The organism is Photobacterium makurazakiensis (genome assembly GCF_050336715.1).
GTDB classification, from domain to species: Bacteria; Pseudomonadota; Gammaproteobacteria; order Enterobacterales; family Vibrionaceae; genus Photobacterium; species Photobacterium makurazakiensis.
This window is the reverse complement of the sequence record NZ_JAKJSJ010000026.1, coordinates 1-89244: the sequence shown is the minus strand read 5'-3', so window position 1 is coordinate 89244 and position 89244 is coordinate 1. Positions and strand designations below refer to the sequence as shown.

The 89244-nt window shown below is 41.7% G+C and carries 77 protein-coding genes and 1 pseudogene; 41 read left to right on the top strand and 37 right to left on the bottom strand.

The genetic code is table 11. From position 1 onward, the window contains the following. Window positions 1–559: 559 nt before the first annotated feature. Window positions 560–1564 carry a beta-N-acetylhexosaminidase gene (nagZ, locus tag L4D09_RS13130; protein WP_428457957.1) on the bottom strand — a complete coding sequence of 335 codons (1005 nt, stop codon included), beginning with the start codon at window positions 1562–1564 and terminating at the stop codon, window positions 560–562. Window positions 1565–1896: 332 nt separating this feature from the next. On the opposite strand from nagZ, the gene L4D09_RS13125 reads away from it, so the two are divergent. After that, window positions 1897–2379: a DUF1097 domain-containing protein gene (locus L4D09_RS13125; protein ID WP_428457956.1), complete on the top strand. Its 483-nt coding sequence runs from the start codon at window positions 1897–1899 to the stop codon at window positions 2377–2379. A gap of 94 nt (window positions 2380–2473) precedes the next feature. Here the strand turns inward: L4D09_RS13125 and L4D09_RS13120 are convergent, their stop codons facing one another. After that, the gene (locus L4D09_RS13120) at window positions 2474–3412 is read right to left on the bottom strand and encodes a precorrin-2 dehydrogenase/sirohydrochlorin ferrochelatase family protein (protein ID WP_428457955.1); all 939 of its coding nucleotides are present in this window, start codon (window positions 3410–3412) and stop codon (window positions 2474–2476) included. A 284-nt stretch (window positions 3413–3696) separates the two neighbouring features. On the opposite strand from L4D09_RS13120, the gene L4D09_RS13115 reads away from it, so the two are divergent. From L4D09_RS13115 to L4D09_RS13105, 3 genes are all read left to right on the top strand, one after another. Further along, a complete protein-coding gene (locus tag L4D09_RS13115; RefSeq protein WP_428457954.1) occupies window positions 3697–4812 on the top strand; it encodes an efflux RND transporter periplasmic adaptor subunit in 1116 nt (371 codons plus the stop codon). Window positions 4813–4820: 8 nt separating this feature from the next. Then, on the top strand, window positions 4821–7973 hold the full coding sequence (locus tag L4D09_RS13110; protein WP_428457953.1) for an efflux RND transporter permease subunit: 3153 nt from the start codon (window positions 4821–4823) through the stop codon (window positions 7971–7973). 206 nt (window positions 7974–8179) lie between these two features. After that, window positions 8180–9004 (top strand): DUF5718 family protein, encoded by an 825-nt coding sequence (locus L4D09_RS13105; protein ID WP_428457952.1) that lies wholly within the window; start codon window positions 8180–8182, stop codon window positions 9002–9004. Window positions 9005–9074: 70 nt separating this feature from the next. On the opposite strand, the gene L4D09_RS13100 is transcribed toward L4D09_RS13105, so the two are convergent. Next, window positions 9075–10067, bottom strand: a complete 993-nt coding sequence (locus L4D09_RS13100) for a lipid A deacylase LpxR family protein (protein WP_428457951.1) — start codon at window positions 10065–10067, stop codon at window positions 9075–9077. 153 nt (window positions 10068–10220) lie between these two features. On the opposite strand from L4D09_RS13100, the gene L4D09_RS13095 reads away from it, so the two are divergent. Further along, on the top strand, window positions 10221–11075 hold the full coding sequence (locus L4D09_RS13095; protein ID WP_428457950.1) for a sulfurtransferase: 855 nt from the start codon (window positions 10221–10223) through the stop codon (window positions 11073–11075). Window positions 11076–11121: 46 nt separating this feature from the next. Here L4D09_RS13095 and L4D09_RS13090 read toward each other — a convergent pair whose 3' ends face one another. Together L4D09_RS13090 and L4D09_RS13085 are read right to left on the bottom strand one after the other, a co-directional pair. After that, the gene (locus L4D09_RS13090; RefSeq protein ID WP_428457949.1) at window positions 11122–11943 is read right to left on the bottom strand and encodes a phosphate ABC transporter substrate-binding protein; all 822 of its coding nucleotides are present in this window, start codon (window positions 11941–11943) and stop codon (window positions 11122–11124) included. 72 nt (window positions 11944–12015) lie between these two features. Beyond that, complete coding sequence (locus tag L4D09_RS13085) at window positions 12016–12885, bottom strand: GGDEF domain-containing protein (protein ID WP_428457948.1); 870 nt, start codon at window positions 12883–12885, stop codon at window positions 12016–12018. 537 nt (window positions 12886–13422) lie between these two features. On the opposite strand from L4D09_RS13085, the gene L4D09_RS13080 reads away from it, so the two are divergent. Both L4D09_RS13080 and viaA read left to right on the top strand, forming a co-directional pair. Beyond that, a complete protein-coding gene (locus L4D09_RS13080) occupies window positions 13423–15078 on the top strand; it encodes an ATPase RavA domain-containing protein (protein WP_428457960.1) in 1656 nt (551 codons plus the stop codon). A gap of 14 nt (window positions 15079–15092) precedes the next feature. Beyond that, the gene (viaA, locus tag L4D09_RS13075; RefSeq protein WP_428457947.1) at window positions 15093–16541 is read left to right on the top strand and encodes an ATPase RavA stimulator ViaA; all 1449 of its coding nucleotides are present in this window, start codon (window positions 15093–15095) and stop codon (window positions 16539–16541) included. Window positions 16542–16632: 91 nt separating this feature from the next. Here viaA and L4D09_RS13070 read toward each other — a convergent pair whose 3' ends face one another. The 4 genes from L4D09_RS13070 to dsrO form a co-directional block, all read right to left on the bottom strand. Continuing rightward, window positions 16633–17721, bottom strand: a complete 1089-nt coding sequence (locus L4D09_RS13070; protein WP_428457946.1) for a transporter substrate-binding domain-containing protein — start codon at window positions 17719–17721, stop codon at window positions 16633–16635. Between the two features lie 128 nt (window positions 17722–17849). Further along, complete coding sequence (locus L4D09_RS13065) at window positions 17850–20942, bottom strand: tetrathionate reductase subunit A (RefSeq protein WP_428457945.1); 3093 nt, start codon at window positions 20940–20942, stop codon at window positions 17850–17852. Window positions 20943–20958: 16 nt separating this feature from the next. Beyond that, window positions 20959–22062, bottom strand: coding sequence for an NrfD/PsrC family molybdoenzyme membrane anchor subunit (gene nrfD / locus L4D09_RS13060; protein WP_428457944.1), 1104 nt, complete (start codon window positions 22060–22062; stop codon window positions 20959–20961). Next, complete coding sequence (dsrO, locus tag L4D09_RS13055) at window positions 22059–22826, bottom strand: sulfate reduction electron transfer complex DsrMKJOP subunit DsrO (RefSeq protein ID WP_428457943.1); 768 nt, start codon at window positions 22824–22826, stop codon at window positions 22059–22061. The genes nrfD and dsrO overlap by 4 nt, the downstream gene beginning before the upstream one ends. Before the next feature lie 215 nt (window positions 22827–23041). Here dsrO and L4D09_RS13050 point away from each other — a divergent pair, with 215 nt between their 5' ends. From L4D09_RS13050 to L4D09_RS13035, 4 genes are all read left to right on the top strand, one after another. Further along, window positions 23042–24793, top strand: coding sequence for a sensor histidine kinase (locus tag L4D09_RS13050; RefSeq protein WP_428457959.1), 1752 nt, complete (start codon window positions 23042–23044; stop codon window positions 24791–24793). Between the two features lie 31 nt (window positions 24794–24824). After that, window positions 24825–25430, top strand: coding sequence for a response regulator transcription factor (locus L4D09_RS13045; RefSeq protein ID WP_428457942.1), 606 nt, complete (start codon window positions 24825–24827; stop codon window positions 25428–25430). Between the two features lie 120 nt (window positions 25431–25550). Then, window positions 25551–26963, top strand: coding sequence for an NfeD family protein (locus tag L4D09_RS13040; RefSeq protein ID WP_428457941.1), 1413 nt, complete (start codon window positions 25551–25553; stop codon window positions 26961–26963). Window positions 26964–26968: 5 nt separating this feature from the next. After that, window positions 26969–27739, top strand: a complete 771-nt coding sequence (locus tag L4D09_RS13035; RefSeq protein ID WP_428457940.1) for a slipin family protein — start codon at window positions 26969–26971, stop codon at window positions 27737–27739. Window positions 27740–27865: 126 nt separating this feature from the next. On the opposite strand, the gene pelG is transcribed toward L4D09_RS13035, so the two are convergent. From pelG to L4D09_RS13000, 7 genes are read right to left on the bottom strand one after another with little or no spacing between them, the layout of a single operon-like run. Beyond that, window positions 27866–29239 carry an exopolysaccharide Pel transporter PelG gene (gene pelG / locus L4D09_RS13030; RefSeq protein ID WP_428457939.1) on the bottom strand — a complete coding sequence of 458 codons (1374 nt, stop codon included), beginning with the start codon at window positions 29237–29239 and terminating at the stop codon, window positions 27866–27868. Next, a complete protein-coding gene (gene pelF / locus L4D09_RS13025; protein ID WP_428457938.1) occupies window positions 29220–30764 on the bottom strand; it encodes a GT4 family glycosyltransferase PelF in 1545 nt (514 codons plus the stop codon). The genes pelG and pelF overlap by 20 nt, the downstream gene beginning before the upstream one ends. Further along, window positions 30761–31729, bottom strand: coding sequence for a tetratricopeptide repeat protein (locus L4D09_RS13020; RefSeq protein WP_428457937.1), 969 nt, complete (start codon window positions 31727–31729; stop codon window positions 30761–30763). Before L4D09_RS13020 ends, pelF begins: the two co-directional genes overlap by 4 nt. Next, complete coding sequence (locus tag L4D09_RS13015) at window positions 31692–33038, bottom strand: PelD GGDEF domain-containing protein (RefSeq protein WP_428457936.1); 1347 nt, start codon at window positions 33036–33038, stop codon at window positions 31692–31694. The genes L4D09_RS13020 and L4D09_RS13015 overlap by 38 nt, the downstream gene beginning before the upstream one ends. A 38-nt stretch (window positions 33039–33076) precedes the next feature. Next, on the bottom strand, window positions 33077–33601 hold the full coding sequence (locus L4D09_RS13010; RefSeq protein ID WP_428457935.1) for a hypothetical protein: 525 nt from the start codon (window positions 33599–33601) through the stop codon (window positions 33077–33079). 14 nt (window positions 33602–33615) lie between these two features. Next, on the bottom strand, window positions 33616–37134 hold the full coding sequence (locus L4D09_RS13005; RefSeq protein WP_428457934.1) for a tetratricopeptide repeat protein: 3519 nt from the start codon (window positions 37132–37134) through the stop codon (window positions 33616–33618). A gap of 47 nt (window positions 37135–37181) precedes the next feature. Next, entirely contained in the window at window positions 37182–39944 is a 2763-nt protein-coding gene (locus L4D09_RS13000) for an endo alpha-1,4 polygalactosaminidase (protein WP_428457933.1), read from the bottom strand. A gap of 278 nt (window positions 39945–40222) precedes the next feature. On the opposite strand from L4D09_RS13000, the gene rlmF reads away from it, so the two are divergent. Both rlmF and L4D09_RS12990 read left to right on the top strand, forming a co-directional pair. Next, on the top strand, window positions 40223–41233 hold the full coding sequence (gene rlmF / locus L4D09_RS12995) for a 23S rRNA (adenine(1618)-N(6))-methyltransferase RlmF (RefSeq protein ID WP_428457932.1): 1011 nt from the start codon (window positions 40223–40225) through the stop codon (window positions 41231–41233). Window positions 41234–41321: 88 nt separating this feature from the next. Continuing rightward, window positions 41322–41783, top strand: a complete 462-nt coding sequence (locus L4D09_RS12990; protein ID WP_428457931.1) for a GNAT family N-acetyltransferase — start codon at window positions 41322–41324, stop codon at window positions 41781–41783. Window positions 41784–41856: 73 nt separating this feature from the next. Here L4D09_RS12990 and L4D09_RS12985 read toward each other — a convergent pair whose 3' ends face one another. Beyond that, window positions 41857–43518: an electron transfer flavoprotein-ubiquinone oxidoreductase gene (locus tag L4D09_RS12985; RefSeq protein WP_428457958.1), complete on the bottom strand. Its 1662-nt coding sequence runs from the start codon at window positions 43516–43518 to the stop codon at window positions 41857–41859. A gap of 304 nt (window positions 43519–43822) precedes the next feature. On the opposite strand from L4D09_RS12985, the gene L4D09_RS12980 reads away from it, so the two are divergent. Next, window positions 43823–44575: an electron transfer flavoprotein subunit beta/FixA family protein gene (locus L4D09_RS12980; RefSeq protein ID WP_428457930.1), complete on the top strand. Its 753-nt coding sequence runs from the start codon at window positions 43823–43825 to the stop codon at window positions 44573–44575. Then, a complete protein-coding gene (locus tag L4D09_RS12975) occupies window positions 44572–45507 on the top strand; it encodes an electron transfer flavoprotein subunit alpha/FixB family protein (protein ID WP_428457929.1) in 936 nt (311 codons plus the stop codon). The genes L4D09_RS12980 and L4D09_RS12975 overlap by 4 nt, the downstream gene beginning before the upstream one ends. A 26-nt stretch (window positions 45508–45533) precedes the next feature. Here L4D09_RS12975 and L4D09_RS12970 read toward each other — a convergent pair whose 3' ends face one another. Further along, window positions 45534–46514 carry a LysR family transcriptional regulator gene (locus L4D09_RS12970; protein ID WP_428457928.1) on the bottom strand — a complete coding sequence of 327 codons (981 nt, stop codon included), beginning with the start codon at window positions 46512–46514 and terminating at the stop codon, window positions 45534–45536. Between the two features lie 221 nt (window positions 46515–46735). On the opposite strand from L4D09_RS12970, the gene L4D09_RS12965 reads away from it, so the two are divergent. Further along, on the top strand, window positions 46736–48106 hold the full coding sequence (locus L4D09_RS12965) for an MATE family efflux transporter (RefSeq protein WP_428457927.1): 1371 nt from the start codon (window positions 46736–46738) through the stop codon (window positions 48104–48106). 63 nt (window positions 48107–48169) lie between these two features. On the opposite strand, the gene L4D09_RS12960 is transcribed toward L4D09_RS12965, so the two are convergent. Beyond that, window positions 48170–48580 carry an SPOR domain-containing protein gene (locus L4D09_RS12960; protein WP_428457926.1) on the bottom strand — a complete coding sequence of 137 codons (411 nt, stop codon included), beginning with the start codon at window positions 48578–48580 and terminating at the stop codon, window positions 48170–48172. Window positions 48581–48957: 377 nt separating this feature from the next. On the opposite strand from L4D09_RS12960, the gene L4D09_RS12955 reads away from it, so the two are divergent. From L4D09_RS12955 to L4D09_RS12945, 3 genes are all read left to right on the top strand, one after another. Then, on the top strand, window positions 48958–49860 hold the full coding sequence (locus L4D09_RS12955) for a S1/P1 nuclease (RefSeq protein ID WP_428457925.1): 903 nt from the start codon (window positions 48958–48960) through the stop codon (window positions 49858–49860). 181 nt (window positions 49861–50041) lie between these two features. Then, a complete protein-coding gene (locus L4D09_RS12950) occupies window positions 50042–51067 on the top strand; it encodes a zinc-binding alcohol dehydrogenase family protein (RefSeq protein ID WP_428457924.1) in 1026 nt (341 codons plus the stop codon). 18 nt (window positions 51068–51085) lie between these two features. Beyond that, complete coding sequence (locus tag L4D09_RS12945; protein WP_428457923.1) at window positions 51086–51400, top strand: DUF1330 domain-containing protein; 315 nt, start codon at window positions 51086–51088, stop codon at window positions 51398–51400. Between the two features lie 119 nt (window positions 51401–51519). On the opposite strand, the gene L4D09_RS12940 is transcribed toward L4D09_RS12945, so the two are convergent. Further along, window positions 51520–52458 (bottom strand): LysR family transcriptional regulator, encoded by a 939-nt coding sequence (locus L4D09_RS12940; RefSeq protein WP_428457922.1) that lies wholly within the window; start codon window positions 52456–52458, stop codon window positions 51520–51522. A gap of 190 nt (window positions 52459–52648) precedes the next feature. On the opposite strand from L4D09_RS12940, the gene L4D09_RS12935 reads away from it, so the two are divergent. The 3 genes from L4D09_RS12935 (at window position 52649) to L4D09_RS12925 (ending at window position 55350) form a co-directional block, all read left to right on the top strand. Continuing rightward, window positions 52649–53032, top strand: a complete 384-nt coding sequence (locus L4D09_RS12935; protein ID WP_428457921.1) for a LexA family protein — start codon at window positions 52649–52651, stop codon at window positions 53030–53032. Window positions 53033–53036: 4 nt separating this feature from the next. Then, a complete protein-coding gene (locus tag L4D09_RS12930) occupies window positions 53037–54338 on the top strand; it encodes a Y-family DNA polymerase (protein ID WP_428457920.1) in 1302 nt (433 codons plus the stop codon). Between the two features lie 133 nt (window positions 54339–54471). Then, on the top strand, window positions 54472–55350 hold the full coding sequence (locus L4D09_RS12925) for an alpha/beta hydrolase family protein (protein ID WP_428457919.1): 879 nt from the start codon (window positions 54472–54474) through the stop codon (window positions 55348–55350). Between the two features lie 377 nt (window positions 55351–55727). On the opposite strand, the gene L4D09_RS12920 is transcribed toward L4D09_RS12925, so the two are convergent. From L4D09_RS12920 to L4D09_RS12905, 4 genes are all read right to left on the bottom strand, one after another. Continuing rightward, window positions 55728–56678, bottom strand: a complete 951-nt coding sequence (locus L4D09_RS12920; RefSeq protein ID WP_428457918.1) for a YeiH family protein — start codon at window positions 56676–56678, stop codon at window positions 55728–55730. Between the two features lie 102 nt (window positions 56679–56780). After that, window positions 56781–57104 carry a YdbL family probable chaperone protein gene (locus L4D09_RS12915; RefSeq protein WP_428457917.1) on the bottom strand — a complete coding sequence of 108 codons (324 nt, stop codon included), beginning with the start codon at window positions 57102–57104 and terminating at the stop codon, window positions 56781–56783. Between the two features lie 18 nt (window positions 57105–57122). Beyond that, window positions 57123–57338: a YnbE family lipoprotein gene (locus L4D09_RS12910; protein WP_428457916.1), complete on the bottom strand. Its 216-nt coding sequence runs from the start codon at window positions 57336–57338 to the stop codon at window positions 57123–57125. A gap of 36 nt (window positions 57339–57374) precedes the next feature. Beyond that, complete coding sequence (locus L4D09_RS12905; RefSeq protein WP_428457915.1) at window positions 57375–60794, bottom strand: intermembrane phospholipid transport protein YdbH family protein; 3420 nt, start codon at window positions 60792–60794, stop codon at window positions 57375–57377. Window positions 60795–61199: 405 nt separating this feature from the next. Here L4D09_RS12905 and L4D09_RS12900 point away from each other — a divergent pair, with 405 nt between their 5' ends. Together L4D09_RS12900 and L4D09_RS12895 are read left to right on the top strand one after the other, a co-directional pair. Then, window positions 61200–62477, top strand: coding sequence for an NRAMP family divalent metal transporter (locus tag L4D09_RS12900; protein ID WP_428457914.1), 1278 nt, complete (start codon window positions 61200–61202; stop codon window positions 62475–62477). A 195-nt stretch (window positions 62478–62672) separates the two neighbouring features. After that, window positions 62673–62921: an HP1242/YdcH family protein gene (locus L4D09_RS12895; protein ID WP_428457913.1), complete on the top strand. Its 249-nt coding sequence runs from the start codon at window positions 62673–62675 to the stop codon at window positions 62919–62921. A 148-nt stretch (window positions 62922–63069) separates the two neighbouring features. Here the strand turns inward: L4D09_RS12895 and L4D09_RS12890 are convergent, their stop codons facing one another. Both L4D09_RS12890 and L4D09_RS12885 read right to left on the bottom strand, forming a co-directional pair. Further along, complete coding sequence (locus tag L4D09_RS12890) at window positions 63070–63417, bottom strand: hypothetical protein (RefSeq protein ID WP_428457912.1); 348 nt, start codon at window positions 63415–63417, stop codon at window positions 63070–63072. Between the two features lie 265 nt (window positions 63418–63682). Next, window positions 63683–64504 (bottom strand): DUF4344 domain-containing metallopeptidase, encoded by an 822-nt coding sequence (locus L4D09_RS12885; RefSeq protein WP_428457911.1) that lies wholly within the window; start codon window positions 64502–64504, stop codon window positions 63683–63685. Window positions 64505–64676: 172 nt separating this feature from the next. Here L4D09_RS12885 and L4D09_RS12880 point away from each other — a divergent pair, with 172 nt between their 5' ends. Beyond that, window positions 64677–65573 carry a LysR family transcriptional regulator gene (locus L4D09_RS12880; RefSeq protein ID WP_428457910.1) on the top strand — a complete coding sequence of 299 codons (897 nt, stop codon included), beginning with the start codon at window positions 64677–64679 and terminating at the stop codon, window positions 65571–65573. A gap of 69 nt (window positions 65574–65642) precedes the next feature. On the opposite strand, the gene L4D09_RS12875 is transcribed toward L4D09_RS12880, so the two are convergent. After that, complete coding sequence (locus L4D09_RS12875; RefSeq protein WP_428457909.1) at window positions 65643–66119, bottom strand: Lrp/AsnC family transcriptional regulator; 477 nt, start codon at window positions 66117–66119, stop codon at window positions 65643–65645. A 163-nt stretch (window positions 66120–66282) separates the two neighbouring features. Between L4D09_RS12875 and L4D09_RS12870 the strand changes: the two genes are divergently transcribed. After that, entirely contained in the window at window positions 66283–67233 is a 951-nt protein-coding gene (locus tag L4D09_RS12870; protein WP_428457908.1) for a hypothetical protein, read from the top strand. A gap of 82 nt (window positions 67234–67315) precedes the next feature. Here L4D09_RS12870 and L4D09_RS12865 read toward each other — a convergent pair whose 3' ends face one another. Next, window positions 67316–70006 carry a bifunctional acetate--CoA ligase family protein/GNAT family N-acetyltransferase gene (locus L4D09_RS12865; RefSeq protein ID WP_428457907.1) on the bottom strand — a complete coding sequence of 897 codons (2691 nt, stop codon included), beginning with the start codon at window positions 70004–70006 and terminating at the stop codon, window positions 67316–67318. A 204-nt stretch (window positions 70007–70210) separates the two neighbouring features. Further along, window positions 70211–70720, bottom strand: coding sequence for a DUF2301 domain-containing membrane protein (locus tag L4D09_RS12860; protein ID WP_428457906.1), 510 nt, complete (start codon window positions 70718–70720; stop codon window positions 70211–70213). Between the two features lie 154 nt (window positions 70721–70874). Here L4D09_RS12860 and L4D09_RS12855 point away from each other — a divergent pair, with 154 nt between their 5' ends. The 6 genes from L4D09_RS12855 to L4D09_RS12830 all read left to right on the top strand — a co-directional run bounded on the left by L4D09_RS12855 (window position 70875) and on the right by L4D09_RS12830 (window position 75192). Next, window positions 70875–71456: an SPOR domain-containing protein gene (locus tag L4D09_RS12855; protein WP_428457905.1), complete on the top strand. Its 582-nt coding sequence runs from the start codon at window positions 70875–70877 to the stop codon at window positions 71454–71456. 125 nt (window positions 71457–71581) lie between these two features. Next, entirely contained in the window at window positions 71582–71929 is a 348-nt protein-coding gene (locus tag L4D09_RS12850) for an ArsR/SmtB family transcription factor (RefSeq protein WP_428457904.1), read from the top strand. Between the two features lie 41 nt (window positions 71930–71970). Beyond that, complete coding sequence (gene arsB, locus L4D09_RS12845) at window positions 71971–72993, top strand: ACR3 family arsenite efflux transporter (RefSeq protein WP_428457903.1); 1023 nt, start codon at window positions 71971–71973, stop codon at window positions 72991–72993. Between the two features lie 293 nt (window positions 72994–73286). Beyond that, window positions 73287–74288, top strand: coding sequence for a D-alanine--D-alanine ligase (locus L4D09_RS12840; protein ID WP_428457902.1), 1002 nt, complete (start codon window positions 73287–73289; stop codon window positions 74286–74288). A gap of 102 nt (window positions 74289–74390) precedes the next feature. Continuing rightward, on the top strand, window positions 74391–74564 hold the full coding sequence (locus tag L4D09_RS12835) for a YhfG family protein (RefSeq protein ID WP_428457901.1): 174 nt from the start codon (window positions 74391–74393) through the stop codon (window positions 74562–74564). After that, complete coding sequence (locus L4D09_RS12830; RefSeq protein ID WP_428457900.1) at window positions 74554–75192, top strand: putative adenosine monophosphate-protein transferase Fic; 639 nt, start codon at window positions 74554–74556, stop codon at window positions 75190–75192. The genes L4D09_RS12835 and L4D09_RS12830 overlap by 11 nt, the downstream gene beginning before the upstream one ends. Window positions 75193–75298: 106 nt before the next feature. On the opposite strand, the gene L4D09_RS12825 is transcribed toward L4D09_RS12830, so the two are convergent. Next, window positions 75299–76270, bottom strand: a complete 972-nt coding sequence (locus L4D09_RS12825; RefSeq protein ID WP_428457899.1) for a tyrosine-type recombinase/integrase — start codon at window positions 76268–76270, stop codon at window positions 75299–75301. Window positions 76271–76466: 196 nt separating this feature from the next. On the opposite strand from L4D09_RS12825, the gene L4D09_RS12820 reads away from it, so the two are divergent. Continuing rightward, complete coding sequence (locus L4D09_RS12820; RefSeq protein WP_428457898.1) at window positions 76467–76841, top strand: DUF3319 domain-containing protein; 375 nt, start codon at window positions 76467–76469, stop codon at window positions 76839–76841. Window positions 76842–76896: 55 nt separating this feature from the next. On the opposite strand, the gene L4D09_RS12815 is transcribed toward L4D09_RS12820, so the two are convergent. Beyond that, window positions 76897–77412, bottom strand: a complete 516-nt coding sequence (locus L4D09_RS12815) for an ATP-dependent zinc protease family protein (protein ID WP_428457897.1) — start codon at window positions 77410–77412, stop codon at window positions 76897–76899. A 93-nt stretch (window positions 77413–77505) separates the two neighbouring features. Beyond that, complete coding sequence (locus L4D09_RS12810) at window positions 77506–78111, bottom strand: HAD family hydrolase (RefSeq protein ID WP_428457896.1); 606 nt, start codon at window positions 78109–78111, stop codon at window positions 77506–77508. Between the two features lie 350 nt (window positions 78112–78461). Between L4D09_RS12810 and L4D09_RS12805 the strand changes: the two genes are divergently transcribed. The 5 genes from L4D09_RS12805 (at window position 78462) to L4D09_RS12785 (ending at window position 81109) form a co-directional block, all read left to right on the top strand. Next, the gene (locus tag L4D09_RS12805; protein ID WP_428457895.1) at window positions 78462–78722 is read left to right on the top strand and encodes a hypothetical protein; all 261 of its coding nucleotides are present in this window, start codon (window positions 78462–78464) and stop codon (window positions 78720–78722) included. Between the two features lie 195 nt (window positions 78723–78917). Next, the gene (gene yciH / locus L4D09_RS12800) at window positions 78918–79241 is read left to right on the top strand and encodes a stress response translation initiation inhibitor YciH (RefSeq protein ID WP_428457894.1); all 324 of its coding nucleotides are present in this window, start codon (window positions 78918–78920) and stop codon (window positions 79239–79241) included. A 392-nt stretch (window positions 79242–79633) separates the two neighbouring features. Then, on the top strand, window positions 79634–79762 hold the full coding sequence (locus L4D09_RS12795; RefSeq protein WP_428457893.1) for a hypothetical protein: 129 nt from the start codon (window positions 79634–79636) through the stop codon (window positions 79760–79762). A gap of 68 nt (window positions 79763–79830) precedes the next feature. Next, the gene (locus L4D09_RS12790) at window positions 79831–80298 is read left to right on the top strand and encodes a DUF3653 domain-containing protein (RefSeq protein WP_428457892.1); all 468 of its coding nucleotides are present in this window, start codon (window positions 79831–79833) and stop codon (window positions 80296–80298) included. Between the two features lie 118 nt (window positions 80299–80416). Next, complete coding sequence (locus L4D09_RS12785) at window positions 80417–81109, top strand: hypothetical protein (RefSeq protein WP_428457891.1); 693 nt, start codon at window positions 80417–80419, stop codon at window positions 81107–81109. A 37-nt stretch (window positions 81110–81146) separates the two neighbouring features. On the opposite strand, the gene L4D09_RS12780 is transcribed toward L4D09_RS12785, so the two are convergent. Continuing rightward, window positions 81147–81569 carry a hypothetical protein gene (locus tag L4D09_RS12780; protein WP_428457890.1) on the bottom strand — a complete coding sequence of 141 codons (423 nt, stop codon included), beginning with the start codon at window positions 81567–81569 and terminating at the stop codon, window positions 81147–81149. A gap of 302 nt (window positions 81570–81871) precedes the next feature. Between L4D09_RS12780 and L4D09_RS12775 the strand changes: the two are divergent. Together L4D09_RS12775 and L4D09_RS12770 are read left to right on the top strand one after the other, a co-directional pair. Next, a pseudogene (locus L4D09_RS12775) lies at window positions 81872–82568 on the top strand (transposase family protein); the annotation flags it as partial. 43 nt (window positions 82569–82611) lie between these two features. Next, window positions 82612–82707: a hypothetical protein gene (locus L4D09_RS12770; protein WP_428457889.1), complete on the top strand. Its 96-nt coding sequence runs from the start codon at window positions 82612–82614 to the stop codon at window positions 82705–82707. On the opposite strand, the gene L4D09_RS12765 is transcribed toward L4D09_RS12770, so the two are convergent. From L4D09_RS12765 to L4D09_RS12750, 4 genes are all read right to left on the bottom strand, one after another. Beyond that, window positions 82697–83086, bottom strand: a complete 390-nt coding sequence (locus L4D09_RS12765) for a VOC family protein (protein WP_428457888.1) — start codon at window positions 83084–83086, stop codon at window positions 82697–82699. The genes L4D09_RS12770 and L4D09_RS12765 overlap by 11 nt on opposite strands. 135 nt (window positions 83087–83221) lie before the next feature. Beyond that, on the bottom strand, window positions 83222–83857 hold the full coding sequence (locus L4D09_RS12760) for a LysE family translocator (RefSeq protein WP_428457887.1): 636 nt from the start codon (window positions 83855–83857) through the stop codon (window positions 83222–83224). 124 nt (window positions 83858–83981) lie between these two features. Next, entirely contained in the window at window positions 83982–84584 is a 603-nt protein-coding gene (locus tag L4D09_RS12755) for a hypothetical protein (protein WP_428457886.1), read from the bottom strand. Between the two features lie 1189 nt (window positions 84585–85773). Beyond that, window positions 85774–88029 (bottom strand): peptidase U32 family protein, encoded by a 2256-nt coding sequence (locus L4D09_RS12750; protein ID WP_428457885.1) that lies wholly within the window; start codon window positions 88027–88029, stop codon window positions 85774–85776. Between the two features lie 244 nt (window positions 88030–88273). Between L4D09_RS12750 and L4D09_RS12745 the strand changes: the two genes are divergently transcribed. After that, a complete protein-coding gene (locus L4D09_RS12745) occupies window positions 88274–88921 on the top strand; it encodes a glutathione S-transferase (RefSeq protein ID WP_428457884.1) in 648 nt (215 codons plus the stop codon). Window positions 88922–89244: the final 323 nt, after the last annotated feature.

Below are 89244 nucleotides of genomic sequence, written 5' to 3'. Positions count from 1 at the left end.
AGGTACTAGAATTAATTAAATGTAAGGTCATTTCTAGGATTAACTGTAAGAAATTTGCTGTTCACTTGCATTTTTTAGTGGAATACTTTTTTTATCACATTTCAGTAACTTTTTAGTGCAAATAAAGTACAGTTAGGTTATCTTATGCCGCATCCAATAACTGTTTCAAATTGTGACTGGTTGTTGGTTTTTATTTAGGTCATACATATTGTTTGATTTTTAAATAAAGTTCAGTTAATCAGTGTCTTATAGGTATTTGGATATGGAAACGTTACTCGTTATTGCTTTCATTGTCGGCGCGGTGTTTGTTATTTTTAAAGAAAAGAAATGCTGTAAAGATATTGATTATTCGCGAGATTCTTTATAACAATGGCGCTACTAGGGCTTTTGTTTTAAAGTAATTTTTCAAGAAGCCAAAGAAATAGACAGTAATGTCGATTTCTTTGGCTTTTTTGCGTTTACTGTTTGGATTTATCGCCGATCAAACAAATTTGATATTGATTGTTACTTCTGGCTGTAAATCATAATTCGGATAAAAGCAGCAGCTGATGTGCTATGACTAAGCTTGTTGTTCTTGCCATTCATGGTGAAGTCGAGATATACGCTGTTCTGTTTCTTGCCATTTACGAGTATTTATCAAATCGTTGTATTCGCCCGTTACAGCTTTACATAGCGTTCTGAGTTGCGAAACTTGCGTTTGAGGCAATCCATCCAGTGCTTGAACTGCACCAACTCGGTTGTTACATAACATAACCATATCACAGCCAGCTTGCTGGGCAGAAATCGCTCTTTGACTGTAGCTTCCTAAAACGTCAGCCCCTTTCATGTTTAAATCGTCAGAGAAAATAACGCCTTTAAAGCTTAAATCTTGTCGAAGGACGCGCTTTAACCAATACTCTGAGCCACTTGCAGGTAAGTCGTCATAATTATCGAAAATGACGTGCGCTGGCATCATTGCATCAAGTAAGTTTTGTTCAATGAGTGACTTAAACACGAACATGTCGTGTGCTTTTATATTATCTCTTGGATCAACGGGGGTTTCGAGGTGCGAATCAGCAATGACACCACCATGGCCAGGGAAGTGTTTTCCCGTTGTAGCCATACCTGCTTGTTTCATTCCTTTGATAAACTCACTGGCGTAGGTAACCACATCTTGCGGGTTATCTGAAAATGCGCGATCACCAATTGCTTTGCAGTCAAAACCGAGGTCGAGAACGGGTGCAAGACTAAGATCGATATCCATGGCTAATAATTCTGCTGCCATTAACCAGCCACCATCATGGGCAAGTTCAACCCCGTTTTTTTGGCTAGCAAAAGCTTTAGCAGGAGGGAGCAGGGTGAAATCATTACGAAAACGCTGAACTCGACCACCTTCTTGATCGACAGCGATAAGAAAAGGCCGTTTAGCCGTTTTTCGAATTTCTTTTGTTAACGCCCTAAGCTGTTTGCGATCATGATAATTTCGGGCAAAGAATATGATCCCCCCCACTGTTGGGTGTTGAATAATTTCACGATCTTCTGCATCAAGTTCATAACCGGAAATATCGAGCATTAAAGGACCCATGAATTCTCCTTGGGATACGGCCATTTAGTTATGTCTAGTATACCTAAGTTGCTTTCATAAGTTTGTTTAAACGATGCTGTCCTCTTCTATTTCGTGATGGAGGCTTATAATTGTTTCCCTAGGGAAACTTGGTGTTGATTCTTTTGAAATGAAATGTAGGTGTTAACTTTGTTATAGTGTTGCAATAAAGTTTAAAACTGAGTTTTATGTGATCCCGATCTGCATTTTAGGTTAAAAGTTGCAACCCATGCATTGTAGGTGTGATCGTGATCTTGAAAATATTTTAATTATTCAATTACACTGTTTCCATTGAGATAGAACGAGAAGATATCATGTCTGTATTAGTTGCAATCGCCATTACCACTGGCATTCTTTCAGGTATTTGGGGCTGGGTTGCTGTTTCTTTAGGCTTGCTGAGTTGGGCTGGGTTTCTTGGTTGTACAACGTATTTTGCTTCTCCCAAAGACGGCTTAAAGGGCGTTGGGCTGAGTATTGCTACGAATTTAAGTGGTGTGTTTTGGGCCATGCTTATTATAAAACTGTCAACATTAGTCGGCATCGACATTATAGGTTATGTTGTTACCGCTATTATCGCTTTCTTTATGTGTGTGCAGGCAAAGCAATCTTGGCTAAACTTCATTCCGGGTACATTTATCGGCTCTTGTGCCACATTTGCTTCAAATGGTGATTGGCAGTTGGTAATACCGTCACTCGTCTTGGGCGTTGTATTCGGCTACATCATGAAGTCATCTGGATTATGGCTACAGCAAAAACTATCAAAGTCTGAAGCGCCTTGCTTCGCGACAGAGCAATAGAGCTAATATCCAAAGAAACGAAAAGAAGCCGCGTTTGTCGCGGCTTTTTACAATCTGCTTAATGAGCACGATAAGGCTTGTTTATAATCGCTGATTATAGGCAAGGCACATATTGAACATTGCGCTGCGGAATGTTGAAAGGTGCTAATACAGCTTCAGAATGCTGTTTATTTGCCAATAGGCAAACTCGCAAGCCTTCTTGTAGGTATTTTTCTACTTGAGCTTGTAAATTATTAGTATTGTAATCGGTGCGATCTGCATCTCGACGACACAGGTCAACGAAAATATCGTCATTCCCTTCAGGATATAACACAAATTCTGCTTGCTGCATTAAACGCAGTGCCTTCAAGCTGAGTAACTCAGGATCATCGCCTGTTTCAATTAAATACAACCCACCAAGTTGCTGCTCAGACTCTTGCAGTAAAGAGGTAAATACGCGTTCCAGAGAATCCTCATCTTGAGCTACTTCAACGGCAGGATGGCGGAAGAAAACCTCCCAAAACTTCCTACGTTCATCGACTGTGCCATAATGCTGCTTTATACGGCTACGTTGCGCGCCTGCATAGCGGGCAAGCAGACTTAAGTTTTGCGGTAGTTGAGTCTCGAGCTTTTCTCTTAGATATCGAACTAAAACAGGTGATGCGCCGCCACTCGATATCGCCACTTGAATTGGGCTGCGATCTATCATTGATGGGGTGATAAAGTGACAGTGGTTTGGATCATCAACGACATTTGTCCATATACCTAGTGCTTCTGCATCGCTAAATACTTGATGATTGAGTGAAGGGTCATCAGTTGTTGCCCATACTTGGTGCGCTTTGTTGATATCAGTAGAGTTATATTTTTTGTTTACCCATTGAATAGCGCCATTCTTTTCTAGTTTGGATAGGTGAGGGTGAATCATAGGCGAAATAACGGTTATGTCCGCATTTGATTTCAGTAAAAGGTCGATTTTTCTACATGCGACCTCTCCACCGCCGATAACTACTACTTTTCTATTCTTTAGTGACAAGAAAACGGGGAAATAGTCCATTTGTTTATACTTCCTGTGAATATCATTGTTGTTACAAGCTTCTGACTTGTAAGGGCTTGTAGAAGCAATTATTATGCATTATACAAAAAACATAACCGGGAAACATTTAAACATATTAGACACGGTTGCGTTGAGTATTTATTTTCAGCTGCACACTGTTCAGCTTGTATTAAAGGCTAAGTGTTAGTTTTGTCACACTACAAAAATTCTTGAATTATTTTACTTTTTTTTGGTTTTTGCGTTAGCAATTTCTAGTTATATACATATTACATATGGTCGGCGAAATGAATAAAAAACTTATGATTGCAACACTGATAAGCTCTAGTTTGCTTGTTGGTTGTGGCGATAAGTTATCTGGACAATCTGCACCAATGAGCCCATTGGTCGCTGCTCAACCAGTAACCGTTATTGATTACCAGCAAGGAAAGCAATTTGTTGGTCGAACTGAAGCGATGGAAGATGTTGCAATTGCAGCACAAGTTTCAGGTTACCTAAAGTCACGTTCATTTCAAGAAGGTGAGATGGTTGAGAAGGGGCAACTACTCTTTGAAATTGAGCCCGCAGCTTATGAAGCGCGTGTAGCAAGCGCTCGTGCTTCAATTTCTCAGGCAGACGCCTCTCTTAAACGTGCCAATTTAGATTGGAAACGTGGTGAAAGGCTACTACCTAAAGGAAGCATTAGCCAGTCTGAGTACGATCGTCTTACTGCTGAAAAACTAAATGCAGAAGCTCAATTAAAATCGGCGAAAGCGCAGCTTAAGTCTGCAGAGATTGACTTGTCTTTCACCAAAATTGTTGCGCCATTTACTGGTCGTGTAAGTGATAGCAAGGTAAGTATTGGTGATTTGGTTTCTCCAAGTACGGGTATTTTGACTTCACTTGTTAGCCTAGATCCGATGCAAACGTCATTTAATGTTAGTGAGCGACAACGCCTTGATTTAGGTATTGATACCTTAGATGGTGCAGGTGACGGCGATAATGGTGTTGAAGTGGTATTAACGTTAACGAACGGCAAAGAATATCAACACCTAGGTGAAGTCGATTTCATTGGTAACCGTATTGATCTGAATACAGGTACTATCGCTATGCGTGCCAGTTTCCCTAATCCAGAAAAAGCGTTGCTACCAGGTCAACATGTTCAAGTGTTCTTGCGTGAGAAAGAACCTGTTCAACGCATTGTTATTCCGCGTCGTGCTGTACAAAGTGATCTAGAAGGTGATTTTGTGATGGTACTTGTTGAAGATAACATTGCTGAACGACGCAATGTTGTTCTAGGTCCACAAACAGAGTTCGGTATCATCATTTCTGAAGGTGTTGAACAAGATGATGTGGTGTTAACGAAGGGTCTGCAGCGTGTTCGTAACGGTGTAACAGTTCGACTTGAAGACACAGAGGCGTAAGTAACTAGATGCTAAGCCGCTTTTTTATCCAGCGCCCAAAATTTGCGCTGGTTATCTCAATTATTCTAACGTTGGCTGGGGCTATTGCTGTCCTTAATTTGCCAGTCGCAGAATATCCGAAAATTAGTCCGCCATCCGTTGGTGTAACTGCTTTTTACTCAGGTGCGAGTGCTGAGGTTGTCGAAGAGGCAATCGCTGACCCTATTGAAGCATCGGTGAACGGCGTAGAAAACATGATTTACATGTCTTCTAAAAGTGCAAACGATGGTTCATATAGCCTAAACGTTACTTTTGATATTGGTACTGATCCAGATATGGCTCAGGTTAATGTTCAAAACCGTGTATCCCAAATTGAATCGAAGCTACCCGCTGAAGTTCGTATGGTTGGTGTAACGGTTAAGAAACGTTCTCCTGACTTATTGATGGTATTGAACTTCTATTCTCCTGATGGGCATTATGATGACCAGTTCCTGATTAACTACATTAATTTAAATGTAAAAGATCAGCTAGCTCGCGTAACTGGTATCAGTGAAGTTAATGTTATCGGTGGTGGCGAATACGCAATGCGTGTTTGGCTTAACCCTGAGAAGATGGCTAACCTTGGCTTAACCACATCTGACGTTAATGCCGCACTTGCTGAGCAGAACGTCCAGGTTGCTGCGGGTCAGGTTGGTGCTCCTCCATTTAACAATGCACAGGAAGTACAGTTTAACCTTGTTACGAAAGGGCGTTTGGAAACAGCTGAAGAATTTGAAAACGTTATTCTACGTGCGAATACTGATGGCTCAGTTGTTTTCTTAAAAGACGTTGCTCGTGTAGAACTGGGTAAGAAGTTCTATAGCGGTAACGGTATGTTCCGTGGCCAGCCAGCTTCTATCGTTGCACTAAACCTCCAGTCTGATGCGAATGCATTGGAAAGTGGCCAGGCGGTGATGGATTTGCTTGATCGTATGAGTGCTGATTTCCCCGACGGGATGGAGTACGAAACAAGTTACGATACAACATTGTTCGTTGCTGAGTCGATCAAGGGCGTTGTTATTACATTGATCCAGGCTATTTTGCTGGTAATCGCTGTAACTTATATGTTCTTGGGTAGTGTACGTTCAACGCTGATCCCGGTTGTTGCTATACCTGTTTCGCTAATTGGTACTTTTGCCATCATGTTGGCGGCAGGGTTTACCATTAATACCGTTACGCTGTTCGGTTTGATTCTGGCCATCGGTATCGTGGTAGATGATGCGATACTCGTTATCGAGCAAGTTGATACCAACATGAAGCGTGACCCAAGCCTGACACCTCGGCAAGCAACGTTGATTGCGATGAAAGAGGTATCAGGGCCGATTGTTACTTCTACCATGGTACTGTTAGCGGTATTTATACCCGTTGCAATGCTGCCAGGTATTACCGGTATCATGTATCGTCAATTCGCGCTAACAATTTGTATTTCGGTTGTTATCTCGTCGATAAACGCGTTAACGCTATCTCCGGCTTTATGTACTCTTGTACTTAAGCAAGGTGGCGGTAATGTAACGCGTTGGTTTGGTGTATTTAACCGCGGTCTTGATAAAGTCACCTTAAAGTATGGTTCTATTGCGGGCTTCCTTGTTCGTAAATCAGCCATTCTGGTGGCATTCTTCATTCTTGCGGTTGGCTCTGTAACGTATTTAGCAAAAACGACTTCAACGGCATTTGTTCCAACGGAAGATAAAGGTATTTTGCTAGTTAACGTTCAGTTGCCCGATTCTGCCTCGTTATCTCGTACTGAAGAAACTACGATTAAGCTTCAGGAGATTCTTGCTGACGAACCGGGAATTGAAGGTATTACGGTAGCAAACGGTTATGCGTTCTTAACGGGTGCTGCGGCTTCTAACGGCGCATCTCTGTTTATTAAGCTAAAAGACTGGGATGAGCGAAATGCAATGGATGGAGAGCATTCCTCTTTTGCTATTTCAAACCGTGTAAATGGCCGTGCTGCAATGGAATTGCCTGAGGCGATTGTATTTGCGATGGGTGCACCAGCGGTTCCAGGTATGGGGGCAGCTGATGGTTTTGAGTTTGTCCTAGAAGATACCTTAGGTCGTAGCCGAACAGATTTGGCTACTGTTATGGGTGAAATGATTCAGGCTGCTAATCAGCAACCTGAAATTGCATTCACTTTCAGTACGTTCCGCGCAAATGTGCCGCATTTCTATATTGATGTTGACCGCGTTAAAGCAAAGCAACTGGGTATTCCTCTAACAGAGATTTTCCAAACGCTACAGGGTAACTTAGGTTCCATGTACGTGAACGACTTTACTCTGTATGGCAAAAACTTCCGTGTAACGGTTCAGGCTGATAGTGATTATCGTGATAACTTGGATGCACTTGAACGATTCCATGTACGTTCTGCTTCTGGTGACATGATCCCACTAAGTACGTTAACAACGGTAGAGCAAGTATTTGAACCTGATGTTGCATGGCGTTATAACATGTACCGTGCTGCGGTTATTCAGGGTAATCCTGCACCTGGTTATTCGAGTGGTGATGCAATTGCAGCAATGGAACGTGTTGCTGCTGAAGTACTACCTCAAGGCTACCAGTATGAGTGGACTGGTATGGCATACCAAGAAGTTAAAGCGGGTAACCAAGCAATTTATGCGTTTGCACTTGCTTTGATCTTCATTTACTTGTTCATGGTTGCGCAGTATGAAAGTTGGAGTATTCCTCTTGCGATCATTTTGGTTGTACCTGTTGCAACACTCGGTTCATTCTTGGCACTGACGATTACGGGTACACCTTTGAACCTGTATGCGCAAATTGGTCTTGTTCTCTTGATTGCTTTGGCTGCTAAGAATGCCATTTTGATTGTAGAATTTGCCAAAATTGAACGTGAAGAGAAAGAGCTGGATATTGAGAAAGCTGCTGTTCGCGGTGGTAAATTACGTTTCCGTGCAGTAAACATGACCTCTTGGTCGTTTATCTTAGGTATTTTACCTTTGATCTTCGCATCAGGCGCTGGCCATATCAGCCAAAACTCGTTGGGTATCTCACTAACAGGTGGTCTGCTCTGCGTATTGTTGGCAGGTACATGTTTGATCCCTGGCTTCTTTGCGTTAGTTCAGCGTCGTCGTGAAAAATTCCACGGTGGCTCAACTAAGCTCATCCCATTAGATGATGAATAAGTTAGATTGAACCTAAAATAGAAAGCTCCCTACGGGAGCTTTTTTTTTGCCGAGTTTTAAACACTCTAAAAAGCGGGGGAGTGGGTTCATTATTTTCTTGTTCTGGTACACAAAAAACAATCTATTTGATCTAGATTGATCAAACACTTATAGGGTTTGATATACAATAAAAGCYTACTAAATTAAGTCGTATAGTGAGTCACGTAATGAACTATGAAAATATGATTGGTTTTGGTGTTGCGGGTAACTTTGCCGGCCACCTTGAGCAAGCAGGAGAAGCAAAAGACTTTCTTGCCGTTGAAGTACAGGAAGCTGTGCAACCTAAAGCTATTTTCCCTTTTTATATTCCTTCAGAAAAAGCAGGTTTCCTTTCCACGTTTCCACTATCAACTGATACGATCCTTCCGCCGAATGATGCTGATAACCTTCAGATCGAACCAGAAGTTGCGTTAATTTGTGATATTCAATACGAAGGTAAGCGTGTTGTTTCAATCACACCAAGTCAGTTTGCAGCTTATAATGATTGCTCTATTCGTAAGCCGAATGCAAAAAAAATCAGTGAAAAGAAAAACTGGGGACCTAAAACGAAAGGCATTTCTTCTCAATTGATTGCATTAGATGCGTTGACTAAAGGTGGAACACTGGATCGCTTTAGGATTGCTAGTTTTCATAAGCGTGATGACCATGTCGTTCGATACGGTGAAGATAGCCCTGTGATTGGCTATAGCTACTTTCATGAAAAGCTATTGAATTGGATTGTTGACCGAATGAACAATCAGCAAGATGTTGGGCCAACAGAAGATATTGCGGCACACCTAGCTAACGCGAATTATCCGGCACAAACTATTATCAGTATTGGTGCGACACGTTATACCGAGTATGGAGAAACAACATTCCTAAAATCGGGTGATGTGAGTATGGTTGTGGTGTATGACGGTGACCTATACACACCTGAGCAGATCGTTGAGATGGCAAATAAGCAAGAGTTTGCTCAAGATGGTATTTCTGCTTTGATTCAAGATGTCGCTTAGCGCTAAATGAAATAACAGCCGTTATTAATAAAAAGGCACTGGTTTCAATCAGTGCCTTTAAGTTTATTCACTACAAGCGCCAGAAAAGCTCTAGTGACCCTACTGAACTTGAACCGTGTGGATCTTCTTCAAACTCTGGAGTACTTGTTGCAAAACTTAAACTGATGCCCCATTTAGGTTGATAATACACTCCGCCCAAAACAGCTGTTGCTTGCCAATTTTCAACGGTTGTATCCGGTACGCCATCAGGGCGATCACCATCAATGGTAATATCATTAAAGCGGTATCGTCCTTCTATACCCGTAAATAAGAAATAGCCAGAAGCGCTGGTAGACAACACACTAATATCAACGAATTTACCAGGGGTAAAGCCTGTTGTACCAAAGTTGCCTGAAAGGCTATTACCCCAACGGAAAGCACCGCCAACAGCAACCTCACTCTGATAGTTACCAACATTTATGCGTCCAATTCCACTAACGTCATATTCGTCCATTAGAAATGCACGTTGACGAGTGACTAACCGGTGACCTTCATAGCCAAGATTAAAAACGACTTGATTGTCTATTTGGTAGTCCCAGCCCATAGGTTCGTCTGAGCCAACGATGCTATGAATGAACTTTTGACTCTTTTCTGCCATTGCATTCGGACCGACTAACCCGATCATAACACTGTACTTATCTGCAATAGATGGAGAGTACTGATAAATACCAGTTTCAAAAAACAGCAAACCCGCATAAGGGCGCTCGTCGGCAAGTGGCCCAGTGGCTTCTATGTCTTCAGGCGTCCACATTTGTTGACCAAATCGAAAATTCCAGCCTTTTTGTGTGCTGCTTGAAAAGGGTAATACTGATGCAACTTGCCTAATTGGCGTTGGACCTAAGATATCAAGCATTGGAGTCGCTGCGGAGCTAAATTCTAAGAAGATACCGTTAGTGTAATTTTGGTCGGTACCAACAATACCGTCATTGTCCATTGAAAAAGAAATACTGCCAGCGTTGTAAGCCTGTGATGGGGAGGATAAAAAAGAGGAGCAAACAATAAATGCAGTAAAAATTTGTTTCATTTACAATCCTTTGATAAAACAAGTAGGATGAATTGCCAACTCTTTAGGCATGATTATCATCATATCTAAATGACAGGAATCATCGCTAGTGATATTGCGAAATTAAACGTAAAAGTTTGTGATGATCGTTTAAACAAAACGTAAGGAACCAGAATGTCGGAAATTCAACTTTCATCTCCACTTGTATCAGCGTCGTGGCTCGCTGAAAATATCAATCACCCGGATCTTACTGTACTAGATGCAAGTTGGTTTTTGCCTAACTCGCCAAGAGATGCGCAAGCAGAATGGCAAGAAAAGCGTTTACCGAAGGCGCGCTTTTTTGATTTTGATAAGAAGATTGCCGATCCTGATTCTGAATTACCACATATGCTGCCTTCTGAAGCACTATTTGCTCAGTCTGTTGCAGCGCTGGGGGTGAGCTCAAAGAATACGGTCGTTATCTATGACTCACACGGCATTTTTTCATCTCCCCGTGCGTGGTGGATGTTCAGAGCGATGGGGCATAATAATGTAGCCGTGCTTGATGGCGGTTTACCAGCTTGGTTAGCGGCAGGCTTTGAACTCGAGACGGGTGAACCTACAGAGGTTGATATGGGGGAATTTAGTGCAACATTACAACCGAACTGGGTCATTGATGCTGATTCTTTGAATGCTCGCTTAGAAACATCGGGTACGCAAGTATTTGACGCTCGACCAGCCGCTCGATTTTATGGCACACAGCCAGAACCTCGACAAGGTGTCAGAAGTGGGCACATGCCAGGGGCGAAAAGCTTACCTTTCAGCCAGTTAGTTTCACTTTCTGACGGATGTTTTCTGCCAATAGAACAAATATCCCAGCGATTTGATGCGCTAAGTGATGTTAATGAGCAGCATATTTTTAGTTGTGGCTCTGGCGTTACCGCATGTATCCTTGCTCTTGCTGCAGAATTGACGGGACGAAAAAACCTGACGGTCTATGATGGTTCGTGGACAGAGTGGGGGCAAAAGTTAAAATACCCAGTGGTATAACAAGTCTAAAAAAAGGCATAGTTAACACTATGCCTTTAAAATAGAATTATTGAATTGCTGGAATATAACCGCGTTCTTCAATAATACTTTGGCCTGATGTCGACATGACATAATCAACAAATTCTTTAGCTGAATTTTTTAATTTCTTTTCTTTATATAGCATTAAGAAAGGACGGGAGATTTTATATTTACCTGATTCTAGGTTTTCAAGGGTTGGAGGTACACCGTCAAAAGAAAGTGCTTTTACAGAGTCATCGATAGAGCCTAGCGAAACATAACCAATCGCATGCTTATTTCGTGAAACTAAACTCTTTACAGTACCGTTTGTATTAACGACTAGCACTTGCGGGTTAATATCAGAAACTGTTTTATCTTTAATTTGTTGGGTTAACCCCATGTAGTCTTCGAATGAAAAGCGCGAACCTGATGCATTTTCACGACTAACAACGGCCATCTTTAAGTCTGGGCCACCAACGTCTTTCCAGTTATTTATTTCACCGTGATAAATTTTAGAGACTTGCTCTTTAGTTAGATTATCGACAGGATTATCTTTACTAACAACAAGTGCGATACCATCGTGGGCAATCGTGACAGTCTGCACATCAGGTTTAATTTCTTCGACTTTTAAGTAACGTGAACTCATGCCTACGTCCGCTACATCACGTTTTACGGCTTCAATACCAGCTGATGAGCCAATACCTTGAACGGCGATAAGGGTGTTGTTGTGCTCTGTAGAGTAGGTTTCTGCCAATATTTCCACAACATGGCTAACAGATGTTGAGCCAGTAACTGTTACGGTTTCTTTTGCTTGAACGCCAAATGATAATGTCGCAATGAGTGCGCATAAGGTAGTCCTGGTTAACATCATAGATCTCCAAATAAACCAGAAAATAACGCGCTATTTTATGACTATAATATTACAGTATTGTGAAAATTAGTATTAGCTTTGGGCTAATGGTTTACTTATTTTATCCAGATACATCTCTTTATCAGCTTTTGCTAGAATTGAGTCAGGGTCACTGAGGTTTCCAGGATAATAAGGTGATAGCCCTACACTAAAGTCAATATTGTAGTAGCGCCTTTTTTGTGCAGTTGCATCATATAAATTTGATATCCACACTTGGCATATATTATTATCTTCTGTTGGTAGTAAAATAACAAACTCATCACCACCAATTCGATATATTTGGCTACCAGTAGGTGCTGTTTGTATTAATGTCTTTGCGATATCTACGAGTAATTCATCACCGACTTTATGACCAAACTTATCATTGACCTGCTTAAAGTTATCAAGATCGATGTAGGCTAAAATACCTCGTTGTAAATTAATGGCCATTTTATCGAATCGACGAAAAAGAGAGCGGCGATTTTGTAATCCAGTCAAATCATCTTCTAGTGCTAAACGGCTGAGATCTGCTTCGAATTGTCGGGAGCGATCTATTTGTGTGTGTAATGTTGTGATTAAATCACGACGCTGGTGCAGCATTTTGATAAAACAAAAACACATTAAGAACACACCGATATGCATGAAAATATCGTCGGTAGAATCAATAAGCCAATGATTATCAAGCTCTGGTATTTCATCCAATAAATCAGCGATTACACCAATTGAATATGTCCCTAGAGCAAGCAGTAGCCAGCTGCGCATTCCTTTACCGAAGTCTTCTTTCAGTAACATAAAAATGAGCACTAAAGTAAGGATTGATATGAAGCTTTCAAGTTGGCCATTAGAGGGTACAAGTGCTGAAAGCAATATACCTATACACACAATGGCAGTTAGGCGAATAGGAAGTTGGGATAATGTACTCATGATTGATACTTGTAATTATGGCTATTTCTTTGATAGTTACAGAGCCACGGGTGTTAAACAATGTGTTTACAAAGTCATGATTAGAAGTAATGTTTAGATCTTTTTCTTTTGCACATATTTAGCCTGCTCGTGTCAATAGTGACTCGAGTGGCTATTCTACCCATTTATATTTTGTTTCCCTGCTTCCTTCTTCTCTTATTTCTTGAGACAGAATAATCATTTTCTGGAATGGAAAATCACCGATGAATATTTGCTCTTCTTTTTACAAAAATAGTGTGTTTGTAGTTAGGCTAATAGCAGGAAACAAACAAAAACTTGATCCTTGTCGTTTTAGTTTTGAAATCGGTTCTTGATAGTGTTAAGTACGTCTCAAAAATGGAATCATAGTTTGTGCAGTGGAACGTGATGGATGTGTTTGATATATAAGGAGTGTAACAAAATATTTCAGTTCACATCATTGTAACATTTAGGGGTTTATGTCTATCCTAAATAATAGTGCTGAAGCACATGGATATGGCAACTAAAGAGGTCGGAAGTATGCTGACAATGGCAAAAAATACACAGCCGAATAAAGCGCTGGTTTCTGAACGGATTCAGAAATTAATCAAAGCGCTTTCAAATGGCGTTTATGAGCGAGAAGAAACCATCAAACTATGCCTTCTTGCCGCATTAGCCGGAGAGAGTGTATTCCTCTTGGGCCCTCCGGGAATTGCCAAAAGCTTAATTGCCAAAAGATTGATTCAGGCGTTTGATAACAGCAAATTTTTTGATTATCTAATGACGCGATTTTCTACGCCAGAAGAGGTGTTTGGCCCATTATCCATTCAAGAGTTAAAAGATAATGGTAAGTATGTCCGCTTAGTTGACGGCTATTTACCGACAGCACAAGTTGTTTTCCTCGACGAAATTTGGAAAGCAGGACCGGCTATATTGAATACCTTATTGACAGTTGTTAATGAACGAACGTTTAAAAATGGTCAAGAGGTGTTACCTGTTCCGATGCGGTTACTTATTACGGCATCGAATGAATTACCAGAAGAAGACAGCGGATTAGAAGCACTCTACGACCGGATGTTAGTACGTGTATTCGTTAATCGAATTCAAGAGAAGCAAAACTTTAAAGCGATGCTAATGGGAGAAGGGCCGGCCATTCAAGAGCTAGAGCCGGGGTTAGCCATTACAGATGAAGAGTACGACAATTGGCAGTCTCATATTGATGAGATTAAATTATCAGAAAGTATTTTTGAAAAAATTTATCAACTCAAAGCAATGATCGAGAAGCGTTCGGATGAATCTGATGTTTCGGATGACTCGGAAAGTGAACTATATATATCAGATCGCCGTTGGAAAAAATCGGTGCGCTTGCTAAAAGCGAGTGCCTTCTATAATGCTCGTGATGCAATCAATCCTCTTGATTTACTTCTGTTACAAGATTGCATGTGGCATAGCCCAGAATCTCGTAATGTTATTCGATCTATCATCAATGATTTTGCTGTTCAGAAAGCGTTTAATCAGGAGGCTTCTCAGTTCGATGCTAATGAGTCTCAACGAATTATTGATGAAGTACACCATGAAGTCGTTAGTGAGCTGTGTTTAACATTTAGCCGTGAAAGTATGATGCGTAAAGAGTGGTATAAGTACGACTTCAGTAGCGCTAAGCGTTATAACGTTAACCATAACGCTAAAATGATAAAGCTTGTAATGCTACAACAGAACCCATCGGTTTCAGAGAAAGAAAATGGCGATAGTCGTTGGGTGTATGTTGATGGTGATGAATTTGAGAAGAAAATCAAAACGGGCCAATGTGATATTTATGGCTACGTGAACAAAAATACGCATTTATGCCGACTTCAGTTTGAAGTTGATGCTGAGTTACGTTTAGTGATTAAAGATATTGCTAATCGCTCTGTGTTAGTCGGTATTGCTGGAGAAAAGGGGATTACCCCCGAGCTGCAGCAGCGTTGGCTCTCTTGCGCTGAAGATGCATCCTCAAAAGTTGTTGATGCTGAGCATAATTTAAAAATATCGAAGAGTAGCTTTCATGGGGCATTGCCGCATAACTTCATCGACCCACGTTTACCCGAGTTGATCGAGCAAAGCTTATCTACAGCCTCTGATTCTGTACATGAGTTAAAATTAACTATTGATAAGAGTGTTTTTCGAATCACTCATTTATCTGAATACTTTGCTTAATAGAGGGGTGTCCAATGCCAGTTTCTGAAGGACTCAACCTTGCTATGATGCTAGCGGAATCTGGCATCATTGATAATGCAATACATGAAATGATGATGCGCCCACAGCTTATTGTGGCGGCTGAGTCTAACCCTGGGATAAAGTCGGCGATGAAAAGTCAGATTTTGAAGTGGCGAGGTCAGGTACAGAGAAGGATCACAAAAGTTAGCGTCGAAGAGCGCTTCCATCAAGAAATTGAACTTCATCAAGACGTGATTAATTGGGATCGGGATTATTTTGATGAGCATGTGCATGAAGTTGTGAAACAACTAGAAGGGCACTCAGCGTTCTATTTTAAAGCCAAGACCTTGCTTGAGCGTGATTTACAAAAACATAATCCTATGTTTCAAAGTTATTTTTGTCACCAATGGAGCCAACATTTAACTCAGGCTCTAACAGAAGCTCAACTAAACGAGCTTGAGCAGCATAAAGAGAAATTATTGGCTGACCTTTATCAACGTATTGAAACAATGCGCCAGATGGAAGAGGTAACAGAAGCTGGTGATGAAAAGAAAGCGGGCCGTTTATGGGATATGGCCAAAGCCAAATTAACAAAGAGCGATGTGACTACGCTCAAGTCGATTGCCACTTTTTTAAAGAAAAATAATGGTCTGCAAGAAATAGCAGAGAAGTTAGGTCGTATGGCCAATGAAGTGGATGACCCAAATAAAGAACGAGTTCGTTCTGAAGATTTAAAAATGGTTGAAGAACAGAGTGATAATGTCACGGATGATATTGTTGGGATTCATGAAAGTGATGATCTATCAAAACTGTTACCTAATGAGGCCATGTTTTTAGCTTATCCAGAGTTGGAAGTTGTTTTCTATAAGCATTTAGTTGATAAACGATTATTGAATTACCGAATGCAAGGCGCTCAGCGTAAGCTACGACGAGTGAAAGCATTTAAACGTCAAACAAAACAGGTAGAGCAAGATAAAGGTCCGTTCATTGTTTGTATTGATGCGTCTGGGTCGATGAATGGTTTTCCAGAGCAATGTGCGAAAGCACTGGCTTATGGGTTAATGCAAATTGCATTAGCAGAAGACCGTGACTGCTATGTGATTATGTTTTCGACCCAGCAAATAACGTATGAGCTTACAAAACAAGATGGCCTTAGTGAAGCTTTAAACTTTCTATCGTACTCATTTCATGGTGGTACTGATTTAGGCCCTGTTCTGGATCAGTCGATCGATTTGATGTGTGGTGAAAAGTATAAGAACGCAGATTTAGTGGTGCTTTCTGATTTTATTGCACCATCGCAACCAGAAGAAATGATGAAGCGTATTACTAAGTTGAAAGAGCATAAAAATCGTTTTCATGCGGTTAACTTATCAAAATACGGAAATCCAGAATTAATGACCATATTTGATCATTGTTGGTCTTACCATCCATCTAAACTCGGGCGCTTATTAAAGTGGAGATAAACGGCTGATTTAATAAAATCCATTATAGTTGTCTTAGCTTTGGCGAACCTTAGGTTCGTCCTTTTTTTATTTTTTTTGCTTTATATATTGCTTATTCTGCAAAGTATTCATGTAAGGCTTGGCGCCATTCAGGGCTTTGTCTAATTTTGAGCAGTGCACGGTTTAACTGTTCACGATATGGGCTATTATTTTCAATAACCAAACCATAGTTTTGTTTCTCAAACCTGTAAGGCAAAACAGTTAAATCTTCATATTGTCCGCTTTCTTTTGATTTTTTAATTAAATATTTTAATACTGCATCGTCAGCCACAATCGCTTCAACGTCTTCGTTATCCAATGCCGTTAACAAGGACTCAATATCTTCATAATCGCGATGAACAATGCTTTGGTTTACGAGAAACTCTGAAGATGTTGATGCTTTTTTCGCTCCGACAGTGAGGTTTGCGAGGTCATTTGGACCTTTAATATCGCTATTTAACAACCCTAAAGTGAATGTACTGGCCAATACCGCGGTAATACTAGCAATAAAGAAGGTGGTGAAAATGGCTAATATCACAGTCAAAATTCGCCCAGGGAGGGTTTTAAATTCAAAATAATTAAATGGTCCTTTTGTAATAAATAACAGCCCGAGAATGAACCCCTCAATCATTTGTGCTTTCGATGAACGCATTGAATACAGCTTATCGTTTAGCCGGTGTTCAAGCAGGTAATAAATCCCACCTACAATCGATGCTGCAACGAAGACAAAAGCTAAGACAATAAGCAGTTTAGTATTGGTAAACAGGCTTTTTAGCGAGGCAATGTAACCTTGCCGTTTAACGGCAATTGCAAGGTGGGTTTCATAGTAAGAGTGTGAGAAATCGAGAACCTCTTCGCGCTCAGGCGTAATAGATATACATGATACACCAATGTTGATGTTGCCGGTGGCGACGTCATCGAGTAGCTCTTGCAGTTCATGATTACTGATGGTGTATTCCAATTGCAGCTCTTGTGCAATTTTCTGCCACAGCAAAATACTTAATCCGGTATAGGATTTATCGTTATGCTCAATCACAAAAGGCGGGCAGTTGTAGCTACCCACATTGATCTTTGAGGCCGAATAAGCCGAAGTAGAGAATAAAATAAAACTGTATAGCAACGTGAAGATAGCAATAGATTTACGGGTGATTATTTTAATCATTACTGCTCTCCACAATGGTAACGCTATAGGGAAAGTATAAGCGTCATTTAATATTCACTACTGTTCATCTGGATCACCCGCTGTTTAAGGGAAGGTATCCCCCTGACATAACAGGGGGATAAATCATTTTAAGCCTTACGGATTTTTGCCGGTAAAGACTGGCGAGCTGCGGCTCCCACGACCCAATCAAGCATGACCCCTTTACCTTCACGGGTGGGGTCAATTAATCCTATATCGTTAATATTTACGCCATCTTTATTGCTGGCCTTGATGGGTTGTTGTTTGTCACCGATCCAATGAGCTCGTTTCCCTAGTTCGGTATGGCCAAATCCATGTTCAAAGCCAAGTGTGCCAGGTATCACGCCTTCCAAAACCATTGCTATCGCCTTTGTACTGGCGCTTGGTGTTTCGATAATAAACTCGTCACCTGTTTTTATGCTGTTTTTGTTAGCATCAGTTGGGTGGATATAAACTGGATTCACACCTTTTATCGAGTTCAAACGAGGGGATAGGTTAGACACGGCACTATGGATATTTGATTTGAAATTTGTCAGGCTAAACGGCCATTCGTTTGCCGGGTAATGTTCTTCAATAGGTGTTCCATCGCACAGTTTTTGTGGATGCCAAGTTGGGCAACCACTGTAGAGCTCTCCAGTCATGGTGTTTATAGATGTGCCAAGTTTTTCATTCCATATAGCGACTGGTCGAGCCCATTTATATTTCATAAGCTCTCCTTGGTAGGCTTTTGAAGCGTCCTCAAAGCGGCCACCTCGAGCAAATATAAAAGAGACACGATTAAGCTCTTCATTGGTTAATACCTTTTGCATAGCAGGCAGAAGACGCTCTAGCCCAGACCACATGATGTCTTCAGCCGATACTTCTGGCACGCCATCGTTCACATAGGCAAGATTGGCAGCAGCACGAAGGTAGAAATCTTCAGCGTTGTGGATACTATGCCAATTACCGTTGCGATCTTGGATTGCTTGCTCTCCAAAACCACCAAGCTCCATCTTTTTTGCCACATCAATGAGGAAGTTCTCTAAACATATACTTCGGCCGTCATTGGTTTTATCGGTACGAGGTTCAACGATTGGCCAGCGAGCAGTCACCGTTTTTGTTGGCACGTCATGCCATGGTGTTGCCATGCCCCAGCTTTCATACGTGACTGTGTCTGGCACGATATAGTCTGACAGTGCAGTTGTTTCATTGATAAACGCATCAATTGAGATAATCAAACCTAACTGCTTAGGATCTTTCAGCTTTTCTTCGAGCAGGTTTTTTAACCCTGGAACCCCATATATTGGGTTTGCCATGTGGTTTATCCATGCTTTCGCACGATACGGATAGCCATCTATCGCTGCTGATAAATGCTCAGTTAGTAACGGTGCTGAAATAGGATACCACGGTGCTCGAGTTGGGTATGGGGACTCACCGGCAGCGATGCGGCGCTTATACTCATTGGTTTTGTGGTATGGAAATTTACTACGAGAAAGGAAAACGCCTTTCGGTGCTGTTTTACCATTAAATGTGGTGAAGTCGTAACGAGGGCCTTTAGCGGAAGTTGGATACCCTCCAGCCTTCGCCATTGCTCCGCCTTTCATATTGATGTTACCAATAAGGGCGTTGAGCATCACAATGGTAAATGCATTATAGAAACCATTGCTGTGCATGTTACCGCCGTGGGTATCGACAACGGCTTTTGTCCCATAGCTGGTAAAGCGTTTAGCAAGCTCAATGATTTGTGCTTCAGGGATCCCACATTGTTGGCTATAAAATGCCAAGTCGTACTTGAACGCTTCATCTTTTAAGCGTTGCAAGGAAGACTTAACTCTAATAATACCAGTATTAAGTGTTAGCTCACGGTCTACAAACAGTGATGCTTCGTTTGATTGCGTATGTAAGGCTAAATCACCGCTTTTGGCATCGATGATCACATAGGGGTCGGTGTCTGACTGTGCATCACCGCTGAAAGGCATTCCTGCGTCAGATGCACGAAGAAAGCTACCGTTACGTGAATGGTTTTCATCGCTGATCACCAGATGGGTTGCATTACACCAGTGTGCAGTACTCGCTTTTTTCATTGCGTTGACGCCCGGTTGAGCAAGAAAAGTTTGGTTGTAACGTTGGTTTTCAATAATCCATTGGATCATCCCCAGCACTAATGCTGAATCGGTACCCGGTTTAATTGGAACCCATTGATTGTTATTGCCTGATGCCAAACTTGATGAACCAGCCGGTAAAGTTGGCGTAATTATGGTGTATTCCAGATTGCCTTCGGTACGGGCTTTTGCCAGTTGGCGAGCTTGACGTTTAAATGGGTTGCCAGCCTGTGCTGGCGACATACCGATGAAAATGACGTATTCAGCATTATCGAAGTCGGGTTTTAGGTGAGCAAACTTGTCTAAATCATTCATAAATGCCCCGCTACCAGCTCGGAACGCATAGCCACAATATGAACCATGATGGCCGAAGTTTCGGGTGCCAAAACTATTAAACGCGAAGCGTTTTAGAATATCGTCACGACCTTCGTTACCCGCATTGGTGACTAAAAGTTGGTTGGCTTTTGGCCCATATTCAGGGTTTTGACTATCGACAGGTGTATTTAAATCTCGAATTGCATGTAGGCCATCGACATGGCCTTCTCCAAAGAGATCTCCGCCGTTTACGACTTCATTGATTAGCTGATCGTAGCTAATCGGCTCCCATCGTCCTTCGCCACGTTTTCCCACGCGTTTTAGCGGTTGAGTTATGCGATATGGACTGTTGCGGATTTCCAGCATGGCATTACCACGAGCGCAAGCAGTCGAACGGCCTTCTAACCCTGCATCCCCAGTTAAGCCAAGATATGCCTCTTTTACTGGCGTATTAAAAGGTATATGTTCTTGATGAGAAAGTGGATGATAGGGATTACCGCTAATACGTAGAATCTCATCGTTGTGGTTGTCTATTCGTACACGAAGGCCGCACAATGTCCAACAACCGAAACACATAGAAGGTGCCACACGTTGGTTTGGGTTTAATACAAGATTACCGTGATCACTGACTTTGTATTCAGGATCAAGTGAATTACCGTGATGAATATCTTTGGTTTTTTGGCCTGCTGTACCTTCAATTACACCTTCCATCATGTGCTTAGTTGTTGTTGTGTAACCAGCGGAAAATGCCCCTAAACCACCAATTGCGAAACCTGATTTCAATATTTGTCGGCGTTTGTTATCCATGGTGAAACCTTCTTAATTAGTGTTCGGAAAATGAGGCTTGGGGTGACAGTGTGTTTTTGGACTGAATAAGCTCAGAGCCGATCATGGCAAGTGCTATCCATAGCCCCAACATACCTAGAATGCCTAGTAGGCCAGTGCTGTTCATCGGTAATTCATACGGGTAGGGGCCGACGTCGAATTTAGGTATGGTCTGCGCTTCCATGATGGTTATCCAGCGTATAGCCCATGCACTGCACAGCGTGATGAAAGACATCAAAATGAGGCTGGCAGTTCGGTGGTTTTCACGAAGCGTTATTACGGCAAGTAAAATGTTGCCCAATAAAACCATAGAAAGTAGGCTGATGTTGATTAGCCATTGGCTATCAGAATAGAGAGAAAATGTTGGGTTATTTGTCCCCCAAAGAGGGATAAGCAGCAAAGCTGAAATGCTACTTAGAATGACAGTCTGTTTTAATAAGCGAAGATCAGAGTAAGTCAGGGTGTTTTGCTGTGATTTTGCTGGCAACATAAACCAAATGATCAGAGTAAAGCCAACGGCACCTAAAAATGCGGTTGTAAACCAAAGAAGAGGTGAGGCAGGCTGATGCCATAGAGGGCGGGCTTCTATGATTGCAATTTCAGCACCTGTATAGGTTGCGATTGTTAGGCCTGAAATGACCGTAAGAGCTGCCATAGAGATCATGGTTTTACGTGTGGTTTTCCAGTTGCCTAATGACAACATTGATAGTGTTTGAAAGAATTTACTTTTGCTATTTTTCAAGCAGATTAAATCGTCGCGAAGATAAAGCCATGCAGTTGCAATCGCTAATCCTGAAAAAATTGGCAAGAATATTGCGCCCATCGACATCCATGACCAAGGAGTGAAGTGGGCGTAGAAATGCCAAGCGCGCCCTGGTTGGTGAAGGTCACCTGTTAAAGCTAAGGGGCCAACTATTGCACTGATAGCAACAGTCAGAACAAGTGCCGCTCGTAATTGATGGCTGGTCTGCTTCTGAAAGATTAAAGCAATAAAAAATAAAATCGCCGCAGCATAGGCTGACCCGATGTAAAAGAAATATTGAACCGCCCAGGGAAGCCATGCAATGGCTTGAGGTGGGACTAGCACTTCAGTTATGTTCATGCCTGCTCTCCTAGAGGTTCGTAAATTGCGGGTTGACCATCAACATGGCTGGTAAAGCGCTCATTCATGCCGATATAAAAAACATGTGCTTTGGTGTTCGCTTCCGGTTTCAGTACTTTAATATCATCCTGATGTTCATTCATAAGGTGGCGAATTTCGCTGTTCGGATCGTTCAGATCGCCAATCACTCGTGCACCACCAACGCATGTTTCAACACATGCAGGCAGTAACCCAGCTTCTAGGCGGTGGGCACAGAAGGTACATTTATCTGCGGTCAATGTTTCCTCGTTGATGAAACGCGCATCGTAAGGGCAGGCTTGTACACAATAGGCGCATGCGACACAGCGACTGTTATCGACCATAACAATGCCGTCTTCTCGCTGAAAGGTTGCTTGAACAGGGCAAACGGCAACACACGGTGGGTTGTCACAGTGGTTACACAGCCGTGGCAGCATGAAAGACTTAACCTCTTTGGTACTCGATGAGCCATCTTCAAGTGCAACTTCGTATTGTTTTACCGTCGTGCGAAACTGGCCGATTGGTGCTTGGTTTTCAATACTGCATCCGACGGTACAGGCTTGGCAGCCAACACATTTACGCAGGTCGATAACCATAGCGTAACGTTTACCCGTTTGGCCTTTCCGGTCGGGTTCATTGTTGTTCCGTATTACGGTACTAGCGGCTGCGCTTCCAATACCTGTAACTGGGATCAGCGCAGCACCGGCAGTGACTGCACTCAGAAAACGTCGTTTGGTGTAATCCATAACTCACCTGATAAGACTATTAAGGGCTTGTTTTTATTGTCAGAGAACCAGCTAAAACTCGGTATTGTGGATTTCCACATACCTCAATCAAACTTGATCTAAAACAAGTGTGGAAAGGGCGTGCATGCTGTTATCCTGTCGTCATTACAGCGATTAAGAGTTAGACGTTCATGCCAAGGCAAAAGTGTTCATTCATGAAAAAATGGTTTTTTGTCATGACCTTGGGGGTATTATCTTTAACTGTGCAGGCAAAGGCTGAAGACAAAACAACGATAGACGTGGGGGTTCTGGCAATACGCGGAAACCTTTCTGCGGAGCAGCGTTGGCAGCCAACCATGCATTGGTTAAACCAACAGGTAGAAGACGCACAATTTGTGCTTCATCCCTTGGATTTAGAGGGGATGACCAATGCTGTTAAGCAGCAGACCATGGATTTCATACTCACTAATCCGGGACAGGCTGTTCGGTTGGGGCGGCAATACGCGCTTGCCTGGATTGCTACCCTGACGAGTAGAAGGCCGGATAGCTCAAACTATGCGATTGGTTCAGCCCTTGTTGTACTTGCCAGCTCTCCTTATCAAACCTTTCAGGACGTATCTGGGTTACCGTTGGCTGCTGTATCAGAGCAGGCGTTTGGTGGCTACTTGACTCTTCGCTATCAGGTCGCTCAGCAAGGCTTAAATCCAAATGATTTCTTTTCAGATGTTCGATATCTCGGTTTTCCTATTGATGCAAACTTATACCAATTGCGCGACCATACTGTAGATGCGGCAGTAGTGCCGGCTTGTTTGTTAGAGAATATGATCACTGAAGGGTTGTTGGAAGACGGCAAATATCGAGTTCTTAATCAACAACATTCTGATGATTTTTCGTGTCAGGTGTCAACGCCACTGTATCCAAACTGGTCTTTTGCGAAAACCGAGCGAGGCTCCTCTGCATTGGCGAAGAGTATTTCTCGCGCATTGTTAACTATGCCTGCTGATAGCACGGCCGCCATTGCTTCTGGTGCTTCGGGGTGGACATCACCAGAGAGCCTACTGTCGATCGATAAATTATATCAGGCGCTGGATCTACACCCTTTGCAACAAGCATGGTGGAAAGAGGCATTACGGTGGTTACGCAATCATCAGGAGTGGGTTTGGGGGGGATTTATCCTTTTTATTGTGCTAAATGCCTATCATTTCTGGCTTGAGTATCGATTTAGTCGCAGTAAAAAGGAGCTTGAACAAGCCCTACACCGTTTAAAAGATAAGAGTGAACAGTTAGAACATTCACAGCGTGTCGCTATTGTGGGTGAACTTGGCAGTAGCCTTGCGCATGAGATCAATCAGCCATTGGCTGCGATTCGAAACTATAGCGAGGGCGGTCTATTGCGTTTAGCTAAAAAGCGGCCTCATGAAGATATAGCCCCTGTCTTTGAGAAAATTCAAAGTCAGGTGGAGCGAGCGGATGCCATTGTCCGTCGGTTAAGAATGCTGATAAAAAAACGGAGCGTTGAAAAACAGCTATGCAATATTGAACAGCTTCTCGATGATACGATGGAGCTCATGAACTTCCGATTACAAAAACAAGATGTGATGTTAAGTCGACGGTTAGAAGGCGAAGTTGTATCGGTTGAAGTCGATGTGGTTGGATTTCAGCAAGTTATTGTAAACGTAGTTAATAATGCTATCGACGCATGTGTTGAGCATCGCTCTCGTCAATCTTTAACCTTGAATTATCAGGCAAAAATAGAAATTCATACTGAGTACCGACAAGGTACGGTGTGTATACATGTACATGATAATGGCACAGGGTTAGTTTTCGATAATGAAAACCCCACAGAAGCATTTGTCAGTAGCAAAAGTGATGGGCTAGGGCTAGGTCTGGCTATTTGCCGTGATGTGGTAGAAATGCATCGCGGTGACATTCAAATCCAGTCTATTACGCCTCGTGGGTGTGAAGTGATTATCACATTGCCTTACTAACCTAGTTTGTACCAAACATTGAGTAAACATCATGATAATAGAGTCTGAAAAGACATTACCTGTGTATGTTGTTGACGATGACGAGTCGGTAAGAGATTCATTGGCATTTATGCTGGAAGAGCATGATTTTAACGTCTCTTCGTTTGAAGATGGTCAGCAATTTCTCGATAGCGTTGACATATCACAGGCAGGTTGTGTGATCCTTGATAGCCGCATGCCGAAGTTGCGAGGTCAGCAAGTGCACCAGATCCTTAATAATTCTGAGAGCCCACTTGCCGTGATATACCTAACTGGTCACGGTGATGTCCCCATGGCTGTTGATGCTTTACAGGCTGGAGCTGTTAACTTCTTTCAAAAACCCGTTCGAGGTGATGAGCTGGCACAAGCTATTCTAAAGGGGCAAATTGTCTCTGCTTCTAAACTGGAATTAATGGTGGCCAGAGCAGCATTTTCGTCGCTTACGGTACGAGAGAAAGACATACTACGCTTGATTGTCGAGGGTAATCGTAATCAACGAATTGCTGATAAGTTATGTATTGCGATGCGCACTGTTGAGGTTCACCGCGCAAGCCTATTGAAAAAGTTCTCTGCGAGAACGGTGGCTGAGTTGGCATACACCTATGGCCAATTGGTATGAGTCAAATCATTCAATGAACTATGCTTAAACCATTAGAAATTCCATGAATCTTACTAACGAGTGATAGCGTGTGTTGTGAAGTGGTGCACCACTAGCCATGACTCTGGTAGAGGAGGATGTATGAGAGTCACGTCTTTCTGCGCCGCGTTGCTTCTTTGGTTTATGAGCTTTGGTGCTATTGCTCAAGATGTCTGGGTGATTGGTATTCAAGGTGGGATAGGTCCCGCTACCAGCGATTATGTCTCACGAGAAATAGAACAAGCACATAAAGAACAAGCCGCATTTATTGTATTGAAAGTCGATACCCCCGGAGGTTTAGATAGCTCCATGCGTGATATTATCCGCGCAATTACCACATCTCCCATTCCTGTTGCGACTTGGGTTGGCCCTGCAGGTGCAAGGGCTGCAAGTGCTGGGACATATATTTTACTTGCAAGTCATGTTGCTGCGATGGCGCCAGGTACAAACTTGGGGGCGGCGACACCGGTTTCAATAGGAGCTCCTGGGGGTAAAGAGCCAGATGACTCAGGCTCAAACCCGTTTGCCCCTAAAAAAGAGCCTAAAGAATCTAAGGAAGAGCCGACAGCAGAAGAATCAAAAGATGACGGAAAAGTAAAAGCGAAAACAGCGATGGAAAAAAAGGTCATTAATGATGCACGCGCTTATATTCGAGGGTTGGCGAAACTGCATGATCGTAATGAAGAATGGGCGGAAACTGCGGTAACGGAAGCTGCCAGTATTGATGCTGAAGCAGCATTGGAATTAAATGTGATAGATTTTATGGCTTCTGACCTCGATAGTTTGATTACGAAGTCTAATGGTAGAAGTGTCATGATTAATGGGCTGGAATCAAAGATTGAGTTAGTCAATGTCGCTTATATTGAACGTGAGCAAGATTGGCGGTTTAAGTTACTTTCAGTTATCACCAATCCGAATGTGGCTTATATCTTAATGTTGATAGGTATTTATGGCTTGTTACTTGAGTTCTATAACCCTGGTGTTGGATTACCAGGTGTACTGGGCGGAATATGCTTGTTATTAGCCATGTATTCATTGCAGATGCTACCTGTTAGTTACGCGGGATTAGGTCTAATACTGTTAGGTATTGCGCTGATGGTTTCTGAGGCATTTAGCCCTAGTTTTGGCGTACTAGGCCTTGGTGGGATTGTTGCTTTCGCTCTGGGTTCGATCATGTTGATGGACACAGAAACGCCGGGTTATCAAATCGCGATACCTTTAATCGTCGGACTTACCGCCGTTTCGGCATTGTTCACTTTTGTTATTCTGACCTTATTGCTGAAATCTCGACGCAAGCCTGTCACAACAGGGGTTGAAGTTTTACTTGGCCAAGAAGCGACCGTGGTAAGCGGTTTTCCGGGGCAAGGGCGTGTATTAGTCGACGGTGAAATTTGGCAGGCAAATTGTCTGCGTCCTTTATCAAAAGGGCAAAAGGTCACGGTAACAAATATTAAAGGGCTATCTCTTGACGTTGTTCTTGATAAAGAGCCAACAATAGGTCTAGGTAAGGAATAATAAATATGATTACTTATTCTTTGGCAACAATCATTGTACTGGTGGTGGTGTTAATCGCCAGTATGTTCAAGGTGCTTCGCGAATATGAGCGAGCTGTGGTGTTTTTGTTAGGGCGTTTTTACCAAGTGAAAGGCCCTGGTTTGATCATTATCGTTCCGATAATTCAACAAATGGTGAGAGTTGATTTACGAACCATAGTATTAGATGTGCCAACCCAAGATTTAATCACTCGTGATAACGTTTCGGTTAAGGTTAATGCAGTGGTTTATTTCCGTGTAGTTGACCCTAAAATGGCAATTAATAATGTTGAGAATTACTTAGAAGCGACTAGCCAATTATCGCAAACCACGCTGCGTTCAGTGTTGGGGCAACATGAACTCGATGAATTATTGTCAGCTCGTGAAGAATTGAATAAAGACTTACAGCTTATCCTTGATCAGCATACTGATAATTGGGGGATAAAAATCGCCAATGTTGAGATAAAACACGTAGATCTTGATGATAGTATGGTGCGGGCGTTAGCCCGTCAAGCTGAGGCTGAACGTTCTCGGCGAGCCAAAGTTATTCACGCTACCGGTGAACTCGAGGCTTCTGAAAAGCTCCGTGAAGCCGCTGAAGTATTAAATAAAGCACCCAATGCGGTTCAGTTACGTTATATGCAAACACTAACAGAAATTGCCAATGAGCGAACCTCAACCGTTGTTTTCCCTATGCCTATCGATTTGGTCGAAAAAGTGACTGGGATGATGGGGACAACCGAGCAGAAAAAGATGTGATAGGTGTGGCTAAACGATTCAATAATCTTCAATGAACGCTAGCTTATAGCAGCCACCGAAGAAATGTCGGTGGCTGTTTTATTTTGTTAAGCGAGCTGAATAGATTTTATTATATTGTTATCCAGATTATGAACGCTGAAGCATGAAAGTTTGGTACTCGAGATCTTCAAATTGGCTATCAAGCATAATGAGCCCAATAATGGTCGTTACCAGCATGGTAGTGGCAAACCCATAACCGTAGAATACTGGACCAAGGTCAATACTGACATGTGCCAAAGTAAAGTTGCCAATAGCCATCAGCGCAGTTAAGGCCAAAGCGGAATAGCGTTTATCGAGATAGTACATGACATTTAGTATCGACATGACAAGTACCTGCAAACTCACCCCCACCAAGTCAACATAAAACAAGTGTAAGTAAGCGAGATCAATATCTAACGCGAGCAAAATATCTTCAGCCCAAAGGATAAGCAGGGCAAGTGTTAGCCCTTGTACTTTGAATATTTCATAGATACTTTGCTGACAGGCCAGTACCATTTTATCTTTGAGTAAGTAAATAGAATCGAGTGTTGCCCCTTCACGTACTGCATCATAAAACTTCAGGCATGCGTCAGAAAAGTCGGTTTCCATCCGCAGCATAAATACAGCCATGCCTGGGACAATAGCAAGATAGGCGATAAAAATGGGTAAGTCATAGATGTAGGATGCTCGAAATACATCGACAACTTGGTGTGATGTTTCTGCTCTAAACCAAAAAACAAACTTGTCGAGCCAAACTCCGAGGTTATAGAGAAATCCACAGAATATGAGTGAGAAGAATGTCTTTTTATGGTTGAGAAACTCGAACGAAACCAACTGGTTTGCGGGGAAGTCCCTAATAACGTGATATAAAAATGCAAATGTGAGTAGGGCTTGGCATACAGTGAAGATCACCATAAGCCCGAGTAGACCGAAAGATGGCAGAGTTAAACTAAAGATAACCATGAGTCCATAACTGGCCATCATCGTAAAGAATATCCGGTAATACTCTTTCATTCCACTGAGGAAGATTATAATTAGCCACTGATTACACAGTAAAACCAAAGAGGTAAAAATAGTAATTTTAACTGGAGGGCTTAATGTATGGCAAATGGCTAAAATGCCCCCGCCTATGACGGCAGCAATCGCACTGGTCACTAACATGGAACCGAGTAAGTTAGGGACAATACGGTGTTCTTGTTCAGCAAAGAGTAAGTCTGAAATAAAACGGGTAAGTAGTAGCTGGAACAATCCGCTAATGATGAGTGACCCAGCCATCAGGTAGGTAACAATGACCAAAAATTGCACGATGACATAAGTTGGGAAAACAACCCCAATACTGATCAAGCCTATGGCGAGCAATGCTAAAATGGACAGTACCCATGGCCCAGAGCTGATCAGTCCTGCTAACCCATAAGCTTCCAGCATTGAAAGTAATGAGTTCTTTTTTAGGATTTTCCTAAGTTCAAATCCAATCCCTGCCACAGGTTGCCTCCTTATAAAGTTGACGATACGAGCCGTACATCATTTCTTCATCGTAATAACGAGTTACCCGTTCTTTACCAATATCACCAGCGTTAAGCCATGCTTCACGGTTGCTAAGTACTTTCACGATGGCTTCAGCACCTTCTATCGGGCTCGCGATGGGAATGATTTCACCTGCCGACCCGATTGTCGCATCTTCACCTGCGGCACCATCAATAATTTCACGACAAGCACCGACCTCCGTCGCTATACAGGGGATACCTGCCGCCATTGCTTCCAGTAACACTAAAGGCTGGGCTTCGCTGATCGAGGTCAGCATCATTACTCCAAGTTTGGGCATGATCTCCGCGACATTTTGGCTACCCAGTAATTTAATATTTTCGGTTAGGCCAAGGCTTTCAATGAGTAGCTCACACTCGTGTACATAGTCTGGGTCTTCTTCAGCAGGGCCAATTAACCATCCTTCAAGTGTTGGTATGGTTTCAACGGCACCACGTATAGTTCGAATAAAGGTTTTAATGTCTTTGATTGGTACGATACGTCCAACTAGCCCTACAACTAACGGGGGCGTATCTGGCCGCTGTTCATAAGCGGCATGAAAACGTTGGGTATTGATCCCATTAACTATCACTTGTGTTTTGTCACTGGGGGCGCCATCGGTATGCTGCCGCTGGCGGTTGCCCTCAAATAGCGCAACAATCTTGTCAGCTTGGTGATAAGCCGATAAACCCAGCTGCTCGAAAAAGCGAATCCATGTTTTACGCGTTAAATCCATGCCTTTATGCATACTTATATCAATAAGACTATGCCTATCTTTTATCCAGCTGGCTTGAGCTAAATCGATTTTTCGTTCTTTGGTGTATATGCCATGTTCAGTGAGTAAAAATGGGCGCTCGGTATTTTGGTGACACATTGCTCCAAGAAACCCGGCATAGCCAGTTGAAACACTGTGAAATGCTTTGGCATTAGGTAGGTTTTGAGAAATTTTTGCCAGTATAAACAAAGGTTGGTAGATGTTTCGGTAAGTCCAAAAATAATCAACAAAAGACTGCTTGTTTGCTGAGGTTAGATAGCGTTCAGTTAGTACATCCCATGATGAACGACTATAAAGGAAATCACTCAGTGTGAGCTGCCCATCCTTACCAAGGAAATCAGAGACATCCACCAGTAAATCGTCAGGAATAGGGTGCTTACTTTTTTCAAAGAACGATAAAAAGGATCCCCATGCTCGGAATAGTTTATTTTTACCGGTTCGAGGCGAAGGCTTAAGGTGGCCTTTATCGGATAATAGATAGTGGACTTCAAAGCCAACAACGTTATCAGGAAACTCGTAGGCCATGTCACCATAAAAGTCTGGATGCCCACCAAGGAAAATGAGGTGAAATGTAAACTCGGGTAGGCCACTAATAATTTGGTGGACCCAACTTGATACGCCGCCCCGTACATACGGGTAGGTGCCTTCGAGTAATAAGCAAATATCGACTTCTTCGCCATCAGGCAGTTTATTGAATTGGTGTTGAGTCATGCCCAGTACTCCTTAATTTGGCTAAGTTTTTCGCCTTTCATCTCAGGAAAATAGGCAATGTATTGCTTGGCTGTTTGGTAATCACCACAAATATAGGCCGCCTCTGCGAGGTAAGGAGCAACCTGTTTGACCAATAGTCCGCCATTCAAGGCTTTTTGTAGGTGACTGACAGCTTCTTCTGGACGGTGCTGCTGAAGAAGCACGCGTCCCATTAATAAATTTGTTGATGCTGAGTCTTGTAATTGACTCGATTGAATCAGATATTCTTCGGCCTGTTCGAGGTAGTGTTTTCGTAGAATACCTTCAGCAATGCCGAGATAGCACAGTTCCCAATATTGCTGTGCAACTTCATAAGCTTTAATTGCTGTTGGTTTATTTTTTAACTGTTTCTTAAACAGAGAAAGAGATTCATTGATTTGAGTTTCAATGCCTTCTAACGAGGCGTAGGCTAGCAAGCGTACATCATCTGTTAGGTCTTTTAGTGCGAGTTGAAGTAGTGGCACGGCATGTTGCCGAGGTAGATAGCGAATGGCACCAACGGCCAGTAAGCGTCTTTCTGGATTACCGTTATGAAGGAGTATTTCGCGTAATGCACCAGTGCCAAACTGAGTGTTTCCACCATCACCGGGGCTTTGTGGTAATGGTGACTTTTCGCACTCTTCCCATGTTACTTGGTTTTGCTTTCGTGGTAGATATAGTGCGATAAGTAATGACGATGCAGTACCAATCATACCAATTAATGGTAAAAAATAATTGAAGAAGAAGAGAAAGCTTACTGAGCTGAAAAATGGTGTTTTATATTTTTTGGGTAAAAGCATCCAACTTAGTGCGGTAAAACTGGCGCAGGCCACTGCGTGACTTACAAAAAAGGCAAGCCAAAGTGCTGGGGTCATCGCTTTATCAAATACTAGATAGAAACTAGCACTTTCAAATGCGATCGTCTGTAATATCAGCCAGACTTTCATCATAAGCTCCTAGTTCATCCATGAGTTGCTTTATCTCGCTGTTATTTTTTGTGAGAGAGAGTGGGCCTAAAATATCAATATCTACCGTAGTATCGCCGAGTTGTTCTTTCAGTAGTTCCTGTAAGCGTTTGATATAATGTTGAGCATCAAAAGCCGATGTTAATGGTAGTAATACAGCCAGTGCTGGGTGCCCGTCTTTAGAGTGGCAAGACCAATATACATCGGCACCTCGTCGGTAATTTACAATGCTATCTAACGTGGCTTTATGTTTTTTCTGGCTATCGATACAAACAACCAATGAACTGTCAGCGCCATAGTGTCGTTTATTATATCTAGCGCGCTTTACGTAACTCAGGAATAAATCACTTTGGTTTGGCTGTAATATTGGAGTGATGATTTCATCACAAAGTAAATCGGCTGCATGATTGGCAACTAGCGATAACAGTGCGACATTTGCAGGAGTGAGCATGAAAAATTTGGCACTTTCTGCGATGACGGCGGCTTGAAGTCGGCCATGTGTATCAAGCAGTGGGATACAAAGTTGGTAGCGTGATTTATGGGTTTGGTTCGCAGCCAATTTTGCGGGTGAAAGCAATTTTTTAGTATCGAGCATGTCTTGCAGCATTGGATCGTTACTAACGAGCTGATGATAATCCCCTAACGTTGCATGCGCATGCGGTAATACCTTATCTTGATTAACGCTATAGATCCCCGCGACTTCTATACCGCCAATGTCAGCTAATAAATTTAAGAAAGGGTGACCCAGATGTTCAAGACGCTTATCTGCATGCTTTGTGGCAATGTTGTGTAGCGAACTAATACTCGAACGTAAGCTGACGGTTTGACCTGCAGTTCGTTGCTCTAGCTGGTCATGCGAAACCTTTAAGAGATGATAATTTTGCGTAAAGCTGTCGAGCTTCTGGTTCATGTACTGATGGTCGAGAATGTGCTTACGATTAATGTTGTACCAGTAATCTTGAAATTCACCAGCAATCATCGCAACCATGATCATACCAACAGCTAAAGAAAGCGGGTAATACTCGATATGTCCAGTCATATTCATAATACTGGCTAACCCTGCTGCTGTTAGTAGGGCACAGATAAAACCTTTGGCAAAACCATAGCGGAGAGCGATAAGTAATGGGCCGAAAAGAGGCCAGAAAAAGTTATGTTCAGTTGATGTCGGTGCCAATGAATCTGATTGAACCCAGACATAAATTGATAGTGCAGCAACAACAACAGTTTCTAACCAGTTAAAGCTGCTTTTCTTAAAGCCTGTTATTATATCTTTATTCAATAACTTACTCATGGCGTACTCCCTAATCACACATTGGTACAGTAATATGGTTATTCTTGAGCAGGTGCGATATTTAATCCATCAAGGAGTTCATCGATCACTATATGCCCTGTACCACTGACGCTTTCTCGCCCCCAGCCGCCTCTTGTTCCTGTTGCACGCCAGTAGGTTGTACCGCTTTTCGCTGATTTTACTTCGAGTGTGATCCCTACGGCAGGCTCACCATCAAGTCCACTCTTGTAATGCCATTCTTCGACTGAGCCGGTAATTATAAAATCAATGGGCTGGGTTGCTAACCAAGCTTGGGCTTGCTGTTGCTTTACACTGTTATCCAAAATGCTTTTGAGATCGTTCGTTGCAGAAGCTGGGTACATTTGGGCATTGATGCCTTTTGCATACAGTTGAGCATTGAGGATATTTTCTGCCTTTTCTGCTGCCAATGGCGTGCTGGAGTTATTGGTCATTGGCATAACGGCCCAAGAACTCTCTGCTGAAAAGTGCTGGCTGTCTGGCACTTGATAGCTGCTACAAGCACTTAAGGTGAGGGTGGTTGCTAGAATTAATGCTCGTTTCATCATACGTTTCCTTGTTAAAAACTGTAGTAATAGCCGATGTTAAGGTTCAGAGATTCATCGCCGTTTCTGTCTTGGCTCTGCCAGTCAGCACTGAGGTATAGCTCATCATTACCAACTACGCGCCAACCTAGACCAGCACTAAGGGTGATATCCATGTTACTGCTAGTGACGTTGTAACCCAGGGAGCTGTCAAACCAATACCGAGGTGATGGTACGGTTGCCCCAGGTCTACCAGGCTCGCCATGCCACACGCGCTGACCTAATGCAATTCTCTGATATTCATCGGCAATGAAGTCCCCACTGGTTAGGGTGTTTGTTCCTTGGTGCCAGCGGTTAATGCCATCTAGTGGTTTGTCGCTCAGGTTAACTTTCTGCATGCTAATATCACCGTAAATCTGCCATGCAGGATCGGCAAAGAAGAATCTTTCAGCGACACGAAGATTGAAATCCCAACCTGTGCCGATATCATCGCCAAAGCGAGTTGAAAGATCATGTAAGTTGAATTGGAACACAACGGATTCACGAGCCGTGGGTTGGTAGTTAAGATTAAAGCCGAGAATGTTCTCTTGCCCAGAGGTTGTCATTAACTCACTGGCCTCAAGATGATTATTTAGGCCAAATTTCACACCTGCCTGCCAATAGTCATCAATCGTAAATTGATAATTTGCATTAATACCTATGCGTTGGTCACCTTGGCCATCGGCTAAATCAAATCCAATACTCCAGAAGCTTTCAATAAGCTGGTATTGGTATTTACCTCTCAGGCGGTACTCATCTTCAATGCTGCTTCCTTCAAATAAATCGGGTGTACCTGAGCTTTGGATGTCACTGCCTAATCGCCAATAACCGTCATGATGAGGTGCATAGTAGTCAAGGCTAAAACGGGTAATATCCCATTGGCTGATTTGCTTAACTTGGCTACGAATACTATGGGTTTTATTTGGATGTTGATTAACATGAATACGACGGAGTTGTTCTTCGGCTTGCTTATCGGCAAGTTGGCCTAATTCATCTTGACCTTGCTGCCAGGCTTTTTGGTGTTGCCCTGTTAATTGATACGCAAGGTTACGATCGGCTGGTGGTAGCTTCATTGATGTCGCTAATAAGCGTTCCATCGTTTGGCGATCTTTTTGCTGGATAGCCAAAGAGAGTTGTTGCCAATCAGGTAGCTTATATTCTCCAAGCGCAGAACGTTGTTGCCAAAGTAGTATATTGTCTGCCTGATTGTTGGCCAGATAATACTGAAAAAGCTCTGCAGTATAAGCGTTACTTGGATCTGCTAATGCATTTCCTTCCACGAGTGTTTGGGCAAAACGCTCTCCCATAAACAAGCTAACTAATGAGCGATACGATATATCGCCTTGCTCGAGAGCTAGCAATTCATCACTCATGTTTCTGGCAACATAGCGACGTAGTTGATAAGCCGTTTCTCCCTGCTCTTGTTGCTCGAGTAGAGCAGCGTAATTAAGAATAACAGAGACATTGGGTGTATCATCATTTAGCAGAATTTGCTTATACCAGTGGCTTGCCTCTTTAGGAAGCATTAATAACTGACTGGCGCTCGCAAAAGTTAACCAAAATGCACTATTACCTGAAAGTGGGGTTTTATATCGACGATATAGTACGTCGAGAGTCTCAAGGTCATTATTGTTAATGCTTAGCCATAACACGCCATTTACGGCTAATGTGTTATTGGGTGCTTGTTGTAAAATGGCTTGGTATAGCGATTTCGCTTGTTCAGGTTGCTGCTTTTGTTGTGCGAGTTTTGCTCGGTAAACCAGAATATCAAGACTGTTATACACCGCGGGGTCGTTAGCCGTTAGTGCTAATAGGCGCTCTAGGTATGTAGTATCATTTCGTCCATCAATCGCCTGAAGGGTTTGAAGTAAAAGTTGCTGATTTTTTGTCTCCCCATAGAGTTTAGCAATATGTTCAAGCTTTTCGTTGGTAAGGGGTGATAGGGTGTTGATATAGCGGTAAGCATCAAGGTTATCACTCGATAATGCCACTAATTGTTCTTGAGATACTTGTGATAGTGGCCTGTTACTGGTTTCCCAAGCCAATGACGAGACGGCCTCAAGGTAATCTTCATCAGCACTTAGCCAGTTATTAGGTGCTGTCAGTGTATTCAATGCCAATTTAGGCTCGTTATTCATTATATAAGCGTTAGCAAAACGTTCTGCTTCAATAAACGATGGCTTGCGTATGCGTTGTAATTTTTTCCATTGCCTAATGACAGCAGTGTGATTGCTTTGGTAGCTATATAAGCGAGCTTTATGGCTGATTAAGTCAGCGTCATTTGGTCGCATTGCGGCAAGACGTTTGATACTTTTTAAAGCAACGTGTGTTCCTTGCGCTTTCTCTGTTGCATTGAGCCAATCGTTATATTCTTTGTTCGTGATTTGATTATTCGCGACTAGTTGTTCATAAAAGACTGCTTCATAATAAATATCGCCTAACGCCTTAGATTCGTCGATACCATTGCGTAGCTGCGTTTCCGATGGGGTGTGTTCGAGTAGCTTTAAGCTGGTCTTTTGAGCATTTTTAATATCATTCTGCCAACGGTAAACTTTATGCAGAGTGATAAGGTCATACTTCTCGTTTCCAATCGCTATTGCTGACGTTAGTAGGTTTATGGCTAAAGGGTAGTTACCAACAGCAATGGCACTGTTTGATGTCGTTTGATAAAGGGTGAGGCTAGGGGCGATATCGATCAATTTCAGTGATTGGATTATAGCCAGATCAAGTTGCCCAAGCTGTTTGGCATTTTCAATCGATGCTTCAAGGTATTCGGGATCATTAGCTAATTTACCTTGATAGGCGGTAATGAAGTCACGACTTAATTGCGGTTGATAGGCCGCTACCATAAGGGCGAATAGTGCATTAGCATGTTCAAGCGTTTCGAATTCGCGAAAGGCATCAAGCTGGAGCTTTAGGGAGTTATCGTAATCGGCATTTTGTAATGCCAGTGAGATAAGTTCTTGGTAGCTGGTTTCACCACTTTTTAAATGAGGATATAAAAGATCAAACCCTTTGCTTGGCTGTGAAAGCGAGATCGCAGCGTCAGCATATTGCCTGGCAAATTCGGCATCTGGAATATAATCAATATTATCGAGTAGGTTAAGTATTTGCTGTGTGGCTTTTTGTTTAGCGTCGTCATCCATTTGGAAAGATTGTTCTAATAGCATTGAAAGGTATTGGCTCAATGCCTCCCAGTCATTTTCACCACGTTCATTTTTCAGAATGGTCTCTAGTAGGTTTACCGCGTCATCTAGTTGACCAAGACTATAATAGTTATCAATGATTTGCTTAACAATATCGCGGCTGTCTGGGTCTCGAATGTAGAGTTCTTTTAAGAAGGCTAATGAAACATCGGGGGATGAAGAGCGTTCAATCAGCTGGATCAACATTGATTTTGTAGGCGCAACTAACCACAATGCCCATAATGAGGTGAGCATCAAGACGACAAGGGTTGACCTGTTAACCAAGCGTATCCGAGGTGGCTTATTTTTATTGTTGTGATCTACAGCCATGCTAATCGAAAATTCCTTCTTTGTTTACCGCTCCTGAAATATGGTATCTAAATGCTTAACTTACAGCGTAGCGTACCTGATAAAACCCCGTCCTTATTGGATGATAGTTGCACTGTTTTTTTCCCTGTTATTGATTGACGGAGTTTATCCCCAGATAGAACCGTACAACCTGCTGTTCCTGATATTTCCATTTTTAACGGTAAATGACTTTTTAGTGACCATGTGATTTTTTCACCATTGGTTTGCCATTCTAATAATTGCCCATTAGCACTTTTTAAACGTAGTCCAGATACTGGTTTATTACTCATGCCCACCGTTGCTCGTGCATGGTTAAGTATGAGGTAACGGCCATCAGGGCCTTGGTTCCAGCCTGCAATATTGGTGATGTCTGGATAACCAAGGCTGTTAGGGACTCGGATACTACGTACTCCAGATGAGGTAATTTGCCAGCGCCCATCGAATGTTTTTGCTAAGCCTGTTTCATACAGTGTACGTGCCCGCTGTGCATATTCGCTTAGGTAGAGTGGGGTTGTTGGTTGTTTCATTGCCCAGTCGTAAACATTGAGTAACCCCTTGAGCGAAGCTGGATATTCGCCGGAATACATATGGTAATAAATACTAATTGTTTTAAGCCGGCGTGGACTGCCGAGTATTTCGAAGGTTTCTACAGCCCGTCCATAGCCATCATGATGCTCCGTCCATAAATTGGTGTATAAATTTTCGTTTAATACGGGAGCATAAACATGAACAGCGCTGGGGTACCAAGTGATCGTTGGAGAGACTTGTGTAAAATTACGAATATCCTTCGAGATATAATTATTTCCACCCCCTACGACATAAGTGTTACCACCATTAACATTCAGTAAGTTAGCTTGCTCTGCAATGGCTAAAATATCTTCGTCTGGGTCGGCCCTGCCTGACCACAATATTAGTTTTGAGCGTTTACCATCAGGAGCCAATGTATTGTTTATATAGTTAGTACTACCCACAATTTCATTATGATAGTCAAGGGTATACCCAGGTATCGGTAAATGATCGCCATATTGCTTTTCTTGAATATCTTTGTTCATATCCCAGAAAAAAGGATGGCTAAAAGTATGCGAAGCTAATTCTATATTGGGTAATGAAAAAATTTCCCGCGCAATAGCCTCCATTTTTTCACTTTGTTCAGGGTATAGCCCTCGCTTACCTATTTCGCCTTCAATTACAGACACTGTTTGAGGAAGGGGGTATTTTTTGAATACATGCTCTAGCAGCACTTCAGCAGTATATGGCTTTCCCGGGAACCATGCTCTGGATGGGAAACCGTCACCGTCGACATGGCTCGTTAATATGCGTAAACCTGATTCTGTGGTTGCATCAGCCGCTGGGATTTTGGGTAAAGCTAGGGTTTCGTCAATCAAGCGAAATGGATCAAACAGCCAAGTTTCAGAACCATTGGCAAGGCTTTGTATTGGGTATGGAGACAGAACWGCTCCTCCCCATGGCCCTTTAAAAAGTAATGTTGATTGTGCACCGGTTTCATCTGTAACTTCAATAAGAGATGAAACAGAAACATCTGTAGCGAGCCATCGTTGATGGGTTTCAAATTGGCTAAATGAAGCGGGATAATAATCTTTTAGCCATTGTTGCCCTTTAGTGATCTTTACTTGACCTGAAAGTGTTCCATTATTCGTGATCCCCAATTTTTGTAAGATTGCGTTATCAGTAGGAAGAGTATTAACAAATAACATCTGACGGTGACCAATGGTTTTATTAATCCATTGCTGCAACTGAGGCGATTGTTGATATGAAATATCTTCTAGCCAAAAGAAAATGGTAGCGTAACGACTGAGGTCAATCTTATCAAATTGAGTATTTCGGATATCGTTACATTCTGGCACATAGCCATGATATTCAAATGGCATTGACATCATACGATGGCATGCAGATGTTGTCATACCACCAAGCTGACTGTCGTAAAAGCCAAGAACGCGTTTAGCGACAGGAACAATGGTACTCACTCCAATTTCATAGAGTAATCCGTCACTGATATACGGTGTAAAGCCAGCCTCAAGTAGTTGCTGTGCAGCTCGTTGCTGGGCGTTGCGATCTGAGGCTGGTAAATAATCAATAACAATGGCTTCAATACCTTGTTGTTTTACAGTATTTAGCTTGCTTGAAAGCCATTCGGTATCAGTGGCTTTTACATCTTGGTAGCTATTCGCTAGGGGTTCATATTGGTGGTATAGCGATTCGGCAACAACGGCATAAGGCTTGAAATTGAGGTTATCGATTATTTCAAAACCACGGTTAAAAATTAGCAGAGGAGAGGACTTTGAGCGATTAAGTTCACTCAAAATATTGGTGAGTGCCTGCTGTTGAAGTTGTCGTGAGTGTTCGTCTTTAGCAAATAATGTGTAGCTATCAAGGGTGTCTAAAAATAGACCATCGAAGCCTTTCTCCATTAGCTGAGATGCTTGTTCTTGGATGTGGTTTTGCCACTCAGGTGCGGTTAAATCCATGACATAGCTTTGCCAGTTTTCATTCACGAGCGGGGATTTGTTCTTTAGAGTTTCTGGCAGTGTCTGGCCGTCAAACTCGCCGATACTGAGGTAGGCAAAAACTTGAGTATCAGCGTTATGTAATGTTGAAATCTGTTGCTCACTGATGAGTGAGGGACTTACGACGACACGTTCAAAGCTCATGATTTCACGAACAGAATCGATATCGTTATAGTAAAAGGCAATAGAGTTTGGCACTTTAGCTTGGGCGAAAAGCGGCAACATTAATAATAAAGTAGCTAAAATAACGTGTACTTTATGCCTCATAGCGTCGGTCCTTTATTGCAATGGTTGCATCTTAATATTTTGTTACTCTTGATATTCCATAGTAAGCATAAAGCAATGAAAATGCTATTAAATTGTAAATGCTTATCAGTTATTTGATGTACTTTGTGACTTTTAAGTAATGAGCACTTCTTAAAAGGGAGCTATTACAAGTGAAGCTAGTCAAATGATGGCTTTTTGTACTGTGGTAAGAAGGGTTATCGAGTAAAATTGTTGTTAAGAAGGACTATGTAGTCCATTAATTGATAGTGATTGGTACAATGACAGCAAACAAAACAGCCAAAGCGCCCCAAAAAGGGCTTCATCCTCGCAATCCTCACCGAGAGCGTTATGACTTTGATGCATTAACAGCAAGCTGCCCTGAATTATCACCGTTTGTTGCTCGAAATAAATTTGGTGATATGTCGGTGGACTTTACCAATCCAGAGGCTGTAAAAGTATTGAATAAAGCGTTGTTAAGTCATTTTTATAATGTCCAATATTGGGATATTCCAGCGGGTTATTTGTGCCCACCAATTCCTGGTCGTGCTGATTATTTACATTACCTCGCTGATTTACTTGCTAGCAAAAATGAAGGCGTCATTCCAAAAGGCAGATATGTACGAGGCTTAGATATTGGCGCTGGTGCAAACTGTGTTTATCCTATTATTGGCCATAGTGTATATGGCTGGCGTTTTGTGGCATCGGATATTGACCCGCTTTCTATCAAGTCAGCGAAGTTTATTGCCTCCTCGAACAAATCGCTTGCGGGTGGTATTCAGTGCCGTTTGCAGAAGAACCAAGATCATATTTTCACGGGTATGATTAACGACGATGATTTGTTTGATTTCACGCTTTGTAACCCGCCATTTCATGCCTCGGCAGAAGAAGCTACCGCCGGTAGTGCGCGTAAAGTGAAAAACCTGAATGCCAACGCGAAGAAAAAGGGCACTAAAGCGGAACCAGTTCTCCATAAAAACAGTTCAACTAATAAGCCTGTGCTGAATTTCGGGGGGCAGAACGCTGAGCTTTGGTGCCCAGGTGGTGAAGTTGCTTTTATCAAGCGGATGATTAATCAGAGTGTCGATAAAGCGCAGCAGTGTTTTTGGTTTACCACGCTTGTCTCGAAAAAAGACAATTTAGCCGCTATTTACAAGCAGCTTAAAACAGTTGGAGCCGTTGAGGTTAAAACTATTGATATGACACAAGGTCAAAAATTGACTCGCGTTGTTGCTTGGACCTTCTTGAGTAAAGAGCAACAGCAAGAGTGGCGAGAAGAGCGTTGGCGTTAACTATTATCTTTAATAGCGATAGTAACTATCTTTTCTTTGCGCAGTATTGTTGGATAATTATTGAGTGTTAATTTGATATAGCAATGTTATGAGTAAATTATCAATCACCCAAGTAAATAAAAATAATGCAGAAATTGTCGGCCGCTTTGTCTTTGCAATGGAAAAAGAACTGTGGCCTGATGACAGTGAACACCTTGTGGAATTGGAATTTATCCAGTCTGCGCAGTCGTTGTTGACGTCGACGGGGTTCTGGGCCTTTCAAGCCCAAGACGGTGGAAAAACGCTCGGTATTATTACGCTATGTGAGAAAAAGGCGATATATGCAAATGGCTCATTTGGTGAAGTTATCGAACTTTATATTTTGCCTCAGTATCGCTCTCAAAATATTGGGGCACAACTCATTGAAGCTGTGAAACTCTTTTCAAGCGAGCAAGGCTGGCCGTTTCTTGAAGTGGGAGCACCGGCTCAACCTCGATGGGCTAAAACACTGGCGTTTTATAAGCAGCAAGGCTTTAAGGAAATTGGTCCGAGACTAGAATTAGGGTTATAGCGAGAGTGTATTATTTTCACCTGGTCCGTAATTACCGGATCAGGTGAAAAATCTATTTGGCTACTTTGAATGCTTACATGTTCGGGTATTTAGGCCCTCCACCACCTTCTGGTGCTACCCACGTTATATTTTGTGAGGGGTCTTTAATATCACAAGCCTTACAATGTACACAGTTAGCCGCATTAATCTGTAATTTTTTCTTTTCATTAACGCTCACTATCTCGTACACGCCTGCTGGGCAGTATCGTTGGCTTGGCTCATCATACAGATCCAAATGCTGATTAATGGGAATGGTCTGGTCTGCCAATTTTAGATGACATGGTTGATCTTCTTCATGCTGGGTGCCGGATAAATATACCGATGAAGGTTTATCGAAGCTGAGTATGGCATCGGGCTTGGGGTAAGCAATGGGCTCACATTCACTTAATGGCTTCAGGCACGAATAGTCCGGTTGTTGATCTGTGACTGTCCAAGGAATTTTGGGTTGTCTGCCTAACTTTTTCAGCCAAGATTGATTGCACCATTGCTGCTCTAAAGTAGCCAAAGCCCCTCCGGTTATTTGGCCAAATTTGTGGATCTCGGCCCCAAAGTTCCTAGCGTCATATAGCTCTTGGTATAACCAAGATTGTGAAAAAAGGCGATCATAACCAGGCGTTGTATGGCTTAGCCCTTGTACTAATTCTTCAAAAACGGCTTCTGCTGCAATCATGCCTGATTTCATTGCGGTGTGGCTGCCTTTTATTTTTGCCATATTTAGCGTACCCGCATCACAGCCGACTAAAACGCCGCCTGGGAATTGCTGCCTTGGTAGTGATGATAAGCCACCTTTAGCGATGGCTCTGGCACCATAAGCCACGCGATGCCCCCCTAATAGGTACTGGCTAAAAAGTGGGTGATGCTTCATTTGCTGAAATTCATCAAACGGGCTGAGATACGGATTGTGATAATTAAGGTCAACAATCAAGCCAATGGCAACTTGGTTGTCTTCAAGGTGGTAGAGAAAACTGCCACCATGGGTATTCGTCTGATTTAGTGGCCATCCCACACCGTGGATAACCAAACCCGGTTGATGTTGTTCTTTGGGAATATCCCAGAGTTCTTTAAATCCTAAAGCATAGTGTTGAGGCTGCTTCCCATGATCTAAGTGGAAGGCATTGATAAGTTGTTTACCAAGGTGGCCGCGAGCACCTTCGGCAAAAATAGTGTATTTAGCGTAAAGATTGATCCCTGGTTCAAAGTTATCTTTGGGTTCACCGTGCTTATCTCTACCCATATCGTTGGTGGCAATGCCACAGACTTGTTTTTGCGGGGTATACAGTACTTCAGCGGCAGCAAAACCTGAATAAATTTCAACGCCAAGTTGTTCGGCTTGCTGTGCTAACCAACGACAGAGCTGGCCGAGGCTTATCGCAAAATTGCCTACATTTTGCATACTATCAGGTAAGGGGGCGTCGGTTAGATTAAGGTAATTAAGGTGGTTCGTTAGGTAACAAAACTTATCTTCCGAAACAACAGTGTGCAGCGGAGCGCCCATTCTTTCCCAATCAGGGAATAATTCATCGAGAGCCTTATGTTCAAATATGGCCCCAGAGAGAATATGTGCCCCGACCTCAGCGCCTTTTTCAACGACACACACTGAGAGTTTTTTATCATGCTCATTGGCCAGTTGCATAAGTCGGCAAGCCGTCGATAGCCCTGCGGGGCCTGCGCCAACAATGACAACATCATAATTCATGCTTTCTCTTGCTTGCTCTGAATGCATTGAAATGCCCTTTATCGCTTCACAAGTTTTATGCTGTGTTTGGTATTAATATAGTCCAGTTGACGTAAACGTAAACTCAGCTAGGCTGAAAGTATGCTGCAAATTTCAGACACAAGCTGACATTACTCAATACTCATATCAATAATTATAAGCTCGTGATTTTTGCTTTGGCATCATTGATATGCCGTCTTACCTAGATTGTTATACGTTTTGTTTTAATGAGTTCCGCTCGTTTGATATCACTATTGTCAGCGTGTCTTTTTAAAAGGAAATGCTTGTGAAGGTACTTGTCGCAGTTAAACGTGTTATCGATCCTTATGTCAAAGTCAGGGTTAAATCTGACGGCTCTGGTGTAGAGAAAAGTAATGTCAAAATGGCAATGAACCCATTTTGTGAAATTGCCGTCGAAGAGGTTGTTCGACTTAAAGAGGCGGGTCATGTTGATGAGGTTGTTGTTGTATCAATTGGCGATTCATCTTGCCAAGAGCAGCTCCGAACAGCATTAGCCTTGGGGGCCGATAGGGCGATTCATATTGAGGGTGATAGCGAGCTGGAACCATTAATGGTCGCAAAGTTACTGAATGCCTTGGTTGAAAAAGAGCAGCCTCAGCTAGTTCTACTCGGTAAGCAGTCTATTGACTCCGATAACAACCAAGTGCCACAAATGTTGTCTGCTTTAATGCGTTGCTCGTTGGCGACTTTCGCCTCTTCGATAGGTATTAATGGTGACGTTGTCAATGTTACTAAAGAAGTCGATGGTGGATTAGAAACCATCGCTTTGTCATCTCCAGCCGTTATTAGTACCGATCTTCGCTTGAATGAACCTCGTTATGCTTCTTTGCCTAATATCATGAAAGCTAAAAAAAAGCCGCTTGATGTCATCCCATTGATAGATCTCGGGGTCAACTTAAGAGCCCATCAGCAGGTTTTGTCTGTGATGCCACCGCCAGTGAGAGAGGCGGGTATACAAGTTAATTCAGTGAGTGAGCTGGTAGATAAACTGAGAAATCAAGCGAAGGTGATCGAATGAAGACATTAATTATTGCTGAGCATGATAATCAACGTTTAGCGACCGAGACACTAAAAACGATTGGGGCGGCAAAAGCGATTGGGGCTCCTATTGATGTGCTTGTGATGGGGTATCAGTGCGACGAGGTAGTACAGTCCGTCGCAAAGGCTGAAGGGGTTACCCGTGTATTGGTTGCTGATCATTCGTGTTACCAGCACCAGCTGGCTGAGAATGAGTCAGATCTGGTTGCAGAGCTTGCGGCGTCTTATAGCCATATCCTTACGCCAGCGACGACTTTTGGGAAAAATCTTTTACCACGTGTAGCAGCTTTGCTTGACGTTGGCTTACTCTCTGATGTCATTTTGATTGAAAGTGACGATATCGTTGTTCGTCCAATCTATGCCGGTAATGCTTTAGCACGAGTGCAATCGTTAGATCCAATAAAGCTAATAACGGTGCGTTCATCCTCATTTTCAGCTGTAGCCACCGCGAATGATACTAATTATGCCGAGGTTGTCACGGTTGAGCAGGTTATTGTTAATGAATACACGACGTTTGTTAGACTTGAACAAGTGCAAAGTGAACGCCCTGAGCTAACGGCTGCTCGGGTTGTTGTATCTGGTGGACGCGGATTAGCGAATAAAGAAAGTTTTGCCTTGGTTGAGCAATTAGCCGATAAAATGGGTGGTGCGGTTGGCGCATCGCGAGCGGCGGTTGATGCTGGCTTTGTATCTAATGATATGCAGGTTGGTCAAACAGGTAAAATCGTCGCCCCAGAGCTATACATTGCTGTTGGTATCTCAGGCGCGATTCAGCATTTGGCTGGTATGAAAGACTCGAAAGTCATTGTTGCTATTAATAGTGATCCCGATGCCCCTATTTTTCAGATAGCAGACTACAGCTTGGTAGGGGACCTATTTGAAATATTGCCAGAGTTAATCGAGTCTCTTTAAGCTTTACTTAGCTAAGTAAAGTAACGCTAATCTTTTATTTGCCAGCCATGCTCTTTTGCCATAGCAAGGAGCTGGCTTTGGTCTTCCAGTTGCTCTTCCATTAACCACGACACAAAGCTCGTGACCGCGTCACTTTCTGTTGCTGTTTGGTAATAGTACTCCCAAGGACTTGTCGAAAGAATGATGGCGGACTCAGGCAGCTTTAAATAGCTTTGCTTGAGTTCATGCACCACAAGCATTAAGTCAGTGATAGTGACGCCTTGTCCTGCCATACACGATGTTAGTGCCATATCTAAGGTATTAAAAATTATTTCAGGTTGGTTGCCCGTTGTACTTTTATTAGTGTGCGGCTGCATACCATATTGCTTGAGCCATACATGCCAATCTGCTTTGTCGGCGGTTGGGTGTAGTCGTGGATAACTCAGCAGCTCCTCAACCGTTAAAGGTTTGCTTGCATCTTCTGTTAAGTGCTCAGAGTAGACTGGGGCAAGGTACTCTTTGCGGATAAAGTGATCTTTAGTCCGTTTGTACGGATCAACTAGCATGTTATATATGGCGATATCGAAATCGTCATCTTCTAAGCGTACTTCTTCGCTGTTTAAGCTCATGCTTGAAGATAGCACTATATCTAACTCTGGGTAGCGTGCCTTAAAGGAATGTAAGCGCGGGATCAGCCAGCGAACGGCAAAACTCATCGCGACCCTTACTCTCAGTGTGCTGCTTTCTTGGGCTTTTAGTTGATTAACGGTATGATTTAGCTCGCTGTATTGGCGTGTAAGCAGCTGTGCAATTTCTTTACCTTGAGGTGTTAGCTCTAGCGCACGATGAAGGCGGTTAAACAACGGAAAATCAAAGTGTTGCTCAAGTTGACGGATCTGTCTGCTTACGGCACTTTGCGTGACATTTAGCTCTTCTGCAGCCAAGGTAAAACTTAAGTGCCGAGCTGCTGACTCAAAAACCTTCATTCCATTAAATGAAGAGGGAAGAAGTGCATGCCTTTTTCTCATGAATTTACCTTTCCTGAATACTATGTAATCGACATTAGCATGAGTTTTATGAATGCCAATGTACTATAAATGTCGTTTGAATCACAATTCAATTCGCAATAAATTAGCGCTATAAGTTATTGATTATCTCGCAGCACTCATCTGAATGTTTACTCAGCCTGGTTGACTCTCTCAATGGTTTGATTTCTCACGATGTAACTGGCTGATTTATAGGAATAAAAATGAAGAAGTTGATCTATTTGGCTGTGCCGCTGATTGTTTCTCAGTTGGTGGCCCAATTACTGATGTTTACTGATGTTTGGATGATGGCTCAGTTAAGTATCCTCTCTATCGCTGGAGGTGGGCTCGGGGCTACGGTTTATTCAATCGTCTTTATTCTTGCTGGAAGTACCGTCGGTTGCGTAGCCAACTTAATTGCTATCGCTTACGGTAAGAAATTAAATCACCCTGAAGAAGGTAATGCTGAGGTTCGCTCATCACTAAAAGGGGGGATTTTATTGGCGCTAATTTTAACGGTGGCGTTACAGCCTGTTTTCTTCTTGATGCATGACTTTTTGCTAATGGCCAATCAAGACCCAGAGGCCGTAGCACTCGCCATGGTTTATATGGATGCGCTAAAGTGGTCAATGTTTCCAACGCTAATGTTGCTGGTTTTACGTAGTTTAGTCAGTGCATTTGGTGATACTCGCTCAGTTATGGTGATGTCATTGGCAACAGTCGTGCTGAATGTACCATTAAGTTATTTACTTGCTTTCCATTGGGGTATGGGTTTGGCTGGTCTGGGCTATGGTACTTCGCTAGCGGCTTCGATTATTATGGTAGGTTATGCTTACTGGGTATTTACACGGGATAAATATCGTATCTATAACCCGTTTAAGCAGTTACATGAGTACAAGCTAGGTACAATGATTCCGCTTTTGGGTATCGGTGTGCCGATTATGATTGCCACTATGCTTGAACATACCTTGTTTTCTGGTGCCGTCTTACTGGCTGGTACGTTAGGCGCTGTATCTTTAGCTATCCATCAAATTGCGATGCAATGTTTGAATTTATCGTGGAATATAGCGTTTGGTTTTTCTCAGGCGGCCTCTATTTTAGTCAGTCAGCATTTTGGGCGTAACGAGATCGGCCTTGTTAAACGATATGCCAAGCTAGGTTTAATCATGGTGACATCGACCAGTGCCGTGATTGGCGTGATGCTGAGTGCATGGCCCGAGTTTTTGACTCAGGTCTTTAGTATCGAAGGGGATGCGTTAGCATCAGAGTTAGTTACTGCGTTACCAAGTGTCATGATTATGGTGGCAATGTGCTTCGTGGTCGATGCATGGCAGCTAGCGGCCATTAGTATTCTTCGTGGCATGAAAGTGGTTGTGGCACCGACTATCTCAACGGTTATAGGTTACTGGCTAATTGGTTTCCCTTCAGCATGGCTTCTAATGAAGTTTATGGGACTTGAAGGTGTTTGGGCTGGACTCGCGATTGGTTTAGCGGCAACAGGCGTTATGCTGGTTATTATTCTAATGCGCCACCTGAAAAAGCTTGAGCAAGTTGAAGCTCCAAGTGTTGATGAAGAAGCTGTGGTGATGACATAACAATAGAAAGGAAAACCCCTGATTGTGTTCACAATCAGGGGTTTTTTGTGTTTTGTAGAGAGGTTAACGAAGGCGGAATACGTCTGTTTGTTTGTCACTTTGTACATCAGCAAAACTACGAACAAAAGGCCCTTGCTGGCGAACCGCATTGGGTAGCTTTTCAATAACGGCTCTCGCTTCGTCTTTAGTCTCGAAATCACCGTATATCACGGCATACCAGCGGTAACCCTGACTTTTTTTCCAGTTAACCCAAATTGGCTGTTGGCCTTCAATATGATGAATGTAGTTTTTCACATCCACTTGTCGCTCTTCGGTGAGCGCTAGCACTTGAATGGTAAAACGATCAGGGTTCAGGTGGCCATAGGCTTGCTCTGACGTCATTGCGCCAATACATTCACTTTGTGTATGTGTGTTTTCTGTTGTTGAACAACCGGCTAATAGTAGAGCAGCCAGAAAAGCAAATATCTTTTGCACTAAATATCTCCCAAAAGTCCGTTTAAGATTGGTTGAAATTCTTTAATTGGTATAAGCGGCAAGTTTATCAATATGGATAAGTTATTGATGCAGCTAAATGCCTTGTTGTGATCTGTTTGCTGGTTATCGCAGCAGTTTTTGTTCGAAATTTCATCGTTTTAATAAATGGATACACTATGAAAAAGAATGATATGTATGCCCTGATTGGTTCGTAATACTGGGGTCTATATTATTTGTAAAGGGAATATTGCGTGCGATGTAGCCAGACAAGCGAGTGCGTGAATGAATAATCGCTTTTTTTCACGGTTCTATTTGACGAAATAGATTTCGGAATGCCTAATTACGCCATCCTGTAACAAAATGTAAATGAGATAATTGTGAGCAAGAAAAATATTGTTGCATCAGCCGTTGCGGCATTGATGTTGCTGCCTAGTGCAGCTCATGCGTGGAATTACCAAGGTCATGTGACGGTCGCTGAGATTGCATACCAGAACCTTAACTCAACGGCTCAAAAGCAAGTTGATGTGTTAGCAAGCAAGGCTTATTTGTCGTTACCCAAAGATATTCAAGACAAAATGGACAGCTTTGAAGGGGCTAGCCAATTTGCCAAGCTGGCAATGGTGCCCGATTTAATTCGTAAAGTTCCAGCTGTTGATGTTTGGCAGTCAATGGATGAGTCTATTCCAGCGACGCTGAATCAGTGGGATGAGAAAACAACAGGTGCTTGGCATTATATCAATCAAGCATACCCAGCAACTAGCCAGTGTGATTTTGTACATATTCCGAATATTAAGCTTGTCGCAAACTACTTATATGAAGACTTTAAACAAAATCCTCAAGCGGCGAGTTTAATGTTTATGAGTCATGTCGCGGGTGATTCCCATCAGCCAATGCACTCTATTTCTCAGAGTTTAAGTAAAACCGAGTGTGTGACTGATCTTGGCGCAAACAAGCATACGTTAAATATTCCACAAAAAGATCTTCATCATTTATGGGATAGCGGTATGGGCTTTTTAGACACGCCGTATAACATTCATGAACTAGCGAAACAGTTACAAGCAATAAACCCGAAAGAGTCGTTTGACCTAGGGGCAACTGCCAATGTTGAATTATGGCTTGAAGAAAGTTATCAGCTGGCTGACTTTGGTTATAGCGTCGAAATTGATAGCACACCATCAGAGGCACATTATAGCCAAGGTACTAAGTACGTGAAGCAGCGTTTATCTCAGGCAGGCTACCGTTTAGCCGACGAGCTTAATGCAGCCTTTGCTGAAAAGTAGATCAATTACTTATCCAGATTGGTATTAAATCCCAAATGCTCCAATCATTATGGATTAATTATTCCATAATGATTGGCTTTTCTGGCTCTTTTTCAATAGCCTGAAACCCTGCAGTATAAGCCTCATCGACACGATTCTTAGCGAAGCGCAGTTCAACGTCATTAACGGTGTGAGGCAAATCATGAAAGCAATTGGTTATCAACAAAACCTTCCTGTATCAAATGAATTATCACTACAAGATATAGAACTGGAAATACCAACGGCAACTGGCCGTGATGTGTTAGTTGAAGTTAAAGCCATTTCTGTAAACCCTGTAGATTATAAAGTTCGGCAAGGTATGTCACCCCCTGAAGGTGAGTGGAAAGTTCTCGGGTTTGATGCCGCTGGGATCGTGAAATCGGTAGGCGAAAATGTCTCATTATTTAAGCCTGGCGATAAAGTATGGTATGCCGGTGACATTACTCGCTCAGGGAGTAATGCACAGTTTCAATTGGTTGATGAGCGTATTGTTGGGCATATGCCAAATTCTTTATCATTCAGTGAAGCGGCTGCATTGCCACTCACAACAATAACCGCTTGGGAGTTGTTGTTTGACCGTTTACAGGTTAAAAAAGACGATGCGAGTAAGCGTATTTTAGTGATTGGCGCGGCTGGAGGGGTTGGTTCAATCATGGTTCAACTGCTTAAACAATTGACCAAGCTTGACGTTATTGCGACAGCATCTCGCCCTGAAACGATTTCATGGTTAGAGGATTTGGGGGCCGACCATATTATTAATCACCGAAACCCATTGAGCGAAGAGTTTGCAGATAAGCAATTGCCTGAAGTAGATTATGTTGTCAGCCTGAATAATACTGACCAGCACCTTGTTGATATTGAAAAAGTGATTAAACCGCAGGGTAAATTTTCACTTATCGATGACCCAGAAAAATTAGACATTATGCCTTTTAAAACAAAGTCGGTGTCTGTTCATTGGGAATTGATGTTTACACGTTCAATTTTTCAAACAGAAGATATGCAAGCTCAGCATGATCTATTGAATGATGCTGCTGCTTTAATTGATGCAGGTCGATTGAAGACAACTGTCGGTGATCATTTTGGCATGATTAACGCCGAGAATTTACGTAAGGCACATCAATTATTAGAAACACAAAAAGCCAAGGGTAAAATTGTGCTTGAAGGTTTCAAGCAAGCGAATGGCTTTTAACTAACATAGGATATATAAATGACAGCTTTTCTTATTGTAACTTATGACATTACTGACGCAGAGTTATACGCACAGTACAACCCAGGCTCGAATCACATAACAGGACGTACGATTGCGAAACACGGCGGGGAGCTTATTGTTGCGACTAATGATGGTATTCAAATCAGTGGCGATAAAGCTGATTTGAAAGTAATAATTCAATTTCCAAGTCGTGACGCTGCGCAGGCTTGGCATGATGATCCTGAGTATGCAGAAGTAAAGGCGATCCGTTTAGCATCCACCAAGAACGTGAATACATTTATTGTTGATAAATTTGCTATGCCCAGCGAGTAGGCTGGTAAATATTAACAATTAAATACTTAGGCATACTGCGGTGTACTTAGGTGTCGCTATAAAGGCGGACTGTTATGCAGTTCGCCTTTTTGTTATCCATTGTTTCGCCTTGATATACGTTAGCGCTTGAAATTAGGAACGTTCTTTTCCCAGCGTGGAGGCATGCCGACGTGCTCTTGTACTGCCTTAATAAACTCTTTGACTAGCATGGTTTGCTTTCTATGTGGATAAACGGCGTAAATCGCGGTGTCCATTGTTGAAATGGTATAGTCAGGAAGAAGTTGTACCATATCGAGTTCATCGATAGGTTGCTCTAAGTTAGAAAGGTCAACCATGGCGTACCCAAGCCCATCCTTAACTGCGCCGATCATGGTTCTGACATCACTGACTTTATAATTACCTACCATTTTAAAATCTTTAAATTTTTGGTTATTTGGGGTTTCACTTATGTTGAGTTGATTCAGTGTGACATTACCGTTTCCATAAATAACAGCGGGTAGAGCAATGAGATCTTCCGGTGTTTCTGGGTTTCCATGTTGCTCGATAAACGACGTTGACGCGATAAGAGCAAAGTGGGTGTCGGCTATTTTTTTTGCGATTAAGTTCGACTCTCTGAGTTTGCCAAGCCTAAAAGCCAAGTCAAAATGGTCGGATATAATATCTGCTACTTTATCATCTAGTGACAATGTCACTTTAACATTAGGGTAGGTTTTCATGAATCGAGATAAAATAGGTTGCAGGTACTGTTGGCCAAAATAGATGGGAGAAGTGATCCGCAAGATCCCTTTTGGCTCTGATTGATAAGAATCTGCAATGTTTTGGATTTGATTCAGTGTGTCATGCAAAATTTGCGATTGCTCAAAAATTTCTTCCCCGGCAGAGGTCAGAGAAAACGATCGGGTAGAGCGATTGAGTAATTGTACACCGAGTGTCGCTTCTAATTTTTTGATTTGCTTCGACAATGAAGAATTATCCATGTCGTGAAGTGTTGCTGCTTTGGTGAATGAACCTTGCTGTACAACATCCAAAAATAATAAGAGTTGGTTGCTAGTGGACATTGTTTTTCCTCGATTATTTACCCTTCATCTAAGTTTTTGATTATAGCGATAATGCCCTCTGAGACACTGTATTTTTAATAAATTGCTTACTGAATGTTCAATTGCAGACAAAAGGTCGAGATGAATCGTGACTATAGTGCTGCTTTTTGATTAAACTGTATATATGTACAGTATTGTGTGGTGCTGAATAATGAATGCAGTTCCTTTATTTATTGAGTCTGTCACGTGTGGCTTTCCTTCACCGGCTGATGGACATCAAGAGGATCTCGATCTCGACAGCTACTTGATCAGAAACCCTAATGCGACGTTTTTGTTGCGAGCTTCTGGCGAGTCTATGGTTGGGGCTGGAATTTACGATGGTGATTTGTTGGTGGTAGACAGAGCAGAACCAGTGGTACCTGGACGGATTGTTATTGTCAGAATTTATGATGAATTTACGTGTAAACGTCTCGTTCGGCATGATGAATCATGGTGGTTGGTGGCAGAAAACCCAAGCTTTAAGCCCTTTCCTATGCCTGAAGATTCAGAAATATTCGGGGTGGTAACGCGCAATATTCATAACCTGCTGGAGTAAAGTCATGGCTGCATTGTCAGGATACCGTGATCAAGTCTGGGCGCTGGTGGATGCGAAGAGTTTCTATTGTTCTTGTGAGCAGCTTTTTGACCCGAAACTCGTTAATAAACCTGTCGTGGTGCTAAGTAATAATGATGGCTGCTGTGTGGCACTGTCATCAGAAGCGAAAGCGTTGGGTATTCAGCGTGGTGCACCATGGTTCAAAATTGAACGTGAAGCTAGGAGGATGGGCGTTGAAGTAAGAAGCTCTAATTATACGCTTTATGCTGATATGAGCCGGCGATTTATCGAAGAGCTTCATCGTTTTTCACCACATGTTGAACAATATTCAATCGATGAAGCATTTGTTCGTTTAGATGGCTTTAAGCTTGATGGGCTTACGCAATATGGCCATGAGATACGTGACACCATTGACCGACACCTAGGCTTACCTGTACGGGTTGGTATTGGGGCGACGCCGACACTGGCTAAGCTTGGTAATCAGGCTGCAAAGCAGTATGAGTCTAAAGTGAAGGGCGTTATTCAAATAGATTCTGATCATCGGCGCAACTGGTTGTTGGCGCGAACCGAGATACAAGATATTTGGGGGGTTGGTGCACGAACAGCAACACGGTTACGAACTTCTGGTGTGACGAATGCGCTTCAACTAGCTGAAAAAGAGCCAGCGGATATGCGGCGGTTATGGAATGTGGGTCTGGCTCGTACGGTATTGGAACTACAAGGTATTGCATGTATTACCCCCGGTGATATTGATGAAAGGCGTAAACAGATTTTATCAAGTCGTAGCTTTGGCGTAGGAATTAGTGATCTTGATGATCTGAAAGCTGCGCTAGCTTTTCACTGTCAAAGAGCCGGAGAAAAATTACGGAAACAAAGCAGCCAAGCCGGTGTTGTGGGAATATTCTTGCGTACCAACCGCTACAAAGATTTACCTCAACATAATAAAAGTAGTGCGCGAGTACTGATGTGTCCGAGTCAAGATACCTATAAGTTTTTGTCTTCAGCTTTGGAGCAGCTGGATCAAATGTATCGGCCAGGTTATGAATACCAGAAAATAGGGGTGATCCTTGATGAACTGACAGATGCAAAGAATGATCAATTTCAGTTCGATATGTTTGATACCAGCGCCCTAGCGGAAATGAAACGCAGGGATCTAATGGCGATGACTGACCAGATGAATGCTCGATTTAAAAATGGCATTAAACCAGCCTCTGTTATTGGTTCTACCAATTGGCATATGCGGCAGGCTTTTCGTTCTAACCGCTGGACAACGCGTTTGGATGAGCTGCAAGTTGCGAAGTGTTAGCGGATGAGCGTGATGTAACTTCGAGGGTAATTTATTGTTATGACTCGAATAAATGACAAATCACTCGTGATTTTTAATTGTGATTTGGGGTATGTATTGATCATCAGGGTAAGATATTTAGAAAGTGATCGGTATGAATTCCACGTTCCATATATTTCAAAAAATACGGCTATTTCCTTTTTCGTTTTTCTTGTTGTTTACGGTGCTAGCAGGGTGTACATCGACTCTGCAAAAAGAGGCGCTACTCTCGTATAAAGTGCGTGAGCCTCTTAATCTTAAACAATATCAGCAGGCTAGTTGGTTCCAGCCCAGCAAGCATACGATAAAGGCAATTACCGTCACCCACGATGATGGACTGGTGGTGAAAGGGCTTCGACTATCGGTTAATGGCAGTGAAAATACCGTGTTGTATTTCGGAGGTACGCCTTATCAAGATGGCTTGAGCAAGGCGGATATTCTTGGGCAGTTTGCTTTTTTAGGGCTGAATGTCATTGCCATTAATAATCGAGGGTTAGATAGCCATGGGGAATGGCCATCACTCCGACGGCTAAAAGCTGATGCGGACAATGTTTATGATCAGGTTAGGCAAGCTCATCCTCATGATTTTTTGATTGTACATGGTACAGCGATGAGTAATTTCTGGGTATCAGACATCGCTTCTCGACATAATACGAATGCGATCGTTGTAGAAGGTGTTATAACGAATTTTGAAGAGGCTATTGAGCAGCAGCCGTGGTGGAAGCGGTGGAAAAAGTACAGCAACATTGCTGATGAGCTGCAATCTTTAGATATGTATCAATCACTCGCTGGCTATGAAGGCCCCGTGTTGCTACTCGCGAGCGAAGGTGATCGTTGGTCTACACCGGATCAAAATCAGAAATTACATGGCGCTATTTCTAGTTTGAAAAAATCGGTTGAAACAATTTCAACGGCAGAACCAACAGACTTATTGATGCAAGATGATACGTTGGCCGCCTATATGATGTTTGTGAAAAAGTATGGTTATGAATAGAAGCTTGAACGGTGCCATATAACCAATCTCTCTGTCATAGAGTGAAAGCGAATTTCTGATTATATCCATATCGTTAATACTACTACTTAACCATTAGAAATAGAGTTTAAGAGAGTGGCGTTTACGATGATGTTCAAATGGATAGGAGTTGTTATTGGGTTGCTTGGGTTTTCTTTAATAACAACAGGCTTAACAAGTGCATTGCTTCACTTAGCGGCTTTTTTGATTGTATTACGACTAGGTATCAAAAAGGCAAGAGAGGGATCGTTGCGGTCACGCGAGCGACACAATATACAAGAGCTGAGTAAACCCGACAAGATTGACGTTACACCGTAGCGCCAATCTTGCTGTGATTTTTGTTAAAAACGTTATACAAGCTATATGGTCAGTTGGATATAGGCGAGCGAACCTCCGCCAATACACACCCATAATATGATACCAAGCAGCAGAGGCTGAAAGCCTGCCGTACGTAGTTTTTGCACTGTTATACCTGAACCAATCAAAAACAAGCAAACAACCAGCATTCGTTTAGAAAGCGTGAATACTTGTTGGTATATTGATTGGAAATCGGGTAGTGCATAAGCAACTAAAATGGCTAGGCAATAGAAGAGAATAAAATATGGAATACTTATTTTCTTTCTGTCGCCCTTAAATAAAAGTGCACTGAGTAAAGCGATTGGGATGATCCAAAGCGCCCGGGCCAGTTTTAATGTTGTCGCGGTTTTAAGTGCTTCATCACCATAAGCACCAGCAGCACCGACAACTGATGAGGTGTCGTGAATGGCGATAGCAGCCCATGTTCCAAATGCATGTTGGCTCATTTCTAATGCGTGACCGATAACGGGAAAAATGAACAGTGCAATGGCATTGAGCACAAAAACAGTGGCGAGTGCTAGCGAGGTTTGATCGTCTCGCGCATTAATGGCGGGTGCGACAGCAGCAATGGCACTGCCACCACAAATTGCAGTACCTGATGCAATAAGGTGACCCGTTTTTTTATCCAGTCGTAGCAGTTTTGTTAGAGCAAAACCGAGTACTAAGGTAAAGAAAATAGATCCAACAATTAGGCCAAAGCCTTGCTGGCTTGCTGCGACGGCCTGATCAAGGTGAATACCAAAACCAAGGCCAATAATAGAATAAGACAATAATTTTTTGGTTAAAGCAGCAAGATTAAATTGTGTTGGTACAAAACCTAATGTTGCTAAGGTGAATCCCAGTATGAGAGCGATGGGGGAGCTAATAAAAGGCAGCAGGCAAAGCAGTGCAACAGCAATAAACAGATAGTCTGATTTGGTGCATCTAGAAAACGTATTATATAGTTGTGACATGAAAGTTCGATAGACGACATTAATGTCGTGTGAGTATACGAGGAATGGACAGTTCGTAAAATTTAAAACTTTTGATGCTAGGGTTAAATTTAATTGAATATGTTACTTTCTAACCCATTTCCCAGAAGAGTTTTGGTAGTAATGTCCAGGATCTGTTTTTTCGACTGCTTTTTTATGTGCAATTTGACCAACTTCACGTGGTGATAATCCATGGGATACCGCAATTTTTTTAAACCGCTCTTTGCGTCGATTGTTTACCGTTGATACTAGTTTTTTTACTTCTTGTGACGGTCGAGACGTCACTGGTGCAATAAATCCCGAGTTTGTCTCTCCGACTAACCCTTGATCTTTGGCTTGTTGCAAATCTAACGCAAACGCGTTGAATGATATTAAAATGGGAATAAAAAAGATCAGTAAATTCTTCATGGCATGCTCCCTGCCTGATTAGAATACATCGTCATCACTGAATAAGTCATCAATTTCCTTATCTACTTTAATCCGGATTTCATGTTCAATTTTTACATTTAAATTAACTTCAATGGGTTTGTCTGAAGCGGCAACTTGTACTGTTGGTGTACAACCAGACAATGAAGATACCATTAACATGCTAAATAATGCTAAGAGAATCGGTATATAGAAAAGCTTAAGTTGAATATCCATTAGCTACAACCCTATTAAAACTGCAAGCGCAAAATGCTACTCATCTATACCAAGCTGCTTTAAAAACATACTTTCCAGCTTCGAAGAATTGATGACACTGAGTGTCTTTAGTAATGCTGGAATATCATCTTCAATATTGAGGTTCAAGTTAATGGGTTGTCCTTTCAAAAAGTCAGGATTATGCCCTTTAAATCGAGAACTCATATTAAGTTGACCTTCTTTAGAATAGTCTAGATCAACCGATAACGAGTGGTAGTTATAATTTTTGAGAATCCGACTAATCATTGCAAGGCTATTTTCACCGGCGGCTTCGATGTTTTGGTCGATTTTTGAGCCTTCTTTGTATTTTAAAACTCCACCGGGATAGCGAGCATGAAGTGTGCCATTTGTTACCACAGGCAGGCCATCGTTAAAGGCCAAAGGCAGTGTGCCATCTAACGTTCCCGTCGCTTCAATATCTTTTAAATCAATACTTTCTATGAGCTTGGTTAAATCTAAACCATGAATGATAATCGGTGTTGTTGGGATATGACGAAGGCTATTGCTTTGAACATCATGAACGCTTATAGAGCCGCCTAAGCTATAAGCATTTGCTCGACGTAACCTGTAACGTGATGTTTGTGTATCAAACTCGAGAATAGCGAAGAGATTCTCAAGTAATACGCCTGCATGCAAATAGCCAGCATGAATGCTGATCGGGTGGATAGAGCGAATACCTAGCGGGGTTATTTGTGATGTTAAGGCAATATTGACATCGGCAAAATGAATATTGTTAACATAGCCACTTAACCCATCAGTGAAAACGCCAACCTTACCTGTCCATAGATTGTTTCGGCGTGCAAATTTGGCATCAAAACTAACGGTTCCGCTGTTCAAATCATAGGTAGTTGGTAAATGCGGTAAAAAATACTTCTTTAGTGTTTTTTTAGCGGTAAAGACAATGTCGTTACGGTGTAGCGTTATATCCGCATCTTGCGATTTGGTATTGTAGCGAACCTTAAATGGTAACAAGCGAACCTTTTTGTTATTCGTTGTGATGCCGTCAATAAGGATATTGTCGTTAAGGTACGTTATAGCGCCGCTCGCAAACATTGAAGGCAGTGGCTGGGCATTTTGAGTTATGTTAACCCCAATATGATAATCGCTACTTAACTGGAAACTCGACACTGTTTGCAGTGCCTGTTTGTTACTAAAAAGGCTCGATAATGTACTATTCGAAAATGTGGCAGTTACTTTACTTTGGTATTTTTGTACAGGAAGCTGATTCTTATTTTGTAGGGCATTTTTTTTGCTCTTTGGATGTCGGCGTGTTGATTTAGTTTCACTGTTCGTGATCAGCTGTTGTGCCGAGATATTAGCGGTGAGAGATAAAGGTTTATCTTGAATTTTCACGGTTAGGTTTTTGGTGGTATTGCTAGCAAATTGTTGTGTGACATTGATACGTTCAGCGATAAGTTGCAGTTTATCGGCTTTAGTTTCGACCCAAGTACCACCTAAATACATTTGTAGCGTTTCTACATTTATCCGTGATTGGTTCAATTCGGCATCAAGAGTATCCGTGGTCCAATGAATGGCAATCGCACTCTGTGCTGTAATTTTGCTTAAGACGATGTCTGGCGAAGGCGATAGTGTGCCAATCGCACTTTTAATATGTAGCTTAGAGTGACATTGTAACTTGCCTTGGGGGGGAGCGTTTGTTTTCGGGGCTTGTTTTTTTCCTTTTAAGCTAAACGGTATTTGACAGTTGAATGTTGAAATCTTTGTCGTAAATTGGCTGTCAATTTCTTGGTTAGAGAAAGATAGTACCTCTGGCTTATTGGTTGAGGTTGTTTTTTCATCAAGGCTTAAACGTACTTGGTCATTTTCATAAATAGCATTTAAGTTGAGCGTACCATCGGTACGAAGAGCAACTGAAGAGACGCGCCGCTCTAATTGTGTTGCCGTATTCAGGGCTGGGTGCTGAAAAGCATACTTGTTCAAATTGACATTAATACTTTCGGGTAAAACAATCTGGATACGATAGTGGGTTCTTAATACATCTTGGTATTGATAGTAAGAGGATTGAGGCGCTATCGTATCGGTGTCAGCGGTCTGAGTTTTTTTGCGTGGTGGTGCTAGTTGAAGGCTGGTTTGAGTTGCAATCAATTCTATGGGTTTATTTAAGGCCGCATGAGGCATATCAAACAACTTTAATTTGTTAGTGAAATCTTGCGTGTGTTTGAAGTTTGCGCTGCAGTTCAGTTTTTTGGGTAAGGGGCTCGAGAAGTTAACATCGGCTTGGCAATCAAGGCTGTTACCTTTTGGTCCCGATATAGTGCCAGAAAAGCGAGCGTCAAGATTGCCAGTATGCTTTACCAGAACGTTAATATTATAGGGATCAGGCCCAAGCGCTTGACCTTTTAAGTGCAACTTTGCCTTCTTATTTGGTCTATTCATTCTCACTCTGGGTGTTTCTAGTACTAATCGTGATCGAATGATTAATTCACCATAACTGAATTGTTTAATTTTTACCTTTTGTAATGGCAACTGGGCAAGGCTTGCTATTGCCCTGCCTAAATGGATGCCATCGTGCTCATCGTCTGGCTTTTCAATGAATTCGGGGAGGTTTGCAGGCCGATCAAGGGCAAGGGCATCTGCTGTGAGCTTTATAGTGGTAGTTAGTTGGCTAAGGTCGGTACTAAACGTAATGTTTTCGCCATGTTGTTGGAATCCATGCGTGGTTGATGGCCATTGTGGGTTCAAACTATCGATATGTACGCTGAGCGGGGTGGTATAAGGTTGCCAGCTAATTGAAAAATGCGTTTTATTAATATCAATGGGGTATTGATGAGTATGTACATCCGCAGGATGCAGCGCGGTAATGTGCGCAGCATTAAAGTCACCCGTTAATGTGATAAAAGGCTCCGTCGTTAAAACAAGGTTGAGGTCATGCACTTTTTGCTGAATTGGCTGAGCACTTTTTCCCTTTAGATACATTGAGGCCAATCGAGCATTGGCACTGAAAACATAAGGGGGAGAAAGGTCAGTTAAGTTGAAAGTGACATCGTATAAATCAATGTCACTCATTGTAACGCCTTGCTGGTGAGTTAATTGTCGTAGTGTCGGCGCAAGCCGAACTTTTGTGTGCTCTGACGTTAAGCGCCAAGAGGCATCAGAGATGGCGCTTTCATCATCGACGAAATGTTCCAGCACCAACTGTTTCATCGTGATGGTATAACTGTTTATAGAGATAGCAAGTTCGTTAATGACAATACGTTTGCCCAAGCTGATCCCAGAGATAGCATTAATTTCGATGCCTTTCGTTGCTAACCAAGGGGGAAGAAGTATGGCCGGAATAATGATTAAGGCTAATAGAAAACAAAACCCATAAAAAAACACCCTGACTTTACGACGGTGTCGAGGGGGAGGAGGACGTGATGATGGTGTTCTACTAGCGTTCTCTTCAGTGTTATCCATGAACTCAACATACAACAAAAAAATTAAGCATAATTAGCGAGTCGCTCACATAAGCATAATCGGTGTGGCTAAAGTTGTTACATAAATTAGTCCTATTTATTACTGAGGCCCAATGCAGGGCACGCATGATTATCACCTGTTGTCTAATCAGCGACTTTTACAGAATAAAATATCGAACCTTGGAAAACCTATTGAAATATAGTGATTTTTTTATTGTTTTTTTTGTAGGTTTAACCTGATAATTACGTTGCTGGAACGCTCGATCTTGACGTTATTCACTGAGTTTTTGTGCTTATTTAGTGAATGGCTCTAATTGCCAATAAAGGGATGGTTGATTCTTTATGTTAAAACTGCGAGAAAGGGTTAACAAATACATAAAACGATAACAATCATCAGGACGTGATTATGTCAGACAGTGCTTCAATCCAACCCGACTCCGAAAATAGACTGCGTTTACCTCAGCTAATTAAATCTTTAGGCCCAGGCATCATGATGGCGACTGCCGCTGTTGGTGGCTCTCATTTAGTGGCATCAACAAAAGCGGGGGCGATTTTTGGCTGGCAGCTTGCGCTTTTTATTCTGGTTGTGAATTTACTTAAATACCCGTTCTTCCGTGCCGGGGTGCAATACACCATGGGGACGGGAAATAGCTTGGTTCAAGGCTACGATAGCATGGGACGCGCCTATTTATGGGTGTTTACTGGTTTGAGCTTAATTTCCGGTATTGTAAATACCGCTGCCTTACTGCTATTTAGTGCGAGTTTATTGGGTTACTTCCTACCAGTGACGCTGTCACTCCCTGTTTTATCTGGTGTTGTTGTTTCTGCTTGTTTGGCAATATTGTTTGCGGGCCACTATAAAGCGTTAGATAAGCTATCCAAAGTCATTATGGCTGTTTTAGTGGTAGCAACGGTGAGTGCCGTCGCTATTGCTGCGAGTAATGGCAGTGCGGCTGCGGCAGATTTTGATGCACCATCTGCATGGTCTATCGCATCTATTGGCTTTATTGTTGTCATGATGGGGTGGATGCCTGCACCGATTGAAATTTCGTGCCTTACATCACTGTGGTTGAAGAGCCAACGTAAAGAGCAAAATGTTACATCGCAGTCTGCATTATTTGATTTTAATGTTGGTTATATCGGCACGGCTGTTTTGGCTGTTGTCTTTCTGTCTTTAGGGGCACTAGTTCTACACGGCACTGGGGCAGAGCTAAAATCGTCAGGTATTGGCTTTTCGCACCAACTTGTCAGTATGTATGCTTCAACAATTGGTGAGTGGTCTCGTTACCTTATTGCAGCAGTCGCTTTTTTCTGTATTTTCGGTAGTACGATAACGGTTATCGACGGTTATTCTCGTGCAATGGCAGAGGCACAACTATTACTTCAGAAGAAAGAACTAGGTCAACGTAAATACCACAATGCTTGGATGTTGGTTATTGCTATATCTGCAATGGCTATCATTCTTTTTTTCAGCTCAGCGCTGATGCCTTTACTTGATTTCGCAATGATATTGGCCTTTATGACCACGCCAGTATTTGCATTACTTAACTATCAGTTGGTAGCAAAAACAGCGTTACCGAAAGCTTTGCAGTGGAGCCGCTCGATGACAGTACTGTCTTGGGTTGGCTTAACGTATCTATTTGGATTCTTAGCGGTATTCATTTGGTGGAAATGGTTAATGTAACCGACTGAAACCGTAATACTTCAAAGGCCAGCATTTGCTGGCTTTTTTGTTTCTAGGTCTTGAAATCTTAATATGTTCAATATTCATCAATTACTATCAACGAAAGCTGAAAAGTGATTGTTCATTGACTAACCTTATCAAGGATTAATCGGTAATCTATAACTTCGTATCAACTCAGACATGAAAGAGGCCGCTATGTTGGGTGAAGAGCACTCTCTACTTAATGATTTTCCAGAGTTTAAAGAAACCATTAACGCTTTAGTTGAAAGTGATGAATCCTTTAAAAACCTAAATAAGCAATACAATGCAATGGATAAAGAAATTCGTACATTGGAGTTACGAGGCTCACCCATAGCAGATGAAGAAATGCATCAACTAAAACATGATCGTTCTGAGTTGAAAGATAAGTTACATCAGCGGGTAAAGGCAGAAAAAGAAAGTTAGCGTTAAAAAAGTTAAGCGGTAAAAAAGGCCGGATACAGACAGGATGTGGTTAACTTTCGTATCCGGCTAGGTTTCCATGTTGGATATATTGCTTATCGTTTTTAGAATCTGGTGTGTTATGAGTGGAGCGTAAAGGTAAATATAATGCCTATCCAGCCAGTGATGGCTCACTCAGAGCATTCTTTACTTGCTTGGTCGATTTGCTTACAGGAATACTTAAGTCACTGTTTACCATTTTAATGGCGTGAATAAGGGACTCTTTAACGTCTTCGTTTTCCTTTGCATCGAGCGCATGTAGGGCTCTAAATAATGTTTTCTGCAATTGAACAATTTGTTCGCCAGCCTGTTCTAGCTCTAGGTATTCAATGGATGCGATCTCATTGGTACGTTTATTTATTATCTCGCTGGGTATCGCTACACGGTTAACTACAAGCTGTGTGGTGCAGTGTTTAAGGTAAGAGATTGTTTGAGAGAGCGACTTAGAAGGCTGTTCCATGCAGTAATTCCTTATTGGTAATATTTTATGCGTAGTTCCTTATTCGCGTTAAACCAATATATTTTAGCGCAAGGCGTTGATTATTAACCTAGATCAAAGGGACTGACTTTGGGAGGCGTATATCACGGCCTTTTATTCATTTTTATGAGTAAGATATCACCTTGGTGAGAAAATCCTCGGGGGATATACAAGTAATTGTGAATATAAATTCTTAAATTTGAATGTGCTACAGTTGCCTGTATATGATTTTATCCTCTTGGTTTATCTAATGCTCTGGTTCATTGAGGTAAAAAAGCCAGTTTGTTGATACACGTTCAAACTCTTCAATACAAATGTCTTCTTGCTCTGTTTTGAATTGTTTTTCGATATCATCTAATAACTGGGGATGACTTTCAGGATCACTACCATATACAAGGCATAACGTATAATAAAACCGTTGTATATCGAGGCTATGTTCATCGATGAAATCCAGACTTTCAAAATGATCAACTTCCTCGTCTTCAAGCGCAAAAAGATCTGCGGCACTAATAGCGATAGCATCGCCATTATCAACGAAGTTAAGTAACACTATGGTCGCAAAACTATCAACGGCATCTTCTTCTTTACCTAATACCGGAATGCTATTTGCTTCTATGTAGGCATGGCCAAGCTCATGCAAGAGTGTATGAAGTAATGTATCGAGGGCACTGAGTTGAATTAAATGGGTATCTTGGCTGGTTTTATGTGCCTGCTCAGACATCGATGAAGTAAATCGTTCCGTCGCATGGTGCCAAAAAGAATAAGGAATGTGGATTTGATGTAGTTCTGGGTCATACAGTGGCCCATCTTCGGTACCAAAAATAATTTCTACTGGTGGCGTAAATTGCACGATAGACTGGCTTAATTGGCGAATGATATCGATCGTCTGAGATTGCTGTATCAAGGTTATTGCCTGAGTGTCTTTTTCATTGGTGCTCGGAAGAAAAGATATTTGAACGCTAGCTTTGGCCTTTTCATTTGCTAGAGCGGTAAAAGGCAAACAAGTTAATACGCTAAAGCCAATAATAAATAGAGGAAGTAGGCGTGTGCCTATCGAATAAAAAGCCATATCGTCTCGCTAAGTGTGTTTGATTTAATACTTTTATTAAGGGTGGTACAACAGAGCATGGATTTCAAAATAGATGTGAAATCTGTATAAACTCGTGGTAGCAACTGAAGGGCTGAGGTATGGTGATAAATAGAATGAAATGGATGTTTGCATCAATGGTACTGGGGAATACGTGAATAAATTATTATCTTTTGAAGCATTATTGGTTCTTGATGCGATTGAGCGTCGTGGCAGTTTTGCTGCGGCTTCTGAAGAACTTGGGCGGGCGCCTTCTTCGCTGAGTTACCAGGTGCAAAAATTAGAACAAGATTTAGATCTGGTGATCTTCGATCGTTCAGGGCATAAGGCGGTATTTACTAAAGCAGGGCAATTACTATTAGAAAGAGGTCGATTATTACTAACTGCGGCCGATGAGATGATTTCAGATGCGAGTGCATTAGCACACGGTTGGGAGCTAGACTTAACTATCGCTTATGATGGCTTGGTAAAACTTGAACATCTTTTGCCATTAGTTGAAGGACTAGGGCAACAAAGTAAAACCCGTTTACGTTTTCAAGAAGAAATATTGGCGGGATGTTGGGAAGCGTTAGCCCAAGATCGCGCCGATATATTAATTGCGCCAGCACCTGCCGTCGCTCCGCCAGAAGTTAAAATTAAACCTTTAGGGACATTAGACACGGTGTGGGTTGCGCATCCTGATCATCCTATTCATCAGCATGATGACCCATTAGATCCGGCGGTAAGAAAACTATACCGTGGTATCGCTGTTGCTGATACAGCAAGAAGTCTGCCACCGCTTACGCATAATATTCTCGATGATCAGCCATTATTAACGGTTAGCTCAATGAATGGTAAAGCTGCTGCGCTTAAAGCTGGCCTAGGTATTGCGACATTACCTTCTAGCTTTGCCGAGCAAGCCATTGCCAATGGTGAACTGGCCGTTATTGGTGATGATCCGGTTTATGAATTAGAGCTGGTGGTTGCATGGAACCGTAGCAGAATGGGTAAAGCTAAAACATGGTGTGTTAAACACATTGAATCATTGTGGAAAAAGCAATTTTCTAAATAATTTGTGTGGTGGTAATGGTAGGAAGAACACACGGCACGGAGATAGCTAGCACGTGCCGTGAAAAGGTCTTTAATCTAAAGAAATGTTTTCTAGGCTCACTTCAGTTGTAAATTTAACCGTTCTTAGAGAAAGTGAGGTATGAAACTTTCTAATATTCAGGTCTTTACGCAAAGAATTCTCGATGAAACTCTCATACTCAGGAATCCCTTTGACTTGAATAATAAGCAAAAAGTCATAACTCCCAGATATCTGATAACACTGGGTAACTTCTGGATATTTTAATATCGAGGAGCGAAAGCTGTGGTAAATGTCTCCTCTGTCACTGTCCATTTCGATGGAGACGATAAAGGTTATTATATTTCCGACTAACTCTGGGTTTACTAGAGAGACGTCACCAATAATCGCCCCTTCTTCGCGTAGACGTTTGACTCGCTTCAGACAGGCTGGTGGTGAGAGTCCTACTTCATCGGCAAGATCGACATTAGGAATTCGATTATTCTTTTGTAAAACCATCAGAATGTTACGATCTATGCGGTCAATGTTCAAAATTTCTCAAACCCCTATTTTTTATTAATATTTAAAGCTAATGGTAAGTAGATAAGAAATTAATCACTACTTGAGGCGCTAAATACAAAATACTCTTAACTAAGATAGCTCTATCATAGCAGCATTCAAACACAGAAATAAGCTAACGAAAATGAGCCGACTTTTGCAAGAATTTAAACAGTTAGGGATCGATATACTGTCTACAACAATGACTTTATTTAAGGTCATGATCCCCATGATTATACTCATTGAAATTGCGGATAAACTCGGTGGCGTCGAGCTATTAAGCGATCTATTAGAGCCATTAATGGCCATACTAGGCTTACCGAGTTCAATGGCTTTAGTTTGGGCGACAACGATGCTGACGAACCTCTATGCGGGGATTTTAGTGCTAATCAATACTGAGGCAACCCTGACTGTTGCTCAGGTTACGGTGCTTAGTAGTTTGCTTCTTATTTGTCATGGATTACCTTTGGAGTCAACGATCTCGAAGAAAGCAGGTGCTCCTTTATGGGCGATCGTATCTTTGAGAGTGGTTGGAGGGCTTCTCTTTGCTTGGCTGCAAAAAGTTTACTTTGACGCGACATCAACAAATCAGCACGTTACTAGAATACTGTGGCAAGGTGAGAGTAAAGTGTATGACAATTATTTTGATTGGGGCCTTGGCCAACTTGAAAGCCTAATAAGCATATTTGTCGTTATTGCGATACTGCTTTGTATGCTACGAATTTTGAAGCTGTTAAAGATAGAAAATCTGATGGGGTTGATTCTTACTCCTTTATTAAAGATGCTAAGGGTGAGTAAAGATGCTGCAAATTTAGCCGTTGTTGGTATTACATTAGGTCTTTCATATGGTGGTGGGCTAATTATCAATGAAACTAAAAACGGTAACTTGTCGCGTGCCGATGCGTTAATTACCGTTCTGTTACTTAATTTGCTACACAGTATTATTGAAGACACCGCGTTAGTTTTGCTGCTAGGGGCCGATTTAATGATGGTTTTATGGGCAAGGATAATTTTTTCTATTGTTGTTATGGTGGTTATTTCCCGCATATACATGGCTTACAGAAATAGAAAAGAGTCTTTAGACGGTAATTCATTATCACAGTCCTAGTATGAGGATGCGTGGTCTCACGCAGGGAAAGATTCGAGTGATTACGCGGCATGTAAAAACATGCCGCAATGCTAATTTATAATCACTCGAGAGGCAGCAACATTTCCACGACACCATCCTCCATTTGAATATCTATTTCAAAACCCACTTTTTGAGCCAACATGATCATCCCTCGGTTGGCTGGCATTGTCATCCCCGTAATACGTTTTAAGCCTTGTTCACGGCAATAGCGGATGATTTTATTCATTAGAATACTCCCAAGGCCAACCCCTTTTAGATCAGACCTAACGAGAATAGCGAACTCAGCGTTGATGTTTTCAGGATCGGATAGGGCACGTGTAACGCCGATAATTTTCTCACTTTTTTCACCGCTATCATTACTATCTTCCACGGTTGCGACAAAAGCCATTTCGCGGTCAAAATCAATTTGTGTGAAATTAGCCAGCGCTTCATGATTAAACTCCCCAACATCAGAGAAAAAGCGTTTGTAGAGATCATCAACCGACACATGAGATATAAAATCTGCGTGCTTAGGTTCATCTTCAGGCAAAATTGGCCTTAGCAGGATACGCGTCCCATCCTTCAGTGCGACTTCCTCTTCATACTCTTTAGGATAAGGGCGGATCGCTAATCGTTGCTGTTTATTCCCTTTAAACGAACGAATAGTCATCGAGGCGTCAATGACGGTCATCTCATTACCTGACGCTAATAGCGGATGAATATCAAACGTTTTAATTTCTGGGCAATCGATAATTAACTGCGATATTTTCACTAAAAGCTTACACAGCGCTGGGATATCGATACGCTCAGGCAGACTTCGTTGTTTGATTTTTCCTGTTTTAATCGCATTAATCACCATGTAACGCGCTAGCGCCATGTTTAATGGTGGGATAGCGACAGCAGCATCTTTATGAATGTTCCATTCTGCGGCATCTTCGCCCATCAAAATGACTGGGCCAAAAACTTCATCGTTATAAACAGAGACTCGAAGCTCCTGTGCACCAGAGCGTTTCGCCATCCGTTGTACTAAAAGGCCATCAATACGCGCATCAGGGTAATTGAGTGAAACACGGTCAAGAATGGCTTGTGCACTGTTTGCAACTTCAGCTGCTGTTCTTAGATGCAACATAACGCCATGAACTTCTGATTTATGGTGAATGTCGGGTGATCTAAGTTTTACCGCTACAGGGTAACCAATTTGTTCGGCTATATGCGCAGCTTCTGCCGGATCGGTGGCTATCCATGTGGGTAGAGTTTTAAAACCATAGCTTTCTAAGACGGGGCGAACTTCATGGGTTTCTAACTGGGTAATACCTTGTGCTAATAAATGGTTGAGCACGTCATGAACATGTTTTGGATTTGCTTGAATCTCACCAAATGAGACGGGTGTTTCCATTAATTGTTTTTGGTTTCGACGGTATTCCACAAGGTGCATGAAGGCTGATACCGCACTTTCAGGCGTACGATAAGCTGGGAATCCAGCTTCTGTGAACGTATAGCGAGAAACAACTGCCTCATCTTCACCTGCCCAATTGGTTAAAATATTGAACTTGCGAGTACGAGGGTGATTTTTTAATACTTTCACAAGACGCTTTGCTGCTTCCTGACCCGGTGCGATTGCAGAAGGTGAATGCATAATTAGCAATGCATCGAAATCATCACTATCAAGCAGTACTTTTATTGATTCTTCATAACGGTGAATATCGGCATCACCGATGATATCGATTGGGTTTGATTTAGACCAGCATGACGGCAATATATTGGATAATTTGCTGGTGGTTTCTTCACTCAATTGCGCTAGCTTTCCGCCTCTATCTGAGAGTGCGTCAACCGCCATAATTGCTGGCCCGCCGCCATTAGTGATAATTGCGAGTCTTTCGCCTCTTAGGGGAACAGAATGTGCAAGGGTTTCTACGGCAGCAAACAGCTCATGTGTATTGTGTACGCGTAGCATCCCTGAACGTCTGATAGCTGCATCATACACCGCATCTAAACCCGGATTTCCCCCAGTATGTAGGTGGGCTGCAGCGCTTCCGGCTTGCGTGCGACCACTCTTAAGAACCAAAATTCGACGGTTACGCGCGGCGGCACGTGCTGCTGACATAAAGCGACGAGCATCTTTCACCGAATCAATATAAAGCAAGATAGCTTCTGTTTTACTATCGCGGCATAAGGTATCGAGCAATTCAGCAAAGTTAATGTCGCAGGCATCGCCGAGGGATAAAAATGTTGAGAAACCAATGCTTTTATTTTTTGCCCAATCAAGAATTGTGGTGCACACAGCGGCAGATTGAGAGATAAAAGCAATGTTACCTTTATTCGCTGCAATAGGTGAAAAAGAGGCGTTCAGGTTTAACCATGGCAGGATGAGTCCCATGCTATTTGGGCCAACAAGACGCATACCATAGCGTTTCGCCATGCTAAACATCTTGGCTTCTTCCGTATCACCATCTTTGTTGATAGCGTTCATGCCAGCAGCCAAAACAATGGCGACTTTCACGCCTTTTTCACCGAGTTGGCGAATAATGTCGACATTTCGGAGTGCGTTGGTACAAACAATAGCGAGGTCGGGGACACGAGGTAAGCTATCTATCGTTGGGTAAGCCAGTACGCCAGCAACGGCATCATACTTTGGCGTGACGGGCATGATTGGCCCGTGAAATGAACCTGAGAGCAGGTTACGTATTACGACATTTCCTGCGCGACTAGGGTTATCTGAAGCACCAATAACAGTAATAGATTTAGGTTTAAGAAGCTTGTCTATTCCTTCCATAGTACGACACTCGCTTATCTTGTTATTCATTATGATTTGAGTGTAACGAATGACGGTTGGAGTGTCTGACTAAAGTATGCGGGCTGTGATCAATGCCTATACAAAAACAATATGCTTTTCATGGTTGTAGCGAGATATGAAGATTGTGCCTGCTTGTTGCCGCAAGCTATTACGGCGACAAGCATATAGAGCAAACTACGAGGTTTAAACTTGGTAACGCGTTTTATCACCAATGTCATAATGCAGTGGCATTCGCCACTTTGAAAAAGCGGCAATCGCTAATAAAACGGCACTCGCCATACTAAAAACAATACTAAGTTGTGTTGAACCCAAGACAAAGCAAAACCAAAAGCCCGCAAGGCAAAGTGGTGTTAGTAATAGCACTTTAAGTTGAAAACAGAAGTATTCCTTTATCGCTAACGCACTAAAACTAAACAATGCGGCACCAATAGCAAGTGGGAACCAAATACCGGTCATTTGCCAGATGGTGGCAAAAAGAGCACTGCCAAGGATCAGCCAACGAAAACGTTTATCGTAGATATGCACTGTTGTTGTCGCGATTAGTGCCGCCATGATCAAACCTGTTCCAGCAAGGTTTGGCTCCCAAGCAATTAATGCCATAATTACAGCCGAGGCGGAAAGTGCACAACGATAGAGAATTACCGTCAACTTGTCTAAAGCGTCTAATTCGCACTGAATGTGAGGATCGGCCATCATATAACTCCAATAAATATCGAAAAACACAGCCATTTTACGCTTATTTCGTGTGACGTAGGGCAATAGTTATTGATCTATATTAACGTTAGGGTTGAATGGGTTAAAAACCAGCGGCAGAATGGGGGTAGTATTTTTATCTGGCAGAGTAATAATGAAAAAACTAGCCGTGATTGCCGTCGCGTCAGCCTTAGCAGGGTGTGCATCAGAACCACAAACCACTCAGATAGTGACGTCTTCAACCGAAGAAGTGTATACAGAATCGCAGCTTGGTTTTATAGATGCGACAGGTCAAACGACATTGAATGAAGACGTTGTTGTTGCTGACACACCAGTAGCAGAAGAAACAACGGCAAGTAAAGTTATCAAAAAAGCGGCGGAAGAAACTCAGCAGCAAGAGCAGGAAATTGCCGCATCCTCTCCTAAAGAAAGCAGCGCCCAAATTAAAGGTATCACTCAGCGTGGTTACACTATTCAAGTACTTGCGTTAAGTCACAATAAAGGCTTTACAACGTACATGAATAAATTACCTTCGGATAAACCCGTCTGGATGAATAAAAAAGACTTAAACGGGGTACCTTGGTTTACGTTGTTGTACGGAGAGTTTGATACAAAGGAGCAAGCCAAAGTGGCTTTGAACGCTTTACCAAAAGATGTACGTGATTTTGGACCGTTCATACGAAGCATTGATGATATTAAATTATCCACRTCACCGAAGTTGACAAAATTAAATTAATTTCAATGAGTTAACCATATAAAAAGGCAGTCGAGAGGCTGCCTTTTTTTGGTTTTTATTTCCTATTTTCTAGAAATATAGATTTTAACTATTGATCATTTCAAGAGTTCTTGTAGTATTGAAATATGAACAGAGATAACGCAACGACAATATTTGACTCACTGTCTTCAGCTGTACGGCTTGACGCTTGGCGTCTGTTGGTTAAAGCCGGTCATGAAGGCAAAGTCGCAGGGGAAGTGGCAAAAGAAATGGGCGTTGCCCCAAATTCTTTATCATTTCATTTAAAGGCAATGTTACATGCTGGGTTAGTGTCGGTTGAACAACAAGGGCGATACCAGCGGTATAGAGCAAACATTCCAGTCATGATGGATTTAATTGCCTACATGACAGAAGAATGTTGTAACGGTGATGAAACAGCAGATTGTCATCCAAATAATCTGAGTAAAGTCTGTAAACCATCTGAAAGTGAATAGATGTAAGTTTCATTGATAACTAATTACTTGAGGTTGCCAGAATGGGCATATTTGAACGTTTTCTAAGTATTTGGGTTGGTATTGGAATGGTTATCGGCTTAGCCGGTGGTGTTATATTTCCTCAATTGTTTTCCTTTTTAGGTGACTTACAATACGCACAAATCAATTTAGTCATAGCTGTACTTATTTGGCTAATGATCTATCCAATGATGTTACAGGTTGATTTTTCATCGATTAAACAAATCCATCGCCGCCCGAAAGGATTGGTCATTACTATTGTTGTGAATTGGTTGATTAAACCCTTCACAATGGCACTTTTAGCCGTCTTTTGCATTCGCTATGTTTTTGGTGCATGGATTTCACCTGATCTCGGCAACGAATATATTGCCGGAATGATTCTGCTCGGTGTCGCACCCTGTACAGCAATGGTATTTGTTTGGAGCCAACTAACGAAAGGCGATGCAAACTATACCGTTGTGCAAGTTGCAATTAATGATTTAATTATGGTGGTCGCTTTTGCCCCGATAGCCGCATTTTTGTTAGGCGTGACTGATGTTACTGTTCCTTGGGATACGCTACTACTATCAGTTTCGTTGTTTGTTGTTGTTCCACTGCTTGCGGGGGTTATCACTCGCAATGTTATTCGAAAGCAGGAAAAAATCGATAAGCTTTCAGCAACATTGAAGCCACTCTCAATTGTTGGCCTGGTTGGAACCGTAATTTTATTGTTTGGCTTCCAAGCGCAAACAATTATTGCGAACCCTATTGATATTGTTCTAATTGCTATCCCATTGCTGATTCAAACCTACCTCATTTTTGCTGTGGCATATATATGGATGAGAAAGTGGAAGCAACCGCATAGTGTTGCCGCTCCAGGTGCGATGATTGGTGCATCTAATTTCTTTGAGTTGGCTGTTGCAGTAGCGATCAGTTTATTTGGTATTCATTCTGGTGCCGCATTAGCAACAGTGGTTGGGGTACTTGTCGAAGTACCCGTGATGTTAACGCTTGTAGCATACGCTAATCGAACTCGTAATAACTTTGAACTAGAGCCCGCTTCATAAAGCTTGTGGTACGCTTGCAATGAGTAGCGAGTATTGCTCTAATGAATGGGTATTCAATAAAGTGAATACCCATTTTAACATTTAAAGCCTGGCTTTTGAGGTTGGATAGTCTGACCTATGTTAATTTATTGAAAGATATCACTGATGGTGAAGATATAAGGTGCAATAGACACCTATTTTTTATTACTATTGGGACAGAATTAGACTTTATCGCGAAATGTGTTCGTTTTGCGATAAATTAGCAATAATTATTAACTGGCAGATGCTGTCAGTAATGAAAACAAGGGATGATAATGAGTTCAATCCACGTATTACTACTTTGTGGCGGTGGTAGCGCCGAGCACGAAGTGTCTCTCGTATCTTCAAACTATATCGAGCAGCAACTCCAACAGATTGACGGCATTAGCTATACCCGTGTTGAAATGAAAACAGATGGTTGGTTTACGGCAGAAAATGAGCTGTGCCAACTAAACCTTGATCGCACATTACAGCTAGTTAAGCAGGCTGATAAAAAGGTAAACGTTGATTACGTTATTCCTTGCATACATGGCTTTCCGGGCGAAACCGGTGATCTACAATCGTTTTTAGATATGGCAAACCTACCATACCTTGGTTGTGGTGCAGAAGCTAGTACAAACTGTTTTAATAAAATCACCACTAAATTGTGGTTCGATGCACTCGATATCCCCAATACACCGTATGTTTTCTTAAGTGAGAATAATGCGGAGTCTCACTTAAAAGCAGAGCAAGCACTAGAAAAGTGGGGGAAGGTGTTTGTTAAGGCTGCTTGTCAGGGGTCATCGGTAGGTTGCTATCATGTTGCTGATAAAGCACAGCTAGCAACAGCAGTGAATGACGCATTTGGTTATTCTGAACAAGTGTTAGTAGAAAAAGCGATTAAGCCTCGCGAACTTGAAATCGCGGCCTATCAGTATGGCGACGAGCTTGTTATTACCAAGCCTGGTGAAGTGTCTTGCCCTGATGATCAATTCTATACCTACGAAGAAAAATACAGTGCAGATAGCCACTCAACAACAAATGTTGAAGCGACTAACTTAACCGAAGAGCAGGTTAAAGATATTCAGCAGTTTGCTCGAAAAGCATTTGTACAAATGAAGCTGAAAGATCTGTCTCGTATTGATTTCTTCTTAAGTGAAGACAATGAAATTCTACTGAATGAAATCAATACGTTCCCTGGAATGACGCCGATTTCAATGTTTCCGCAGATGTTAAAGCATCACGGACATAGCTTCACAGCCTTCCTTGAGAAGGCCATAAAAAATGCAGTGAAGTAACAGTATTAAGCCGGACAAATTGTCCGGCTTTTTTATTCTTGATGCAGGCAATTTACTCAAAAACTGCAATACTGACTTTAAGTAGATAAGGGAAAAGGGTCGATGTTAACTGAGGCACAAAAAAAATCACGATACAAATCAATGCAGTCGAGGAACTATACTGCTAGCCTGCAATTAGAAGGGATTCACCTAGCATCTGATAATGAGAAAAAGTACTCTCCTGAAGAAACTGAATCTAAACAAATAGCCGATTTAAAGTTAAGGTATGCGAGATAAATACGATGTAGAGCATGATCCGGATTGTTACCCTAATACCAGCGTCTTGGTAAACTTGCTGTCAATCCGTAATGAAGATGAACTTGAAGCCGCAGAGCGGGACTTTACCCATGTTCGTGCGACGCATTTTGAGCCTGAGTTCGATAATTTTACACTCGAATATCTACAGACAATCCACCAAACACTCTTCCAAGACTTATATGCTTGGGCAGGGAAAGTTCGTCWAGTAGATATAACGAAAGGTGAAACACGTTTTTGCCATTGGCAAAACATTGCACGTGAAACAGAAAAGTTACTCGGTGCGCTTCGAAATGAGGCTTTTTTGTGTAACTTACCACTTGATGAATTCATCGCTCGTATTGCCCACTATTATTGTGAGCTCAATGTAATACATCCTTTCCGTGAAGGTAATGGCCGTGTTCAACGAATATTCTTTGAAATACTTGCTATTAATGCAGGCTATGAAGTGTGCTGGGAAGGCATTAACTTAAAAGAATGGGTTGAAGCGAACCAAGCCGGATATTTTGGCTTACTACAACCACTAGAAATACTCTTTGCTCGAATAACACAGCCAATCGATATAGAAAAGGGTTATGGTGAACATTGGAACGATGCTCCTAAGGTGTGATAAGGCGAAAAAATATCTTAACACTAACGCACTATAACTAATGTTGTATATAGAAAGAATTTATAAGTTCATGAGGGATATTTAAAGCGCATAACTCAAGAGATAATTAGCCTTCCCAAGGCTTAGGCTTTATATACTTCGCAACTTCCTTATCGTGCCTATCTGTATTTCCAACATATTGAGCAGGCATTGCAGGGCTCTTCCAACGTCCTTGTTCTTGTATTTCGTTAATACTTAAGCCTGAGTCCGAAAGATCTTGTGCAGCACCAACCCGAGGCGATTGGCCTGAAAATAATTGTGCTTTGGGTAATCCAAGCTCATCACTTGCTCGTCGGAAGACTCGGTATATTGACGAGTGATCAAGAGGGCGATCGCCAATGTTGCTGTGTCGGTCTATTCGACGGAATAAATAGCCATCTGCGATAAAGCTTACTACTAACCAGCGTTGTAGGGCTTGAGAAGAAATACGGCTTAATGAAATTGTGTTTGGTTCAATATTAATATCAATAAGCCCATCTTCGTGAATCACTAAATCTTCTAGCATTAAATTGGCTAGTTCGCTGCGTTTCAACATCGCTTCAAACATCACAGCCCAAATAGCGACATCACGAATGTCTTTGGGTTTAATGGATAACTCAAAGCGCATGATAAGCTTTTGCAAATGTTCATCACGAAATGCAGCTGCATTTTCATAGTCGTCATGTTTTGCAAGCTGCTGCTTTTTCATTTCAAGTCTAATTTCAGACTGAGCGCAAGGGTCGGGTAAATCATGACACCGATGTATTAAAGAGATAGTTACCATGTAACGTTTAAGGCTGGCCAGCTTCCGTGTTTTAGACATTTCTTCAATGTAACGATGAACCGTATCTGCCTTTGCTGGAAGAGGTGGGATTTTATTATTAGAGCAAAAGGTAAGGAAGTTATTCCAGTCATTATTGAATGAAATAAGTGTGTTCATTGCATATTGACCGCGAGTTAAACGTTGAATGTCGTCAAATGACGTTTGCTTTAACGTAAAATGCTTTAAACTAACTTGGCGCTCACTTTCATCACTTATAGGTGCTATTTTTTTGGTCATATGAACTTTACCTAGTGCATTATAATTTTATTATTATAACAGCATGCTTTAAAATACGCGCAAATTTGTTCTATTTCACAGATTGAATAAATAATAGGCTTGTTAACAAGACAAAAAAGAACCTGAGTGCTTCAATTATCTTCAAAAGGATTAAATAAGCAATTGCTTCAAAAACAACTCGAAAAATGAGGCTAAAATGAAGAAACGTCTGTTTCACAGGGGCCATAACATAGAAAATGCCACTGGTTCACCTGATGATTGGAAAACCATTATCAATGGAGCGTCAGTTAAGAATAAACTGACGCTTGTGAAAAAAAGCATTGATTGGTGGTGCGATATGAAAACATTCATGCCACCAGAAAAATTTGGCAATACTTCTGGCCAGTCAAAACAGTCTTTGCAAAAAGCTGAAGATTATAAAGGGTTTAAACTTATTAATGATAATGGCGAACCCAATGGATGGTATGTCATGCTTGGCAATAGGTTACTTAAAGGATCGCCTATTGCGATCAAAAAACATTTAGACCTCGTTTTACTTAAAAGACAGCAACTACAGCAGCGAAACGGGTAGGGAACTTGATAGTAAAACGGCCATAAAAGAAAGGCCGTTTCACTTAATCGTGGAGTTAGTCTTCGTCGTCAGATTTTTCTACGTCAACTAAGTAATCACCAGTCAGCCAATTACGCCCAATGAGTAATTTATAATCAAGCTTGCTTCTATCTCGGAGATTAACTGCAACTTTCTTATGCTCGCCATTCCAACTTAGATCCATTTCAACGGCGTAACGACGCTCGACACCTTGTGCATTACGAATTTTACTAACTTTAACTATCTTAGCTTTATATGTAGCTTCTTCGCCTTTTTCATTAATCGATGTGAACTCAACTGTGTTGCCAACGTGATCACGCATATCATCGCTATCGCTATCATCACCAGTTACTTTAATATCTTTAGCATGAATAGAGGTTGTTTCTGCTCCAGTATCAATCCGAGCTAAGTATTCCATACCAAGTTCTTCTATCTTAATAGTCTCAACTTGGCCAACAACTGACTTTGCCTTATCATTTTTAGATTCAGCCATAACAACATTCGTGTAGCCCAAAGAAAGTAACATTAAGACAGGAATGAAAAGTTTCTTCACAAGGAACTCCTAAGTATTTGGTTTTAAAGCGTATACAGTGTGCCAATACAGAGATGAACGTTATATGAATTAACGTAATCTATCTAGAGTAGATTAGTCAATTTTAAGTAATTTTCGAATTTTTAAGCAACTATCGCCTGGTTTTTCAAATTTTAGTACTTGAAAACCAAGTGAATTTGCAGCTTCAACATTAACATCCTGATCATCAATGAATAAAGATTCCTCCGGCACAAGAGAAAAACGTTCGCTCAAACTAGAAAAAAATTCTGATTCTGGCTTTATCATTAGCTCTTTACCCGAGACTAAACCACCATCAAAAAGTCCATACAAGTTATGTTTTTCATTAAGTTTTTCAAAAAAAGCACTGCTCATATTTGTTAAAAAATAGGCAGGTAAGCCGGCGCTTAAAACATGATGAATTAAGGCTTCTGTTTCAGGGATAATTGTTAAATTATTCTGTATATGCTCAATAAAATCTTCCATTCTTGGCTCACTGAAGTGGGTACGAGCCGCAAACTTAGGAATAGCTTCTGCCATCAACATCGTTCCACGATCTAAAGACAGCCAATCTGGGTGACTTAAGACTTGTTCTAGTAGTAGCTCTTGCTCATGCTCAGACTGAGTAAACGAAGTAACAATGCGTTTTGGATTCCATTCAAACAGTACTGCGCCCAGATCAAATATTACGTTTTTAATCATAACCGTTTCCATTAAAGTGTTTCCAGAGCATCAAAAGTTCCTCTATCACTAGTTAAATAGGGGACACGCTAAAATGATTTTTCAATGTATTCAATTCGCTCCACAGTTACCAAGCTCTTGAATAGATAGTTAAATAATTATTGACCGATTTAGTACTTATCCCCACTTTATTCATTCGAACTGTGAAGCATGTCGATCCATAGACTGAACAAACTTCAGTTTTGATTCATTATCCGATGAGTCCTCGTTCACGAGTTAGCATGCCTTCCTAGGTATAACTAAATAATGCTAATTCATCAGGCTCTATTTTTTGATACTTTAAAAAAAATCATTAGTTTTTGGGATGGACGATGAGAACTGAACAAACAGATAGCAGCGATGATATTTATGATGAAAACGATATTCAACTTTTAGAAAAAGTGTTGGTAGTGACTTGGTTAGACATTTTAAATTCAGAATTTGATAAAAAAGTAATCTATGCAAAAGATTCCGAGATACCAATCGTAATCCACATAGCTAAGCGGCATCTTAATGAAAATGCAACAGTAGAAAAACTAAGAGATATTTTATTTCAAAGGCTTATAGCATTGGAATCCAATCAGTTAATGTAACGCAAGAAAAATAGCCATTGAGCTGTGCCTTGGCACAAGTAGCTGTAATATAAGGGTATTTATGTGGCCCGAACATTTGGCATTTTGATTTCATTTACTAATCTTGTTAGTATCCATACTAAGGAAATACGTTAATAGCTTCACTTAAGTTATTATCGGGTCAACAGATTAAAGAAAACCACCGAGATTTTTCAAATGAATGATAACAGCCGCTTAGTATTCTCAACTGAAACAGGCCGCATTAAAGAAGACAAGCCAGCAGCTCAACGTCCAACAGGAGATGGCATTGTTCGTATTCAACGCCAGACTAAAGGTCGTAAAGGCAAAGGCGTTTGTATTGTTTCAGGACTTGATCTTGATGATGCACAACTGAAATTGCTAGCAGCACAGCTTAAGAAAGTCTGTGGCTGTGGCGGTTCGGTTAAAGACGGTACCATCGAAATTCAAGGTGATAAGCGTGAGGTTATTAAAGCCGCGCTAGAGAAAAAAGGACATACAGTGAAGTTAGCCGGTGGCTAAACTGAGTAAGCTTGCAAAGCTCGATATTATATCGAGCTTTTTTTGTTGCTTGTGAAGTTACTTTTGGTTTGCCGCTTCAAAGGTAATAACACAGAGTGTTAAGCACTAGGCCAAATGAACATTTGCAGACGGGATTAAAACAAAAGTGTTTATTACCTATTTTATGGTAAATAGCCAATACTGTTAAATTGTACAGTAGTTTTACGAACTGACTATAAGTAAAAACAAGAAAGAGAAAAGAGGGATGACAGTTTAACGTTAATGTATTCATATCGTTATAGCTCCAAACTCTATTTAACATAAGGTACATAATGCGCACTGAGGGGTCTAAATTTAACATTTGCCGAGGGTCTTTGAGTTAGCCTTGAAACCTTTGATTTTGGAGATTCAAAATGCTCTGGAAACAGTTAGTTAAAACAGACTTTGTTGATTTATCTGCCGCGCACCACGTTGTATTACTGAAACCGTCAAAGCCAAGCCTCTTGGCTGACTTAACACGGATGTTCGGTTTGATAGCCTGACCCGATGAGTATTACTGCTATCAATCGGAAAAAACTTTAATACAACGGAAAATTTTGCGAGGCACATCATGCTGCATGAATCATTCAAACGCCTTTTCTGGCTTCATTTCGATAGCACCCAACAAGCTGCGGCTTGGTTTCATGTTCGACCCAAGACCGTTCAACGTTGGCTTTCTGGTGAAGTTGACGTTAATCCGATGGCTGAAAAACTCCTCATTATTCGTGCGCGTGGTTATCTGCCTGATGATACCCGTTGGCAAGGGTTTCGGATTGATGAGTACCGCTGTGTGATTGTCACACCCGAAGGCAGACGATTTAGTCCCAAGGAATTGGACTGTTGGGCACTGCGTTATGATGAGTACCACGCGTTAAAACGGATGTACGAGCTGGACTATATTCCGGTGCGATCCAATGTGGTCACACCGTTCCCGTTCCGTGGCGGCCGTCGGATAAAAGAGATCCAACAGGAAACGGTCAGCAAAGATAAGAAGAAAGCCTACCGTAATGTTCAGGCCAAACGCGAGAATCAAAAGTAAGCTCCCTAGCCTTGCAGCTTTATTCGTTAAGCACACCGCAAGGCTTTCTTTTTACACGTTTCAAATGCGTCTGAATTTGGATACTGGCACAAACGATAAGTTAAACAAGGATGAAACAATGAGAGTCATTTATTTATTTCTCGCAACTGTCATGATGTTTGGTTGTGGCGGAGGTGATGATAATGAAACGAACGAGCAGCAAGGAACAAGCACAACGAAGGCTCAATTTAATGGCCTTTATCAATCAGACGATGCCGTTATGATTGTCGATATGTATCAGCAAGGCCAAGTTATTGCCTACGACAGCAGTAATACCATTTACTCATTTGATCATGTTTATACCTTTAGCAATGAGCTACGTTTACATGGTGTTCAAGTTACATTTGACGGTGGTTTTGATCACTTCCCCGACCAAGTTATAACGGTATATTTTGAAAACGATATTGCTCACGCAGCTACAATAGTCAATGGTCAATCATTCGTGCATGACTTTAAGCGTCAGCCAGCCACATTATCGTTAGATGATATGGTTGGCACACATACTAATCAAGATACTGGTGAAACGTGGGCGATTGAAAGCGATGGTACTTTTACTGTGAATGCCTATTGCACCTTAACTGGCCAATTATCACCAGCAGAAAACTATTATCATTCATTAACAGCTACGGCATCAGCGTGCCCTGATTCAAACTTTGATGGTGACTACCAAGGAATGGTGTTTAGCGTAACGATCCAAGGTGAAAAGTTTCTAGCTGGTGCTGTGTATAACGATGAAGGAAATTACATGTGGGGTTATGTACCATTACCGTAGATATTAAAAAGCCCGCAATTTGCGGGCTATCGTATATTTATGATTTCAATTGCTCTATTGCTGTCTCTAGATAAATCTCTTTAACTTTATCGCCATTTTGAAGTTTTTTATGGATTCGGTGCATTGAATCAGTAACTTTATCGCTACCTTTATTTGATTCATATAATGTTGAAAACTGTTTTTCTAAGTCAGTTTCAATTACGTTATCAGTAATATTCACTTCAGAACCGCTTCCATTAGGCATTGTATTTTCAGCGATTTGAATCAATGTATACGATATTCCTAAAGCCAATACTTTGAAAACCCAGAATAAACCAGCAGACACTAAAAATGATAAACCAGCCATAGGGCTTACTTCAGCCATTGTAACTACACCGGCAAGAGCAATAAGTCCGATAAGAATATTGGTAATAATATCAATGCCGGAAAGTACTTTCTTAAATTGAATTACTTTTTTCATTTTCATCTCATATTAATAGTAATTCTTTAAATTATAATAAAATCAATGCTTAACAGCAAATAGTTAGAGCTTAATGCTCCTACTCAAACTTTGAAATCCGTTTATCATGGTGTTCAAGGGTTTTCTTAATCCACACAATATCCGTTTTCATGGCTATACCTGTACCGAAAGCCGAAAAGAAGCCCGTTGCCGCAGCACTCGCACCGTTTGGTAAACATCCATCGAAGCCCCCTAGCCTTTAATTTCCTTGCGAACCGTATCGAACAAACCGATAAACGCAGCGGCTAACATTGGAATTGTTCCGCCAAGTTTATCGATTGGCCCGACGTTTCACTGAGTTGTGCTCTGCGGGTTTAATTTCACGTAAGCGCGGTCAGCCTGGCAACCACCGTCATGATGACAAACTAAAATTACAAACACTGGCATTGATCCATCAGCAGTATGCTGACTTTGGCCCGACACTCGCTCACGAAAAACTGAAGGAGCTTCATGGTATCCACGTTTCCGTTGAAACTCTCCGGCAATGGATGATTACAGATGGCTTGTGGGTATCTTACGTTAAACGCAAACCTCGGATTTACCAACCTCGTCATCGCCGAGATTGCCTGGGTGAATTAATTCAAATCGATGGCTCCCATCATGATTGAGCGGCTAACCCAGTTTGGCCGTGTATTGAAAGAGTTAAATATTGAGTTAATCTGCGCCAACAGCTCACAAGCCAAAGGTCGCGTTGAACGTGCGAATAAAACGTTACAGGATCGCTTAGTAAAAGAAATGCGATTACAACACATTGATACCATTGAACAAGCGAGTGCCTGGCTCCCCGACTTCATCGCTGATTTCCCCGCATATTATCCTAAAGACATGCATCGGCCAGCACGAGAGTCAGTCGACGAACTTGATGATATTTTCACTTAGCAAGAGCTGCGCAAGCTCTCTAAATCACTGACATTTCAGAACGGCAACGTTATTTATCTAATTAATCCGACAGAACAAAGCCGGTCTGATTGTCACCCCCGAAGGTCGATTCAATCCGAAGGAATTGGATTGTTGGATGCTGCGTTATGATGAGTATTATGCATTAAAGCGGATGTATGAACTGGACTATGTTCCGTTTAAAGTTCTTGTTAGGCATTAATTTGACGGATAAAACTAATTTCGTCTCGAATACCTATACGATTTCCATCTGGATCATAGATATTAATCGTTGAGCCCCAGTCACTTTCAATGAACTCAAAAGGTATATTTAAGCTTTTTACTCTCTCCAGTGCCTCGTCTATATCAGAAACATTAAACCTTAATTTTGACGGGCATGTTTTAATAGATTTACCAGAGGGTTTAGCGAAACCTTCAGTTTCTATCATTAAGTAGCAGGAACCAAACTCGACACAAGTTAGCTTAAAGTCTCCTTCAACTTTCGAAAACATAACATTTAAGCCAAGAGCACCACTGTAAAAAGCAACACACTCATCGTATCTTTCAACGTTTAAGATTATTCCATACCTTTGAGTATTCATATGTACCTTTAATGCCTAACGACGTGTTAAGGGGTGAACAACGTAATACCGATGATGCCCCGCATACAACCTTAAACGCTAAAACCACCGTATAGTAAACAATGCCACGCGTTGCGAATCACTCTAAAGAGTTTGTTAGGGCTTGAGACTCTCAGCTATAAACTTGCTACCCATAGACCCCATTATTAAGCCTGAACCTTTGTTGATGTTTGACTTAAATCGTAAATAACTGGCTTGCGCCTTTGGGCTTGATAGCAAAATAGAAACTATGAAGTACCATGAAAAATTCAAGGCAAACACGCCAATAACTAATATTGATGTTGTATGAACAGGAACTTTAACGGGTAACATGGCTGCAAACACACTGCTAAATACAATTGCAGTCTTTGGATTACTTAACTGAGTCGCCAACCCAAGAACCACAGCCTTAAAATGAGCTGGTTTGCTAGGCAATTCTACATCAGCAGAAGCAACTTTGCTTTTGCTCGCGCGCCACATTTTCAATCCTAGATAGCATAGATATAGACCTCCAAGAACTTTGAAAGCCACGTAAAACTCAGGCACCGCCTCAAAAAGTGCAATGAGCCCCATTGAGGCAATAAATGCGAATGTACTCGCCCCCAAACCCAAGCCTATAGAAATACACATAGCTTCAGTTCTAGATTTTGACATGGCTGTTTGCGCAACCAAGATAAATGATGGACCTGGCGTCATCGCGCCAAAGAGTAACAGGGTAGCTATTGGCAGTAGAAAAAAGTATTGCTCCAACATTTATAATCATCTCTATTCTAATTTTCGTGGTGAGCCCTAACGGCTGGGATAAGGTGCGCCACGGTAAACTCACCAAGCGCCATACCAAAGCCGCCGAGTGTAATGGGTCACCTTGATTGCTTTGTTATGAGCCAGTAAGAAACGCATCCTCTTGGGCTTTAACTTCCTCGAGCGTCTTTCTTGTATACGAAGAAAGTAGATAATTAGGTTTATGCAACTCAAAAAAAGTCATAACATCTATCAGTAAGTTCATGCACATATTGGGAGTTAGCCAATCAACACTTTTCGTATTGTATTTACCCATCTGTGTACTTTTGTTGTGAACAAAGTGATTTCTTGACAATTTTAAGGAAGTTAAACGCTGCTTGATCTCTTGGAACTCAGAAGCATCGTCACCAATGACTTTATTCACTATATCTTCAAATTCATCATCAAGTGTTCTGTTTTCCACTTTATCGGCATAAGTCTTTGATACATTTACTACTGAAAAATCATATAGAAAAGCTTCAATAGCCATCCCCGTAAAAACTGTTGTAGTAATTGTTCTATCGAAAAATTCTGGAAAATTTTCCGATATTACTTTTGGTTCAGGATAGCCTCCAAAATCATCAAACATCACCCTGATTTCATGGCAATAGTGCTTATATTGAAAAGCAACTATGCGAATAAGCTGTCCAAGCCCTGAAGCTCTACTTTGATAAAGAATATCGTTTTTACTTTCTAGCATACTACCTCTGGCTCATAACATTTCATTTCGCGAAATGGATACGCATATTTATTAAACCGGATGATATTTAATATAGAGATAGTATGATTTATATACTTTAAAATCAATAACTCACAGCGATTGCTGTGAGTAGTTGCGTCATTCGAATGTTGCAGCAGCAACTAACACCGTTTGGTAAACATCCATCCAAGGCCCCTAGCCTTTGATTTTCTTGCGAACCGTATCGAACAAGCCGATAAATGCAGCGGCTAGCATTGGAATGGTATAGCCAAGTTGTGCGTCAGTTTCACCAATGGTCACGGTAACAAGATCACTATCATTTTCGTATTTACTCTCATTGCTGCAGCCAATGAAAAGGTGACAGTGTAATGCGCTATGTATCAGCTAATAATGTGATATTAGCCACAATACTTTGATTATTAACCAACACTAAAAAATCGGGAATATAATTAAATTATCTATACCCCTACACCTTATGTACATCAAAAACATGGAGTTAGTTGGTTAGCATGATTATTAAATTTTTCATTTCATTACTTATTCTTTTGCTATCATTTTCGACAATTGCTAATGATAGTAAGAACATTACTATTCATCTCGAGAGTGATTCCGATAAATCAGTATGCAATTTTTATCACAACACGATTCAGCAGCGCGAATTAATGATGAAAAGCATTAATAAAATTGAAAAAAATAAGAAAATTTATCGATGTTTATCTTCTCTCCCAGAAGACAAATTTTCATTTTGCACGATTAACGGAATAGATTTTCAGTCAGGAAAAGGAGTCTGTAACGTTAAGTTGAAAGATAAGAGATTTAATCTTGAGACATCATCCGTTGATGGAAATGTGAAATGTACCTTTTTCTGTTCAGGTGTGGCCTTATAAGGTAGGTACTAGATAAATGTAGTGCCCTACTTCATTGCCTTAAGGCCTGGCTGAGAATGGCATTAAACTCAGCTATCTATTGAGCAAATATAGGTAGTAGATTGGTGATGGTGTAATTTTAGTTACTATAAATATTAATTGTTCTATAACAAAGTAAAAGTTATAGTGCATCAGGTAATGGTATTAGCTTTGCGAGAGCATTACCCTATACAAAACCGCCGACTGATATATAGCCGGCGGTTTACTGTATTAAGTTGTATCGTGTGTTAGGACGAGACGAACATGCGTTTGGTCAGTATCTATTACAAACCTTGCACGTATTGAGCATTGGTACGAACTTCAACTAAGCTATCAAGTTGCTGTTCTGAACCTTCAACACCATTGATTAGGCCTTCAAAGTGTTTAATTAACTCAACCTTGTCTTGTACTTCTTTCGAACCCGCGCCAATGTTTGTAAGGTCAATGAAGAACTCATCAAATAAACCAGAAAAGTCTTTAACCGCATCGTGATTTAAGAACTGCTCATGGTTGTAAATACTTGGGTAACCACCTTTTTGCTTATCAACAGCGAAAGAAATCCCCTTCACGTTGGTAATTGTCGTCGCTTTTTCACACTTCAACATACAGCCAGCTTCAATGCTTGGTTTGTTACAACCCACCGTTCTTTGGAAGAAGCACTGACGGCTCGTCATCATCAGAATTGGATGGTAAATGCTATAGAACAGTTTAAAGTTCTCAGGACGAGTTATATGACGAATCTGACCTTTATTGATCTCATTCGAAATGAAGGCACCGGCACAGTTCAACTCTTCTTTTAACGTTACAAGCGCATGTGAGTTGGTCGTATTCATGAATGGGCCTGCTACCCACTCAATGCCCATCTCATACGCTTTATAAGCAATACCTGTATTGTTAGTTACGATACGTGCAGGCTTAACCTCTTCAAGGACACGTACTGCTTCATCGTAATCTTTACCGATGAGTACCGCAGGGAACCATGGGATAAGGCGTGGGTTAGCTGCTAGAATATCGATGTATTTATTACAACGCTTCTTAAAGCTTTCAGGCAACTTAAAATAAATATCCGCTTCAGTCACATCGCACAAGTGAAGATCTTCCACATCTGCGATAAGGATAGAAAGCGTTGGTGTTTCGTTTACCTTCGGGTGTTTAGGTAATGCAGGCACATCAACGTGTTTGATCACTTTCACCGAGCCATTCAAGATGAAGTCAATTTCATCTTTCAATGCCGAGACCTCTTTTAGAGGGATACTTAGCCCAGCATCTAATGACTCAAAATCATGTTTTTCAAGAACATGCACTGCACTCTTTACTGATTTGAAGCGCTTTTCTAGTAATTCTTGTGTGATCGCTTTTTCGCCTGCAGCAGACAAAATAGACGCTGACTGAACCGTAAACGTTTCAGAGTCTGAAATAACAGATACGACAAAAGGCTGACCAAGTTTTGCGCTAAATGAAAGCGTCAGTGGCGTCTTGCGGATATCAAGGAATTCAATTTTCTCACGCATCTCTTTACCAAGCTCATTTTTTGAGCTGTAGAGATTATCCGTGACTTCTTGAATTTGAACGACAGAAATAGAATCAATTTCAGACGCTGCTTTATCCACTGCATAGTTCAAGCTGTTATCACGAGGATTATCGATGAACATGTCTTTCGTTAAATTACCTTTAAGGAAAGAGTTAGTGAAATCACGGTTAAACACTTTGTGCAGGTTTGAGTCGTCTTCGATTAGCAAACCGCTTTCAACAAAGCTATCAATCTGTTTACGCCAAGTATCAACAACCGTGTATACATAGTGAGCGCCTTTAATGCGACCTTCTACTTTTAACGAATCGACTTTAGCATCAACCAGTTCAGGTAAGTCATAATATGCAGAGTTATCTTTTAGGTTCAGTGGGAATTTGTTGCCTGCATTGGTAATTTCATATTCATCACGGCATGCTTGGCTACAACGGCCACGGTTACCAGAGTTACCAACACTAACTGAGCTCGAATAACACTGACCTGAGAACGCAATACATAACGCACCATGCACAAACACTTCGGTGAGTACATCATGATCGTGAGCCACTTCAGTTAGCATTTTGATTTCAGGAAGGTTCAGTTCTCGAGATAGGTTCACTCGTGTAGCACCAATCTTAGATAAGAACTTAATTTGGCCTTCATTATGCGTGGTTAGCTGAGTAGAAGCATGCACGTCTAATGACGGGAAATGCTTCTTAACTAGGTCGAATAAACCTAAATCTTGAACAATAATGCCATCAAGCTTTGTGTTCACTAGCTGGTTTAGTAGCTTACAAATACTCTTGATTTCATGTTCTAAAAGAACAACGTTAAGCGTTAAGAACACTTCACAGCCATATTCATGAGCAAGGCGAATAACACCATTCAATTCATCCAGCGATAAATTGGACGCTCGGTTACGAGCATTAAACGTGTCTAAGCCACAATAAACCGCATTTGCACCAGCAACGATGGCCGCTTTAATTGCTTCAACATCGCCACCAGGGGCCAATAACTCTATTTTCCTGCTCATTCTGAACCGCTCACTTACTTAACTTATAATATTTTTGAGCGCGTATTCTAACGACATCACCAATTCATTACCACAGATCTAGCTTTTATTGACTTGAATCAAGTTAAAATTCTTAGGAATGACGTTGAAAAATAGAGGCATGCGGCTTAAATCTGGTAAAAAATTAAAAATCACTTTGCTATTTGATAAACGGAAGTAACAATAACTGAACATAACGACTTCACGAACTCCGACTGAGGGAACAATGTCACTACCCATATTATATTCTCTTCGCCGCTGCCCTTATGCAATGCGAGCCAGAATGGGCCTACTACTCGCAAAACAGCCAGTCATGCTACGAGACATAGTAACCCGTAATAAGCCATATGAACTACTCGCGGCCAGCCCTAAAGGCACCGTGCCAGTGATTGTGCTGAACAACTCACAAGTCATCGATCAAAGCTTGGATATTATGCTTTGGGCGCTCAACTTAAACGATCCGCAAAACCTATTACGTAATAACCTACCAAACATAGCGGATGACATTCTAATGTTAGTCCGGAAAAACGACTCACAGTTCATCCCATTATTAGAGCAATACCGAGCATCGGCACGTTATCATAATGACGATCTAGAACAGCGCCGCCAAGATTGTGAAGTACTGATTGCCCCTTTAGAAGCACGACTATCTAATCACAGTTACTTATTTGGGGATTCACCGAGCCTAGCAGATTACGCCCTGATGCCTTTCATTAGTCAATTTGCACGTGTAGAAAAGAAGTGGTTCGTTCAATCTGAATATAAAAATATCGCTAAATGGTTAAAATCCCACTATGAAAGCACGCTATACACCAAAGTCATGAAACAATACCCTCAATGGATTGAAAGCCAAGAAGAGTTCTTATTTGAATAAAACTCTCATACGATCACCGTGTTTAATGAAAAGTGGCAAAACGTTAGGGACGGCGAATTCTGATTGTTGCAGATAAAATCTAAATCACGGTATACCAACACATCAAAAGAAACTAATTGTTAACATTTCCACTGAAAGTTAATGACTTTTCAGTAGCGATTAAATAATTCAGCATTAGTCATTTTTAACTCATAAACAGCAAAAAAATCGACTTTATACGCTATGAAATTATTAATTAGTAAATCCTGATGCCCAGATATGCATACATRATATATTGATAATTAGAATAATAATAGATTATTACCCTGAATTAACAATCTAAC

Bases quoted from the DNA above. Each gene is read 5' to 3' on its own strand.
- L4D09_RS13065 (WP_428457945.1), bottom strand. From the start codon at position 20,942: ATGGATAACAAACGCCGACAAATATTGAAATCAGGTTTCGCAATTGGT.
- pelF (WP_428457938.1), bottom strand. From the start codon at position 30,764: ATGACTCAACACCAATTCAATAAACTGCCTGATGGCGAAGAAGTCGAT.
- nrfD (WP_428457944.1), bottom strand. From the start codon at position 22,062: ATGAACATAACTGAAGTGCTAGTCCCACCTCAAGCCATTGCATGGCTT.
- L4D09_RS13040 (WP_428457941.1), top strand. From the start codon at position 25,551: ATGAGAGTCACGTCTTTCTGCGCCGCGTTGCTTCTTTGGTTTATGAGC.
- L4D09_RS12950 (WP_428457924.1), top strand. From the start codon at position 50,042: ATGAAAGCAATTGGTTATCAACAAAACCTTCCTGTATCAAATGAATTA.
- L4D09_RS12930 (WP_428457920.1), top strand. From the start codon at position 53,037: ATGGCTGCATTGTCAGGATACCGTGATCAAGTCTGGGCGCTGGTGGAT.
- L4D09_RS12860 (WP_428457906.1), bottom strand. From the start codon at position 70,720: ATGGCCGATCCTCACATTCAGTGCGAATTAGACGCTTTAGACAAGTTG.
- L4D09_RS12810 (WP_428457896.1), bottom strand. From the start codon at position 78,111: ATGATTAAAAACGTAATATTTGATCTGGGCGCAGTACTGTTTGAATGG.
- L4D09_RS12745 (WP_428457884.1), top strand. From the start codon at position 88,274: ATGTCACTACCCATATTATATTCTCTTCGCCGCTGCCCTTATGCAATG.
- L4D09_RS12805 (WP_428457895.1), top strand. From the start codon at position 78,462: ATGAGAACTGAACAAACAGATAGCAGCGATGATATTTATGATGAAAAC.
- L4D09_RS13015 (WP_428457936.1), bottom strand. From the start codon at position 33,038: ATGAGTAAGTTATTGAATAAAGATATAATAACAGGCTTTAAGAAAAGC.
- L4D09_RS13020 (WP_428457937.1), bottom strand. From the start codon at position 31,729: ATGAAAGTCTGGCTGATATTACAGACGATCGCATTTGAAAGTGCTAGT.
- L4D09_RS12935 (WP_428457921.1), top strand. From the start codon at position 52,649: ATGAATGCAGTTCCTTTATTTATTGAGTCTGTCACGTGTGGCTTTCCT.
- L4D09_RS12765 (WP_428457888.1), bottom strand. From the start codon at position 83,086: ATGAATACTCAAAGGTATGGAATAATCTTAAACGTTGAAAGATACGAT.
- L4D09_RS12795 (WP_428457893.1), top strand. From the start codon at position 79,634: ATGCTCTGGAAACAGTTAGTTAAAACAGACTTTGTTGATTTATCTGCC.
- L4D09_RS13005 (WP_428457934.1), bottom strand. From the start codon at position 37,134: ATGGCTGTAGATCACAACAATAAAAATAAGCCACCTCGGATACGCTTG.
- L4D09_RS12785 (WP_428457891.1), top strand. From the start codon at position 80,417: ATGAGAGTCATTTATTTATTTCTCGCAACTGTCATGATGTTTGGTTGT.
- nagZ (WP_428457957.1), bottom strand. From the start codon at position 1,564: ATGGGTCCTTTAATGCTCGATATTTCCGGTTATGAACTTGATGCAGAA.
- L4D09_RS12975 (WP_428457929.1), top strand. From the start codon at position 44,572: ATGAAGACATTAATTATTGCTGAGCATGATAATCAACGTTTAGCGACC.
- L4D09_RS12780 (WP_428457890.1), bottom strand. From the start codon at position 81,569: ATGAAAAAAGTAATTCAATTTAAGAAAGTACTTTCCGGCATTGATATT.
- L4D09_RS12915 (WP_428457917.1), bottom strand. From the start codon at position 57,104: ATGAAGAATTTACTGATCTTTTTTATTCCCATTTTAATATCATTCAAC.
- L4D09_RS13120 (WP_428457955.1), bottom strand. From the start codon at position 3,412: ATGGACTATTTCCCCGTTTTCTTGTCACTAAAGAATAGAAAAGTAGTA.
- L4D09_RS13110 (WP_428457953.1), top strand. From the start codon at position 4,821: ATGCTAAGCCGCTTTTTTATCCAGCGCCCAAAATTTGCGCTGGTTATC.
- L4D09_RS12760 (WP_428457887.1), bottom strand. From the start codon at position 83,857: ATGTTGGAGCAATACTTTTTTCTACTGCCAATAGCTACCCTGTTACTC.
- L4D09_RS12750 (WP_428457885.1), bottom strand. From the start codon at position 88,029: ATGAGCAGGAAAATAGAGTTATTGGCCCCTGGTGGCGATGTTGAAGCA.
- L4D09_RS12920 (WP_428457918.1), bottom strand. From the start codon at position 56,678: ATGTCACAACTATATAATACGTTTTCTAGATGCACCAAATCAGACTAT.
- L4D09_RS12850 (WP_428457904.1), top strand. From the start codon at position 71,582: ATGAACAGAGATAACGCAACGACAATATTTGACTCACTGTCTTCAGCT.
- L4D09_RS12900 (WP_428457914.1), top strand. From the start codon at position 61,200: ATGTCAGACAGTGCTTCAATCCAACCCGACTCCGAAAATAGACTGCGT.
- L4D09_RS12990 (WP_428457931.1), top strand. From the start codon at position 41,322: ATGAGTAAATTATCAATCACCCAAGTAAATAAAAATAATGCAGAAATT.
- L4D09_RS13090 (WP_428457949.1), bottom strand. From the start codon at position 11,943: ATGATGTTAACCAGGACTACCTTATGCGCACTCATTGCGACATTATCA.
- L4D09_RS13035 (WP_428457940.1), top strand. From the start codon at position 26,969: ATGATTACTTATTCTTTGGCAACAATCATTGTACTGGTGGTGGTGTTA.
- L4D09_RS12940 (WP_428457922.1), bottom strand. From the start codon at position 52,458: ATGTCCACTAGCAACCAACTCTTATTATTTTTGGATGTTGTACAGCAA.
- L4D09_RS12865 (WP_428457907.1), bottom strand. From the start codon at position 70,006: ATGGAAGGAATAGACAAGCTTCTTAAACCTAAATCTATTACTGTTATT.
- dsrO (WP_428457943.1), bottom strand. From the start codon at position 22,826: ATGGATTACACCAAACGACGTTTTCTGAGTGCAGTCACTGCCGGTGCT.
- L4D09_RS12840 (WP_428457902.1), top strand. From the start codon at position 73,287: ATGAGTTCAATCCACGTATTACTACTTTGTGGCGGTGGTAGCGCCGAG.
- L4D09_RS13050 (WP_428457959.1), top strand. From the start codon at position 23,042: ATGACCTTGGGGGTATTATCTTTAACTGTGCAGGCAAAGGCTGAAGAC.
- L4D09_RS13125 (WP_428457956.1), top strand. From the start codon at position 1,897: ATGTCTGTATTAGTTGCAATCGCCATTACCACTGGCATTCTTTCAGGT.
- L4D09_RS12820 (WP_428457898.1), top strand. From the start codon at position 76,467: ATGAAGAAACGTCTGTTTCACAGGGGCCATAACATAGAAAATGCCACT.
- L4D09_RS12905 (WP_428457915.1), bottom strand. From the start codon at position 60,794: ATGGATAACACTGAAGAGAACGCTAGTAGAACACCATCATCACGTCCT.
- L4D09_RS12890 (WP_428457912.1), bottom strand. From the start codon at position 63,417: ATGGAACAGCCTTCTAAGTCGCTCTCTCAAACAATCTCTTACCTTAAA.
- L4D09_RS12970 (WP_428457928.1), bottom strand. From the start codon at position 46,514: ATGAGAAAAAGGCATGCACTTCTTCCCTCTTCATTTAATGGAATGAAG.
- L4D09_RS13105 (WP_428457952.1), top strand. From the start codon at position 8,180: ATGAACTATGAAAATATGATTGGTTTTGGTGTTGCGGGTAACTTTGCC.
- L4D09_RS12790 (WP_428457892.1), top strand. From the start codon at position 79,831: ATGCTGCATGAATCATTCAAACGCCTTTTCTGGCTTCATTTCGATAGC.
- L4D09_RS13070 (WP_428457946.1), bottom strand. From the start codon at position 17,721: ATGATTAAAATAATCACCCGTAAATCTATTGCTATCTTCACGTTGCTA.
- L4D09_RS12825 (WP_428457899.1), bottom strand. From the start codon at position 76,270: ATGACCAAAAAAATAGCACCTATAAGTGATGAAAGTGAGCGCCAAGTT.
- L4D09_RS13010 (WP_428457935.1), bottom strand. From the start codon at position 33,601: ATGAAACGAGCATTAATTCTAGCAACCACCCTCACCTTAAGTGCTTGT.
- L4D09_RS12965 (WP_428457927.1), top strand. From the start codon at position 46,736: ATGAAGAAGTTGATCTATTTGGCTGTGCCGCTGATTGTTTCTCAGTTG.
- L4D09_RS12895 (WP_428457913.1), top strand. From the start codon at position 62,673: ATGTTGGGTGAAGAGCACTCTCTACTTAATGATTTTCCAGAGTTTAAA.
- L4D09_RS13115 (WP_428457954.1), top strand. From the start codon at position 3,697: ATGAATAAAAAACTTATGATTGCAACACTGATAAGCTCTAGTTTGCTT.
- viaA (WP_428457947.1), top strand. From the start codon at position 15,093: ATGCCAGTTTCTGAAGGACTCAACCTTGCTATGATGCTAGCGGAATCT.
- arsB (WP_428457903.1), top strand. From the start codon at position 71,971: ATGGGCATATTTGAACGTTTTCTAAGTATTTGGGTTGGTATTGGAATG.
- L4D09_RS12910 (WP_428457916.1), bottom strand. From the start codon at position 57,338: ATGGATATTCAACTTAAGCTTTTCTATATACCGATTCTCTTAGCATTA.
- L4D09_RS12755 (WP_428457886.1), bottom strand. From the start codon at position 84,584: ATGCTAGAAAGTAAAAACGATATTCTTTATCAAAGTAGAGCTTCAGGG.
- L4D09_RS12835 (WP_428457901.1), top strand. From the start codon at position 74,391: ATGTTAACTGAGGCACAAAAAAAATCACGATACAAATCAATGCAGTCG.
- L4D09_RS12985 (WP_428457958.1), bottom strand. From the start codon at position 43,518: ATGAATTATGATGTTGTCATTGTTGGCGCAGGCCCCGCAGGGCTATCG.
- L4D09_RS13045 (WP_428457942.1), top strand. From the start codon at position 24,825: ATGATAATAGAGTCTGAAAAGACATTACCTGTGTATGTTGTTGACGAT.
- L4D09_RS13095 (WP_428457950.1), top strand. From the start codon at position 10,221: ATGTCGGAAATTCAACTTTCATCTCCACTTGTATCAGCGTCGTGGCTC.
- L4D09_RS12885 (WP_428457911.1), bottom strand. From the start codon at position 64,504: ATGGCTTTTTATTCGATAGGCACACGCCTACTTCCTCTATTTATTATT.
- yciH (WP_428457894.1), top strand. From the start codon at position 78,918: ATGAATGATAACAGCCGCTTAGTATTCTCAACTGAAACAGGCCGCATT.
- rlmF (WP_428457932.1), top strand. From the start codon at position 40,223: ATGACAGCAAACAAAACAGCCAAAGCGCCCCAAAAAGGGCTTCATCCT.
- L4D09_RS12945 (WP_428457923.1), top strand. From the start codon at position 51,086: ATGACAGCTTTTCTTATTGTAACTTATGACATTACTGACGCAGAGTTA.
- L4D09_RS13100 (WP_428457951.1), bottom strand. From the start codon at position 10,067: ATGAAACAAATTTTTACTGCATTTATTGTTTGCTCCTCTTTTTTATCC.
- L4D09_RS12925 (WP_428457919.1), top strand. From the start codon at position 54,472: ATGAATTCCACGTTCCATATATTTCAAAAAATACGGCTATTTCCTTTT.
- L4D09_RS13085 (WP_428457948.1), bottom strand. From the start codon at position 12,885: ATGAGTACATTATCCCAACTTCCTATTCGCCTAACTGCCATTGTGTGT.
- L4D09_RS13080 (WP_428457960.1), top strand. From the start codon at position 13,423: ATGCTGACAATGGCAAAAAATACACAGCCGAATAAAGCGCTGGTTTCT.